Annotated in this window: 116 protein-coding genes (1 of these 116 running past the window's edge); 63 read left to right on the forward strand and 53 right to left on the reverse strand. The window is 59.7% G+C overall.

Going from position 1 to position 111950, the window contains the following annotated elements:
* The 3 genes from ISP19_RS18370 to ISP19_RS18380 form a co-directional block, all read left to right on the forward strand.
* Positions 1 to 216, forward strand: a 216-nt coding sequence (locus ISP19_RS18370) for a hypothetical protein (protein WP_204683873.1), incomplete at its 5' end; no start/stop codon positions are given.
* 712 nt (positions 217 to 928) lie between these two features.
* Positions 929 to 1570, forward strand: coding sequence for a hypothetical protein (locus ISP19_RS18375; protein WP_204683874.1), 642 nt, complete (start codon positions 929 to 931; stop codon positions 1568 to 1570).
* Between the two features lie 119 nt (positions 1571 to 1689).
* Positions 1690 to 2304, forward strand: coding sequence for a hypothetical protein (locus ISP19_RS18380; protein WP_204683875.1), 615 nt, complete (start codon positions 1690 to 1692; stop codon positions 2302 to 2304).
* 52 nt (positions 2305 to 2356) lie between these two features.
* Here ISP19_RS18380 and ISP19_RS18385 read toward each other — a convergent pair whose 3' ends face one another.
* The 4 genes from ISP19_RS18385 to ISP19_RS18400 form a co-directional block, all read right to left on the reverse strand.
* Positions 2357 to 2569, reverse strand: coding sequence for a DUF3820 family protein (locus ISP19_RS18385; RefSeq protein WP_204683876.1), 213 nt, complete (start codon positions 2567 to 2569; stop codon positions 2357 to 2359).
* Positions 2570 to 2817: 248 nt separating this feature from the next.
* Positions 2818 to 3354, reverse strand: a complete 537-nt coding sequence (locus ISP19_RS18390; protein WP_204683877.1) for a hypothetical protein — start codon at positions 3352 to 3354, stop codon at positions 2818 to 2820.
* 563 nt (positions 3355 to 3917) lie between these two features.
* The gene (locus tag ISP19_RS18395; protein ID WP_204683878.1) at positions 3918 to 4286 is read right to left on the reverse strand and encodes a DoxX family protein; all 369 of its coding nucleotides are present in this window, start codon (positions 4284 to 4286) and stop codon (positions 3918 to 3920) included.
* Positions 4287 to 4406: 120 nt separating this feature from the next.
* Positions 4407 to 5357 carry a hypothetical protein gene (locus ISP19_RS18400; RefSeq protein ID WP_204683879.1) on the reverse strand — a complete coding sequence of 317 codons (951 nt, stop codon included), beginning with the start codon at positions 5355 to 5357 and terminating at the stop codon, positions 4407 to 4409.
* A gap of 450 nt (positions 5358 to 5807) precedes the next feature.
* Between ISP19_RS18400 and ISP19_RS18405 the strand changes: the two genes are divergently transcribed.
* From ISP19_RS18405 to ISP19_RS18415, 3 genes are all read left to right on the forward strand, one after another.
* Complete coding sequence (locus tag ISP19_RS18405) at positions 5808 to 6650, forward strand: hypothetical protein (RefSeq protein WP_204683880.1); 843 nt, start codon at positions 5808 to 5810, stop codon at positions 6648 to 6650.
* Between the two features lie 340 nt (positions 6651 to 6990).
* The gene (locus ISP19_RS18410; protein WP_204683881.1) at positions 6991 to 7572 is read left to right on the forward strand and encodes a hypothetical protein; all 582 of its coding nucleotides are present in this window, start codon (positions 6991 to 6993) and stop codon (positions 7570 to 7572) included.
* 73 nt (positions 7573 to 7645) lie between these two features.
* On the forward strand, positions 7646 to 8569 hold the full coding sequence (locus tag ISP19_RS18415; RefSeq protein WP_204683882.1) for a M14 family metallopeptidase: 924 nt from the start codon (positions 7646 to 7648) through the stop codon (positions 8567 to 8569).
* 94 nt (positions 8570 to 8663) lie between these two features.
* Here the strand turns inward: ISP19_RS18415 and ISP19_RS18420 are convergent, their stop codons facing one another.
* The 3 genes from ISP19_RS18420 to ISP19_RS18430 all read right to left on the reverse strand — a co-directional run bounded on the left by ISP19_RS18420 (position 8664) and on the right by ISP19_RS18430 (position 9925).
* Positions 8664 to 9104: a cupin domain-containing protein gene (locus ISP19_RS18420; protein WP_204683883.1), complete on the reverse strand. Its 441-nt coding sequence runs from the start codon at positions 9102 to 9104 to the stop codon at positions 8664 to 8666.
* Positions 9105 to 9339: 235 nt separating this feature from the next.
* Positions 9340 to 9609 (reverse strand): XAC0095 family protein, encoded by a 270-nt coding sequence (locus tag ISP19_RS18425; RefSeq protein WP_204683884.1) that lies wholly within the window; start codon positions 9607 to 9609, stop codon positions 9340 to 9342.
* Between the two features lie 43 nt (positions 9610 to 9652).
* The gene (locus tag ISP19_RS18430) at positions 9653 to 9925 is read right to left on the reverse strand and encodes an XAC0095 family protein (protein ID WP_204683885.1); all 273 of its coding nucleotides are present in this window, start codon (positions 9923 to 9925) and stop codon (positions 9653 to 9655) included.
* Between the two features lie 438 nt (positions 9926 to 10363).
* Here ISP19_RS18430 and ISP19_RS18435 point away from each other — a divergent pair, with 438 nt between their 5' ends.
* Both ISP19_RS18435 and ISP19_RS18440 read left to right on the forward strand, forming a co-directional pair.
* On the forward strand, positions 10364 to 10927 hold the full coding sequence (locus ISP19_RS18435; RefSeq protein ID WP_239556939.1) for an MEKHLA domain-containing protein: 564 nt from the start codon (positions 10364 to 10366) through the stop codon (positions 10925 to 10927).
* 40 nt (positions 10928 to 10967) lie between these two features.
* Positions 10968 to 11258, forward strand: coding sequence for a DUF2845 domain-containing protein (locus tag ISP19_RS18440; protein ID WP_204683886.1), 291 nt, complete (start codon positions 10968 to 10970; stop codon positions 11256 to 11258).
* 20 nt (positions 11259 to 11278) lie between these two features.
* On the opposite strand, the gene ISP19_RS18445 is transcribed toward ISP19_RS18440, so the two are convergent.
* Positions 11279 to 11803 (reverse strand): hypothetical protein, encoded by a 525-nt coding sequence (locus ISP19_RS18445; protein WP_204683887.1) that lies wholly within the window; start codon positions 11801 to 11803, stop codon positions 11279 to 11281.
* Positions 11804 to 12003: 200 nt separating this feature from the next.
* On the opposite strand from ISP19_RS18445, the gene ISP19_RS18450 reads away from it, so the two are divergent.
* The 3 genes from ISP19_RS18450 (at position 12004) to ISP19_RS18460 (ending at position 13852) form a co-directional block, all read left to right on the forward strand.
* On the forward strand, positions 12004 to 12981 hold the full coding sequence (locus ISP19_RS18450; RefSeq protein ID WP_204683888.1) for an RDD family protein: 978 nt from the start codon (positions 12004 to 12006) through the stop codon (positions 12979 to 12981).
* 94 nt (positions 12982 to 13075) lie between these two features.
* Positions 13076 to 13276 (forward strand): hypothetical protein, encoded by a 201-nt coding sequence (locus ISP19_RS18455; RefSeq protein WP_204683889.1) that lies wholly within the window; start codon positions 13076 to 13078, stop codon positions 13274 to 13276.
* Positions 13277 to 13453: 177 nt separating this feature from the next.
* Positions 13454 to 13852 (forward strand): hypothetical protein, encoded by a 399-nt coding sequence (locus tag ISP19_RS18460; RefSeq protein WP_204683890.1) that lies wholly within the window; start codon positions 13454 to 13456, stop codon positions 13850 to 13852.
* A 176-nt stretch (positions 13853 to 14028) separates the two neighbouring features.
* On the opposite strand, the gene ISP19_RS18465 is transcribed toward ISP19_RS18460, so the two are convergent.
* The 3 genes from ISP19_RS18465 to ISP19_RS18475 form a co-directional block, all read right to left on the reverse strand.
* Entirely contained in the window at positions 14029 to 14868 is an 840-nt protein-coding gene (locus ISP19_RS18465; protein WP_275577152.1) for an alpha/beta fold hydrolase, read from the reverse strand.
* Positions 14869 to 15038: 170 nt separating this feature from the next.
* A complete protein-coding gene (locus ISP19_RS18470) occupies positions 15039 to 15797 on the reverse strand; it encodes an SDR family oxidoreductase (protein WP_204683892.1) in 759 nt (252 codons plus the stop codon).
* Positions 15798 to 15818: 21 nt separating this feature from the next.
* Positions 15819 to 16220 carry a nuclear transport factor 2 family protein gene (locus ISP19_RS18475; protein WP_204683893.1) on the reverse strand — a complete coding sequence of 134 codons (402 nt, stop codon included), beginning with the start codon at positions 16218 to 16220 and terminating at the stop codon, positions 15819 to 15821.
* Between the two features lie 222 nt (positions 16221 to 16442).
* On the opposite strand from ISP19_RS18475, the gene ISP19_RS18480 reads away from it, so the two are divergent.
* The 5 genes from ISP19_RS18480 (at position 16443) to ISP19_RS18500 (ending at position 19927) form a co-directional block, all read left to right on the forward strand.
* Positions 16443 to 17036: a TetR/AcrR family transcriptional regulator gene (locus ISP19_RS18480; RefSeq protein WP_204683894.1), complete on the forward strand. Its 594-nt coding sequence runs from the start codon at positions 16443 to 16445 to the stop codon at positions 17034 to 17036.
* A 226-nt stretch (positions 17037 to 17262) separates the two neighbouring features.
* Positions 17263 to 17982 (forward strand): HD domain-containing protein, encoded by a 720-nt coding sequence (locus ISP19_RS18485; protein ID WP_204683895.1) that lies wholly within the window; start codon positions 17263 to 17265, stop codon positions 17980 to 17982.
* A 134-nt stretch (positions 17983 to 18116) separates the two neighbouring features.
* Entirely contained in the window at positions 18117 to 18785 is a 669-nt protein-coding gene (locus ISP19_RS18490) for a DUF4386 domain-containing protein (RefSeq protein ID WP_204683896.1), read from the forward strand.
* Entirely contained in the window at positions 18782 to 19294 is a 513-nt protein-coding gene (locus ISP19_RS18495) for a hypothetical protein (protein ID WP_204683897.1), read from the forward strand. Before ISP19_RS18490 ends, ISP19_RS18495 begins: the two co-directional genes overlap by 4 nt.
* A gap of 213 nt (positions 19295 to 19507) precedes the next feature.
* Positions 19508 to 19927, forward strand: a complete 420-nt coding sequence (locus ISP19_RS18500; RefSeq protein WP_204683898.1) for a hypothetical protein — start codon at positions 19508 to 19510, stop codon at positions 19925 to 19927.
* A gap of 82 nt (positions 19928 to 20009) precedes the next feature.
* On the opposite strand, the gene ISP19_RS18505 is transcribed toward ISP19_RS18500, so the two are convergent.
* Positions 20010 to 22070, reverse strand: a complete 2061-nt coding sequence (locus ISP19_RS18505) for a DUF2278 family protein (protein WP_204683899.1) — start codon at positions 22068 to 22070, stop codon at positions 20010 to 20012.
* Between the two features lie 336 nt (positions 22071 to 22406).
* Positions 22407 to 22856 carry a hypothetical protein gene (locus ISP19_RS18510; RefSeq protein ID WP_204683900.1) on the reverse strand — a complete coding sequence of 150 codons (450 nt, stop codon included), beginning with the start codon at positions 22854 to 22856 and terminating at the stop codon, positions 22407 to 22409.
* Between ISP19_RS18510 and thpR (ISP19_RS18515) the strand changes: the two genes are divergently transcribed.
* The 6 genes from thpR (ISP19_RS18515) (at position 22838) to ISP19_RS18540 (ending at position 30372) form a co-directional block, all read left to right on the forward strand.
* Complete coding sequence (thpR, locus tag ISP19_RS18515) at positions 22838 to 23416, forward strand: RNA 2',3'-cyclic phosphodiesterase (protein ID WP_204683901.1); 579 nt, start codon at positions 22838 to 22840, stop codon at positions 23414 to 23416. The two genes, ISP19_RS18510 and thpR (ISP19_RS18515), sit on opposite strands and share 19 nt — an antisense overlap.
* 112 nt (positions 23417 to 23528) lie before the next feature.
* A complete protein-coding gene (locus ISP19_RS18520) occupies positions 23529 to 24416 on the forward strand; it encodes a hypothetical protein (protein WP_204683902.1) in 888 nt (295 codons plus the stop codon).
* Positions 24417 to 25068: 652 nt separating this feature from the next.
* Complete coding sequence (locus tag ISP19_RS18525) at positions 25069 to 26118, forward strand: hypothetical protein (RefSeq protein ID WP_239556940.1); 1050 nt, start codon at positions 25069 to 25071, stop codon at positions 26116 to 26118.
* 547 nt (positions 26119 to 26665) lie between these two features.
* Positions 26666 to 27931, forward strand: a complete 1266-nt coding sequence (locus tag ISP19_RS18530; protein ID WP_204683903.1) for a GGDEF domain-containing protein — start codon at positions 26666 to 26668, stop codon at positions 27929 to 27931.
* A 207-nt stretch (positions 27932 to 28138) separates the two neighbouring features.
* Positions 28139 to 28666: a dihydrofolate reductase family protein gene (locus tag ISP19_RS18535; RefSeq protein WP_204683904.1), complete on the forward strand. Its 528-nt coding sequence runs from the start codon at positions 28139 to 28141 to the stop codon at positions 28664 to 28666.
* 128 nt (positions 28667 to 28794) lie between these two features.
* Complete coding sequence (locus ISP19_RS18540) at positions 28795 to 30372, forward strand: tetratricopeptide repeat-containing sulfotransferase family protein (RefSeq protein WP_204683905.1); 1578 nt, start codon at positions 28795 to 28797, stop codon at positions 30370 to 30372.
* Here the strand turns inward: ISP19_RS18540 and ISP19_RS18545 are convergent.
* From ISP19_RS18545 to ISP19_RS18570, 6 genes are all read right to left on the reverse strand, one after another.
* Positions 30369 to 31646 (reverse strand): MFS transporter, encoded by a 1278-nt coding sequence (locus tag ISP19_RS18545; protein ID WP_204683906.1) that lies wholly within the window; start codon positions 31644 to 31646, stop codon positions 30369 to 30371. The two genes, ISP19_RS18540 and ISP19_RS18545, sit on opposite strands and share 4 nt — an antisense overlap.
* Positions 31647 to 31689: 43 nt before the next feature.
* The gene (locus ISP19_RS18550; RefSeq protein WP_204683907.1) at positions 31690 to 32142 is read right to left on the reverse strand and encodes a MarR family winged helix-turn-helix transcriptional regulator; all 453 of its coding nucleotides are present in this window, start codon (positions 32140 to 32142) and stop codon (positions 31690 to 31692) included.
* Positions 32143 to 32248: 106 nt separating this feature from the next.
* Positions 32249 to 32518, reverse strand: coding sequence for a GIY-YIG nuclease family protein (locus ISP19_RS18555; RefSeq protein ID WP_204684377.1), 270 nt, complete (start codon positions 32516 to 32518; stop codon positions 32249 to 32251).
* 104 nt (positions 32519 to 32622) lie between these two features.
* Positions 32623 to 32778, reverse strand: a complete 156-nt coding sequence (locus ISP19_RS18560; RefSeq protein ID WP_204683908.1) for a hypothetical protein — start codon at positions 32776 to 32778, stop codon at positions 32623 to 32625.
* A 277-nt stretch (positions 32779 to 33055) separates the two neighbouring features.
* The gene (locus ISP19_RS21525) at positions 33056 to 33718 is read right to left on the reverse strand and encodes a restriction endonuclease (protein WP_204683909.1); all 663 of its coding nucleotides are present in this window, start codon (positions 33716 to 33718) and stop codon (positions 33056 to 33058) included.
* Positions 33719 to 34133: 415 nt separating this feature from the next.
* Positions 34134 to 34559 (reverse strand): hypothetical protein, encoded by a 426-nt coding sequence (locus tag ISP19_RS18570; RefSeq protein ID WP_204683910.1) that lies wholly within the window; start codon positions 34557 to 34559, stop codon positions 34134 to 34136.
* A gap of 12 nt (positions 34560 to 34571) precedes the next feature.
* Between ISP19_RS18570 and ISP19_RS18575 the strand changes: the two genes are divergently transcribed.
* Together ISP19_RS18575 and ISP19_RS18580 are read left to right on the forward strand one after the other, a co-directional pair.
* Entirely contained in the window at positions 34572 to 34784 is a 213-nt protein-coding gene (locus tag ISP19_RS18575; protein ID WP_204683911.1) for a hypothetical protein, read from the forward strand.
* Positions 34785 to 35078: 294 nt separating this feature from the next.
* On the forward strand, positions 35079 to 35996 hold the full coding sequence (locus ISP19_RS18580) for an SPFH domain-containing protein (protein WP_204683912.1): 918 nt from the start codon (positions 35079 to 35081) through the stop codon (positions 35994 to 35996).
* Positions 35997 to 36336: 340 nt separating this feature from the next.
* On the opposite strand, the gene ISP19_RS18585 is transcribed toward ISP19_RS18580, so the two are convergent.
* The 4 genes from ISP19_RS18585 to ISP19_RS18600 form a co-directional block, all read right to left on the reverse strand.
* On the reverse strand, positions 36337 to 37533 hold the full coding sequence (locus ISP19_RS18585) for an FAD-dependent oxidoreductase (protein ID WP_204683913.1): 1197 nt from the start codon (positions 37531 to 37533) through the stop codon (positions 36337 to 36339).
* A gap of 119 nt (positions 37534 to 37652) precedes the next feature.
* Positions 37653 to 39497: a diguanylate cyclase gene (locus ISP19_RS18590; protein ID WP_204683914.1), complete on the reverse strand. Its 1845-nt coding sequence runs from the start codon at positions 39495 to 39497 to the stop codon at positions 37653 to 37655.
* 39 nt (positions 39498 to 39536) lie between these two features.
* The gene (locus ISP19_RS18595; protein WP_204683915.1) at positions 39537 to 41405 is read right to left on the reverse strand and encodes a tetratricopeptide repeat-containing diguanylate cyclase; all 1869 of its coding nucleotides are present in this window, start codon (positions 41403 to 41405) and stop codon (positions 39537 to 39539) included.
* Between the two features lie 8 nt (positions 41406 to 41413).
* Positions 41414 to 41758, reverse strand: coding sequence for a hypothetical protein (locus ISP19_RS18600; RefSeq protein WP_204683916.1), 345 nt, complete (start codon positions 41756 to 41758; stop codon positions 41414 to 41416).
* A 602-nt stretch (positions 41759 to 42360) separates the two neighbouring features.
* Between ISP19_RS18600 and ISP19_RS18605 the strand changes: the two genes are divergently transcribed.
* The 5 genes from ISP19_RS18605 to ISP19_RS18625 all read left to right on the forward strand — a co-directional run bounded on the left by ISP19_RS18605 (position 42361) and on the right by ISP19_RS18625 (position 45977).
* Positions 42361 to 42990: a GIY-YIG nuclease family protein gene (locus ISP19_RS18605; protein ID WP_204683917.1), complete on the forward strand. Its 630-nt coding sequence runs from the start codon at positions 42361 to 42363 to the stop codon at positions 42988 to 42990.
* Between the two features lie 77 nt (positions 42991 to 43067).
* Entirely contained in the window at positions 43068 to 43331 is a 264-nt protein-coding gene (locus tag ISP19_RS18610; RefSeq protein ID WP_204683918.1) for a DksA/TraR family C4-type zinc finger protein, read from the forward strand.
* Between the two features lie 135 nt (positions 43332 to 43466).
* Positions 43467 to 43781, forward strand: a complete 315-nt coding sequence (locus tag ISP19_RS18615; protein WP_204683919.1) for a hypothetical protein — start codon at positions 43467 to 43469, stop codon at positions 43779 to 43781.
* A 103-nt stretch (positions 43782 to 43884) separates the two neighbouring features.
* Positions 43885 to 44700 carry a creatininase family protein gene (locus ISP19_RS18620; protein WP_204683920.1) on the forward strand — a complete coding sequence of 272 codons (816 nt, stop codon included), beginning with the start codon at positions 43885 to 43887 and terminating at the stop codon, positions 44698 to 44700.
* Positions 44701 to 44813: 113 nt separating this feature from the next.
* On the forward strand, positions 44814 to 45977 hold the full coding sequence (locus tag ISP19_RS18625; RefSeq protein ID WP_284384948.1) for a YncE family protein: 1164 nt from the start codon (positions 44814 to 44816) through the stop codon (positions 45975 to 45977).
* 85 nt (positions 45978 to 46062) lie between these two features.
* Here ISP19_RS18625 and ISP19_RS18630 read toward each other — a convergent pair whose 3' ends face one another.
* Positions 46063 to 46665 (reverse strand): NUDIX domain-containing protein, encoded by a 603-nt coding sequence (locus ISP19_RS18630; protein ID WP_204683922.1) that lies wholly within the window; start codon positions 46663 to 46665, stop codon positions 46063 to 46065.
* 83 nt (positions 46666 to 46748) lie between these two features.
* Between ISP19_RS18630 and ISP19_RS18635 the strand changes: the two genes are divergently transcribed.
* The gene (locus ISP19_RS18635; protein ID WP_204683923.1) at positions 46749 to 47504 is read left to right on the forward strand and encodes a DeoR/GlpR family DNA-binding transcription regulator; all 756 of its coding nucleotides are present in this window, start codon (positions 46749 to 46751) and stop codon (positions 47502 to 47504) included.
* Positions 47505 to 47713: 209 nt separating this feature from the next.
* Here ISP19_RS18635 and fabV read toward each other — a convergent pair whose 3' ends face one another.
* The 3 genes from fabV to ISP19_RS18650 form a co-directional block, all read right to left on the reverse strand.
* Complete coding sequence (gene fabV / locus ISP19_RS18640; protein ID WP_204683924.1) at positions 47714 to 48919, reverse strand: enoyl-ACP reductase FabV; 1206 nt, start codon at positions 48917 to 48919, stop codon at positions 47714 to 47716.
* 201 nt (positions 48920 to 49120) lie between these two features.
* Positions 49121 to 51187, reverse strand: coding sequence for a ferritin-like domain-containing protein (locus ISP19_RS18645; protein WP_204683925.1), 2067 nt, complete (start codon positions 51185 to 51187; stop codon positions 49121 to 49123).
* Positions 51188 to 51213: 26 nt separating this feature from the next.
* A complete protein-coding gene (locus tag ISP19_RS18650; protein ID WP_204683926.1) occupies positions 51214 to 51978 on the reverse strand; it encodes an SDR family NAD(P)-dependent oxidoreductase in 765 nt (254 codons plus the stop codon).
* Between the two features lie 134 nt (positions 51979 to 52112).
* Here ISP19_RS18650 and ISP19_RS18655 point away from each other — a divergent pair, with 134 nt between their 5' ends.
* Positions 52113 to 53015: a LysR family transcriptional regulator gene (locus ISP19_RS18655; protein ID WP_204683927.1), complete on the forward strand. Its 903-nt coding sequence runs from the start codon at positions 52113 to 52115 to the stop codon at positions 53013 to 53015.
* A 122-nt stretch (positions 53016 to 53137) separates the two neighbouring features.
* Positions 53138 to 54586 carry an alkaline phosphatase family protein gene (locus ISP19_RS18660; RefSeq protein ID WP_204683928.1) on the forward strand — a complete coding sequence of 483 codons (1449 nt, stop codon included), beginning with the start codon at positions 53138 to 53140 and terminating at the stop codon, positions 54584 to 54586.
* An 18-nt stretch (positions 54587 to 54604) separates the two neighbouring features.
* On the opposite strand, the gene ISP19_RS18665 is transcribed toward ISP19_RS18660, so the two are convergent.
* Positions 54605 to 55339 carry a 2OG-Fe dioxygenase family protein gene (locus tag ISP19_RS18665; protein ID WP_204684378.1) on the reverse strand — a complete coding sequence of 245 codons (735 nt, stop codon included), beginning with the start codon at positions 55337 to 55339 and terminating at the stop codon, positions 54605 to 54607.
* Positions 55340 to 55440: 101 nt separating this feature from the next.
* Between ISP19_RS18665 and ISP19_RS18670 the strand changes: the two genes are divergently transcribed.
* A complete protein-coding gene (locus ISP19_RS18670; RefSeq protein WP_204683929.1) occupies positions 55441 to 56034 on the forward strand; it encodes a class I SAM-dependent methyltransferase in 594 nt (197 codons plus the stop codon).
* 89 nt (positions 56035 to 56123) lie between these two features.
* On the opposite strand, the gene ISP19_RS18675 is transcribed toward ISP19_RS18670, so the two are convergent.
* The 3 genes from ISP19_RS18675 to ISP19_RS18685 all read right to left on the reverse strand — a co-directional run bounded on the left by ISP19_RS18675 (position 56124) and on the right by ISP19_RS18685 (position 58120).
* The gene (locus tag ISP19_RS18675; RefSeq protein ID WP_204683930.1) at positions 56124 to 56984 is read right to left on the reverse strand and encodes an alpha/beta fold hydrolase; all 861 of its coding nucleotides are present in this window, start codon (positions 56982 to 56984) and stop codon (positions 56124 to 56126) included.
* Positions 56985 to 57142: 158 nt separating this feature from the next.
* Positions 57143 to 57688 carry a Spy/CpxP family protein refolding chaperone gene (locus ISP19_RS18680; protein WP_204683931.1) on the reverse strand — a complete coding sequence of 182 codons (546 nt, stop codon included), beginning with the start codon at positions 57686 to 57688 and terminating at the stop codon, positions 57143 to 57145.
* Between the two features lie 75 nt (positions 57689 to 57763).
* On the reverse strand, positions 57764 to 58120 hold the full coding sequence (locus tag ISP19_RS18685) for a hypothetical protein (protein WP_204683932.1): 357 nt from the start codon (positions 58118 to 58120) through the stop codon (positions 57764 to 57766).
* 360 nt (positions 58121 to 58480) lie between these two features.
* On the opposite strand from ISP19_RS18685, the gene ISP19_RS18690 reads away from it, so the two are divergent.
* The 3 genes from ISP19_RS18690 (at position 58481) to ISP19_RS18700 (ending at position 61723) form a co-directional block, all read left to right on the forward strand.
* Positions 58481 to 59782, forward strand: coding sequence for an alpha/beta hydrolase family protein (locus tag ISP19_RS18690; protein ID WP_204683933.1), 1302 nt, complete (start codon positions 58481 to 58483; stop codon positions 59780 to 59782).
* A gap of 90 nt (positions 59783 to 59872) precedes the next feature.
* Positions 59873 to 60358, forward strand: a complete 486-nt coding sequence (locus ISP19_RS18695) for a DUF3455 domain-containing protein (protein WP_204683934.1) — start codon at positions 59873 to 59875, stop codon at positions 60356 to 60358.
* Between the two features lie 144 nt (positions 60359 to 60502).
* A complete protein-coding gene (locus tag ISP19_RS18700; protein WP_204683935.1) occupies positions 60503 to 61723 on the forward strand; it encodes an SGNH/GDSL hydrolase family protein in 1221 nt (406 codons plus the stop codon).
* A 15-nt stretch (positions 61724 to 61738) separates the two neighbouring features.
* On the opposite strand, the gene ISP19_RS18705 is transcribed toward ISP19_RS18700, so the two are convergent.
* Together ISP19_RS18705 and ISP19_RS18710 are read right to left on the reverse strand one after the other, a co-directional pair.
* On the reverse strand, positions 61739 to 62851 hold the full coding sequence (locus tag ISP19_RS18705; RefSeq protein ID WP_204683936.1) for a calcium:cation antiporter: 1113 nt from the start codon (positions 62849 to 62851) through the stop codon (positions 61739 to 61741).
* 95 nt (positions 62852 to 62946) lie between these two features.
* On the reverse strand, positions 62947 to 63711 hold the full coding sequence (locus ISP19_RS18710) for an alpha/beta hydrolase family protein (protein WP_204683937.1): 765 nt from the start codon (positions 63709 to 63711) through the stop codon (positions 62947 to 62949).
* 226 nt (positions 63712 to 63937) lie between these two features.
* On the opposite strand from ISP19_RS18710, the gene ISP19_RS18715 reads away from it, so the two are divergent.
* Together ISP19_RS18715 and ISP19_RS18720 are read left to right on the forward strand one after the other, a co-directional pair.
* Positions 63938 to 65224 (forward strand): MFS transporter, encoded by a 1287-nt coding sequence (locus tag ISP19_RS18715; RefSeq protein WP_379945894.1) that lies wholly within the window; start codon positions 63938 to 63940, stop codon positions 65222 to 65224.
* Positions 65225 to 65229: 5 nt separating this feature from the next.
* Positions 65230 to 65664 carry an NlpC/P60 family protein gene (locus tag ISP19_RS18720; RefSeq protein ID WP_204683939.1) on the forward strand — a complete coding sequence of 145 codons (435 nt, stop codon included), beginning with the start codon at positions 65230 to 65232 and terminating at the stop codon, positions 65662 to 65664.
* A 76-nt stretch (positions 65665 to 65740) separates the two neighbouring features.
* Here ISP19_RS18720 and ISP19_RS18725 read toward each other — a convergent pair whose 3' ends face one another.
* Positions 65741 to 66430, reverse strand: a complete 690-nt coding sequence (locus ISP19_RS18725; protein ID WP_204683940.1) for a restriction endonuclease — start codon at positions 66428 to 66430, stop codon at positions 65741 to 65743.
* A gap of 293 nt (positions 66431 to 66723) precedes the next feature.
* Between ISP19_RS18725 and ISP19_RS18730 the strand changes: the two genes are divergently transcribed.
* Positions 66724 to 67095, forward strand: a complete 372-nt coding sequence (locus tag ISP19_RS18730) for a hypothetical protein (RefSeq protein ID WP_204683941.1) — start codon at positions 66724 to 66726, stop codon at positions 67093 to 67095.
* Between the two features lie 292 nt (positions 67096 to 67387).
* Positions 67388 to 67762 (forward strand): hypothetical protein, encoded by a 375-nt coding sequence (locus ISP19_RS18735; protein WP_204683942.1) that lies wholly within the window; start codon positions 67388 to 67390, stop codon positions 67760 to 67762.
* A gap of 78 nt (positions 67763 to 67840) precedes the next feature.
* Here the strand turns inward: ISP19_RS18735 and ISP19_RS18740 are convergent, their stop codons facing one another.
* From ISP19_RS18740 to ISP19_RS18755, 4 genes are all read right to left on the reverse strand, one after another.
* Positions 67841 to 69625, reverse strand: a complete 1785-nt coding sequence (locus ISP19_RS18740; protein ID WP_204683943.1) for a GGDEF domain-containing protein — start codon at positions 69623 to 69625, stop codon at positions 67841 to 67843.
* An 8-nt stretch (positions 69626 to 69633) separates the two neighbouring features.
* On the reverse strand, positions 69634 to 71301 hold the full coding sequence (locus tag ISP19_RS18745) for a methyl-accepting chemotaxis protein (RefSeq protein WP_204683944.1): 1668 nt from the start codon (positions 71299 to 71301) through the stop codon (positions 69634 to 69636).
* A gap of 87 nt (positions 71302 to 71388) precedes the next feature.
* Positions 71389 to 72675, reverse strand: coding sequence for an MFS transporter (locus tag ISP19_RS18750; protein ID WP_204683945.1), 1287 nt, complete (start codon positions 72673 to 72675; stop codon positions 71389 to 71391).
* Positions 72676 to 72843: 168 nt separating this feature from the next.
* Positions 72844 to 73341: a VOC family protein gene (locus ISP19_RS18755; RefSeq protein WP_204683946.1), complete on the reverse strand. Its 498-nt coding sequence runs from the start codon at positions 73339 to 73341 to the stop codon at positions 72844 to 72846.
* A 634-nt stretch (positions 73342 to 73975) separates the two neighbouring features.
* Here ISP19_RS18755 and ISP19_RS18760 point away from each other — a divergent pair.
* Positions 73976 to 75307: a carbohydrate-binding protein gene (locus ISP19_RS18760; protein WP_204683947.1), complete on the forward strand. Its 1332-nt coding sequence runs from the start codon at positions 73976 to 73978 to the stop codon at positions 75305 to 75307.
* A 307-nt stretch (positions 75308 to 75614) separates the two neighbouring features.
* Positions 75615 to 77258 (forward strand): carbohydrate-binding protein, encoded by a 1644-nt coding sequence (locus ISP19_RS21440; protein ID WP_204683948.1) that lies wholly within the window; start codon positions 75615 to 75617, stop codon positions 77256 to 77258.
* Positions 77259 to 77451: 193 nt separating this feature from the next.
* On the opposite strand, the gene ISP19_RS18770 is transcribed toward ISP19_RS21440, so the two are convergent.
* Positions 77452 to 78837, reverse strand: a complete 1386-nt coding sequence (locus tag ISP19_RS18770; protein WP_239556941.1) for a GGDEF domain-containing protein — start codon at positions 78835 to 78837, stop codon at positions 77452 to 77454.
* Between the two features lie 419 nt (positions 78838 to 79256).
* Here ISP19_RS18770 and ISP19_RS18775 point away from each other — a divergent pair, with 419 nt between their 5' ends.
* Together ISP19_RS18775 and ISP19_RS18780 are read left to right on the forward strand one after the other, a co-directional pair.
* The gene (locus ISP19_RS18775) at positions 79257 to 80243 is read left to right on the forward strand and encodes a sulfotransferase family protein (RefSeq protein ID WP_204683949.1); all 987 of its coding nucleotides are present in this window, start codon (positions 79257 to 79259) and stop codon (positions 80241 to 80243) included.
* 140 nt (positions 80244 to 80383) lie between these two features.
* The gene (locus tag ISP19_RS18780; protein WP_284384954.1) at positions 80384 to 81241 is read left to right on the forward strand and encodes a DUF3014 domain-containing protein; all 858 of its coding nucleotides are present in this window, start codon (positions 80384 to 80386) and stop codon (positions 81239 to 81241) included.
* Between the two features lie 188 nt (positions 81242 to 81429).
* Here the strand turns inward: ISP19_RS18780 and ISP19_RS18785 are convergent, their stop codons facing one another.
* Positions 81430 to 82659, reverse strand: a complete 1230-nt coding sequence (locus tag ISP19_RS18785; protein WP_204683950.1) for a YXWGXW repeat-containing protein — start codon at positions 82657 to 82659, stop codon at positions 81430 to 81432.
* A gap of 579 nt (positions 82660 to 83238) precedes the next feature.
* Here ISP19_RS18785 and ISP19_RS18790 point away from each other — a divergent pair.
* Entirely contained in the window at positions 83239 to 83739 is a 501-nt protein-coding gene (locus tag ISP19_RS18790) for a DinB family protein (RefSeq protein ID WP_204683951.1), read from the forward strand.
* Positions 83740 to 83773: 34 nt separating this feature from the next.
* Here ISP19_RS18790 and ISP19_RS18795 read toward each other — a convergent pair whose 3' ends face one another.
* Positions 83774 to 84574 (reverse strand): glucose 1-dehydrogenase, encoded by an 801-nt coding sequence (locus ISP19_RS18795; RefSeq protein WP_239556942.1) that lies wholly within the window; start codon positions 84572 to 84574, stop codon positions 83774 to 83776.
* A 74-nt stretch (positions 84575 to 84648) separates the two neighbouring features.
* Here ISP19_RS18795 and thpR (ISP19_RS18800) point away from each other — a divergent pair, with 74 nt between their 5' ends.
* Together thpR (ISP19_RS18800) and ISP19_RS18805 are read left to right on the forward strand one after the other, a co-directional pair.
* Positions 84649 to 85254, forward strand: coding sequence for an RNA 2',3'-cyclic phosphodiesterase (gene thpR, locus ISP19_RS18800; RefSeq protein WP_204683952.1), 606 nt, complete (start codon positions 84649 to 84651; stop codon positions 85252 to 85254).
* Between the two features lie 83 nt (positions 85255 to 85337).
* Positions 85338 to 86120, forward strand: coding sequence for a class I SAM-dependent methyltransferase (locus ISP19_RS18805; RefSeq protein WP_204683953.1), 783 nt, complete (start codon positions 85338 to 85340; stop codon positions 86118 to 86120).
* Between the two features lie 64 nt (positions 86121 to 86184).
* On the opposite strand, the gene ISP19_RS18810 is transcribed toward ISP19_RS18805, so the two are convergent.
* Positions 86185 to 87333: a glycoside hydrolase family 18 protein gene (locus tag ISP19_RS18810; protein WP_204683954.1), complete on the reverse strand. Its 1149-nt coding sequence runs from the start codon at positions 87331 to 87333 to the stop codon at positions 86185 to 86187.
* Between the two features lie 456 nt (positions 87334 to 87789).
* Between ISP19_RS18810 and ISP19_RS18815 the strand changes: the two genes are divergently transcribed.
* Entirely contained in the window at positions 87790 to 87996 is a 207-nt protein-coding gene (locus ISP19_RS18815; protein WP_204683955.1) for an oxidoreductase-like domain-containing protein, read from the forward strand.
* 31 nt (positions 87997 to 88027) lie between these two features.
* On the opposite strand, the gene ISP19_RS18820 is transcribed toward ISP19_RS18815, so the two are convergent.
* Positions 88028 to 89530 carry a S10 family peptidase gene (locus ISP19_RS18820; protein ID WP_284384955.1) on the reverse strand — a complete coding sequence of 501 codons (1503 nt, stop codon included), beginning with the start codon at positions 89528 to 89530 and terminating at the stop codon, positions 88028 to 88030.
* A gap of 166 nt (positions 89531 to 89696) precedes the next feature.
* On the opposite strand from ISP19_RS18820, the gene ISP19_RS18825 reads away from it, so the two are divergent.
* The 4 genes from ISP19_RS18825 to ISP19_RS18840 all read left to right on the forward strand — a co-directional run bounded on the left by ISP19_RS18825 (position 89697) and on the right by ISP19_RS18840 (position 94239).
* Entirely contained in the window at positions 89697 to 90227 is a 531-nt protein-coding gene (locus tag ISP19_RS18825) for a hypothetical protein (protein ID WP_204683957.1), read from the forward strand.
* Between the two features lie 127 nt (positions 90228 to 90354).
* Complete coding sequence (locus ISP19_RS18830; protein WP_204683958.1) at positions 90355 to 92358, forward strand: OPT family oligopeptide transporter; 2004 nt, start codon at positions 90355 to 90357, stop codon at positions 92356 to 92358.
* A 100-nt stretch (positions 92359 to 92458) separates the two neighbouring features.
* Entirely contained in the window at positions 92459 to 93523 is a 1065-nt protein-coding gene (locus tag ISP19_RS18835) for a class I SAM-dependent methyltransferase (protein WP_204684382.1), read from the forward strand.
* Positions 93520 to 94239, forward strand: a complete 720-nt coding sequence (locus ISP19_RS18840; RefSeq protein WP_204683959.1) for a pseudouridine synthase — start codon at positions 93520 to 93522, stop codon at positions 94237 to 94239. The genes ISP19_RS18835 and ISP19_RS18840 overlap by 4 nt, the downstream gene beginning before the upstream one ends.
* Positions 94240 to 94255: 16 nt before the next feature.
* Here the strand turns inward: ISP19_RS18840 and ISP19_RS18845 are convergent, their stop codons facing one another.
* The gene (locus ISP19_RS18845) at positions 94256 to 94402 is read right to left on the reverse strand and encodes a hypothetical protein (RefSeq protein ID WP_204683960.1); all 147 of its coding nucleotides are present in this window, start codon (positions 94400 to 94402) and stop codon (positions 94256 to 94258) included.
* Between the two features lie 209 nt (positions 94403 to 94611).
* Between ISP19_RS18845 and ISP19_RS18850 the strand changes: the two genes are divergently transcribed.
* On the forward strand, positions 94612 to 96171 hold the full coding sequence (locus tag ISP19_RS18850) for a protein adenylyltransferase SelO (protein ID WP_425489219.1): 1560 nt from the start codon (positions 94612 to 94614) through the stop codon (positions 96169 to 96171).
* A gap of 57 nt (positions 96172 to 96228) precedes the next feature.
* Here ISP19_RS18850 and ISP19_RS18855 read toward each other — a convergent pair whose 3' ends face one another.
* Together ISP19_RS18855 and ISP19_RS18860 are read right to left on the reverse strand one after the other, a co-directional pair.
* Positions 96229 to 97023 (reverse strand): SH3 domain-containing protein, encoded by a 795-nt coding sequence (locus ISP19_RS18855; RefSeq protein ID WP_204683962.1) that lies wholly within the window; start codon positions 97021 to 97023, stop codon positions 96229 to 96231.
* A 143-nt stretch (positions 97024 to 97166) separates the two neighbouring features.
* On the reverse strand, positions 97167 to 97595 hold the full coding sequence (locus tag ISP19_RS18860; RefSeq protein ID WP_204683963.1) for an FKBP-type peptidyl-prolyl cis-trans isomerase: 429 nt from the start codon (positions 97593 to 97595) through the stop codon (positions 97167 to 97169).
* A gap of 269 nt (positions 97596 to 97864) precedes the next feature.
* Here ISP19_RS18860 and ISP19_RS18865 point away from each other — a divergent pair, with 269 nt between their 5' ends.
* The 3 genes from ISP19_RS18865 (at position 97865) to ISP19_RS18875 (ending at position 100121) form a co-directional block, all read left to right on the forward strand.
* Positions 97865 to 98941, forward strand: coding sequence for a 3-deoxy-7-phosphoheptulonate synthase (locus tag ISP19_RS18865; protein ID WP_204683964.1), 1077 nt, complete (start codon positions 97865 to 97867; stop codon positions 98939 to 98941).
* A 184-nt stretch (positions 98942 to 99125) separates the two neighbouring features.
* The gene (locus ISP19_RS18870; protein WP_204683965.1) at positions 99126 to 99401 is read left to right on the forward strand and encodes a GNAT family N-acetyltransferase; all 276 of its coding nucleotides are present in this window, start codon (positions 99126 to 99128) and stop codon (positions 99399 to 99401) included.
* 33 nt (positions 99402 to 99434) lie between these two features.
* Positions 99435 to 100121 (forward strand): DUF1345 domain-containing protein, encoded by a 687-nt coding sequence (locus tag ISP19_RS18875; protein ID WP_204683966.1) that lies wholly within the window; start codon positions 99435 to 99437, stop codon positions 100119 to 100121.
* 72 nt (positions 100122 to 100193) lie between these two features.
* On the opposite strand, the gene ISP19_RS18880 is transcribed toward ISP19_RS18875, so the two are convergent.
* The gene (locus tag ISP19_RS18880; RefSeq protein ID WP_204683967.1) at positions 100194 to 100676 is read right to left on the reverse strand and encodes a YajQ family cyclic di-GMP-binding protein; all 483 of its coding nucleotides are present in this window, start codon (positions 100674 to 100676) and stop codon (positions 100194 to 100196) included.
* Between the two features lie 149 nt (positions 100677 to 100825).
* Between ISP19_RS18880 and ISP19_RS18885 the strand changes: the two genes are divergently transcribed.
* Both ISP19_RS18885 and ISP19_RS18890 read left to right on the forward strand, forming a co-directional pair.
* Positions 100826 to 102004: a BaiN/RdsA family NAD(P)/FAD-dependent oxidoreductase gene (locus ISP19_RS18885; RefSeq protein WP_204683968.1), complete on the forward strand. Its 1179-nt coding sequence runs from the start codon at positions 100826 to 100828 to the stop codon at positions 102002 to 102004.
* A 28-nt stretch (positions 102005 to 102032) separates the two neighbouring features.
* Complete coding sequence (locus ISP19_RS18890; protein WP_284385075.1) at positions 102033 to 102965, forward strand: NAD(P)-dependent oxidoreductase; 933 nt, start codon at positions 102033 to 102035, stop codon at positions 102963 to 102965.
* Here ISP19_RS18890 and ISP19_RS18895 read toward each other — a convergent pair.
* Both ISP19_RS18895 and ISP19_RS18900 read right to left on the reverse strand, forming a co-directional pair.
* Positions 102962 to 103432 (reverse strand): YaiI/YqxD family protein, encoded by a 471-nt coding sequence (locus tag ISP19_RS18895; RefSeq protein WP_204683970.1) that lies wholly within the window; start codon positions 103430 to 103432, stop codon positions 102962 to 102964. The two genes, ISP19_RS18890 and ISP19_RS18895, sit on opposite strands and share 4 nt — an antisense overlap.
* Positions 103429 to 104310: a PhzF family phenazine biosynthesis protein gene (locus ISP19_RS18900; RefSeq protein ID WP_204683971.1), complete on the reverse strand. Its 882-nt coding sequence runs from the start codon at positions 104308 to 104310 to the stop codon at positions 103429 to 103431. Before ISP19_RS18900 ends, ISP19_RS18895 begins: the two co-directional genes overlap by 4 nt.
* A gap of 103 nt (positions 104311 to 104413) precedes the next feature.
* Here ISP19_RS18900 and ISP19_RS18905 point away from each other — a divergent pair, with 103 nt between their 5' ends.
* The 4 genes from ISP19_RS18905 (at position 104414) to ISP19_RS18920 (ending at position 107488) form a co-directional block, all read left to right on the forward strand.
* Entirely contained in the window at positions 104414 to 105022 is a 609-nt protein-coding gene (locus ISP19_RS18905) for a rhomboid family intramembrane serine protease (protein WP_204683972.1), read from the forward strand.
* A gap of 78 nt (positions 105023 to 105100) precedes the next feature.
* Positions 105101 to 105862: a hypothetical protein gene (locus ISP19_RS18910; RefSeq protein WP_204683973.1), complete on the forward strand. Its 762-nt coding sequence runs from the start codon at positions 105101 to 105103 to the stop codon at positions 105860 to 105862.
* Positions 105863 to 106052: 190 nt separating this feature from the next.
* On the forward strand, positions 106053 to 106361 hold the full coding sequence (locus ISP19_RS18915) for a hypothetical protein (RefSeq protein WP_204683974.1): 309 nt from the start codon (positions 106053 to 106055) through the stop codon (positions 106359 to 106361).
* Positions 106362 to 106408: 47 nt separating this feature from the next.
* Positions 106409 to 107488 (forward strand): aminopeptidase, encoded by a 1080-nt coding sequence (locus tag ISP19_RS18920; RefSeq protein ID WP_239556943.1) that lies wholly within the window; start codon positions 106409 to 106411, stop codon positions 107486 to 107488.
* Between the two features lie 165 nt (positions 107489 to 107653).
* On the opposite strand, the gene ISP19_RS18925 is transcribed toward ISP19_RS18920, so the two are convergent.
* A complete protein-coding gene (locus ISP19_RS18925; RefSeq protein ID WP_239556944.1) occupies positions 107654 to 108427 on the reverse strand; it encodes a cytochrome c in 774 nt (257 codons plus the stop codon).
* 383 nt (positions 108428 to 108810) lie between these two features.
* Between ISP19_RS18925 and pncB the strand changes: the two genes are divergently transcribed.
* Positions 108811 to 110040, forward strand: coding sequence for a nicotinate phosphoribosyltransferase (pncB, locus tag ISP19_RS18930; RefSeq protein ID WP_275577158.1), 1230 nt, complete (start codon positions 108811 to 108813; stop codon positions 110038 to 110040).
* A 66-nt stretch (positions 110041 to 110106) separates the two neighbouring features.
* Here pncB and ISP19_RS18935 read toward each other — a convergent pair whose 3' ends face one another.
* From ISP19_RS18935 to ISP19_RS18945, 3 genes are all read right to left on the reverse strand, one after another.
* Positions 110107 to 110904: a MetQ/NlpA family ABC transporter substrate-binding protein gene (locus ISP19_RS18935; protein ID WP_204683977.1), complete on the reverse strand. Its 798-nt coding sequence runs from the start codon at positions 110902 to 110904 to the stop codon at positions 110107 to 110109.
* Between the two features lie 117 nt (positions 110905 to 111021).
* Positions 111022 to 111714: a methionine ABC transporter permease gene (locus ISP19_RS18940; RefSeq protein ID WP_204683978.1), complete on the reverse strand. Its 693-nt coding sequence runs from the start codon at positions 111712 to 111714 to the stop codon at positions 111022 to 111024.
* Positions 111711 to 111950, reverse strand: the end of a protein-coding gene (locus ISP19_RS18945; RefSeq protein ID WP_204683979.1) for a methionine ABC transporter ATP-binding protein. The gene runs 771 nt beyond the window's last position; 240 of the gene's 1011 nt are visible here — the last part of the coding sequence; its start codon lies off the right edge, out of view; its stop codon occupies positions 111711 to 111713. The genes ISP19_RS18940 and ISP19_RS18945 overlap by 4 nt, the downstream gene beginning before the upstream one ends.

Genomic DNA, 111950 nt, shown 5'->3' on the forward strand with positions numbered 1-111950 from the left:
CGCCTCTATCCGTTCCAGGCGCGCATTACCTCCGCCGACCACAAGACCATCAATCAAGCTCATCGTGGGCTGTTTGCGCATCGCCGTTCCTCTTCGTCGGATGGGGATAGTTTTGCAAACATCCCGCGAACGCGGGAATCCACTGTTGCTCTTTCCGCTTCGAACATAGAGCAGCCCAGTGCCTCGTCGTCACGTAGCCTTCACGCCGCCCCTTAATTTCCCTTGCTAGCATTCGCAGTGGGGATCCAGTTCTAAGGAAAAGAACAGGGGGATAAAGAAGCTCTTCACGTGGCGGCGTCCGCCACGTTACTGGCTGTTCGTGCACCGGCGAGCACCAAGTGGATCAGCGTTGCCAAAGACTGCGAAGAGGCACACTTCGTCGGTGGCAGTCGATTTATGCCTGGATTGGCTGCATGGTGCTCTTCTTTGTAATGAGCTTTTCCCTTTACTTAGTTAGCTGAGCTAGAGGGTATCTAGAGTAATGACGATGTCTACCGTTCCAGCAAAGGAGGTGAGGTATGGCTAGATGTACAGGCACGACAAATCTTGAAATTCATCATAAGCGTCGTGATGGCGGCGATGATTTGGGTAACGCGGAAGTTCTTTGCCAAGCGTGTCACTCTGACACATCTACCTATGGCGTTCCTGGTAGGAGTCCACCTGCGTTTAGCAAGGCGACCAAAGACAGTGCACTTAAGAGAGCGGGAAACCGATGTGAATGCACCAGAAGCGGCGGGTGTCATTAGGGAGCCAGAGACGAAGAAATAATGGGACGGAACACTTTTCTCGAAAATAGATCGTTGGGAAAGTGTTCTGTCCCCTTACCAGATTCCTTCGTTCAAATAGCGTAAGGGGAAGAACGTTTTTTCGGATGTGGGGCTGTCTCTCTATGGATTCGCTCGATACATAAGAGCTAACAGGATGGCGCATGAAAGATGTTGTCGCATTACTACGAACAGGTGGGGCGCTCGCCTATCTAGTGCTTGCTCTATTCGCGTTGCCGGTGCTGGCTAGGGGAATGTTTGCACTAAAACGTAGTAGGAGTCAGGAGCGCAAGGAATTTCTGGAGCTATGGAAAGATGGCGACAAGGCCGATGATTTCTGGCTGGAACTTATGATCCGCCATTGCTTTGGCGAGGCACTTCCAGCGGTGCTGGTGCGACGTGTCATGTGCTTTCCCGCAGCCCCTTCGAAGTTGGCCAGCCTGGCGCGATCCTGGTCTTTGCTTACTTACGATACGGAAATGGGTCGTTTGGAGTGGAGAAGCAGATGGAGAGAGGTATGGAGATGGAGGGGTGTCGAGTTGCGCGTCTTTGAGGCGCTGTATATGGTGCTTGGCTCCGTTGGCCTGCTATCTGTCTGGGCTTGGTTCATCCTTTCAGAGAGAATATTTCTTGAGAGTTCGTCGGGTCTCGTGGCCGCCGCCATGATCTTGCCTCATCTGGTAAATCTCGACTCAGCCAACGATGCATTTAAAGAGCTGTCGCCGTTGCTTGCCCACAAAGAAGGGCTCCGGGTTGATGTATCCCCTAAGCGAATAAATGAGCTGGAAGTGGTTGAGCCGAATTAACTACTTCGGATCTATTTGTCAGTCTCGCCCGTTGCATCGATATTTGTTTTTGCACGCATCTAAATTTTCGGATTGAAAGTCAAACGCGTTCTGTAAAGGGGGAGACCTTGGGAGCTACGTTGAGGCGATATACCGAAATTCCTTATGTCATAGACTTGCTTCAGACAAGGGCTCTTGTGTTGGTAAATCCCAAGGCCTGGGATGACCGGAACGATTCTTTCTATATTGAGCAGTATGCACGCTCAGTTGGCCTCCGCCGCACTTACGCTTTGTGTTTGACGGAAGCTCCAGAGACCTACCACCACTGGCGAGTGTTTTCACATGGTAGTGGAGGGGCATGCATTACCTTCGATAAGGAAAAGTTGATCAAGTATGCGGCCAAGATTAAGGGGCTACGCGCCGAGAGTGTTCGATACAGGACTATCGCTCAGTTGAGAAGAAAGCCACCTGCTACAGAAGATCTTCCATTTCTCAAACGCCACGCTTACACGGATGAACATGAATTCAGGCTTTTCTATGGCTCGACGAAGAAGAAGGCAGAACCGACGGTTCGTATGCCCGTTCCGCTTTCTGCAATTGAACGAATAACACTGAGCCCTTGGCTGCCTAGGTCGGTTGCCCTTCAGGTGAAAGGCACACTCAAGGCGATCAAGGGGTGTGGTGGGTTAGAGATTTACAGATCCACGTTAGTCGAGAACGATGTGTGGAAAGGCTTCGCGGACAATGGCGCATAGCAAGAATAGGAAGGTGGTTTGACTCCCTGTGCCTTATTTACGCGTGGTCCCGTTAACCCTTCCGCAGTGGATCGAGCAGAGGCCGCAGTCCGTTGTGATCGAGTTCGAGCATCAAGGCCAGCAGATTGCCCAGATCACCGCGCGGGAAACCCTTGCGTGCAAACCAGGCGAGGTAGGCGCCGGGTAGGTCAGCGATCAGGCGGCCCTGATATTTGCCGTAGGGCATGGTGACGGTTACCAGCCGCTGTAAATCTTCGGGTTTCACGTGGTTGTGTTCAATGTGATAAGAGGCGAGGGAAGTTCAAGGCGGGGCGTACTTTAATTGACGTGCGGCACGCTTGCCATGAAGTGAACTTGGGATCCCTTTTGTCACACCTTGAGGTAACGATTAAAGGCGCTTGGGTGGTTCATCAAGTCACAAGGCGGGAAGCGCCGTTCCCGCCTTGTGTATCTTAGAAGACGAACTTGATCAATCCAGCAGCCTTCTAAACTTCGGCTGGAGGGGCTGCGCATTTACATGCCACCCTCAATCGACCTGCTGAATTGATTCTCTTGCCGTGCATACACCAGGTCACTTTTGACGAGCTTCAGGGTTTGCGGCAAGTCGGACGGATCCAGCTTGGTTTGCGCAACGCCGATGTTGAACACGCTGAGTTCGCGGTTTCCCTTGCACAGAGCCGATGCGACGAGCACATCACCCGCACCGATGTTATGGACCGTTTTCAGCACGGGATTCGCCGTGCAGTATTCGCCTTTGAAAGGACGTTCATTTCCCCCGACATAGAGGACGATGCGTGTGGTGGCGGGGTTAATCGTGCCATTGCCCGGCTTGCTGGCGCGCGAGGCGTTTGCGGCCAAGATCGACTGGTTGGTGACTGTCGGTGCCTGATCGTGCAATTCGATGGCAACAGTATTGCCCTGATGCGTGGGTGCCTGCTGTGCGTGCGATACGCCTGCGATCACGGCAAGGGATAGAGCGAGCAGACGCAGACCAGAAACGGCGAATTTACCGCGAATGGACGATTGTGCAATGTGGGTTGAAGTAGTCATGATAAATATCTCCAGGTTGTTTCACGACGAAGCATTTTCGTCGTGAGTGGTATCTGACGTCTTTTCGATGTGGATACCGGTGAGATGAATTTGAGGTCACGAGGTCAAGGTGTTTCCTTGAACGCAGGGCCATTCTGCGGCAACTGGATTCTGACTAAAAATGCATTGTTTATAGTAAATGGATGCCTTTTTGATATGGCATGGCACGAGGCTCCTCTCGAGGCAATCCCTCGCTCGTAAGCTGCATGAGAGTGGGATGCGCGGACCGTACGGCGCGCTGTATGTAAATTATCGGGGTTTGCTGCGGTCTGTTTTCGGCGAGCAGCTTTACTGGCCGGACGCGACAGCGTGCGGTGTTACAGATCACGTATCGAGATGTCGCCGCCGACTCGCCGCACAATCATCGAAAGAGCGGTTCCAGGTTGACTTATCAATCCGGTAGCCGGAGCAGAGGTGGCTTGGTTTACTAAGGCATCTATTTTTTTATTGGAACAGTGACGGTAATAGGTGTCGTTACTTTGATTTCTAAGGACCCGCTACTCCACTTATCACGCAGTGTTCCCTCATGATGGTTTCGGCCTCCATGCAAGCCACGCCAGCGTGGCGGCCAGCAGGGTCATAACCAGCGGAAACATGGGATTGAAGAGCGCCTTGGCATAACACAGGTAAGTGCCGAGGCCTACCGTGCAGGTAATGATGAGAGCTCCCAAGGATGTCCAGCGTGGTATGAAGATGAGTAGTGCTCCTGCGATATCCAGTGCGCCGCTGAAATAACGAAACCATTGGCCCCAGCCGATGGCGTCGAAGAATGGAAGGGTTCCCATGGTTCCGGTGACCTTTTCGATGCCGATTCCAAGAAAGGTCACGCCCAGCAGGATTCTGAGAATCCAGGTGATGACGCGACGCGCTTTGCCGGTTGTCTGCGAGGTCATGGTCTTCTCGAGGTCAAGAACGGGATCAGGTTTACTAGCGGTCAAGGTGCCCTGAGATAAGTGAGCCATCTATTGCGTGAGGGCAGCCGTAGCTGCCCTCATAGGAACATGCAAATTCCGTCAAGCGACCAAGGGTTCGGCGAATCCCGGCTCGACGTCGTCGCCGCACACGTCACGCCATAGGTGATACGCCACCCCGTACATCGCCGTGATCACCAGGAGCAGCAGCGCGATGTAGAGCGGAATGATCAGCACCAACACCAATGCGCCGACCAGTTTGCCGATCAGGGCGAGCAGAAAGGCGGCTATGCCGATGCAGAGAGCAGCGGCGATCCAGACAAGGATGAGACCCAAGGCAAGCATGAGCAGCGGCAACAGGTTTTTTACTGCGCCGATCATGCCGTCGCCGATGGCACCGAACACGCCGCGGTTGCCAAGTGCCACCTGGCCAAGGCCGATCGAATGAAAACCGACCATGAAAATGGCGACCAACATGATGAGTAAAAAGGTGATCCCGAAACCGTCGGGCAATGTTGTCGGTGGCAGTTGATGATTGGCGCGTGCGGTCAGCACTTGCATGTACCAGTGGGCGACGCCGCCCCCTGTCAATGTGAAGACGGCGACGAGCATGGCGGCGTAAATCAACAGCATTACTACTCCAAAGCCGATCACGCGAAGTGCATTGCCTTCTCGATAGGGCCTGAAGATGTCAACCGCGCGGGCGGGAAGCCCACGTTCTGCGGCGTCGATCACTAGCAGGTAGCCCGCGTAGAGCGGGAACACGAGCAGGCTGATCAGCATGGATAGCGCTGCCATCCAGCCGAAGAAGGTCGGTTGCATTGGCATGCCCGAATGCAGTGCCTGAAATTGCATGGTGGTTGAGATGAGCGCCGGGATGAGCACGGCCAGCATCAGAAGGCCTGCCGCACCGAAGAGTGGCTTCGGATGGCGGATGCCCGCACTGATGCCGCGATTGAGCCAATCAAAGCCGGCCGACGGTCCCCTGGATCGTGTTGCCATGGTGTCGATTCCCCCGATGAGCGGCGCCCCCGCGCCGTGCTGGTTGAGCATAGCAAGCTCACTGGGTTGGGGAGGGTGAGGGGGCGGGCCGAGGTGTTCGCGTGCTTTTTGATCGTCGTCCGGGCGAAGGCCGGCACCCAGTGACTCTGAGGCAACAAAGACGCTAGGTCCCGGCCTTCCTCGCTCCTCAAAGCGGGGCACATCCATGTGCCCTCCCCGCGTGCGCCGGGACGACGGTAAGGTGGTTTGAAAAGTCGGGGAGGCTTGGATAACTCTCAAATTTCGTTGGAGTCGTCGAGCACAAAAATGGGGAATCTCAGGCGTTGCGCCCGGGTGCACTCGGCCATCCTGGGTCGTAAAAAAATACGAAGCGATGCTGGCGCCCACGGCTATGGACAAGTCTCCAGGCATCTATAGCGAGGGCTTTTCAGCCAACAGCGAATCGCGCATGATTTTGCCAGCGTCGCAAGACGCTGCAGGGTAGGGGGAAGTGAACGTTGGATGCCTTACTGGACGAGTTCCAGCGCGGCGGCGTGGCGCTACCCCAGGGATGTCAACAGCGCTAGGGGGATCGGTATGAAGCTTAAATTGATCGTGGGCGTTGCACTTTGCGGTGCGACCGCCAGTCTGCTGTCGGGTTGCATACAAAAGGTGCAGGTCAAGGATGTCCAGCAGGACAAGGCCGGTTTTCTCGCCAGTCACTTTTCGCCAAGCAGCTTATCGACTGGCTTGTACAAAACGATCACTGACGCAGACAGCGGGCAGGTGAGTTTCAAGCGGGTCGTGTACCAGCTCAGCTGGGACAACGATATCGCAGAGAAGGACAAGACCTACAAAACCTCTGAAACGTACACGCTTACCAATGTGGGCAATGGTCTTGTCGAGGTGATGATGGAGAGCTCGCGCAATGGTGTGCCGGTCTCCCAGGCCTATCAACTCAGTTATCGAAACATGCTCCCCATCAAAGGCCAATCGATGAACCTGGGCGCCAACATTGCGCCGATGGAAATGGAGATGAAGAGTTTCCAGCACTTCGACCCCATTTCGTCGTTCAGGAACGGGCTGGAATACAAGTATGAGTACGGAACCTCGGTGCAGATTATGAATTTCCACGATGGCCGTACATCGTGCGTGCGTGGTGACGCACAGCCGGCCTCGGAATTGAACGCAACCCTCACGGGCGAAGCGTGGACGATAAGCTGCCAATTCTTCAATCAAAACGGCGTCGTTCAGTCGAAGGCAAATTTCGCTTATTTGGAAAGCTACGGTATAGCCGTCACCTTGCATGTGGAATCGGCAGCAACCATCAACGAAGCCAAGATCGCTTCGTTTACGGTCGAATAGCCAGTCGCCAAAAAGGGGCCTGAGGGATACCTACGGCCCCGAGTCGTCATTCCCGCTTACGTGTTCGCAGGGAATGACGGCGACTCAAGATGAACCCATCTCGACGCGCACACTTTCGCATCGACCATTCGATCCCCCGCACTCGCCGGCTAAACGGGGTTCTATCTCGCCAGCGAGATCGCCGCAATAATTTGCGCCACTCTTTGACGCCATCTTGTCTACGGCAAGCTTGCCGTTTCGCTGAAAAGGACTCGACGGCTTTCCGATGCGCAAATAGGCAGTTTGGTATCCTCTCCCGTTTAGCAGCGACAGCACTTTCAAGGCTTGGAGAAAGTCAGTTATGACCATGCGTATACACGCCCTGTTGGCAACGATGGTGCTGTTGGCGGGATGTGCCACCGCCGACCCGGATATCACGGTGTTACATCGCATTCCCCACGGTGGCACGGTGGCCGTGGTGCCGTTCCAGGATTGCGCGGTCGCGAGTGATGCGGATTGTGCCGGCTCCGGAGCGACGGCCGGTTCCATTTTTGTCCGGGTGCTTTCGGAAAGGCCAGGGCTGCATGCGGTCGCGCTGCCCAGGCCGGTGGGTGCTGACGCTCAGCTTACGGACGCCGCGGCGGTCGCTTACGCCGCTAAAAAAGGCTACCGCTATGTGATCAATGGCGAGGTCCAGGATTATCACCGCGCCGGGCATCTGGCCATTCACGCGGATCGCGCGGGTGTCGCCGTGCGTGTCCTGAGCGTCAAGAACGGGCAGGCGTTGACGACTTATACCTATCAAGAGGATTCCAAGACTCATTTCACCTCGCCCGATGACATGCTGGAAGATATGGCCAAGCAGTTGGCTACTTCCATCGTTGTTGAGCCAAAAAGGCAAAAGCAGGGTGATTTCATGATTTACAAGCCAAGTGGCGGCTAAGTCGGAAGAGTCGTTGTGGCTTCGTCGCCGAAAGTAGTGGTCGAGCCTAATCTTGAGAATGCAGGATAAAAGCATGAGCAATAACGATGCCGCTTACCCGATCGGTGAAGTGGGGAAGGTTTGGGGTCAGGCGGAGAGGGACGCGTGGCTTTCGCGGCAGGTTCGCCGGCGCAGCTATGAAGCAGACGTGCTCGATGCGATCGATCGGCTTCGCGCCCGCTTCGACCTGTCGGAATACGGTCGGCTTGACTATGCCCCGGAAAGTTTTCCGCTGTTTGCCGTTCGTAGCCCGAGCTGGCGGGACGATCTTCCCTCCATGCTGGTCACCGGTGGCGTGCATGGTTACGAAACGAGTGGCGTACACGGTGCGCTTTGTTTTGCCGAACAACACATGGCCGACTACGCGGGGCGTGCAAACATCCTGGTCGCCCCGTGTGTTAGCCCATGGGCCTACGAACGCATCCAGCGCTGGAATCCGGATGCCATCGATCCGAACCGTTCGTTCCATGAAAACAGCCGGTCGGGCGAGTCGGCGGCGTTGCTGCGGCTGGTGGCCCCGTTGCGCGGTCGCTTCCTGATGCATATCGACCTGCACGAAACCACCGACAGTGACGAAGGCGAATTTCGCCGCGCATTGGCCGCACGCGATGGCAAGGTGTTCGTGCCGGGTGAAATCCCGGATGGCTTCTATCTGGTCGATGACGCCGAAAATCCCCAGCCGGGGTTCCAGCAAGCGGTACTGGCGGCGGTGTCGAAGGTGACGCATATCGCACCGGCGGATGCGGACGGCAAACTCATCGGTTCACCGGTGGTGGTGCCGGGCGTGATCGAGTACGCGGTGAAAGGGCTTGGTCTATGCGCCGGTATTACGGGTGCGCGTTACACGACAACCACCGAGGTTTATCCGGACAGCCCGCACGCTACGCCTGAGCAGTGTATCCAGGCACAGGTTGCGGCGGTGCGTGCGGGAATGGATTACGCATTGGCGCACGCCTGACGGTTGTTGAGCGATGCGTTAGTTAAAGCAAACCGGGGCCAGCCCACTGCGCCCCGGTTTTTCTGTTTATGGATTTCGCGAATCCATCGCTGGATCAAACACCCGCATTCCTTGCCATAAACGACTTCGCATCGCCTTCGTCCGGATTGACGAAGATGATGTCATCCGGGCGACGGCGAGGTACATCGATCGCAAGGATCACAAAGGGATGCGAGAGCACTTTGGGGAATCCGTGCACCTGCTTCCGCGGGAAGCGAACAAACATGCCCGGCTTGGCGATGCTTTCGCTGCCGTTGAGGTGGAAGATGGCCTCGCCGCTCACGACGTATAGATGTTCGTCGCAATCCTCGTGATAGTGCAGGGGGAGGTTTCGGTAGATCCTAAAAATACGGCTGCTGGCGGAATCGAAGTCGCTGAAGTAGACGTCTTGCAGCATCGTTTCCGAGGTGTCGGGTAACTTGGCGAGTTCGACAAAGACGTCGAAGATCTGCCGGCTGTTATCGGTCTGTGGTTCAAATGTAAGTGGTTTGTTCATAACATCATCCACGCATGGCATCACTAAACACGTTGTGCGCATGAATCACACATGCTTTGCATATGCCTAGAGCATAGGCATCGCCGGTCTGCGGCGCAATTTGAAGTATTGATCGCTTCGATTGAATGAGCCTATGAGAGTGATTGGATCGGAGCGGATGCATGACGCATGCGCATTAAGGTGCAGAGGTGGATAAGCGCGATTAGCCACCTCCGTTGTTGCTCGGATTCTGCGCTTAATGCCGTCGCTGGGCCCGAGACATTCGCGAGCCTGTCCACTCCGTCGCTGACAGCACGCTATCCAGTTCAAGGGCGACGCTCTCGAAGCTCTGCCCCAGCACAGATCGATGGATTTCCAGTGGCTCTTGTTCTTCGGCCTGCGTGGCGGCGATGGTCGTAATGGCCATGAGAAAGAGTTGATTGCGGATCTGCTCAAGCTTTTGAAAGTTTTCTTCGCTAAGTAGATAGCCGTGCGTCATTTCAGCCATGTGGCGTCGTTTGCTCATTGATCACTCCATGATGTGGATTGGCATTCGTTTGCACACTTCATCATTGCAGGGTGTGGCTTTGACGGTCGATGTGGCCGCCTTTGTCCAATCGTTCCAGGGCCTCGCCAATGAGCACGCTGAGCTGCTGAAAAATGAGCTTCATTTCCACGCGCGGGATCGTCATGGTGTCGTTTTCGTCGATATGTTGTTCCTCGTCGTAGGCGACGTTCGCCATGATCATCAGCAAAGTCTGAAGATTTTTAAGCTCTTCGTAGTCTTCTTCTGACAGCAAATAGTGCTTCGACCCAAATGGGCCGTTATAAGTGCCTTCCATCGGTGTTCTCCACGCGGTTAGGTCGCCCGCGCATTGCGCGCGGGCGAAGGGTCTGCAAGAAAACTCTTACTCGTTTTGTCGGAATCGTCCGATTCCGATTCAACGATTACCCACTTGGGGCTCGACGCCGCGCCGCTGGCGCGTCGGTGGAGTAAGGGAGGGACACTGAGGCGGGGTCACGAAAACGTGCAAGTGCCTTATCATCGAGCGTAGCCATAATTGACTCCTGTGAAGTTGATTGTGGTTAGCGGATCGTTTGGGCTGGAACCCCAGGCGATCCGCGTTTACCCCACTGATGTCGAGCGTGTCGGTGTCATCACTCCGGATGGGCACGTTCGACATATATAAGATTCTCACAAAGCGAGCTCGACATCTTGTCGGTGACGGGAGTTTTGATGTCGAGGAAAAGGACTACGTGGCGCGTACGGAATGGCCTGAATGCGCACACGAATAGGATTTTTTTTGCAGGAGCTGTTTCTGATGCCATTGAGCACCAATACGACATTCTTCTCCCTACTTGCTGACAGTTACAGGCGGAGAGTCGGAAAGTCGCTCGTTCCCTATCGCATGAGAGCATCTAGATGTGCGGATTGGCTTTATGCGGCGGCGCCGTATGCCGTGCTTGCGCACGATACGTCGCCCGATCCGGTCTTTATGTATGGCAATAAGCGTGCGCAGGCGATTTTTGGATACGACTGGGATGAGCTCACCGAGCTGCCTTCGCGCCTGTCCGCCGAACCTGCCGGGCGCGCCGAGCGTCAGGTGCTACTGGATAAGGTCAAGCGCGAGGGCTTTATTAGTGGATATCGAGGCGTGCGCATTACTAAAACGGGCGAGCGCTTCCTGGTCCACAACGCGACCATATGGGAGCTGGTGGATTTGGCGGGGAATTATCGCGGTCAGGCGGTGCTTATTCCGCGCGTGTTGCCGATCAGAAAGGGCTCCATATTTGAGGAAGGGTTTCGTTCAAAAGCCGCGGGGGCGGCGCAGCGGCATGGCTGATAACGTCGGGACCTTGATTGAGTTGGTGTAAGGGAGAACCATGTCGTTTCGCTATCTGATATTTATCTTGTTGTTGGTAAGCGCGTCCGCCCACGCGATGAGCTCACTGCGCGTGGGCGATAAAGTGTTGACCATCGGCGACAGTGCAGCACGGGTGCAGGAATTGATGGGGCCGCCGACGATACGTGTTTATATTCAACGGACCATGCATGGGCAGCCGGACAATCAGCTGGTGCCCGGCGAGGAATGGCAATACGCGCAGGACGGGAAAACCATTGTTGTTACGATTTTGGGTGGCAGGGCTACCAGCTTTGACACGCTGTATCGCTGATTGCTGACTCTGTCTATGCGCTATCGTGCGCCGCCCGAAATAGCGGAATTGGCAACGTCGACCATGGTCTTTTGTTCTTCGGCCTCATTATCGAAGCCAAATTTGAGTTGGATTTCGTAGTGAATGCCTTTGACGCGCCATTCGATGGAGCTTGGGGCGCATGAGCCGCCACAGGATCTTGGTAGAAAGTGCCCAACGATATGGTCGATCAAGCGGACCGGCTTGCCACGGGGGGCAAACTTGTAGTGGGCGTTTCCAGAGAAATCGCCGACAAATAGCGTTGTACCGCCGCTTCCGTCGCCCATGTATAAAGGGATGTCATAACTATCGTTGTCGGCGGTTGCAGATGAGATAAGCCCAGGGATGCTTTGTAGACGAGGTGGGAGCGTGCCGGGGAGCAGAATGGGGATTCTTGTTTTCTGCTTTGCAGTCGCAAGGCCTGTCTGGAGTGATGTGTCGACAGATTTAGACGTGCCAGCAAAAATGTCGCCGGCAGTCATGGTCATAAGCGACACCATCGTTAAAAGTGCAGCACTGATTTTCATGATCAACGAAGCCCCTGGTTGGTACTGTGGTTTTTGCAGATATGTTGTGACAAAACAGAGCGGGTTGGGTTACTTCGTCGTTTTTCGTACTCGCCTCAGCGCCAAGAGCGGGGGAGGTCCGGAGGGTGCCAGCCGGTTTAGCCACTCCCCACCTATCTCCTTTTACGGCAATATGCTTCTCAAATCAGGGGGAGCGAACCATGGATACGTCTGTAGGGGAAGGCAGGCAGGATCTCGTTATTGCTGGTTTCTGGCGCCGCCTGGGTGCCTTTTTCATCGACAGCATTATTGTCGGTCTGGTCGGCGCGCTTATTGGCATCGTGCTATTCGATTCGCTCGCACGCATGGGCGCTCCGGCGCGCCTGATCGGCTTTGTCATCGCACTGGCTTACTTCGGGGTGCTCAATAGCCGTATCGGTGACGGGCAGACCCTGGCCAATCGATGGCTTGGTATCCGCGTGGTGGACGGGCAGGGGCAGACGTTGTCGCTACCGCGTGCGTTGCTGCGTTACACCGTGCTGGGCATCCCACTCTTCTTCAACGGTTTACCGCTTCCGGGTGCGGCGCTGCTGTCGCCCGTCGTTGGCGCACTGGTCTCACTGCTGGTGTTCGGCGGCTGCTTTGCCATCGTCTATCTGTATGTGTTTAACCGTCGCACGCGGCAGTCACTGCACGACCTGGCGGTGGGCTCTTATGTGGTGCGTGTGCAACCTGAAGCGGGCGAGGCGCATTTTGCCACGGTCTGGCAAGGGCATCTGGCCGTGGTGATGGTGATTGCACTGCTTAGCCTGGGCGCCCCCTTGATCGCCAAGCGACTTGCCCAAACCGACACCTTCGCGGGCATCCTGCCGCTCTACCAGACACTCGAAGCCCAGCCGCATGTGATGAGTGCGCAGGTGACGCGTGGATCCACATCCGTTTGGTCATCCAAAAGCGGCAGCTCGACCACCCGTTATTTGAGCGCACTGCTACGCGTGGATGCGCCCATGATCAATGACGCCGACTATGCCCGCAGCATCGCCCAGACCATGATCAAGGGTGATCCGCATCAGGCGCAGGAAGATGTTGTTACGGTGGTGCTGGCCTACGGCTACGACATGGGCATCGCATCGTGGTGGACGAAGCGCACTTATATCTACAAGCCGTGGGAGTTGCAGGCTGATTCGCTGGGTGGGTGAGGTGCCGGGTTTTGTAGAGGGACATGCACGCTGACCCTGATGCCACTGTTTTCGGAATGAAGGGCTCGGGGCGTCTTTTTACAGGGAGTGATCCGTGATCAGCCTTCTCGCTCTTGCCGGATTGATCGTGTTTACGGCGATGTACTACGACAAACTGGGCTGGATATCGGTTGCCAAGTATTGGCTCGGGTGCATGGCGGGTACGGCCATCATCTTCTATGCGTTTCACGCGCCGACTGTGGCGGGGGTTTATTGCTGGTTGTTTGTGCTTTATGCCTTTAAGGCGGGGCAGTAATGGGCAGATGTGGATTTCGGCTGGGTTGAATGCCGGCTCTGGAGAGAAATCGCTGGGGCAACGGTTTTGGTCAGTATCCGTTGAAGACTTAAGGCTGATAGCCGGTGGGTGTTGCTAGCACTTTGATAAGGTCCGTTTCCGAAGCGGACCCGCTTAAAGCTTAAACGGGGAATCAATATGAGAGTAAATGAAGGAGAGATTCGCAATCGACTCAAGTTGCTGCATGTGGTTTTCTTGATGTTTGCAGTTGTATTCGGACTTTTCGTGATCGCTCTTCTTATCAATAGCAACCCGTGGGCGTCCTTGCGCTTGCCTTTTTTTGCAGCACTTTGGACCATCCATCTGGTGTTGGCTGCTGCCCTCGGAGTGCTGGCTGGAAAACTTGGGAAAGGGGGCGCTTCGGTCGGTTTCGCCGCATTCATCACTTCACCGATTCTGGCCCCAATCAGCTATGCCCGAGTGGTCTGGTGGGCACATAAAACACTCTCCAACATCGCGCAAGGTGCAAAAATTTGTGATGAATTAGGTATAGATGAGTTCTCTAAGATGCGCCCGACGAGGGATGATCGGCTCTGAAATTGCGGCGGACGCCCGAAAACCGCTGCATCTTAGTAAGTAGGTTGGGTTAGCGCAGCGTAACCCAAAGAAACTCCCAGCCGCTGTGCATCGTGCTGCGTCCAAAGTCCAAGCGGTTTTGGGTTACGCTGCGCTGCTAACCCAACTTACGGATCTTTGCGTGGTGATGGGTCGCGTCATGCTTCGGTGAGGAATATGTTCGCCTGTTTGAGAAAGTTCTCGGCATATTGCGATTGGGCTCCGTGGCTGGCATCTGGATACATGACCAGCTGAGCATTGGGAATGTGCTGGGCCAATATATAAGCGTTAATCGGAGTGACCACGATATCTTTGGCGCCATGCACGATCAGCGTGGGCTGGTGGATGTCGGCGAGCATGGCGTAGCGGCCGGTGGGCGGAATGGTGCCCCATTCGCGAATGCTGCCCAGTTCGATGGTGGCGGATTCTTTGGATACCGGGTCGTCGCGATCCGCCGTGCGTAGCTGCAGGCGCTGGATGTAGTCTCTTGCCGCTGCTTTGCTTTTCTCGCTGGTGGTGAAGAAGGCCACCGTCAGCAGGGCGATGGGGTCTTCCTGCTCCTCGGCAGAAAGCTCGGTGAATGTCATGTCTTCGCCGCCGCGTGGCCCGGTGCCGAGCAGGATGACGCGGCGGATCAGGTCGGGGTATTCGTAAGCAAGTTGCTGGGAAATCATGCCGCCCAGCGAAAATCCCATCACATCGACCTGCTTGAAGCCGAGTGCGCGGAAAAAGTCGACGCATTGCCTGGTCAGTGCTTCCACGCCGGCCGGTGTCTTTCCCGACGATTTACCGATGCCTGGATAGTCAAAAATAATGACGTCGTGTTCGGCGGCAAGGCCATTGGTTATTTTTGGATCCCAATCATCCATGTTGGCGGCGAAGTAATTCAGCAGTAGCAGTGGAACGCCGCCACGCTTGCCGAAGCGCCGATAAGCGAAGGTGATGCCGCCCGCATTGATTTGTCGCGTAGGGGCTGTTTCGTGCGAATGAATGAACATGGATGTGCCTGTTTGAATGATGTGGTTCGTATCCGAAATGGTTTAAGCGGACGCAATGCTCCCCTGGCCTCAATCAGCGCTGGTGCCGATTGGGGGCGAGATAAGCAATGAAAGATTGATGGCGCACCATCGATGCGTGGATGAGGTGCGCCACGTTTACCTATCGCGCGTTATGCGCCGCCAAAGAGCGTGAGCGCGTGCTCGTTGAAGCCATTCACCAGGCCGTGTTCATTCGGGCCTACATTGGCGCGGAACTGCTTGGCGGCATCGACCACGATCTCGTCCGCATCCGTGCCAAGAATCGCCACCGCTTCGGCAATAAACTGATCCAGCGGCATGGCTTCTCCGGCTTCCTGGCTGTTCATGAGTTCGGTGCGCACCCACGGCGGCGCGATTTCAAGCACGCGGACGCTGGTATTGCGCAGCATGAAGCGTTGCGACAGGGCGTAGGAATGAAGCGCCGCCTTGGTCGACGAATAGATGCCGCTAACGGCCAACGGCACGAAGCCAAGCACCGAACTGGTATACGCCACCACAGCGTTCTTCCTGGTCTTCAGATGTTCGATCAAGGCCGAGGTCATGCGAATCGGCCCGAGCAGGTTGGTGTCGATGGTCGAGGTCAGCAAGGCGTCGTCGATTTTTCCGGCGACCGTGTCGGGTTGCATGATGCCGGCGTTATTGATGAGCACATTGAGTTCCGGATGATCGGCAATCAGCTTGACCGCCGCCCGTTCGATGCTGACCGGATCGGTGATGTCGAGTTCGATCGCTTCCATGCCGGGATTGGCGGCGATCACGGCATTAAGATGACCACGCCGACGACCGGAAATGATGACCTTGTTGCCGAGCTTGTGCAGCGCCTCGGCCAGTCCGCGACCGATGCCTGAGCCGCCGCCGGTAATAAAGATCGTGTTGCCTGAGAGTTGCATGACAGTTCTCCTAGGGTGGTTTCAAACAGGGAAGCGGGTGCCGAACATGGGCAGTCCGCTCTTGGATTCGGTTTGCGTGGCTTCGTCTTGCAACACGTCCCAGTGCTCGGCGAGCTTGCCGTTTTCGATGCGCACCACGTCCGCGGCGATCCATGCCGCCGGACGGCCGTGGCCGGAGAAACGTCCGTGCACGATGACGTAATCGCCTTCGGCCAGGATCAGCCCATGCTCGTAATGCAGGGTGTCGGGGATGGCTCGAATCAGATTGAACAGGCCGTCGCGGCCCGGCTCGATATGCGCGCTGTGCTGGATGTAGGTGTCCGACCAAAAGCGCCCGGCGGCCTGGTAGTCACGCTTGTTGAAGAGGGTGTCGAAGGCCTGGAGGACCAGGGCCTTGTTCTGTTCGGGCGACGTCTTTGACATGGTCGTTTCCTCTTGGATGACGGATGGCTCAAGTGACGGAGTGCTTTGGCTCGGATTCGTCGGTCTGGCCCGCGGCACCGGGCTACCTGGTGCCGAGGTGAAATCACGATGGTGATCACCATTGACGTGAGGTAGAATGGCACTGCGTTGGACTATTGTCAATGGTGATCACCATTGTAATTTGAGGTGGGCCACAACCGGGTCTGGAACAGGAGTAGGACTATGGGTGTTTCAAAGCAGCAAGCCATTGAAAATAAAAGGGCTATTGTCGACGCGGCGGAAAAGCTGTTCCGCGAGCGCGGGGTGGCCGCGGTGGGGTTGGCCGAGCTGACCAAGGCCGCCGGTTTCACCCAGGGCGGCTTCTACAACCACTTCAAATCGAAGGACGCGCTGGTCGCCGCGGTGATGGAGAAGGCGATGGAAGACGGCGGGGCCGATCTGCTGGCCAACATCAAAGCGTCGAAGGCGAACGCGGCGGATCCGATGAAGCAGCATGTCCAGTGGTATCTGTCCCGCGAACATCTGGCCGATATCGAGAACGGCTGCCCCCTGACCGCGTACGCCGGTGATGTGCGGCGACTCGGCAAGGAAGCGCGTCAATCCTATGCACGCGGACTGACGTGGAATTTCGATGAGCTGGCGAGTGTGATGAGCGGCGAGAGTGCGCAGGAGAAACGGAAAAAGGCCGTCGCGGTGTTCAGCCAGATGCTGGGCTCGCTGGTGCTTTCGCGTGCGGTGGCTGAGGCCGATCCTGCGCTTGCAGATGAGATTTTGCAGGATGGGCGTGAGCAGTTGATGCGGGTTATTGGCAACTAAGAGAGGATAGGTTTTCAGGATTACCCGCGCTTTTTCGGCTTACGTTTTCAACGAAATTAGGAAGCTCTCCAAGTCGCTTGATATTTTCACCACCGTCGTCCCGGCGAAGGCCGGGACCTAGCGCCTTTGCTACATCCAAGTCACTGGGTCCCGGCCTTCCTCGCTCCTCAAAGCCGGGCACATCCATGTGCCATCCCCGCGTGCGCAGGGACGACGGTGAGGCGGAATGAAAGATTTCGTCTGCCTTGGAAAACACCTTGAGATGCAGGTGTCTTATACAAGGGCGTCCAGTCGTCTAGACAGCCGTAGACGTTCCGCAACCCGAGACTCATTAACTGTTCGTCTTCCATCGGTCGAATACGTTTTGTTACGGGGCACGATAATGGCGTACGCCAAACATGTGGACGAATTGCTGGACTTGCTCTCGGCACAAGGAAAGGAAGCTTATTTTGGCGAGCCGGTTTCCATCCTTGAACACTGTTTGCAGTGTGCGCATTTCGCGGAACAGTCCCAGGCCAGTCCATCGACGATAGCCGCCGCACTGCTGCACGATATTGGGCACATGCTGCATGGCTTGCCTGAGGACATCGCACAGCAAGGGATGGATGGTGCCCACGAGGATGTGGCGGCAGTGCATCTGGCCAAGTGGTTTGGTGAAGACGTCACCGAAACCGTGCGTTTGCACGTCGCTGCCAAGCGTTATCTCTGCGCGACCGATGCAACCTATATGGCGCGGCTATCGCCGTCTTCCATCGAAAGCCTGCAACTCCAGGGTGGTCCGATGAGCCAGGAGGAAGCCACGGCATTTGAGGCATTACCGAATGCCGGCGTGGCGGTTCAACTTCGTCGCTGGGATGACGAGGCCAAGATTCCGCAGCTGGATGTGCCGGGATTGGCACACTATCGATCTGTTCTTTTGCAGGTATCGAAGGTGCCTCAGCTTTAAGCCGGTTCAGAGTGGGCCGGTAACCTGGGTGGTCAAGTACCTCCCACTTCATTCATCCCACTTCCCCATTCCTTTCCTTGGGTATAGTTCGCTTCCAAGGCTCCGGCCTCGGGTGGCTTGCCAAAGGGGGAACGATGAATTCACCAGCCAGTACGGCAAGGGTCGCTGGCTTGCTGTATTCCATCAATGTCGTGACCGGCTTGTTCAGCCTGATGTATGTGCCATCGCACGTGATGGTTCATGGCGATGCCGCTGCCACCGTCAACCATATTCTGGCGTCGGAGTCCTTGTTCCGGGCAGGTGTGGCTGTCAACGTGATCTCTCACGTGGTGTTTCTCCTGCTGCCGCTGGTTTTGTACAAGCTGCTGAGTCCGGTAAATAAAACGGCCGCCGTCGCCATGGTCGCGCTGGCGGTGGCTTGTGTGCCGATTGATCTTGTTGCCGTGGCGGATCAACTGGATGTGCTGGCGTTTTTGCATGGCGATCTCTATCGGCATGCACTGAGCGGCGACCAATGGTATGCGAAGGTGAGGTCATCGCTTGATGCGTACGACGATAAGCTGCTTATCGGCGAGATTTTCTGGGGACTTTGGCTATTGCCCTTCGGCTATCTGGTTTTCAAGTCCGGATTTTTACCGAGGATTCTTGGCATCCTTTTGATGCTCGGATACTTTAGCTATCTGATCAGTTTCTTTACGCAGGTACTTGGTGCTGGCGATGTTCCGGGCTTCGTGATGCTGCCGGCGGCTTTTGGCGAAATGGGTATTGCGTTGTGGTTGCTTGTTTTTGGGGTGCGTAAATGAAACGGATGCCCAGTTATTCATGGCCTTTGCTTGCACTCATAGCCGCACTGCTTCCAGCGGTGTCACTCGCGGCCGAATCGTTGACGGGGCCTGAGGCGCTCATCGTCAAACTCTATAAGGATTATGCGTGGGAGGCCGTTATCGACGAGCCGGTGGACAGTGATGCTGGTCTGCTCCAACAGCCGGTCAATATCTTAAATCGATACTTTGATCCGCACATGGTCAGCCTGATCCTGCGCGACCGCGTGTGCGAAGAGAAGAACGGAATTTGTCGACTGGATTACGACCCGATCTGGGACTCCCAGGATCCCGGCGGCGCCATGGGGATGAAGATTCAACAGATGGCGGATCCTTCCGAGGTGTCTGTTGATTTCATTTATGCGGGTCACGCCGCGCATATGCACATCGTGTATGTGCTGAGCCAAACTCGAGACGGGTGGCGTATTTCCGATATACAGGGCACGACGCCTTCGCTTCGCAAGCTATTGGAAGCGGATTTTCATCCTTAGCCCGTCATCCGCAAGGGTATGGCGTCATGCCAGCGCTGATTGGGCAGGGTGGGTTTCTATGGGCTAGCTCTGAGTTCATGGACGCCCCATACGCGGATTTCTCGCGTTTTTAGGTGCCTGTGGCGTCGGGGGCATCGGTCCTTTTTGACGGCTAAAAGCGCTCTCCAGGTTCATGGTCGTCTTGGCCAGTGGACCTATGGCCGTCCGGGGCGCATGCTGGAGGCCGCAGGGATAGTCAGCGGACTCGCTTTTTTTAAGGGCGGGCTGTGCAGCATGCAGAAAAAAGTGACGAATCCGGAGCAACGTTGGCGTCCGCTCTCGCTGATGCCAGCGTTCAAGTTTGCGGTCGGCCGCGCGGCCGAGGGGGCTCGTGTCCAGGCGAAAAGCATGCGCGTGGCGATCAAACATCCGGGCCTGGTCAATCGCTTCGATCTGGTGCGCATGCGGCTTGTTTACGAGGAGACGGCCTTGAATGCCGCGATGTGCCGTGAACAGGTGAAACGTTGGCGCGGCGAGTGTGTGACGCGGGAACAAATGATGGCGCTCGATCGCCTGGAAGGTATCGTTGATCAATGGTCTGACGATACGGATGAAGTGCTCGAGGCGATCAAGGCGCTACTGCATGAGCACTGAAACGACGTCGATCAGCGCACCAGCGTATCGATGCAACGCCAGAAGCCAGACAGGCTCGTCTGGCTTCTGATGGGGCCAATCGTCAACTGATGATCTTGCGTGCGGTCAAGTCGACGGTGCATGTGTCATCGGGTTGGCTGGACTGTGGCTTGACGCTTCGATATTCAAATTTCAGGGTTGGGTTGCCGGTCGCGGGTTTGGTTACGGTGGCTCTTACATAACCCGGTTCGAAGATCACGCAGCCAAGCTTGTTGCTTTTGCCTTTTTGCACACCGATTTTTTGCATGTATTTTTTGTCGACTTCTTCGGCGGGGTTGATGGCATAGCCGCCGGCTCCGGACACGATGTAGGGGATGTCTTGACGCTTTTTTTGGCCCACGTTCTGGCGAACGACTCTTTGATAGAGATGCGCGTGGCCGCAGATGACGGCGTCCGGCCAAAAGCCGGCTTTTGCGAAAGTAGCGTCGATGGCCGTGCTGGTGGGATCTTTCTTTGATTGTCCGGGAAACCAGCGCGGGAAATGGTGGATGGCCAGAATCACGGCGCGAAAGCTTTGTTGCCTTGCTTGCTTGAGGCGAACCAATTCGTTGTACAGAAATTTCAGTTGCTGTGCGTCTAGCCAGCCGAAGGATTCGCCGCAGTTGCTGTACAGGCCGATGATCGAGACCAACGGAGCGTCGAGCGTGAAGTAAACGCCGGGCTGGGTCATCGTGCTACGCAAAATGCCTCCCGCCCCGGGCCAGCGACCTGGTGTGGTGGTGCAGAATGCGCTCTGGAAATCCGCCAGGGAAACCTGGGACGCTTCGTATGTAATTCCGTCATGATTGCCGGGAATGGCAAAGATCGGGGCGGGGTAAGCGCGAAAGGGATCGTAGAACTGGCCGTAGTAATAGGCGCGTTCGCCGTAGTAATAAACCACATCGCCAACGTGGAACATGAAGGCCGGTTGGGGCGCTTTGGCGTCATCGGCGAGCAGGTCTGAAACTTTTTGTTCGTATCGATCGTAGTTGGACGGGTTGACCGCACCGCTATCGCCGATGATGTCGAAGGCAATGCTCTCGCCACTTTCGCCCTGGGTATAACCGGGCGGGTTGGAGCCGGTGACGCTGGTCAAGTCCATGATCGGATTGGTGCGCGGATTGGGAACCGGGCCCCGCGTCTGACCCTTCGACTGTTTTTGCACGAAGGGAGTGTTGTAGGTGGCGCTGTCGTCGTCGGTAATGAATTTGCCCGTCGCGTCATCGGTATCAAAGTCCGCGAAAACATAGCCTTGCTTATTGGGCGTGCTGGACGGCTGGGCGGTTTTGCTCAAGGCAGCTACCGCGGCAGCGCCTGCCGAGCGCGCTTCAATGGCAGATGGCTCGCTCCGCGTACGGGGGATGCGTGGCATGATGGCTTTGCATATCTGCGGTGTAACGCGATCGATATCTTCAATGCCGGTAATGCGTGGGTGCCCGTGCTCGTCGGTGTGCACCGTTTGCGAGCGGAATTTGATGAAGATGCCTTGTGCGCCGGATGGGGACAAAATGATGAACCCACCATCCTGGGCCGTTCCGTTTTCTTGATAGTGCAGGGTGCCGTTGGTTCGGTTGAAGGCGCCCTGGTTCATATGCACGTTGTCGACGCCGGTAAATCCGGTCGACGGATACTCGCCGGTTTGATGATTCATGGGATAGCCGGTGCCGAAGACGGCAACCAGCGCGTTGCTGTGTGCGGCTTTTTCTGCGCAGCGCTGCAACTTTGCAAGGCTTTGTTTGCGCCAGGCCTTGCCGACCTTTGGATGTCCACTGGCTTCGGAGGGGAATGCCAGCGGATCGAAAATCCTGCCGTCCGTGTAATCGAGGCGAGGGATGTCCTGGCTTTCCTCCGCAAGCAAAAAGTTCTGGGTGCCTTTTACGCCTTTCCTTGCGCCCAGATTTATCAGCTTGCGGATAAACGGATCATTGGCTGGAAAGTCGATGATCTGGTATTCGATTTCGGAGTGGTCGTCGGGCTGGACCGATGGGACATTGAGCGACACCCGATAGGGTGGATGATGTGGATTATTGGGCTGCACCATCAGCAGCCAATGACTTTCATTGCCACGTGGTTTGCGAAAACCCGTAATCGTTCCGATCAACAGACCGTAACCGTGCAAAGCCATGATTTTTCCCCCTTGATTGTGGCTGACACGCGCGTGAGTGAGTGCGTCCTGGGCGCTGTCACTCAGTGGTCGCCAACGGGGTAATTCCTATCAGGTGGCCCGCATATGAGCTGTGAAGGGATGATGTCCGTTATTTTACGAGGGACTTTAAGTGGGTCTAAATGGTCATCATGGATATATGCCGCTGGACATGGCGGCCGACTGATTTAAGCGAAAAACGGTCGGGATGTTTTGCCAGGACGCAGCAAGGTTATGGCAATAACGCCATCACACGGAATGTTTCTTCATGGATGGCGTTTCGTTTCCCATTAAGTGGCGAGTTCGTTGAAGAGCCACTTACACCAGCATCGCACCAAGCGTGGACACGCAGATCGCTACGCAGGCAAAGAAGAAGCTATTGAGCAGCAGGGTTTCGAATTTCATGGCGGTTCTCCGTGGATGAAGTAGTGAGGCTTTCGAGTGATAGATGGCAAGCAGCGTGCCAACCGGATGGTCAGCTCGAAAACCGCATAACAGCGCCATTCGTGCGGTTTGAAGAAAACGCACGGGCCTGTCCGCGGACAGTTGTCCGCCTGTCCGGACAGCGGGCGGACGACAATAGGGCGGGTTGATCGCCGCGGCCAGCGTGGACAGCGTGCGGGCCCGGTTGAATGCAGTCAGCAAAAAGCGCAGGGATGCCCGAGGGAGGAGGTTGATTTTGGCGCGGCTAATCTGAAGACTTTGCGGTCTGTTTTCGTTTGTCCACGCGTAAGCAAAGGTAGTCAGCCATGTCCAGCCAGGGATCATTGCCGGGCTTCGATCCTGCCATCCCCACTGATCGCCTGTTTCTGGCGGTGTTCCCCGATCCCCAGCATGCGGCGCAGCTGGAAACCTGGGCCGCGCAGCGTCTTGCCACCCAAGGTTTCCGCGGCAAGCCCGTGGAAGCGGGGCGGCTGCATGTGACGCTGTTCCATCTTGGGGATTACACCGAGCTGCCGCCCGGGCTGGTTGCACAGGCCAGCGAAGCCCTGTCGCATCTGGCGGCGGAGCCTTTTGCCATTCGCTTCGATCGAGTCGGCAGTTTCAGCAGCCGCCACGCCAATGCTGCGTGGGTGCTTACGGCGAGCGAAGGCAATGAGGCGCTCCATGCCTTGCACAAGCAACTCGCTACACATCTGCGCACCGCTGCCCTGGCGCAACATACGCGTGATTCGTTCACCCCGCATATGACCCTGGTTTACGACAAGGCCGCCGTGCCATTCGAATCGATTGAACCTCTTACATGGCCGGTGCGCGAGGTGCTGTTGATCCATAGCCTGTTGGGTAAAACCCGCCATATTCGCCTCGCCGGAAAATCATTGGGATAAGCGCAGGCCCGGGGCAGGGTGCCGGACATGCGCATCCCGCTGGACTGCAAGCTGATAAAGTTTGTCGCGCGCCTTTTGGGGCGGCCCGTACTCCCTTGGGATGGGGGCGTCGATGAATTCGCAATCTCCGGAAACCGGTGTTGCCCAAGCCCAGGGCGAAGGGCAGGGGTCGGTTCGAGCTGTTGATGTTTCGCAGTTCCATGCCCCTTATCTGGGCGCGTTCAACATCATCTTCTTTTCGGCCTGGGTATCGGTTTGTTCGGCGGCACCGGAGTTTATCTGGCAGGGCCTGCTTACCATCGTCCATCATTTCAACTGGGTCACCGCGGCATCGGCCATGCTGGTGGGCGCGATTGTGGCGTTCTTTGTGGAACCCTTGACTGAGCGGTTGCGGGCGATGAGTCTGCATGTGGCGCATCGGCATCGCACGCCGACACACGCCACGGTTGCCGCGTTCGGCTTCGCGGTCTTGGCGGTGTGTGTGCATGAAGCCATCACCAGTTTTGTAGCGACGTCCTCATCCGAGCACCGTGCCGAAGACAGCCTTTTTTACGCTTTGTCAGAAGTGTTTCAGTGGGCGTCCATTCCCTTCACGGTCACGGTTGCGTGGTTGTGCGTAGGCCATTCGCGAAGGGTGAGCTGGGCGGCCTTGTTGCTCGCGGCCTTCATGCTGTTTTCGCTGGGCCCTCTCTCAAGCTGGCCGGTCCAGGACAGCATCACGACGGTCATACCCTGCGCCTTCATTCTCTTTTGGGGATGGGCGGTGATGCACAAGTACCCGACTCAGCTTGCACTGTCGCGTTGTGCCAAGTTGACGGCGATCACTGCATGCATCTGGCTGCTTGTCGCCGGACTTTTCCAGTTGACGCTATGGCGGTTTGCGTCGCACGACTGGCACTTTTATTCGTGGATGGAATACACCATCGATTTCCGCTTTTACCTGGGCTGGGTGATCGGTCTTGCCGTGGCGCCGAGGCCGGTGGCGCATCAGCATCATTAGCGGGATGTCCACTCAGCAGAAGCTGAGTTGCGTCACTCATCTATTTGCCATGTCGCATGGCATGCCGGTGATATTGATCGACACCTCTTCTTCGACTAATCACCGACTCGATGCACACAGCGCTCGGTGATTAGTCGGGTCTTTCATTCGCTCTGCGTTTGAAAAGCGATTTAGAGGCTGTGTAGCGATCGATGTGCTTGTGAGTATTGGCGTTCACGAAGTCGTGACGTTAAATCGCGAAACCTCTCAATTTGTGCTGCATATCACTAAGTCGCGTTTTTGCGTGTCACCAACATCACGACTTCTACACATGGTGATGCGCATTCTGGCGAGAAGTTGGTGAGAAATTCGGACATAAGGATTGAGTCGATTATTCCAGGTTGTGAAGGGGGCGTGATCGGCATGCGCTTAGGGGAAGTCGCGCGGCCATCACCATTGCATGCCTTCGCTGATGATGCGCTTGCGCACACGGCGTTAGCGACATGCTCAGATGGATCTGTCATCACCTTGTTTTCGTCTCCCTGAGGGTCGGGAGAGGATTCGCTGCAGCTGTTTCAGCTGCACGCGTGTTGGTAAGTCGTGTGGTAAATGCCTCGGCTTCCGGACGATCCGGAGCCGCAACCTTTAGCTATTGCGTCTGGGGAGAATTGCAATGCAAGCAAAATTGAAATTGGTGTTCCTGGCCGGTCTTGTGAGTGCGGCGTGCGTTCCCGCGGCTTTCGCGGCGCCATCCAATGATGTTTCCGCACAGGCCTCGAACCAGGTAGGCCCGATTGAAGCGCTGGCACGTCAAGCCTGGCGTGAAGATATGGCGCAGATTGCCACGCCGTCGGACGGCTGTTTTCACGCCTCTTATCCCAGCATTGTCTGGCAGCAGGTAGCGTGCAAGAACCTGCCGGCTCGTGCGCATTCCGTGCCGCACTATTATCTTTTTGCCGCACCGCAAACCGCCGGCAATGGCAATGACTACACGCTGCAGACGGGTTCCAGCCTGATCACCAAGGCGGTCGGCAGCTTCCCATCGGTAACGGGCGTGACCTCTGAGCAGAGCGTTGGCGTGCCGGCTTATGGCGATGGCGGCATCCTCGGTGCGAACGAGTACTCGCTGCAGATCAATTCGCAATTCACCTCGACCACCTCCGCGTGCAAGAACCATTCTGGCTGCACCGTCTGGCAGCAGTTCGTGTATGCACCCGATTACGAAGTGCAGGGCGAGGCCGCCGTGTTCATGCAGAACTGGCTGATCGGCTACGGCAGCAGCCGCTGCCCGAGCGGCTTTGCAAGCGATGGCGAAGGCGATTGCTACGGCAACAGCTCCGCCGCCACCGCACCGGATGTACCGGCCACCGATCTGGGTGGCATGGTGATGACGGGTACGGTGGCTTCGGGTGGTAACGACACCGCCGTTCTCACCTATGGCGGTGATGCCTATAGCACCAGCCAGAAGGACAGCACCTTGTATCTGTCGCAGGTGTGGAACACGGTGGAATACAACGTGGTGGGTAACGCGGGTGGTTCGGAAGCCGAGTTCAACAGTGGCACGTCGATCACCGTGAACGTGGCCGTGAATGACGGTTCCACCAGTGCGCCGTCCTGCGTGGCCGATTCGGGCACCACCGGTGAAAGCAACAACCTCAACCTGGGCAGCTGCACCGCTTCGGGCGGCTCGACCCCGTCGATTCAGTTCACCGAGTCGAACTGATCATCGCGGTTGCAGTTCGTTGCGCTTTTGTGACATCGGCGCCGAGGGATTTCCCTCGGCGCTTTTCATGTTCCTGGGCGTGCATGAGATGGCTTGGGGTGCCGCATCGTCTCGACGTCCCAAAGTTGGAACGTGGGTACAAGACGTCGATACGGGATTCGCATCGCTTGCCTCGATTGCGGCAGATATTCCAAATACCCGCTACACCTGTCACAGCAGATAGGGCATCATCTTCACGCCGCATGCACATTTCACTAAAGAAATCACGCGGCCTGCCGATCTAATGGCATGGCTTGAACATGCTTTGTTGTACCTGTGATGCCTGTGTTTGCCGGCGTTATGGCGCTCCCGAACATGGTCTTGCGGGCGTGTGCTTCGTAAGATGGCCTTACCCACAACATCAACCGCTGGGGCAGCCAGGAAGGGCGGGGGGCTTGCCAGCGTGATTCCGCACAGGCCGCCCATGGCCGAATAGGGATGTTGCGTAAACTTTTACGTCAACAAGTTGCGATTGCCCTTAGGGGCGCAGCACGCGTGGTCCAAGTGCATGTCCTGGAAAGAACTCCCAGATCTGTTGGCCGTCGGGGTGCTGATCTACGCGTTTGTCTCGGTGGCGCGTCCGGCGGGCGGCATGATGACGCGATTGTGGCTGGCAGGGTGGATCTGCGTCGAGTTTCACTTCGCCGCTTATTCGTTCCTTGATCTGCCGGGCACATGGGGCGTGGTCGCGGATATCGCGGGCACCTCGTCCCTGGTCTGGTGCGCGCAGCTGTTTTGCTGGTCTACCGACCCCAAGCCCAGGCAATGGGGCAGCCGCCTGCTGTTTTGGGCGATGTCGTTCGTGTACACGCTGTATATCGCCTTGGCATTGCTGCCGACGATACCGCCGCAGCCCGTCATGGCGGTCACCGCCAGTCTGTTTGCGCTGGTGCCGCTGGCGATCGCTGCAGCCACGCGGAGCGAGCAACGTCCGGCAAGCCGATGGATCGGTGTGGTGATCAATGTCGCCCTGGCCATGACGTTGCTGCGTTGGCAGTTCTCCCCGCATGGGCCCGACTTGATGGTGGTGTTGCCGTTGTTCGCGGCCTATTTCATTTGCTGCCTTCAATTCGGGGTGTTCAACCAGCGCAGGACGGGCGGCTTCGTGGTCACGCTGCTGGGCTTGCTGGCGTGGTCGCTGGTGTTTCCCCTGGGCCTGACCTTCGATATTTTTCTGCCGGACGTGCATGTCGGCGCCGAGGTCTGGAACTTGCCCAAGTATCTGGTCGCCGTGGGCATGATCCTGTTGCTGCTGGAGGGGCAGCTGAAACGTAATCAGCATCTTGCCAACCATGATGCGCTGACCGGATTGCCCAACCGACGCCTGTTCGAAGACCGGATCAGCGGCGCGATGGAGCGTGCGCGGCAGCGCAACGGTTGCACCGCCGTGCTGGCCATCGATCTGGATGGCTTCAAGGAAGTGAATGACACGCTGGGTCATCACGCTGGCGATGAAGTACTGCAAGAGGTCGCGCGCTTGTTCACCGCGAGGCTGCGGCGGATCGACACGCTGGCACGGACCGGCGGCGACGAATTTTCGGTGGTGTTGGAAGGACCCATCAGCCGCAAGGAGGCGACCCAGGTCGCCAGCATGTTGAAGCAGTTGCTGGAAGCGCCGCTCTCGGTCGCGGGGAAAACCATGCAGATTGGTGCAAGCATCGGTCTGGCGATGTTTCCGGACGATGCGCAGACGCCGGATCACTTATCCATTCTGGCGGACGAGCGCATGTACACCGCGAAACGGAATGGTGGTGGCCGGGTGCAGGAGACGTAAGGATGCTCTGATCTATTCCACGTAGTGCGTGGAATAGATCAGAGCATCCTTAAGGGCCCGCCCGACGTCGATCGCGGGCAGGGTTTACGGATCGTTGTCTCGGGGAGTGCGGTGAGCGGTTCAATGGCCTGGCAAATGATCGCCGGCTACGCGGAGTAAGCTGGCGCAGTCAACGGTTTCGCCGGCGGCTTGGGCGAGGGCATCCTGATGAAAGCGACGGTGTTCGTGGGTATCAGCGTCGATGGTTTCATGGCCAGGCTCGACGGCGCGCTGGATTTTCTTCCACCCGGCGGCGGTGAGCCGCATGGCTATGACGAATTCATGGCGAGCGTGGATGCGCTGGTCATCGGGCGGAAAACCTACGAGACGGTGCTCGGCTTCGACGCCTGGCCTTACGGTGAAAAACCGGTGTTCGTGCTCAGCAGCCATGCGCTTGCTCCGGCGCCTGATGACGCGGTGGTAGAGCATATGGCTGGGTCGCCGGAGGTGATTGCGTCCGCACTCGCGGCACGCGGCATCGGACACATCTATGTGGATGGCGGCAAGACGATCCAGGGATTTCTGCGTGCCGGGCTGATCCAGCGGCTGGTGATTACGCGCGTACCGGTGTTGATTGGAACAGGTATTCCGCTATTTGGCGCTATCGCGCGCGACATCCCGCTGCGGCACATCGCAACGCGTCATTACGCGAGTGGTTTGGTGCAAAGCGAATATGCGCTTGGCGTTGGCGGATGAGTGGTGTGATGGTCACCCTTCCGTTGCTTGACAGGGTCCATGCTGCGTGATGTCGTGAGCGGCAGCGCCAGGGGCATTGTTTTCAAGCGTCGACCACTGCCCCATTGGCCATTCCGTATTGGGAGCCTATGACTGCCTATTCCGATTTGCAGGGCCGCCTTATTCACGCGTTCAACCGGCACGATTGGCCGCAGGTGCAGCAACTGGCGCTGCAACTGCTGCCGCTCACACCCAAGGAAGCGATGGCGCCGTTCATGGCGGGCGTGGCGCATATGGAATTGCAACAATTGCCACAGGCCTCGGATTTTCTGCGGCAGGCGACGGTACTGGAGCCGCTGCGCGCTGATTTCATGGCGCAGTACGCCAAGTCACTGGCCTTGATGGGCTATCTGCGCGAGGCGCGTGCGGCGGCTGACCGGGCGGTGGCCTTGCAGCCGGCAGATCCCTTTACCTTCGACACACTGGGCGTGGTCTACAGCCAGGCGCACGCGCATGAGCAGGCGGTAGAGGTGTTTCGCCGGCAGGTGGCGATGGTGCCGAATCTGCCGCCTGCACGTTTCCATCTGGCGTATTCGTTGAGTGCGATGGGCGATGCCGATGACGCCGAGCGCGAACTGGAGGCGTGCATCCGTATCGATCCTTGCTATTGGATGGCGCATCTGAGTCTGGCCAAGCTGCGTCGCCAGACATCCGACCACAATCATGTCGAGCGGCTCAGGTCCTTGCTGACGCGCTACGCCAACCATCCGGGCGCGCAAACTTATCTGAACATGGCCTTGGCCAAGGAATGCGAGGATCTGGGTGATTACGCCAGCGCCTTCGAGCACTATCGCAGTGGCAATGCCGTGGGGCGGGAAAAGCGGCGTGATTCGGCACAGCGCGATCAGGAAATTTTCGATCGCCTGATCGAAAGCTTTCCCGCTGCCGCAACACAAACGGTTCCAGCTGACCTCGGTCATCAGGTGATTTTTGTGATCGGCATGCCGCGGACGGGAACCACCTTGCTGGATCGCATTCTGTCCAGCCATCCTGAGGTGAAGTCGGCTGGCGAGTTGCAGATCTTTCCGCCGAGCGTGCAGCGTGTGTCCGGCAGCACGATGCCGGTGCTGCTCGATCCGCAACTTCCGGCGCGTGTGCACGGTTTCGATTGGCAGCGGCTGGCGTCGGAGTATCTGACGGCGACTTGCCCCTATGCGGAAAACACGCCGCGCTTCATCGACAAGATGCCGCACAACTTCCTCTATGCAGGTTTTATTGCACAGGCATTGCCGGGTGCGAAGCTGGTCTGTCTGCGGCGGGATCCGATGGATGCCTGCCTGGGCACGTTCCGCCATTTGTTCGAGCAGTACGGTTCATCGTTTTACGACTACTCCTTCGATCTGCTCGACACCGGCCGTTACTACCTTGGCTTCGATCGCCTGATGGCACATTGGCAGCGTGTTTTTCCCGGCCGCATGCTCGAAGTGCAATATGAAACGCTGATCGAGTCGCAGGAAGCCAGCACGCGTCAGTTGCTCGAGTTCTGTGGCTTGCCGTGGAACGAGGCTTGTCTGCATCCGGAGCAAAACGCTGCGCCCGTCAATACGCCGAATGCGTGGCAGGTTCGTACGCCGGTGTATCGCGGTGCGTTGGGGCGTTGGAAAAACTATGCGCCGCAGCTGGGCGAGTTGCATGAGTTGCTCGCCGCATCGGGGGTGCTTCGCTAGGCGGCATTCCTGTCCGTGTCGGTTGCCTGCGCAAGGCTTAGCCGCAGCCTCCCGGCATCCACGTGCAGGCGCAACTGGTGATAAGTCACCAGATAACGAATACCTACCGCCGCCGCGACCAGCCCACCTGCCGCGCCGACGCCCAATGCCCAGCGCGGCCCGAATGTATCCGCGACCCATCCGACCATCGGTGCGCCGAGCGGCGTGCCGCCCATGACGATGGCGAGGAAGATGGCGATGATCCGTCCGCGCATGGCCGGTTCGGCGGAAAGCTGCATGTAGCTGTTGGTGGAGGTGGTGAAGGTCTGCGCGCAGGCGCCGATGCCGATCAATACCGCCCCGAACAGCCAGTAGTTGGGCATCACCGCAGCAATCGCCAATAGCACGCCGAACATGCCTGCGGCGCCGGGCAACAGCGCGACATGTGGCTTGGCGCGATGCGCCGCGCGCAGGGCGCCGGCCACCGTGCCGATGGCCAGGGTCGAAGTCAGGAATCCGTAGTGGCCCGCGCCGGCATGAAACACGCGCACTGCCATGGTCGAAATGAAGATGGCGAAGTTCAAGCCGAAGGTGCCGAACAGGAACAGCATCACCAGGATCGCGCGCATGTCCTGCCGCGCCCACACATAGCGAAAGCCTTCGACCAGGCTCGCGCGGCTGCGCTTGGCCTTATGTTGGGGATGAAGCTCGCTGATACGCAGCAGGGTGAGCGAATAGAGCACCGCGGCGAACGAGGCCGCATTGATGATGAACACCCAGCCGCAACCCACCGCTGCGATCAGCAGACCGGCTACCGCAGGCCCGATCATGCGCGCGGCGTTGAATGAGGTGGAGTTCAGGGCGACGGCATTGGATAGATTGGCTTCGCCTACCAGCTCGGAAACGAAGCTCTGGCGTACCGGGGCGTCGAACGCGGTGACGCAGCCCAGCAAAAACGCAAAGACGTAGACCTGCCACAACTGCACCAGCCCGGTCACCGTAAGCAGGCCCAGCCCCAGCGCCAGCGTTCCCAGCATGGCTTGCGTGGCGAACAGCAGTTTTCGCCGGTCCAGATGATCCGCTACAAAACCGGTCAGCGGCAGCAGCAGGAGCTGCGGTCCAAATTGCAACGCCATCACTACGCCCACGGCGGTGGCGTTGTTATGGGTCAGCTGGGTCAGCACCAGCCAGTCCTGCCCGATGCGTTGCATCCATGTGCCGATGTTGGACACCAGCGCACCGCTGGCCCAGACACGGTAGTTGTAGCCACGCAGCGAACGGAAGGTGTTCTTCATGGGAAATCGGCGCTACGAAGTGGGTTGATGGCCATTCGGGCTGTCACGGTTCGACCAGGCGTTTGAGCAGCGGCATGGCGTCGCTGAGCTGTGCTTGTTCGGCAGGGGAAAGCTTTGCCTGGATCGTGCGAGCCAGCCAGTCCTCACGTGCAGCACGCTTGGCCTTGATCCATGCCACGCCCGCAGGAGTGAGCGACAACAAGGTTTGTCGTCCATCGGTGGGATGCGGCGTGCCGGTGATGAGTCCGGCCAACTGCAAGTAAGCCACCGTGGCGCTCATCGACTGAGGGCGCATGCCTTCGGCGTGCGCGAGCATGGTGACGGTGGCGGGACCTTCGCGTTCCAGGCGCCTGATCACGGCGGTCTGGGAGGCACTGTAATCGCCGGTGCCTGCTTGTTCACGCAGCCGGCGCCTAAGCTGGCCGAGCAGACTGCGAAGCTCCACGGCAGTCGCCATGACCTGGATGGATGAAGGGCCTGGCTTGCGCTTGTGCATGGCGCCGATTCTGGCACATATGAAGTTAAACTACCAAGTTTGGCTTCGTAATTGCTGGTGCCGAAGCGGACTTTCCGGCGGCGCCGAAACGTTGCGCCATGCCTGACTAATCGTCCTGCTGCAGATAGCCGATTTTCTTGTGCCTGGGCAGCTGCTTGATTTCCCATTCCGCGCGGGAGGCAGCTGCCCGGCTGTCGTAGGGGCGTGCACCAATCAGCCGCAGTGGCGGATGCGAGCGGGTATAGCGTGCGCCGCGTCCTTCTGCATGGGCCTGATAGCGGGCGGTCAGATTGTTGGTGATGCCGGCATAGAGCGAACCATCACGGCATTCGATCAGGTACAGGTACCACAGGTTTTCGTTGCACGGTTCGGTCATCGTGGCGATGGTAGCCGGGCTTGCGATCGAGGGTGCGCGACGCGCGCCTGGTTCATTCATCGTGTTGGTGAGCCGAGCGTTCGTGCAATCGCTGGTCGGCGAGCTCAGCTGGCCGACTTCGCGATCGCGGTGACGTGAGTATGCGTGGCGGCAATGTTCGATCCAGGCGCTTTCGCGATCAGCATGGAGCCGAGGGTCAGCACGCAAAGCAGCAGGGAGGCGGCGAACAGGCTATGCAGCATCACAGTCTCGAATTTCATTGCGGTTCTCCTGACTGGGTGATTGGCGCTTGCATTGGAGATGTGGCAAGGCTCGTGCCAACCCTTCGAATGCGCGCAAATCCGCGTCAGAAAGCCGTTTTTCGATGTGCTCTGCGAACTACGCGGCTGTCCGCGGACGGTCTGGACATTTGCCCGGACACGGCGCGGACAGCGGACTACGAGCCGGCATGTGGTTTCGCTCCGTCAACCAGGCAGATGGATTTCTTCGCGGGGCCGGCTGGAATTGCGGCCTGAGCGGCCGGTTTGACCGTCGAAGTTACCCGGCTTTGGCCAAGACCGAAGTGCGGGTTTCCCGCACCATGGCGAGCAGTGCGTTGCCGGAGATCAACTCGATCGGCTTGCCGCGGACGAAGCGCTGCGCATCATCGGTATAGTTGCCGATGGCGATGATCTTCACGGCATCGGCGTGGTGATGAACCAGCAAGCCATACATTTCCCGCACGAGCTTCACGTCGACCAGCTTGGTGCGCCACTGCCGGCACTGCACCAGGGTCATCAAGCCGTCCCGGTACAGGATCAGATCGTATCCACCATCCACGCCGGCCAGGCCGGTTCCGCGCACGCTGTAGCCTTGGTGCTCGAAGGCGTCGGTCACCAGCGTTTCAAATTGGCGCCAATCCATCGCGCGCAGCATGCCGGGCCCGTTCTGCATGCCCATCAAATGCTTGCGGCGGCGGCAGTCGAGAAAGGAGACCAAGGCGGCGAGCCAGCATGCGCTCAACAACAGCCAGGCGATCGGCGCGTAGGCGCCTTCGGCCACCGAGCTGCCCAGGGCCTGGCCAACGGGGCCGCCGAAGGTGGACATGCACCAGCCCAGGCCATAGCGCACGGCGACGTAACTGGTCACGCCGAGCACGATGCCGGCTTGCCAAGGCAGGCCGGAGACCATTGGGATGCCGCTGTCTTTACGCCGTGCCACCGCTCCCCCTGAGCGACTGATCGCAAGATGGCTGTGCCATCACCTGAAGTGTCATGACATGGGATGTCCTTGAACGAAAGGTAAGCACGAAGCGCGCCAAGGTCCGGCGCCCACACGAGCAGCCAGGCTGCGTGCGTGCGCTGTTGGATGATGGGTGGAAGTCGCTGTTTTCGCTGATGTGACCCAACGAGCTGATCAAATAATGATCAATGCGGCAACGCCGATGACCTGCCGGGCGTGACTCGTTGCGTCACTTGATGTGCCAGGGAATGACGCAACCGGGTGTGTATGCGATGTCAATGCCAAGCAGCATGCCGCCTCGCTGTACACGCGGACGGGGGCGAGGGCTGGGTGTTGTCAGGCAGGCCACCCTGGCATGTCGGCACGCTTGCGTATGGCCGGGAGGCGGTCTGTATCAGGCGGCAGCGTCAAGCCGACGCAGGGCGATGCCGAGTGCAATGCGATAACTGGCCATCGTGTCGCCGTTGATCACGACGGTGGCAAGCGGCCCTTTGTTGGACAACTCGCAGGTTTCCAGCGTGTCATCGCAATCGTCCTGCACCTCGATATAGGGCATGCCCAAGGCACCCAGTGCATCGCTCAGTCCGGCGTCGGGGTGGGCCTGGACTTGCTGAGCAAGGCTGCCTGGAGCCAGTAGCATGAATTCCGTGGTCTGCGGCCGTGCGGTGCGAATGCGCGCGACGAAATCGCGCAAGCCGTGGCAAGTACAAACTTCCACGGTGCGTCCTGCCGACAAGGCAAGCTGCTTGAGATGGCCGAGCAATTCCTTGCTGAGGGAACGGGTCGTCGTATGCGGCCCTTGGATAATCATGATGGTCACGGTGGCGTGCTCATGTTGCCGCTTGGCAGTTGCGACATGTTCCTGCCGGACTCGGTAAAGGGGCTATATGCGTGGAACGGCTGCCGCGTAAATTCTTCGCAATTTATTGGCATGGACCAGAGATTTTGGCAGGGGAAGGAGGATAATGACGCCGCCAACAAGGCAGTCATCGTCTTCCCGGAGACGTTCTGGTCATGGGTCATGACACTGCAACCTGAGGATTGAGTTCCTCAACCTCACCCAAGCGTGGCGTTCGCCACTCGCAACCCTCTCCTCTTTACGTCAAGATGCGCCCCTATTCAGGGGGAGAAAGTCATGAACATGTCTGCATGGGAAAGCCGGCCCACCTTGCTTGCTGCTGACTTGGGGTGATGCCGCGGCGCTTTGTGCGACGGCGTTAGCGCGGGTCAGGCTGGGATGACTTCCGTTTCTTAAAGGTTTGCATGCAGGCTGCCGCTGCTGGCGGCATGGGCCCTGCTGCATGTTTGCGTTCAATGCCATCCGTAATGGAGGAGCTCCATGCTTAATTTACCGTCCAAGGATTTGCGCGGTTTTTCCGGTCGTTTTGGCATGGGCGGTGTGCTCGCCGTCGTTGTCATTATTGTTCTGCTGTATGGGAGCGTATTTGTCGTATCGCCGAGCGAAGAAGCCGGGACGCGCTGGATGGGCGGCACGCCCATGACCAGTACGCCGCTGACCACGGGCGTGCATTTCAAGGTGCCTTTCTTCGAAACGGTCGATCGTCTGCAGACCAGTCGTTCGATCTATACGCTGAATGGTCTGGATGTGTATACCAACGACAATCAGAAAGTCACGATCGACGTGAGCCTGATTTACCAGATTCCCAGTTCGGCCGTGATGAACCTGCTGTATCACGTGGGCCGTGCCGGCGCGGTGGATATCGAGTCGACCATCCTGCCGGTGGTCAGGGATCGCGCGCTGGCGGCGTTCGCGCAATACAACACGCTGACGATTTCCGACCAGCGTGCGCAGATCACCGCGCAGATGCGCAAGGACATCAGCGAGGCCTTGCATCGGTTATTCAATGTCGACGTGGTTGACGTGCAATTGGTCGGTATTCATTACTCCCCCGTCTTCGATCAATCCATCGAAGAGGCAGTGCGCGCCAAGAACCTGGCGGTGCAGGCGGAAAACACCGTGGCGCAGAAGAAATACGAAGGCGAGCAGAAAACCGTGACCGCCCTGGCCGAGGCGACGGCTGCAGTCGAACGCGCCAACGGCGAGGCGCAGGCGACGGTTCTGCAGGCACAAGCCCAGGCCAAGGCGATCGAAACAGTGGGCGAGGCGTTGAAGAACAATCCGGAATACGCGCATTTCTATGGCTTGCAGCATTGGAACGGCATCCTGCCGCAAGTGGTCGGCGCCGGTTCGATTCCGATGATCGACCTGGGCAAGGGCCAGGATGCAGCCAAGTAAGCAGCTCGATCTAGGGCCTGTTAGCACCATTGGCGTGGCCCGCGCCGGAAGCTGTTTGCGCGCCAGCCAAGGAAGAGCGAGGGAGTGTACGTCGGTACACGACCGAGCGATGACGCAGGATGGTGGGCAAACAGACCCGGCCCTTCGGGTTGACGCGGAGTGGCCGCCATGCGGCAGCGCGCGGCTTGCCTTGGCAGCCAGCCAAGCCGGCGCCACGCACTACCACCTGACGGCCACTCCACGATAACGCGGGCTACGCCAATGGTGCTAACAGGCTCTAGGTGTTTCGATTTGCCGCCCTCTCCGCACGGAGAGGCGGGCAAGCATGCAGGGCGAATCGTCAGGTGCTGCGCATCGTCGCCATGATGTCGGCAAGCTGCCGCACCGCGGCCTCGGAGGCTGCGCGATTGGGCGTGAGATCGCTGTTGTTGAAATTGCCGGTGTCACCCAGCACCTGCACCAGCAGGCCGTCACGCCGCGGCACCATGCTGAGGTTGCGGGTATTGAGCGCGTAATTCACTTCGGGTTGCGGAATCAGGCGCGCAGTCTGGCCGCGCACGGGAATGATCGACTCGTCGTTGAACAGCGCCCTGGCGCCGTAGCCGGTGGCATTGATCAGGGTGCGCTCGGGCAGCGCCTGCAATTCGCGCGGATCGGTGAATTCGCGCACGACGATTTTTCCACCGGCGAGCTGGAAGTCGGACATCAGCATGCGCGTATAGCTGGTGATGTTGAACATCATGATGGTGAAACGCCGCGCCGGTTGCGGAAAGGGTGTGCTGCCGACGGGCAGGGTGACGGACTGCGGCGAGAGATCATTGATGCGATCGCCCAAGTCGCCGTATTCCGGTTCGTCGGAAACCGTGTTGTTTTGCTGGCCTGGGGTGGTGTCGAGCAGATGATAGCCATCGATCCATTCGATCGGATCGCCGGGCAGTCCCAGCATGCTCTGGTACATGGCATAGGACGTACGCGCCATGGTTTCCCAGCGATCGCCGAATTCCGCGGCGTGCTCTGCGTCGCAGATGCGCGAGTCCGGCGTCCACAGGCCGGTGGCGCGCATCGAGAACACATCAGGCGGCAAGGCTTTGGCATAGATGCGCACCGACATGCCGGCACGCTGCGCCAGCAGGGCCGAAGTGAGCCCCAGCGCACCGCAGCCGATGACACCCAGCTCACGCACACCGGTGGCCTGCGCCATGCGCACGGCGAGCGTGCTCGAACCCCACGACAACGACCAGCCGCTGCCACCGTGCCCATAGTTGTGCACGATGGCCTTGTCGCCCATTTTTTCAAGCTCGAGACGCGGCCCTGCCGCGCGAAAAGGACGGGTGCATACGTATACGCCGGTGATGCGGTCCACCTGCGCCCTGACCGGTGCCAGTTCCGCGATGCCCGATTCCAGTTGCGCGGCGCGCCGCGGAAGCGCGGGCTTTGTGTTCGGCACGATGGTTTGCCGGGCGCAGCCAGCGAGCGTGGCGGTGGAAGCCAGGGCGAGCGTGGTGCCCGCATGGCGTAGAAATTGACGTCGTTGCACAAAGACTCTCCCGTCGCGTCGAAGCGTGGCTTCTCTTACCCGATCTTTGTGCGGAGATCAAACGATGGTGGCCATTTGACGGCATACTTGAGCGAGGTTGCGGCAGCGAACGTAGTTGTTTATTTCTCGGCGACGTACTTGAGTGATTCGCGATCAGAAGGTGCGTTGGCGGGGTAGTGGGTGGGTGCATACCCGTTCGCTGTCGTATAGCTTGCAATGTTGATCACCACGCGATTTCGGCCATCGCGCTTTGCCTGGTAAAGCGCCTCATCTGCGGCAACCAGCAAGCAGCGCAGGTCGTGGCTGTGATGAAACGTTGAGGCAATGCCCAGGCTGGCCGAGATCGTAATCGGCGAAAAATCATCAATGGGTGTCGCATGGATGGCGATGCGCAATTGTTCGGCGCGCTCGATCGCGCTTTCTGCGCTGCATTCAGATAGCAGGATACCGAACTCCTCACCACCCAGGCGGCCGAATACATCAAAGGAGTGCAGGTGGCGCTGGCATGCGGCGACAGCGCGCCGTAAGACCTGGTCGCCCACGGTATGACCGTGTTTGTCGTTGATCGACTTGAAGTGATCCAGATCGATCAGGATCAAGCTGGCGCAGCGCATGGACTTGGCAGCATGGCGTAGCGATCGTTCCGCTTCTTCGACAAAGTGCTGGTGGTTGAGGATGCCGGTCAAGCCATCCAGTCGCGCCATGCGCATGAAGCGCAGATGGGAGCGATTCAGGCGATACAGCCAGAAAGCGATTGAGGCTAGAACAGTGAGCAGCAAGGCGATGTAGAGCCGGCTGGACTCCACTTCCTTGTGCTCAAGCGCTTGTTGCAGCTCCAGGATTTTGTTTTGCTTGTTTAACGCGATGATTTCAGCTTTGTTGGCTTCCACCTGCTGCTTGGCGACCTGATAAGCGAGCGCTTTCTCATGTATGTTGTCAAGGCGGTTGTCGTCGGCGATCCGGAATTTTTCATGGTACATCACCGCATCGCGAAGATTTCCTTTTTGCTGGGCAATTTGATAGAGCAGTTGATAGGCGCTGCTCAGTGGCTCCACAAAGTTGCCTTGCAATGCGGCGTCGACTGTCGACAAGGCATATTTTTCCGCTTGCGAGGTGCTGTTTTGCTTCCAGTAGGCTTCTGCGAGCAAGACGTTGTATCGGGCCTCCAGCCATTGATACTGGAGCTTGGACATGTCCTGATAGGTGTCGCGCAGCAGCGTAATAGCCTTGCTGTTCTTGCCTTGTTCTATCTCGATGCTGGCAATGTCACTACGCAGCACGTCGGCTGAAAGGGTATGGTCGGCGGCAAGGCAGTCATTGGCGCCACGCTGAAGCTGCGAAACTAGCGCGTCGTCATGCGGCCCTTTGTAAAATTCCGCATCAAGTTTGATGCTCACGCCTACGCATCTGTAATTCAATGCGGAAGGAATCAGGATAAGTTGGTCGGCGTAGTTGATGGCAAGATCATATTGGCCTGCTTCGGTCAGCAATTGCGAAGCTTCTGCCAATACATGCTGTCGTGTGCTGTTGTTGACGATGCCGGGAAGTTCTTCGAGTGCTTGATCCAGCGTGGTAAATGCTTCTTCATACCGGTGGCTGATGCCAAGGATGTTGACGAGGGTACCCCTGGCCTGCTCCCGCAGGTCGGCATCCGGCGACTGTTTTATCACGGCTTCAAGTTGCAGGCGGGCCTTGTCGTTCTGGCCGACGTAAGCGGCTTGCCAGGCTTCCAGGTAACGTAGATGCCATTGGTCTGTGTCAGAGAGCACGGCACTTCTGCGCTCAAGTTGTTCGATCAGCTTTTGGTAGCTGGCGTTGTCGACCATTTTGATGGCATCCGCGCGTGCAAAAAGCTGCGCAGTGTCGCTGGGAACGGCAGCGGCAGGCGATGCTGTGCCCACAAATCCGCTTAGAAGAATGGCTGCCATCCAGCTTGACCGGCGACTAATGCCGGTGGCATGCATGGTCCTGGCTTTGGCAAATACGAGGAAGCGGGAATGCATCTATTTTTCGGCAGCGTAGTCGAGCGATTCGCCGTCCGAGGACGTATTGGAGGCGTGGTCGGTGGCTTCGAGGCCATTGGTTTTCGCGGCTCCTGCACTCGCCGGGCTATAGCTTGCGATGTTGATCACCACGCGATTGCGGCCGTCGCGCTTAGCCCGGTAGAGCGCCTCATCCGCAGCGGCCAGCAAGCCGCGCAGGTCGTAGCTGTGATGGACGGTGGAGGCAATACCCAGGCTGGCCGAGATCGTAACGGGCACGGAGTCATCAACGGGTGCTGCATGGATGGCGATGCGCAGTTGTTCGGCACGCTCGATAGCATTTTCCGCGCTGCACTCGGGTAGCAGGATGCCGAACTCCTCGCCGCCCAAGCGGCCGAACACATCGCAGGAGTGCAGGTGGCGTTGGCATACAGCGACGGCACGCCGCAACACTTGATCGCCCGTGATGTGGCCGTGAGTGTCGTTGATCGTCTTGAAGTGATCCAGGTCGATCAGGATCAGGCTGGCGCAGCGCATGGATTTTGCGGCGTAGCGTAGCGATTGCTCCGCCTCTTCTACAAAATGCTGGCGGTTGAAAATGCCGGTGAGTCCGTCTCTGCGCGCCATGCGCATAAAGCGCAGCTGCGAGCGCTTCAGGCGGTATAGCCAGAAGGCGATCGATGCCAGCACGGTCAGTAGCAGGGCAATGTAGAGGCGGCTGGTTTCTACAGCTTTATGGTCGAGGGCCTGCCTTAGCTGAAGGATCTGGTTTTGTTTGTTCAGCTCATTAAGTTCAGTCTTTTTGGCTTCGACTTGCTGTTTGACGAGCTGGTAAGCCAGTGCCTTCTCGCGGGTGTCGTCGAGGTGCCCGTTGTTGGCGATCATGTATTTTTCATGATAGGCAAGTGCGGCGCGCAGGTCGCCTTTATCCCGGGCGATCTGATAGAGCAGCTCGTATGCTTTGATCAGTGGTTCGCTGAAACCGCTCTTGGATGCAGCGTCAACCGTGGCAATCGCATATTTTTCCGCTTGTGAGGTGTCGCCGGATTTCCAGAATGCTTCGGCGAGCATGGCGTTGTATTCGGAAGCCAGGTCTTCATAGTGAATTTTTTGTACATCGGCATAGTTGTTTTGCAATATGGCAATCGCATCACTGATCTTGCCTCGCTGCATGGCCAGGGCGGCCATGTCGCGTCTAATCGTATCAACGGCCAGCATGTCGCCGGCTTCCAAGCATTCCGTTAGCCCTTGCTGAAACTGCGATGGAATCGTGTCGATGCCCTGTCCTTTGCGAAATTCAGCCTCGAGCTTTATGCCTATGCCTATACAGGTATAGCCTCCCGCGGAGGGCGTGGTCAGGATCTGATCGGTGTAATTGATGGCCAGGTCATATTGACCAGCCGCGATCAGCAATTGCGCAGCTTCCGCCAGTACGTGCAGTCGGGTGTTTTTATCGGTGATTTGCGGTAGCTGGTCGAGCGCCTGGTCGAGATAGGCAAAAGCATCTTCATAGCGATGACCGATGCCAAGAATGTTGATCAGAGTGGCTTTAGCCTGCTCTCGCAAATTGATATCGGGGTCCTGTGTTGCTACCGCTTCCAGCATCGACCTGGCTTTGTCGTTCTGACCGAGATAAGCGGTTTGCCAGGCTTCCAGATAGCGTAAATGCCATTTGTCGGCATCCGACAGTTTTGCCGCTCTGCTTTCGAGTTGCGCGATCAGCGTTACGTAGACGTCGTTGTGCGCCATCTTGATGTCATCCGCGCGAGCAAATAGCTGAGCGGTGTCATCCGTTGCGGGCGCGGTGGCAGCCACCACGCCCGCAGGCATGCCTAGGAGCAATGCGACTCCTGCGAAATATCTCCGGCGCTTGCTGCCGGTGACGCGCATGGTCCTGGTTACGACAGAGAAAGTGATGACGCGAACACTGAATCGCCAGCATCTTTTGACCGCTTGGCTCCAGTGGTACCCCCTTCTTCCTCTTCCTCCTCTTTCTTCTCGGGATCGGGCTGCTCTGGTTCCTCCGGAATTTCTTCCGGACTCGGGCCAGGAGTCTGCATGTCCATCAGTTTTACTTGCCCTAGCAGAGCCTGCAGTTCGGAAACGTCGTTGGTGAGAATGGCCGAACGCATCTCGATTTCGATGTCTGCCTCAATCAACGCCTGTTCAATCTCACCCGCAGGCGCATGGCGCCAATGCGCTTCGCTTCCCATTCTTTCCAGAAAATCGACAACATCCGACATCGAGCTTACCCCTGTTGTTGTTCAGCTACTTTGCGATCCCCAGCTGAGCCCCTGGACACGTGCGCCCCGGATAGCCGTAGGGCGGGTTTATCATAGCCTGCCCAAAGGCTTCCCATGCGATATAAATCAGCACGGACAGGGCACAATGGTATGGACCATGGGCCTTGTTTTTTACAAAGATGAAGATGCGAATGGGCGATAAATCAGTTATCGGCCAATTCGCGATTCAGCGATTCCAGCCGGACAAGGCACTGATATCGATATCCATGCCACGGGCGGGTGGAATGGCCAGCGCATCGGACTTTCCAACATCTGTCCCTGGCAGTGTTTTAAGCTTCAGTCAGGTCCATCTGTCAGGGGTCGGCCAGGCACTTTGATCGGTTCTGGCTGGCTCCGAAATGCGACTAGCCGCAGGTGCCGGATCGATGCCCAGGCCGGCATCGGGGCAATCCCGAGACAAAACGCCGGGCTTCATATGGGCGGGTAAGCCTTTTGGTCTTGCTGGATGATGCTTTGTTCAGACACTTACCCCCGGAACCACTACCCGTACAGTATTGGCGGATTACTCAGGTGGCGAGTGAGTGTCGAGGTTCGTGGTGGCTGTGAACGAGCCAGATGAACAGGGCGATCTGGACGTGCTGCGCGCCGCTCGTGGCGGGCACACTTTCGTCTACGTGCTGCCATGCCAGGGTGAGGACCTGACCAAGATCGGTTTCACCCACGACCCCGTCCAGCGCTTTCGCAGTTTCCATCCGCGCTTCTTCGCGCTGTTCGATCTGCAGCAGGGCATGCTGATCGAGACCAGCCGCCTGCGCGATGCGCGGCGTCTTGAGCGATTGCTGATTGAGCGGTGGCCCGAATGCAGGGCGTCTGCGCCGTTGCTGGTGTCGGAAGCGGCCGGCGGGCATACCGAATGGTTCCGTGGCATTGCGGGTGAGGTCGATGCATTCGCGCGTCGTGTAGCCGAACGCTACGGTTACACCGTGCATGCGCCTTTGCACGATTGGCTGCGAAGTCGCTTTGCCGAGTGTGCCGATCAGCTTTACGAATGGTCGTCGCGGATGTTGGAGATGATTGAGTGGCAGGCGCTCAATGCGCTACCCGAAGCTTTAGATACGCGTTATGCCAAGACGCTTGGCGATACGCTCGATGCGTGTTCTGCGCTGGATATGGATCTGGCCCGCCTGGTGCCGCCCGAGGTGCTGGCGTGGCATGCGAGAGATGCTTGTTGACGCGGCATTTCCAGCATGCAGCGACGGTGGATAGGCTCTAAAATACGCGGGTTGTCGATGAAGTTCAGGAGGCCTCTATGGCTACCGGTTGGGCCGGCGATGGTGCCGTGCAAGACCAGATCGATGCCACGGTCAATGATGCGGTCCAGCGTGCGCGGCGCCAGTTGAAGAAAGGTCCCGGCCTGACGCACTGCGAAGAGTGCGATGCGCCCATTCCTGCGGCGCGCCGCGAAGCCGTGCCCGGCGTACGTTTGTGTGTCAACTGTCAGCAAGCCCAGGATGCCGAGCGCAGTACCAGCCTCTACAACCGGCGCGGAAGCAAGGACAGCCAGCTGCGCTGACCGATAAACGTCTGGTAACGGACAAGCGCTGCTTGCGTATTCGCGCGGAATGCTTGCGCTAGACATGATCGTGACAAAGTCCTGCTCCCCTTGGTGATAGTCTCGGGCCGTCCCCATTCATGCAAGGAGCGGCCCATGGAATTCAGCTTCAATAACTGGGGTGAAGCCGTGGCGTTTCTTTCCGCGCGCACCGATATGGCGCTGGAGGGCGTGATGGCGCTCAACGCGCAGCAGATGGTGGATCAGCAGGTGATCGCCGCGTTGCTGTGTTCGCATTCCCACTTGCGGGATGCTGCCGATACCTGGCGGCAGCTGGCTTCGAAGACACTGCCGATTACCCTTGTACGCAGTTTGCAGGACGACCAGCCGGCGTCGGTTCGCGAGGCGTATTCCGAACGCATGGCCTATTGGGAGGCAGTTTTCCGCAGGGCCATCCCGGAAAGCGAATGAGGCAAAACGCGGGCAACTAGGCTTATGCAGGTGCATTGAAGAGAATGGCGTGTAACCATACGCGCCATTCTTCCTTTCGTTGTTCACGCAAGGCTTGTTGAACATGCGCCATTCATTACGACGTGTTATCGCGTCAGTCGTTTTGCTGATCGCCGCGCACGCGTCGTTCGCTCAGGCACCGCAAACGGTGCAGCTGCAAAACCTCACCTGGACCGAGCTGCGCGATCAGGTTCGCGCGGGCAAGACCACCATCATCATTCCGATCGGCGGCACCGAGCAAAGCGGTCCGTATGTCGCAGTGGGCAAGCACAATGTGCGGGCGGAATATCTTTCCGAGAAGATCGCGCAGCGGTTGGGCAATGCTCTGGTTGCGCCGGTGGTGGCCTATGTCCCGGAAGGTGGTTACGCACCGCCGACCTCGCACATGCGCTTTCCAGGCACCATTACCATTCCGGACGATGTTTTCGAAAAGCTGCTGGAATCGGCGGCCAATAGTTTCGCGGTGCATGGCTTTCGCAACATCGTGTTTCTGGGTGACCACGGCGGTTACCAGAAGGATCTGAAGCAGGTGGTGGCGCATCTCAATAAAACCTGGGCCGGCACCAATGCCCGCGCGATCCTGCCGCCGGAGTATTACGAGACGTCATCGGATGGCTATGCGCAGATCCTGCGCCAGCACGGTTATCGCGATGACGAAATCGGCACCCACGCGGGCCTGGCCGATACCTCGCTGCAATTGGCTGTCGCGCCGCAGATGGTCCGACTGAGCGAGCTGAAGGCGGCGCCCAAGCCGGGTGCGGCGGATGGCGTCTATGACGGCGATCCCCGTCGCTCCAGCGCCGAACTCGGCCAGCTGGGTGTCGATGCTATAGTTTCGCGCACGGTCGACGCCATTCGGAGAGACACGGCGGGGCGTTGACGTCGGTCCGTAAATGTATTTGCCGGTTGGCGTCCAGACATATGAGCACAAGCAGAAGTTCGACGGCAATCGGTGGTGTTTTTTTATTGCTTTCTCTACATAGGGAATTTGCTGTGAAATTTGATCGTCTTGGGCATCTTGCCTTGCGTGCCGGTGTGGTCCTGGCAGGTTTGTGTGTTTCCGTCGCCGCTGCGGCGCAAACAGTCACCACCGTTCCCGGCATGCCGCCGGTGACCAATCCCAGCAACATGTATAGCGATGCCGGCTACGACATGTTCAGTCCGGCAGTGAAGGGTGCGTTGCAGCGCATCTATGTGCCCAACCTGCGTTCGAACGACGTTTACGTGATCGATCCGGCCACGTTCAAGGTGGTCGACAAATTCAAGGTCGGCTACAGCCCGCAGCACGTCGTGCCGTCGTGGGATCTGAAAACCCTGTGGGTGACCAACAACGCCGAAGGCCGCACCGACGGCAGCCTCACGCCGATCGATCCGATGACCGGCAAGCCCGGCAAGGAAGTGATGGTCGACGATCCGTACAACATGTACTTCACGCCGAACGGCAAGGAAGCCATCGTGGTGGCCGAAGCGCATGCGCGCCTGGATTTCCGCGATGCGCACACCATGGCGCTGAAGAGCAGCCTGCAGGTGCCGGAGTGCAAGGGCATCAATCACGCCGATTTTTCGATTGACGGCAAGTACGCCATCTTCACCTGCGAGTTCGGCGGCAAGGTGGCGAAGATCGACATGGTTCACCAGAAAGTGCTCGGCTATCTGGATTTGCGCAAGGGTGGCATGCCGCAGGACATCCGCGTTTCGCCGGATGGCAAGGTGTTCTACGTGGCGGACATGATGGCCGACGGCGTGTTCCTGATCGACGGTGACAGCTTCACCAAGATCGGTTTCATCAAGACCGGCATCGGCACGCACGGCATGTATCCCAGCCGTGACGGTACCAAGCTGTATGTTGCCAATCGTGGCTCAAACAAGGTGCACGGTCCGCGCAATGGTCCGGGCAGCGTGTCGGTGATCGACTTCGCCACGCGCAAGGTCGTTGCCAACTGGCCGATCCCGGGTGGTGGCAGTCCGGACATGGGCAACGTCACGGCGGATGGCAAGTGGCTGTGGCTGTCGGGTCGCTTTGATGACGTGGTGTATGCGTTCGACACCACCACCGGCAAGGTGAAGATCATCAAGGTCGGCATGGAGCCGCATGGTTTGGCGGTATGGCCGCAGCCGGGCCGTTACTCGCTGGGTCACACCGGCATCATGCGTTGATCGATGCCTGAGAGGGCGGGATTGGCCGGGCTGCTTGCCGGGTCAGTCCCGCCCTTTTTGTTTGATCGCGCAGGCATTGCGTTGATCAAGGCGTGGAGCTGGCGCCGTGGAACACATGCAGGGCCGCGTACTGCAGCAGCATGATGGTCTTTCCATCCACGATCTCGCCGCGCTTGACCATCGCCATGGCCGCATCGAAGGGCAGCTCCAGCACTTCGATATCTTCGCCTTCTTCCTCGATACCACCGCCACGGCTGATCTTTGATGCGGCGTCGTACTCCGCCACGAAGAAGTACAGCTTCTCGGTCACCGAGCCGGGGCTCATGAACGCCTCGAATACCTTGCGCACTTCGCCCACGCGATAACCGGTTTCTTCTTCCACTTCCGCGCGGATGCGTTGTTCGGGCGTGGCCTGATCGAGCAACCCGGCCGGTGCCTCGACCAGCATGCCGTCGTGGCCGTTGACGTAGGCGGGAAAGCGGAATTGGCGGATCAACACCACGCGACGCGTCGCCAACTGGTAGAGCAGCACGGTGGCGCCGTTGCCGCGATCATAGGTTTCCCGTTGCTGGCGCTGCCAGCTGCCATCGGCACGGCGGAAGTCGAAGACCGTTTTCTTCAGCAGGTACCAGTCGTCCGAGAGCACCTGGCTTTCGATGACGCGGACGCGGTCGGTGGTTTCGGCCATGAGCGGGACTCCAGGCGGACACGGGTTGCCAAAAACGATAACGTGCAATATCGTGCAAAGTCAATGAATATCATGCACGCACCATGCTGACCAGCCACCGCAAACAAGCCATCCTGGCCGCGCTGAAGCGGGAGGGGCAGGTTGTCGCCAAGACACTGAGTGAGGCCTTTGAGGTCTCAGAGGACACCATTCGGCGCGATTTGCGCGAACTTGCCGCCGAGGGCCTGCTGCAGCGGGTCCATGGCGGGGCGTTGCCGTCGTCGCCCGCGGCGGGCGATTTCGTGCAGCGCCAGCAGATCAGCCCGAATGCCAAATCGGCCATCGCGCGCAAGGCAGCCAGCCTGATCTCACCGGGGCAGGTGGTGATCTTTGATGGCGGGACGACCTGCGTGCAGCTGGCCCGGCATCTGCCTGCCACCTTGCAGGCGACGGTGGTGACGCACAGCCCCAGCGTGGCGGTGGCGTTGGTCGATCATCCGGGCATCGAGGTGGTGATGATCGGCGGAAGGCTGTTCAAGCACTCCATCGTCAACGTGGGTGCGGCGGCGATCGAGGCCATCGGGCATATCCGTGCCGATACCTACTTCATGGGCGTGACGGGCGTGCATCCCACCGAAGGACTGAGCACGGGGGATCTCGAAGAAGCGTATGTGAAGCGTGCGCTGGCTGCGCGTGCGGCAGAAGTGGTGGTGCTTGCGTCAGCCGAGAAGCTCAATGCGGCTTCGCCGTATGTGATTGCGCCGGCGAACGCGGCGGCCACGTTGATCGTGGATGGGGATACGCCGGAGGCGGTGACTGATCCGTTTGCGGCTTTGGGGATGGTGATTTTGCGGGCTTAAGGCGGATTAATCAGAGCGACTTCCGGTCCGCATGACTCTACCGCTCGTCGCCCCGGCGCAGGCCGGGGCCCAGCGACTTTGCTCTCGATGCATAGGCGCACAGAACGAGCTTTAAGCGGAAGTCGCTGGGTGACCAGCTTCGCTGTTGTGAAGCGACTCTGGCCTGCGCCGGGACGACGGGATGGGGTTTACAGTTGAATCGAAAGACCTCAGGACTCGACCACGTCGAAATGCACGTCCGGATTCACTTCGGCGTTGTAATCCACATCCTTGCGGTCGAAGCCAAACAGACGCAGGAAGTCGTGTTTGTAACCGGCATAGTCGGTTTCTTCCCAGAGGTTTTCCGTGGTTACGGTCGGCCACAGCGCCTTGCAGGCTTGTTGCACGTCGTCGCGCAATTCCCAGTCATCCAGACGCAGGCGGCCTTCGTTGTCGGTTTCCGGCGCCTTGCCATCCAGGCGATACAGGCATTGGTGGAACAGGCGGTTGATCTGTTCGATGGTGCCTTCGTGAATACCCTTTTGCTTCATGATGCGGAACACCATGGAGACGTACAGCGGAATCACCGGGATGGCCGAACTGGCCTGGGTGACCACCGACTTCATCACGCCCACGTAGGCGTGCAGGCCCTCGCCGGCGTGACGCGTGCGCAGTTCGCGCGCGGTGTTGTCCAGATGCTGCTTGGCCTGGCCCAGCGTGCCGTGCCAATAGATCGGCCAGGTAATTTCGGTGCCGACGTAGCTGTAGGCGATGGTGGTGGCGTCCTTGGCCAGCACGCCGGCCTGGCTCAGCGCATCGATCCACAAGGCCCAGTCTTCGCCGCCCATCACTGCGACGGTGTCCTTGATTTCCTGCTCGGTTGCCGGCTCAACCGTCGCTTGCACCACGGTGTCGCGGTTGGTGTCGACCGAGGAGGCGGTGAAGGTGTTGCCCATGGTTTTCAGCGCAGAGCGCACCAGCTCGCCGCTATCGGGCATCTTGCGCACGGGCGAGGCCAGCGAGTAGACCACGAGGTCGATCGGGCCGCCCATTTCGTTCTTGATCAGCTCGATCGCGCGCTGGCGGGTTTCATGCGAAAACGCATCGCCATTGATGGAGCGGCTGTACAGACCCGCCTGCTTGGCGAGCTTGTCGAACGCCGCAGAGTTGTACCAGCCGGCGGTGCCGGGCTTGGTTTCACTGGAAGGCTTTTCGAGAAATACACCGAGGGTCGCCGCGCCGTAGCCAAACGCCGCCGTGATACGCGATGCCAATCCATAACCGGTCGAGGCGCCGATCACCAACACCCGCTTGGGGCCGGACGCGAACGCGCCGCTGGCCTTGGTGATATTGATCTGCTCCAGCACGTTTTTCTCGCAGCCGACGGGATGCGCGGTAATGCAGATAAAGCCACGAACCTTGGGATGGATGATCACGAAGAGTCCTCTAGCAACGACAAGCCGCGTATTGTAAAGGGCCAAGGCAACATTCGCTGGCGAAGGGAGCGTCTGAGCTCCCTTCTGAACATTTTTCCGAAACTTTCCAAGCGCCAATGCCCCTCTCCCCTTCGGGAAGAGGGTTACGGTGAGGGGACAATCCAACGGGAAAACAGCTTCCTGCGGCAGATTAAGCGGGCCTTACGCCCCGTCCGCCTCAAACCCCGCCTTGGCATGGCTACCGTCGCAAAACGGCTTGCTCTGGCTATGTCCGCAGCGGCATAGAAAGGCGCTGGTGACACGCGTCACCACGCGACCGGTGCCGCTGATGATTTCCAGATTGCCGCGCACTTTCAGTGGCCCATTGAGCTGCGGATCGATGTGCAGCGGACCGTCGCGTACGGGCAGGGTTGGCGTGGAATCGGCGGTGGGTGGCTCGCCGGTGGCGACAAAGCCGGCGTCATGGTGAGAGCCATCGCAGAAAGGTTTGTTTTTTGAAGCGCCGCATCGGCACAACGTGGCGCGATAGCCGGCGAATTCGCCATTGAGCCGAAGATCGCCGCGGAATGCGTATGGGCCTGCCTCGCGTGTTGAGGCAAGATTGACCGGTGGCGCGCCTTCGTCTGGACGCCCGTCGCGCCGCTTGTAGCGAATGGCGCCGGAAGGGCAGGCGTGGGCGATCTCCACCAAGCGCTCCACGTCCATCGTGTCGGGATGAATCCACGGGCCTTGCACATTGGCCAGGAAAACCGTTGGTGCGCACGTCACGCAGAAGCGCGCGTGAATACAGCGCTTGGTTTCGTACAACACGGTGAGTTTTTCGCCGTCGACCTGTTCGACGCCATCGGGTGTCGATACCGATACCGGTGGCGCGGGTATCGGAGCTGCCGGTGCAATGCTTGCCGGGGCGGCCACCTGCACCGCCCAGGGAGGCGGGCGGGTAAGGTCAAAGCCTTGCTTGGCGCGTTGCGCCAGCTTGGAGAGGATCGAAGCGGCGGTAATCGTGCGCGGATCACCGCGCTCTTGCATACGTTCCGCCGCTTCGGCCAGTTGCTGGAAGCGTTCGCAGAAGAAGCGGCGTGCGCCGGGGCCCGGCGGCAGGGCCGAGGCATCGCGCAAGGCGATAAACGACATGCCTGCATGGCAGGCGGGATTGGACGGTCCGGCCGGCAGCCGCGCGGCGCGCTCGGCCAACGGCGTCAACGCATGCATCAGGCCGATGGAAAGATCCAGCGCCAGGCTCTTGTCGGGATCACCCTTGGGCACGGCGTAGGTGTAGGCCAGCAGGCGTTGCATCAATCCATAGGTGGCGTTGCCCAGATCCACCGTGGCGATGGCGCGTTCGTCCTCCAGCCACACGCGGCCTTCAGGACGTGGCGGCCGGCGCAGCACCGGATTGGTGGCGGCGGGAAAAGCCGGTACGAAAGACGGGTCTTCGGCAAGCAACTGCTGGTATTCCGCACGTATCGCCGCAAACTTTTGATAATGCGAATCCACGGTGTTCTGTGGTGCGCCTTCGCCTTGGGTGATGATGGCGTTGAAGGCCTCCAGGGCGGTCTTGAGGCAAATGACCCGCTTGCAGCCGGGCAGGGCGACTTCTTCCGATGACAATTGCAGGGCAGGGTCGCCGCACATGGCACCGCTTTCGCCGTGCTCCTCTGCAAGCAGGCATAAGCCGCGACCCAGCGTTTCGTAAAATGCGCCGACGGTGTCGTAGTCCACGCCCATCGGTGTAAGACGCGGACCCGCGGCGCCGCGCACGAACACGCGTTCGGGTGTGAAGCCATCGCCATCCGGTTCGCTGGAGCCGGCAGGGCGTTCCAGATAGATGAAGTGTTGCAGCGTCGCCATGTTGAACGGCGCAAGCTTCACCACCACACCGGCGGGCAGGTAACCGGGATCGAGCGGAAAGTTGGAGCGCCCCACACGCGGTGCGCCGCCCAATGCGACGGTGATATTCCACACCTCCATCAAATGGCCCATTTCTTCGGTGGCCACTTGCAGAATGATACGGCGCCAGCGGGTGACGGCTTCGAGCTGGTCGGCCGTCAGCCCTTCATCAATCGACGACTTCAGCGAGAAGGCGGCGTAGAGATAGGTGCACATCAGACAGTGCTCAAGCTCCGCCGCTTCGTACAACGCATGCAGGGCCTGCTCGCGGCTGGGAGTGGTGGAATGCAAGGGGCTGTAGCTGACCACGGCGGCGCCCTCTTCGGCGTGAATCGAGAGTAGGGAATCGGAAAGACTGCAAACTCCGTCGACGAACAAGCTTATACCGATTCCCGTTTTCCGAATCAGATAAACATGCCGCCCGATGCTTCGACGCGCTGACCGTTGATCCAGCCGCTTTCCTTCGACAGCAGCGAGACCACGGCGCCGCCGATGTCGTCAGGCAGGCCCACGCGTCCCAGCGCGGTTTGCGAGGCGATAAACGCGTTCACATCGGCGTTGTCGCGCACCACGCCCCCACCGAAGTCGGTTTCAATCGCGCCGGGTGCCAGCGTGTTGACCGCGATGCGGCGCGCACCCAGTTCCTTGGCGAGATAGCGGGTCAGCACTTCGATCGCGCCCTTCATTGCCGCATATGCCGCGTAGCCGGGCAGCGCGAAGCGGGCCAGTCCGGTGGAAATGTTCAGGATGCGGCCGCCGTCAGCGATCATGGGCAGCAGGGTCTGGGTCAGGAAAAACACGCCCTTGAAGTGTACGTTCACCAGTTCGTCGAACTGCGCTTCGGTGGTTTGCGCAAAGCTGGCGTGAACGCCAACCCCCGCGTTGTTGACCAGGTAGTCGAACTGGTCGCGTTGCCATTGCTCCTTGAGTGCGGCGCGCAGTTGTTCGGCGAAGGCGGGAAAGCTCGATGCCTTGCCGGCATCCAGCGGCAGCGCGACGGCGCGGCGGCCGAGTTTTCGGATGGCGGCGACCACCGCCTCGGCGTCCGCCTGGTTGGAGCGATAGGTCAGTATGACGTCCGTGCCGTGTTCGGCCAGCTTCAGGGCCATGCTTTTGCCCAGGCCGCGGCTGCCGCCGGTGATCAGGGCGATGGGGGTTGATGTGCTCATGGGTTATCTCCGGCTAGGGGGAAGTGAACCAACGGAGCCCAGCATATTGATCTGTACTGGTCGCATAAACTGGCAGATCATGAGTGCTGTGTTCGTGAAAAACGAACAATTGAACGGCCGTTGGGAGATGCACCATGAATCGGATCGAAGCCATGCACATCTTCGTGCGGGTGGCGGAACTGGCCAGTTTCACCAAGGCGGCGGACAGCCTGGGACTGCCCAAGGCCAGTACCTCCACCGCTGTGCAGCAGCTGGAAGCGCAACTGGGGACGCAATTGCTGCATCGAACCACCCGCAAGGTGCAGATGACCCAGGATGGCCAGCGCTTCTATGAGCGATGCAAGACGTTGCTGGCGGATATGGATGAGCTGACCAGCATGTTCCAGCAGGCGCCGCAATCGATCAGCGGGCGCTTGCGGGTCGACATGAATAGCAGCATTGCCCGGCGCATCCTTCCGCACTTGCCGCGGTTCCTGCGTGAACATCCACAGATCGAACTGGAACTGAGTTGTACCGATCGCCGTGTCGACGTAGTGGGCGAAGGTTTCGATTGCGTGCTGCGGGTCGGCACGCTTACCGATTCCAGTCTGGTCGTGCGGCCGCTGGGCACGTTTCCGATCACCAACTGCGCCAGTCCGGCCTACCTGCAAGAGTATGGCGTGCCGCGCGAGCTTGACGACCTGCACCGGCACAAGATGATTCACTACGTATCGACCTTGGGGCAGCGTCCGCCCGGCTTCGAATACCTGGAAGCTGCCGAGTGCCGTTATGTTCCGATGCAAGGCGTGTTGACGGTCAACAGCGTCGAGGCGTATCAGGAAGCCTGTCTTGCAGGCCTCGGCATGATCCAGGCGCCGCGTGTGGGCTTGACGCAATGGATCGAGCAAGGGCAACTGATCGAAGTGTTACCGCAATACCGCGCCGAGCCGATGCCGGTATCGCTGCTGTATGCGCAGCGCCGCAATCTGTCGGCGCGCGTGCAGGTATTCATGGACTGGCTGCGCGGCATCATGGCGCCTTATCTGGACCCGGCGTGAATCGCGTTCCTGTTGCGGAAAAGTGTCATACAAGCGGATTAGTTTGATCGGGTCGTGCAAAACGACGCCGAGTAAACATGGTTTGTGGCGAAATGCCGTTTCATCCTGCCAACAGGTGATACATGTCCGCGACGAATGCCAATCCGCTATCGGCGATCAACCACATTGTGGTGCTGATGCTGGAGAACCGCTCCTTCGATCACATGCTGGGTTTTCTCTATACCGCGGCTGGCAATGTTTCACCGGCGGGACAGGCTTTCGAAGGTCTGTCCGGCAACGAATCCAACCCCGGCTCGGGTGGTACCGAACCCGTCATCGTGTTCAAGATTCAGCCGGGGACCAGCAGCACTTATTACATGCCGGGCGCTGATCCCGGCGAAGGCTATACGGCCACCAATTCGCAGTTGTTCGGCAGCAATACTGCGCCAACGCCGCCGGTGGCAACCAACCAGGGTTTCATCAGTAATTTCTCCTATACCCTGGGCTGGGAAGCGAAGGAAAACTATTCGATCCTCGCCGGCACCGTCGCCAACGACATCATGGGCATGCACACGCCGGATACCTTGCCGGTGCTTTCCGCCTTGGCAAGCGGCTTTGCGGTGTGTGATTACTGGTACGGTTCCGTGCCTACCGAAACCTTGCCCAATCGTGCCTTTGTCCACGCGGCTACTTCGCAAGGCCACATGGACGACAACACCAAAACCTTTACCGCGCCGACCATCTATCCTGCGCTGAGCAAACAGAACCTCAGCTGGAAAATCTATGGCTACGATGCGGAGCCGCTGACCCGGCAAACCTTCACCGATCTGACTAATCTTGCCGACAGCTACTTTGGCCAGTTCACCGATTTCCAGAGCGATGCGGCGAGCGGCGCACTGCCTTCCTACGCGTTTCTTGAGCCGAGCTGGGGATCGACCGGCAACAGCCAGCATCCGAATTACGATGTCGCGCTCGGCGAACAATTTCTGCATGACGTGTATTACGCCTTGCGCAACGGGCCGAACTGGAACCAGACGCTGCTGATCGTTACCTACGATGAGCATGGCGGTTGCTTCGACCACGTTCCGCCGCCATCCGGCGCCATTCCGCCGGATTCGACCGCCGGCGAGTATGGCTTCGATTTCACGCGCTTCGGTCCGCGTGTGCCGACCTTGCTGATTTCGCCGCTGATCCCGGCAGGCACCGTGTTTCGCGTGCCGACAGGTTCCATGCCGTTCGATCACACCTCGATTCTCAAGACCGTCGAGCAGCGCTGGAATCTGCCGGCACTCACCGCGCGCGATGCCGCCGCGCCGGATGTCGGTGCCGTACTCAGCCTCACCACGCCGCGCACGGATGATCCGCTGGCAGGGGTTGCCGTTCCGGTATCGAGCGGCGCGAATCCATCCGCCAATCAGCCATCGCATTTGCAGGAGGTATATGCCGACCTGGTGTCACGCCTGCCGGTGCCGGATGCGCGCGACGGCACGCATCGTCCGCCGCCAAGGCTGGAAACAGGCTACGACTACGACCGCTATATCAAGGAGCGGCTCGGTGCATGGAAGGCGAGTCGCAAGACTGCGAAGCGTTGACGTTTGGTTGGGGCGCCATCAAGGTTTTGCGCGGAACGTTACCACCAGCACATCGCGATGCGCCGGCTCCCCGGGGATCAAGGGCATGACCGGCGTGACGCCATGAAAGACGCGTGGGTCGTGGATCAAGGCTGAATCGTACGGATGCGTCAAGGTGAAATCACCCAGCGACTTTCCGTCCGGCGCATGGATGGTGGTGGTGCCGCTGGCGATATTGTGGCGATCCACCAACAGCACCAGCACGAAATCCACGCCATCGCGGTGGCTGCCTTCAGGCGTGGGTTCACCCGCGGCATCGGCGCTGGCTTCGATGCGGAACTGATGCACTTCCACGTGCCAGCGTGACACGGAAGGCGCCAACGAGCCGAAGAATGCATGGCAGAAGGCGAGGATGGTGCGCAAGCTGTCGCCACCCGCGATCACAGGTTCAATCGGCTCGAACCAGCGCTCGATGTCGCCCTGCAGGGCGTTGTATTGCAGCGACTGGTAATGCGCTTGATGCGCTGCGAGTTCCACGCCGCCGTGCGCGCTGGCCGTGAAGGTGGCGTGCCGCCGCCGCCGGAAGCGGCCCTTGGCCGCAAGATAGGGGTCCGGGCCGAGCCGATTCCAACTGGCTGCAAAAGCCGGCCAATCGGCGAGTTCACCGGCCGACTGCAACAGCGGCTGCATGACATCGGCGGTGACGAAGGAGAAACCCCCGCGCTGCATGGCATCGAACAGCGCTGGAGCCAACGAGTTGTGCGAGATAGACATGCTGCCATTATAGAGGCGGGCGGGTAGCGTCAGCATCGGCTTTCCCGCGACGAGATCATGCCGCCTGCAGAATTGATCTGGGCATCGCTAGGAGCAAGCTCATGGACAAGCGCACCGTACATGCCTACGACAGCGAAGCAGGCCAGTTCGCCGGTGAGTGGCACGAGCAGCCCGCGCCGGACGATATGTATGCGCTCTTGACGCGCTATTTCACCCCGGGACTCACGGCGGACGTGGGCTGTGGTTCGGGGCGGGATATGGCCTGGTTGCACGAACATGGTTTCGAGGTGAGCGGTTACGACGCGTCGCAAGGCTTGCTGGAGCAGGCGCGTGCGCGTTACCCCCATTTGCGTTTCACGCAGGCAGCGCTGCCGGAACTGGAAGGCGTGCCATCCAGGCAGTTTCGCAATGTGCTGTGTGAAACCGTCATCATGCATCTGGCGCCGGCACAGATCGGTCCTTCAGTGCGCCGCCTGCTGGATCTGCTGATGCCGGATGGCGTGATGTTTCTTAGCTGGCGGGTGACGGAAGGGGAGTCACTGCGCGACAAGCATCAGCGTTTGTATGCATCGTTCGACCAGCACGTGGTGTTCGATGCCTGCGCAGGCAACGCCGTACTCTTCGACGAAGAAGCGATCAGCCAGTCTTCGGGAAAGAACGTGCACCGGCTGATTGTTCGGAAAGCGCAGACATAAAAAACGCCACGCATGCATAGCGCTTCGATGACCTCGACGGCTTCGGCCCGCACTCGGCATATCCCCCTGGCGAGCGGCCAGATAGAGGGCTAACCCTTGAGCAATGCCTTGGCAATGTCATCAAACCGATTGCACAGGGTCGACAGATGCGCTTCATGCTGATACGCGGTCAGCCTGGCCGAAGGAATGTCAGTCAGCGCCTCGCGGACCATCGCGATGGGCACGTTCGAGTCTTTCTCGCCATGAAAAACATGCAAGGGCATGCGTATGTCCTGCAGGCGGACATCCAGTGGATGCACATACAGGCGCATATCCCAGGCTGGACCCTTGGAGCCTTGACGCATGGCTTCACGCAGGACATAGCTGAAGGCTTCGTAGCGCCCGTGGCGTTCGAGAGCGTCGTAGTCCGATTGGGGCAGGATGTCTTTCATCTGCGCCAGATCGCTGCCCACGGATGCCGACATGTTCTTGAGCAGCAAGCGCAACAACGCGGGCGCATGCTTTGCCAGCAGCCACGTCATCCGCATCACGAGAGGCAGATGGGTAAGCAGGTGCGACTGATCCATGCGCCAGGCGCCGGACACAATCACCGCGCTATGCAAGCGCTCCGGAATGCGTGCCGCACAGGCAGCAACGTAGACGCCGCCACCGGAGTTGCCCAGTATCGAAAATTTGTGCAGTCCGAGTGAGTCGGCCAAGGCGGTCACATCACCCGGCCAATCCGAAAAGCCACGATGAGGCTGGAAATTGGAGCGACCCATGCCAGGACGATCCGGCGCAATGATGCGCAAGCCCAGACGGACGAAAACATCATCGCCGATCAGCAACGGCTCCAGCCGTGACGACGGCGCACCGTGGAAGTACAACACCGGGTGACCATCGGGCGAGCCGTATTCGGCAAAACTTATGTTCCGGCCATCGGCAAGTACGACATTGCCTTCAATCGCCATACTGGCCCTCCACCATCACTGACTGGATTGTGCCTTGTGCCGATTGGCGATTAACAGTGTGCGCGTCTCGATTCATGACCGCGCCTGGTGTTTGCATAAGCAAAGGCCAGAGGCATGCAGCGCCCCTGGCCTTCGTGAGGAGCCCTCCGGCGCTTGGCTCAGGTGCTGGGCGCGGAAGCCGAGGAGGATGCGCTGGCCGGCTTGCCCCCCTTGGGGCCATGGCCCGGGCCGCCCGCGCGCGGTGGACGGTTCTTGAATAGATCGTCGGCCGTCTGCTTCTGTTGCGGCGAAAGTACTGCGTACAGGGCGCTGAAGGCGCTCGACAGTTTCTGCATGTTGTCCGCATTGAGCTGAGAGAGCTGCGCGTAGGACTTCATGGACTCGTCCGCGTTCATCGTCTCCATGCTCTTGTGGCGATCACGCAAGGCTTCGCCGGTGCGCTTGGCGTTATCGCGCATGACCTGGGCGTAGGCATCCCATTGGGTCGATTCGGCATCGGTGATGCCTAGTTCATCGTGCAGATCGCCGATCTGTTGTTCCACCTCGTCCATGCGTCGTTGCATGTGCGATTTCTTGGCGGCGGGCGCAGCGGAAGACGAAGTGGCCGAAGCCGGCGCCGTGCTTTGCGCCATGGCGGTGCCGGCCAACAGCACCAGCGACAATGCGGCAGGTATGGCAGCCTTGCGAATGAAATGTTTCATCATGGGTAGCTCCAATGCATGAGTACAGGCCTGGGACGGCCCGATAAGGGCGCCAAGTGGCTGGATACGCGGGAACGCTTAGTAGCCCGGGGGCGGAGCGCCGTTGTTGTAATAGACCACGCCAGGCGGCGGGGGCGGCGGCGGTGCCGATGACTGATAGACCACGCCCGGTGGCGGCTGCGAGGCTGCAGCAGCGGAGTTGGCGATAGCCGCGCCGGCTACCACGCCAAGCAATCCGGCTGCGATCGCCACGCCTGCGCCGTCACCGCCACGATGGCGGCGATCCCAGCGGGGCGGTGGCGGTGGCGGCGGGCGGTGCCAGCCGGGGCCGGGACGGTATTGCGCCTGCACCGGCATCGACGGGGCCACCATCGCAAGAGCGATGGCCACGGCCGCAAGCTGTCGGTATAGCGGGGTGCGCGAGGTTCGAGTCATCAACTTACCCTCCTCAATATGCAACGTTTGTCGCATGCACCGGGCCAGTATCGCGTGCCTGCGAAGATGAAAGTCCACGTGGCGATCATCGACAACGACTATGACACCTGGCACGTCGCTATCCTTCGCCGTGCACGGAGTCTATGACAAATCACGTGTAGTTTTATTCAAGGCGCGAGCCTGCGTGGGGATTGGTTCATCCAGTACGGCAAGCGTCGCTTTGCTGCTCGGCATGCGGAATGCATGACTGGCGACTGACAGCTGTCACTGGTTGCTGCTAATCCGATTCCCACAATGGGCTTGCATGGCGCGGGCTGGGGAAAGCCCGCATAACCCGGACTTGAAGCGGAAGGTGCCATCATGCGCAAGCGCATTTTCATCGGGGCATTCATCTTGATTCTGGCTGCCGTGATCTGGCACGTGGCGGATCGCCCGCCCGTGGATCTGGGCAATCCGCGTTACTTCACGGATCAGACCTACAACTTCGAGACTTTGCGAGTGCTTAGTGACATTGGAGTCGTGGGTGGCGATGCGGGTGAGGTGAATCAGGCTATCGCCGGGCTCAAGGCAGGCGATGCGCAGGGTTGGTATGAACGTTGGAATGCCGCGGGTGATCGCGCCATGGCGCTGGCCAATCGCACCGACGATCCGATTTCAAAGGGAAACGCCTTGCTGCGCGCGCATAACTACTATCGCGCGGCCGAATTTTTCCTTGCGCCGGAGGATGCCAAGCGGGCGTTGGTATGGAAGAAAAACATTGCTGCCTTTTACAAAGGGCTTGATGTGCTTGGCGTCAAATACGAACGCATCCCTGTTCCGTACGGCAAGTACCACTTGAATGCGGTCTATTATCCCGGACTGGCCGGTTCGGAGAACAAACCTTTGCTGGTCGTCGTGGGTGGCTATGACAGCACGATGGAAGAACTGTACTTCCACGTGGTCGCGGCAGCTCTGCAACGCGGATATTCTGTGCTGACTTATGAAGGGCCGGGGCAGGGCTCGGTATTGCGCGAGCAGGGGCTCACCTTTACACCGCAATGGGAGAAGCCGAACGGTGCAGTGCTGGATGCGTTTCTCGCCAAGCATGTCACCTCCGGCAAGATCGTATTGATTGGCGAAAGCATGGGTGGTTACCTTGCACCGCGCGCAGCCGCGTTTGATCCGCGCATCAGCGGCGTGGTGGCGTATGACGAGTTTTTCGATGGTGAAGCCATCGCCACGCGCCATGTTCCGCCATTTGTCTTCTGGCTACGCAAACACGGCTATGACGGCGTGTTGAATGCCATGTCCAAGCATGGATCGGGTGATCCGGGCGCGGTGTGGTCGGTGGAGAACGGCATGTGGGTGTTCGGCGTGAAAACACCGCTCGGGGTCATCGATGCGTTCAAGCCCTACACGCTGGCGCCGGTCGCATCGCGGATCAAGGCCGATGTGCTGATCCTGGCCGGAGCCGACGATCATTTCGTGCCGCAAGATCAGGTGGATGCCTTCCGCAACAGCCTTACGGGCGCACGTAGCGTAACTACCGTCGTGTTCGATCGCATTTCCGGCGGCAGTGAACACTGCCAGATCGGCGCGCCCAGCCTTTGGCATGGCACCTTGTTCGACTGGTTGGCGGCCAAGTACGGGCAGCCGGTGACGATACAGAAGATCGGGGCGTGACTGGGGATACGGCGACTGTCGTATTTCGTCGATAAGATAGTCCGCACTGGTTCATGCAGGTGTTGGGTTTTCTGATAGAGGAGACATGCCGTGCGGAAGTCATCAATGGGGTGTGCTGTGCTTTTTGTGATGCTGACCGGGGCGGTCCATGCGCAGGGTCAGTCCGCCAAGGCGCCGGCGATCGAAGCCGTGGGCAAGGGCGTGCAGATCTATACCTGCAAGGCGTCCACTGGTGGTTATGCGTGGAGCTTGAAGGCTCCTGATGCAAGCTTGCAGGACGCCAACGGCAACACTATCGGCAAGCATTTCGCCGGGCCAAGCTGGCAGGCCAATGATGGCAGCACGGTGGTAGGTCAGCTTTTGAACATGTCGCCGTCGCCGGATGCTGGCACCATTCCCTGGCTTGTCCTGCAGGCCAAATCACACAGCGGCAACGGCCTGATGGCAAATGTGCAATACGTCATCCGCACGCGCACCCAAGGTGGTGTTGCGCCGGCGGCGGGTTGCGATGCCGCTCACGCGGGCAGTGAAGTGCGAGTGCCGTACAGTGCGGTGTATCTGTTCTTTCGCGGTTGAGCGGTGGATGCCGGCGCGACAATGATGTGATCATCGGTCTATGTGCTGCTTTGTGGCGCGTGGTTAGATGTCCGCCCGTTGTGCCCACCTGGAACGCATCGATTGAGCGCCGTTCTGACCAGCACCGTGAGCAAAGGGGAAGGTATGCGCTGTTCGATAGTGAAGCGGGTCGCGATCGGCTTGGTGTTCTGTTCGGTGGCGGTCGCGACATGCGCTGCATCCACGGGGGCGGAGTCGTGGGTTGGCTCATGGGGTGCGCCACCTGACGCAGTCGGTCCCGCACTGCAATCGCAAACGGTGCGTCAGGTTATCCGAACGAGTGTGGGCGGCAGTGCACTGCGTATCCGTCTATCCAATCTCAATGGTGCCGAGCCGATCGTGATCGGACCGGTGCATGTGGCCCTGCAAGCGAGTGGATCGGCCATCCAGCCGGGTAGCGATCACGCACTCACCTTTGCAGGTCAATCGACGGTCACGATCTTCAGGGGCCAGAGCGTGTTGAGTGACCCTCTCGCCATGCGTGTCGCCGCGTTGCAGGAACTCGCCGTCAGCATGTATCTGCCCAAGCCAACCGGGCCATCGACGATTCATGGTGATGCGCACGCCGAGGCCTATATCACTGGCCATGGTGATGCGACCGCAGCGACGGAACTCATGCATGCCGAACAGCTCGGCAGTCGACTGTTCCTTACGGATGTCGAGGTAAAGGCGATTGCGCCTGCGCGGGCTTTGGTGGCCTTCGGTGATTCAATTACGGACGGCTATCAATCAACAGCCGATGCCAATCGCCGCTGGCCGGATGTGTTGGCGGCTCGCCTGCAGGCAACGCCGAAGACGGCGTCGGTTGCCGTCGTCAATTCGGGTATCAGTGGCAATCGCATCTTGAATGACGGCATGGGTCCGAGTGCATTGTCGCGTTTTGAACGGGATGCCTTGGACAAAGCTGGTGTGCATTGGATCGTGCTGCTGGAAGGAATCAATGACATCGGCGCGGCCGGGCAGCCTGCCACGCCCAAGGATGATGTGTCCGCCCAGCAAATCATCGACGGCATGAAAACCCTGGTCGCGCGGGCACACGCGAAAGGCATCAAGATCTATGGCGCAACGCTGACGCCGTTTGGTGGTGTGGGGTGGCCGTATCACACGCCCGAAGGCGAGGTGAAACGTCAGGCTATAAATACCTGGATACGAAGCTCGGGTGCGTTCGATGCGGTAATCGATTTCGACAGGATCACCCGCGATCCGGCACATCCGGACCGCTTCCTGCCGGCCTACGACAGTGGCGATCACCTGCATCCGAATGACGCCGGTTACAAGGCGATGGCCGACTCGATTGATCTGGGGCTGTTCGCGCTGGGCAAGTAATGAATCAGAACATCCCTAGGGGTTGAACACCAACACCAGAAACACGACAAACAAGGACAGGTGCACGGCGCCTTCCAGCATGGTCGTGCGCGAGTTGGAGAACGTGATCGAGCTGAGAATCAAGGTCGAAATCAGCATCACGATGCTTGAAGGCGCCAAGCCAAGCAGCACCGGATGGTGGGTATAGAGACTAATGCCGAGCACGGCGGGAACGGTAAGTCCCAGGGTCGAGGCGACTGCGCCAAGGCAAAGATTGACGGCACGGGTCAGCCGGTCGGCGCGAATGGCATTCAGTGCCGAAATGCCTTCGGGCGCGAACACCAGAATGGCAATCATGATACCGCCCAATGCGGCGGGCGCGCCGGTGACTGCGATGCCATAGTCGAGAATCTTCGCCATGCTCTTGGCGAGAATGACGATCGGCAGGATGTTCACCAGCAATAGGATGAAGTGAACAAGCAGTGCTTTCTTGTCGAGCTTCTGCGGGCGATGATGCGCCATTTCCTTGGGATCGATCGGCTGGGCGTCCGGCGCGATGAAGTAGCCGCGATGCCGACCCGTCTGAAGCCAAAGGAAAATGCCGTACAGGCCGACGGTGAGGAGCGAGAATATCGCAGCTTGCAGCGGCGACAAGGTGCCGTCGGGCGTGGTTGTAGTGAAGTCCGGCAGCACCAGCGCGATGATGGTGAGCGGAATGATCACCGACAAATACGCCGATGCGCCTTTCAGGTTGTAGTTCTGCTCGTAATGCCGGATGCCACCCATCAGCAGGCCAAGCCCCACCACGCCGTTGAGTACGATCATCAGCACCGCGTACATCGTGTCGCGCGCCAGCGTGGCGTTGCCCTGCGAGCTCAACATCACGGCTGAAATAAGCACCACTTCAATCACGACGATGGAAAGCGTCAGCACCAGCGTGCCCAGCGGCTCGCCCAGCATCTCGGCCAATGTTTCGGCCTCGTGCACCACGCCAAAGGCGACCCACACGATCACCAGGAACAACCATAAGAACAGGCCGAGCGCCATGGCATGGTCGAGGTTGCCCATCCAGCCCGCCCCGAACAGCAGGAAGCATGCGACGGTGAGCCAGCCGATAAACGGACGCATGGATGTCATCGCGATCTGCATGATGCTGTCGATCCTCTTCGCTGTGCCGGAATCCTGGCCCGGATATTAAGTGGTAGAGAGGCGGCATGGGGATTGGATGATTGTGTGTGGGCGCATTAGCCGCCCCGGCGCACAAACTCGCAAAGCTCGGGACGATCCCAGACCCCGTTGTGAGTGGTCGGCACGTGTTGCCAGGCGATGGGTGGTGTCGGCAAGGCCGCGGCCAGCGCCTGCGTGCGGGCCTGGGAAATGATCTCGTCCTGATCGGCTTGCAACAGGGCTACCGGCACATCGCCGAGCTGCCGGGCGGCTGACGCGCTGTCGTAGGTGTCGCGCATCAGCCAGCGGACCGGGAGATAAGGGAAATGGTCGTGCGCCACGAGATCGAGACGATCATAGGGGGTAATCAGCAGCAGCTTGTCAGGGCGCGCTTGTACGGCGACTTCGGTGGCGACACCTGTGCCGAGGCTGATGCCGATGATGCCGACGTGACGGTGCGTCTTTTGCGCCTGTCTGACCAGCGCCAGGCCATCCGCCACCAGATCTTTTTCGTTTGGACTTCCAGCCTGTCCTTCGTAGCCGCGGTAAGGCATCAGATACAGCGCCCGGCCGGTGCAGCCGCGCCATGCTTCACCCACCGGGGCGAGCGGAAGCGCATTGCCGCCGAAGATGACCCAGGCGTCTTCGGCATCCGGATGCACGATCCAGCCGCGAAGTGTCAGGTCGGGCCGTTGCACGACCAGTGCACCCCATGGCCCGGAAGCCGGCGGGGCAGGATAAATCAAACGGTGAGCGACAAAGAAAAGCATGCCGATAAAAGCGGCGGCGATAACGATGAGTGGAATCAGCATGCCCAGCACTTGCTTGCTGACGTCCTCCATGTGCAGATCCCTGGCGGAAAGTGGTTGAGGTGAACCCTATCGGAGATTGTGTATTGATGTCATCGGCCGCTAGTAAGTGCCGTTGGACGGTTTTTTTGTGGCTCATTCCGGCTAATGGCGGATGAAGGCATCGATCAGCTATCCGTCCTGCGTTGCCACATGACCAAAACCTGCACCGCATGCTTGCCGCCTCTGGCAGAATCGGTCCACTTGCCACGAGAGATATCTGGACATGCGGGATGCTTTGACCACACCGCTCAATTCGCCGAGCCGAGTTCTGTTTGCCAGCCTGATCGGTACCACTATCGAGTTCTTCGATTTCTATATCTACGCGACCGCGGCGGTCCTGGTCTTTCCCAAGCTGTTCTTCCCATCAGCCGATCAGGCTTCGGCCATGCTGCAATCGTTTGCCACCTTCGCGCTGGCTTTCATTGCACGGCCGATCGGCTCGGCGCTGTTCGGTCATTTCGGCGATCGCGTCGGACGCAAGGCCACCCTGGTGGCGGCGTTGCTCACCATGGGCATCTCGACCGTGGTGATCGGTCTTCTGCCGACTTATGCGCATATTGGCGTGATCGCACCTTTCCTGCTTTCGCTATGCCGGCTGGGACAAGGACTTGGCCTGGGTGGTGAGTGGGGCGGTGCGGTGTTGCTGGCCACCGAGAATGCGCCGAAAGGCAAGCAGGCCTGGTATGGGATGTTCCCGCAGCTTGGCGCGCCGATTGGTTTCTTCATCGCCACCGGCCTGTTCTTGTGGCTCACGGAAAACATGAGCGACAGCGCGTTCTTTGTCTGGGGCTGGCGTGTGCCGTTCATCGCCAGCTCGGTATTGGTTGTGGTGGGTTTGTGGATGCGTCTGCGCCTGACGGAAACGCCCGCATTCGCACGCGCGATGGCGCAGCACGAACGCGTCAAGGTGCCCATATTCAACGTGCTTACGCAGCACACGCGGGCACTGATCGCCGGCACGTTTGCGGCACTGGCCACGTTCGTGATCTTCTACCTGATGACGGTGTTCGCGCTGAGTTGGGCCACTTCCAAACTGGCTTACTCGCGTGAATCGTTCCTGATCGTGCAGATGGTCGGCGTGGTGTTTTTTGCGATCTTCATTCCGTTGTCCGCATGGCTGGCGGACCGGCGCGGCAATCGCTTCACCATGATGCTTGCCACCGTGCTGATCTTTGCGTTCGGCATCGCCTATGCGCCGCTGTTCGCCCATAACGGCATGTTGTTCATGGTGATGGGCATGTGTGTGGTCGGCATCACCTATGGTCCGCTAGGCGCGGTACTGGCGCAGATGTTCCCCACCGCTGTGCGTTATACCGGTGCATCGCTGGCTTTCAATATGGCGGGTATCTTCGGTGCTTCGCTGGCACCGTATCTCGCCACCTGGCTGGCCAGGACGTATGGCCTTGACTATGTGGGGTATTACCTGTCGGCAGCGGCGGTGCTGAGCATGCTGGCCTTGATGCTCAGGCCCCGGCCAGTCGCGCAGGTGGACGGCGAAGGATGAGCGTTGTGGCTCACGAGCCAGCCTGGATGTCGATCGCCGTCACCGAACAGGGCGTCCGGCGTTTCGGTCCGGGTGAGAGCAATCCGCGTATTGTCGAATACAACGGTCATACCAACCTGGTGGGCTATGACGACAAGATTTCCTGGTGCTCGTCGTTTATCAACTGGTGCTTTGGAAACGCAGGTATACGCGGCACGGGATCGGCTCTGGCGCGATCCTGGCTCGAGTGGGGCCAGGCGCTCGATCAACCCGTTTACGGCTGCGTGGTCGTACTCACCCGCGACGATCCAGGTGGCTGGAAGGGGCACGTCGGTTTCTACCTGCGGCATGATGCAGAGTCGGTATACCTGTTCGGCGGCAATCAGCTTGAAGAGGTGCGCGAGCTGGCCTATCCACTTGATTCGGTGCTTGGCTATCGTTGGCCGGAGTCGCCGCGCTGACCGGGCAGTGGCGTTTTTTGGACCGTGCGCATGGGGTATGAAAAACGCCGCGCTAAGCGCGGCGTTTCAAGGGATATCAGGTATGCGCCGCCGTTCGCGGGCGATGATGCATGGGCGGCGGGGAAGCCGGCGCCCGGAAAGGAACCACGCTGGGATCGATCGGCAATTGCGCATCGCTCAGCATTGCCAGCAAGGTTTCGCCGTAGATCAGTTCGAACGGTTTGCCGGCGGCGAACTTCCACGCGTCTTCGGTGTAATCGCCGCAGGCCACGATCTTTACCGCTGAGGCATGGTGAAACTTCATCAGGCTATGCATTTCGCGCACATCTTTCACGTCGACGTGGCGATTGCCCCAGTGGCGGCATTGCACCAGCGTGGTCAGCCCATGCTTGTGCACGATCAGGTCCAGGCCGTTATCCATATCGCTGTGATCGGCATGATCGTCCGTCATCTGCTCGACGGCATAGCCGCGATAGCGAAAGGCCTGCGCTACCCGGCCTTCGAAAGCGCGCCAATGCATCTGGCGCAGTTCCACCAACTGATCGCGAACCACCAGCCGGTGCATGCGCCGACGGTAGCCCATGCAGCAGAGCAGTGCGCAACACCAGCAAGCGATCAGCAGCATCCAGACAATCGTCATATGGACAGCGCTCTGCTCGCCCGTGCCATAGCGAACGCCAACCCAGGCGCTCACGCCGAGCAGGGTGCCGGCCGGCCAATGCACCAGGAGCAGGTGCTCGATGCGGTGTGTTCCGTGCTTCGCCATCAACTCCCCCGAGCTGTGAACGTTGCTGCTGAAACGTGAGGTTGACCTTAGCGCGGTCCTTGCGGGAGTTCAGCGTGCAGTGCGGCATTCGGCCGCTGTGCGGTTCTGACGCAGATAGGCGAAAAAAACGGCGCCGCGGCGAGATTATTTGGTGCGGCGCGGCGAAGCTGGGTGACAGCGGAGTCCTTATATGAATGGCAAAGGGGGGAGTTCAGGGGCTTGGGCGTACACACTGGCTTAACGTACGCCGATTTACTCCTTCCACTGTCCTTCCCCTTGATTGGACAAGCGTCATGACCCAAACGCCGCATACCCAGCTTTCCAGCGCCCGCGTCAATTGGAACGACCCCGAGCTGTCTTTGCTGCTCAAGCGCAGCGAAAACTGGCAGCTCGACAACCGCGGCGGTTTCACTCCGCAGGATGTGCAGGTGTACCTGGGCTGGAGTAGCACCGTCGGCCGATCGGCGATGCTGGTGTGGGAGCGCGATAAATCGGTGGTGCTGGAAGTGGATTTCCCCTTGGGCAAGGGCGACCAGGTGCGGGTGGACAAACACCTGGGCGACAGCATCCGCACCCTGTGGGGTGTGGTGGTGGAAGGGCGGGAAGGTGTCCGCGAGGAAGACCGCAGGCGAGGCATCCACTTGTACTGGCTGCAGGTCCGTTAACCGGCGCCGGGCGGGACGGCTGTGCGGCGGGCATGGCCCCCGTGCTTTGGCCGCGGCACGTAAATGCGCAAAAAATCGCTAAAGAAAGTCGGCCCCGGGCCGATAGAACAAAAAAGAGCGCGCTAGCCGTCCAAACCATTACTCACATTTGCCGCGCAGGTCCCCCGGCCGGGGCACGGCATTTGGCTTGATACCGCCTTACGGCATGCCGTAGGGCGGGCAGGGATCGCACGATGGTGTTGTGTGCGGGTGATGACGCGAAAGCGCCGAGCTGACCTGGAAGTAGTCCTGCATGAGCCATTTCAAACCCAACTCGAAGATGTCGAACAACCAGGTGGATTGGAGCGATCCGCACCTGGAGTCCCTGCTGCGTAAAACCGAGAGTTGGAAACTGGATAACCGTGGCGCGTTCTCCGCGGTAGACGTACAGATTCATGTCGGCTGGGGTGCGAACACCGGGCGTAAAGCCGTGCTGGTGTGGGAAACCGATCAGGTGATGGTGCTGGAAACCCGCTTCACGATTCTGCAGGGTGAACACGTGCGCGTGGATCGCGTTTATGGCGACGGTGTGCGCACGGTGTGGGGCGTAGTGGCTGAGGGGCGCGAAGGGTTTCGGGAAGAAGATCGCCAGAATGGGGTATACGTGCACTGGCTGCACGTGCGTTGAGTTTGTTACTCCCTCGGCCGGGCGCTCACGCCGATGGATAGAGCTCGCCAGGGTGGTGCGGAGGGCGCGGCCTACAACCTATGCCGGCCACGGCGCTTCCCCCGCCAGCAGATAGAAGCCCACCTGCGCACGCTTGGCGTGACGCTTGGCACGCGCGGCCAATGTCGCCAATGTTTCGGGGCGCCCAGGAAAGGGTGGCACGACGCGCACGGCGCCAATCGCGACCGTCGTAAGTGGGAAGAACTGCATATTGCCGTGGCGGTCTTCGCCGACGATGCCCTTGCGCGCGATATCTTCGTCGGCGAACAGGTTTTGCGCGCGCTGGTTGAACAACGCCACCATCTGCTTGCAGCGGATCTCCCAGTCTTCACTTTGGAACACCAGCAAGAAATCGTCGCCGCCGATATGGCCGACGAAGTCGCTGCGCGGATTGACCTCTGCCGTAAGTATGTCGGCCAGCAGGCGAATCATCTCGTCGCCACGGAAGTAGCCGTACTGGTCGTTGAAGGGCTTGAAGTGGTTGAGATCCACATAGGCCACGGTAAAGGGAAGCTCGGCGCGCAACAGTCGCGCCAGGTGTTCGGTCACCGGGATATTGCCGGGCAAAAACGTCAGCGGGTTGGCGTAGCGTGCCGCTTCAATGCGCAGTTCGGTAACACGGCGGACCAGCGATTCGCCGGTACCGAGGCCTAGATAAAGCCCTTCGCGGGTAATCACAAAGCCATCGCTGAGATAGCGTTGATCCTGTCCGCGCAGGACGTCGGCCATGCTTTCCAGCGACTGCCGTACATCGCAAAGCAAGGGTGCTTCATGCATGAACGCGGTGCAGCTTTTGCGGCCGTACAGCTCGCGCGTGTAGGGCTGCGCCATGCGTTCGCTGAAGATGCGGCGGTTGATAATGCCGATCGGATGCTCGTCTTCCACGACCGCCACGGCATGCAGTTCCGGCTGGCGTGCGAATAATGCGATCACATCGTTGTTGCTGTCCTGCGCGGTAAGTGCCGGTGCCTCGATGACCAGGTGACCCAGGTGCATGGGTCGTTGCGTGACCGGCCCATGCAGGCGCGGCGGCACGGCGACGGTGGGCTGGCTGAGTGTGGCTATGGCGACGTCGCTGATCTTGTCGCAGATTTTCGCGGAAGGGTGAGCGAGCAGAAAGCCCTGCGCGTAGGAGATGCCGAGTTCGCGCAGCATGGACAGATCATCGGCGTCCTCCACCCCTTCGCCAACCAGGTCGGCGCCGAGGGTTTCGGCGACCTGGCACAGCGCGCGAACGATGGCCAGGCGTTCCGCGCTCTTGGACAAACCGTGGATCAGGTAGCGGTCGATCTTCACCACTTCCGGGTGAATCTCATTCCACATCTCGAAGTTGGAATGGCCGTTGCCGAAATCATCCAGCGCAAAGCGCACACCATGCGCGCGCAGATAACCCAGCTCGTGCGCCAGGCGTGCCGACTCGTCAACGATATCGCGCTCGGTGAGTTCGATGGTGATGCGGCTGAGTTCCATGCCGCCGGTGCTGAGCGCGGCGATCAGGTCGTCGGCCTTGATCGACTTCTGCATGAAGGCCTGTGCGCTGAGATTCACCAGCAGGCGGCCGCGCGCATGTTGCGCCATGAATGCGCCGCACACCGTACGTGCAGCGGCCAGTTCGAATTCGCCCAGGCGGCCTTCGACACGCGCAAGATTCAGCAACTCCGGCGTAGTGATACCACCCAGATGCTCGGGTGGGCGCGCCAGGCCTTCGTACGCGACGATCTCCATGGTGTCCAGCCGCACCAGTGGCTGGAACATGGCGTGCAAGCCCTTCTGCGCCCGGTCGAGCAGCGAAGTAAGGCGAGCACTGTCGCGCACAAAGGTCATGGTGTGGGCTACGCGGCCTCGTCCAGTTCAGGCGAGACCTGTGGCGAGTCGATGATCTGACGCACCAGGTTTTTTGCATCGGTGACCTGACCAGGTTGCATGTCGCCGATCCCGCTTTGCTGGACGCGGAAGAAATCCATTTGTTGCAACAGTTCTTCCGCGCGACTGCGCATCGCATGGCTCATCATGGCGGTGCGCTCGACCACTGCGGCGTTTTCCTGCGTCATGGCGTCCATCCCGGCCACGGCCAGGTTGACCTGGTCGATGCCGGCCTTCTGTTCGCGGCCGGAAAGCGCCATGCCTGCCACCTTTTCCGATACTTGCGTGGCGCTCGCGACAATGCCGATCAGGGCTTCGCCAGAGCGTTTTGCAAAGGTGCGGCCGTCCTTGACGGCATCGGCGCTTTCTTCGATGGACTGCTTCACCTCGCGCGCGGCTGCAGAACAGCGCTGCGCCAATTGCCGCACTTCCGCCGCGACCACGGCAAAGCCGCGACCGTGCTCACCGGCGCGAGCGGCTTCCACGGCGGCGTTGAGCGCGAGAAGGTTGGTCTGGAAAGCGACATCATTGATCAGGCCGACGAATTCGGCGATGCGTTGACCGGAGCGGTCGATGGCATCCATCGCCGTCACGGTTTGTTCCACCACCTGCCGGCCTTGTTCGGCCAATTGGCGAGAATCGGCGGCTACGCGACTGGCCTGGTCGGCCATGGTGGCGGCTTCGGCCACGCTGGCTGCCATCTGCTCCATGGAGGCCGAGCTCTGTTCCAGGCTGGATGCCTGCGATTGCGTGCGCTGGCTCAGGGCATGGGTGCTTTGCTCCAGGGTCTGCGCGCCCTCGCGTACTTGCGCCGCGCCGCTGCGAACCTGATGCACGACCTCGGAAAGCTGTGCGTCCATGGCCGCCAGCGCGCGCAGCAGATCGCCGATTTCATCATCGCGGCCAATCGCAACGGATTGGCCGAGTTCACCACGCGCAATACGGTGTGCAACACCAGATGCTAGGCGCAGGCGCGCGCCCAGTGCGCGGATCAGAATGCCGTCGGTCAGGCTCGCCAGCAGCAGGGCGCCTGCGAACACCGCGAGCAGCACGAACAAGCCTCGCCGGTTCACCACATGTTGAGCGAGCGCCTGCGTGTTGCCTTCGTTCAACGCGCTTTCGAACAGATTGGTGAAGTCGCTTTGTAGCGGCACCAGATCCGGCTGCACATCCGTTGCGAGCTTGAGCTGGGCAATGTCGAACTGACCGGCCTGCAGGAGCGTGAGCGTATCGTCCATGGCCTGCTCGGCATCCTTGCGATGTTGCGCAGCGATGGTGAGCAGCTGTTTCTGTTGCTGGCCCAGTCCGCTTTGCAGCAGCGGGTTCCAGTAGCGATCGATATCCACCTTGTTGCTCTTGATGGCGGTAGCGGCGTCATCGGCGGCAGAAGGCAGGCGCATCAGCACCGCGTGCGACAGGGCCTGGAAATCGTTGTTGAAGTCGCTCTGGATGCGGCCGACGTCAGAAATCGGCGCCAGCGTGCCGCCGACCACGGATTGGATACGCTGGTCCGCGTGCATCAGGTCCAGGGAGCACAGGCCGCCGATGGCGATCAGCAGAAGCAGGATGCCGGCAAGGCGAAGGAGGAGGATTCGGCGCAAGGTGACCCGGGACAGGCCGGAGAGCAGACGAGGCATGACGCACCTAGGGGTAGGAGATGCCTACAGATCGGCCGATATCACCTCGACTTTAGTGAATTCTGCGTGAAAGTTTGAAAAAAGAGCTTATATTTCAGTCGTTTGACAAGGCTGTGGCGATTTGTTGGCAGGCGCGGCCAAGGCATCGGTAGCCGAAGAGGCGAGTGCGCCAGCTTCCCGCGCTGCCTGCGCCTGCAACACCAGCGCAAGCACCACTGCGGCGATGGCGGCGACTGCCGCGAATCCATACACCGCGTTGTACCCCATACCGCTGGCGACCCATCCGCCAAAGGGGCCGGTGACGGCCATCGCCACATCCATGAAGACGGAATACACGCCGAGCGCAGAGCCACGACTGTGCGGCGGCACGCGATGCACCGCTTCGACGCCGAGGGCCGGAAACACCAGGGAAAAGCCGAAGCCGGCGATGGCCGCGCCGATGCTGGCCATGTGCGTATTCGTCGCCAGGCCCAAGGTGATCAGGCCGATGGCCTCAATCGACAACGAAGCCATGGCGACGCGATAGCCTCCCAGCCAGTTGATGGTGCGGCCAAAGACGAAACGCACGCCGACGAACACTACGCCGAAGACGGTGAGCGCGAGCGCGGCGTCTTCCCAGCCATGCGAGGCATAAAAGAGCGTGATGAAGGTAGCGATGCAACCGAAGCCGATCGAACCCAATGCCAGCCCGATGCCATAGGGCACGACACGTGCGGCCACGGTACGGAACGGTGAGCGCTGTTCTGACGCCACCGTCGTGGAGCGCTTGAGTCGCGCCAGTGGCAACGCGGCGAGCGGCAACAGCAGGCTGACGATGCCGATGGCGGCAAAGCCGAAGTGGTGCGTGATCATGACGCCCAGTGGCGCGCCCGCAGCGAGCGCACCATAGGTCGCCACGCCATTCCATGAGATGACGCGTGCCGTGTGGTGATGACCCACCTGGCCCATGCCCCACATGATGGCGCCGGTGCCTACGCAGCTTTCGGCGCAGCCCAGCGCCAGTCGCGCCAGGAAGATCAGTCCCAGGCTGAGCCAGGGCATGCCGGGGACCAACGCGCCCAGCAACAGCAGGGCGCCGCTGGTTGCGCATAGCGTCAGGCCGGTCATCACGGTGCGCTTGGGACCTTTGGCATCAGCCATGCGCCCGACGTGAGGGCGGCTGAGCAGGGTCGCCACGTATTGCACGCTGATCGCCAGGCCCGCCAGCATCGCGCCAAAGCCCAGGTTGGTATGCACGAAGCCAGGCAGCACGGCCAGCGACAGACCGATGATCAGGTAGGCGATAAAAGTGAAGGCGACGGTGCTGAGAATTGACAGCAGTACGCCGGACTCGCGACCGTGTGCGGTCGCGTTGGAATGTGAAGCATCAGCCATAGGAATTAGAGAAGCAGGCGATCAATCCGGTCGGGGAAGCCGGATATGCATAGTGTACGCCTTCATGGTGCGTCGCGTCATGGCCATTAGTCATGACTTCCATAAATCAGGCCTATCGCGACATGTTCCCGGTTTTGTTCGCTGTCGCGACCTGCGTTCGAGCAGCGGCTACGCCGCCGCCATACGCAGCGCCGCCAGATCAATCTTTTTCATCTGCAACAGCGCCTGCATGGCTTTCTGTGCTTTGGCCTGATCCGGGTTTTTCAGGTAATCGACCAGTTGGGTCGGCACGATCTGCCACGACAGTCCAAAGCGGTCCTTCAACCAGCCGCATTGCTGCGCGGCGGGATCGCCACCGTTGGCGAGCTGGTTCCAGTAATGGTCGACTTCATCTTGTGAGCGGCAGTTCACCACCAATGACACCGCCGGGTTGAAGTTGAAGGCGGGGCCGCCATTGAGCGCGGTGAATATCTGGCCATCCAGTTCAAAAGCGATGGTCATGACCGAGCCTTCCGGCCGGCCGCTGACCTTGGCCGCTTCCTTGCCGTAATGCGTGCTCTCGAGGATGTGCGAGTTCTCGAAGATTGAGACATAGAAGCGCGCAGCTTCTTCAGCGTTGTCGTTGAACCAGAGAAACGGGCTGATGCGCTGGAATCGTGTGCTCACGGTAGATCTCCATGTCGTTGTAGCGAATGACTGCATTAAGGCTGACGAATACGCCTGGCGGAATTCGACATGCTTTGTAGTGATGGTGCCGGGGCAAATAGTGCGCCTGCCTGCCGCCTGCATGGATTGTCCTGCGATGGCCATCGTTGTCATCAGTGTCTGCATTTTTGGACTAGGTAAAGCAAGGCTCGATATCCGTGATCACACGCGTGCAGAAGCGTTCGCCAAGTTGGTTTACGCGACGGACTACATGCGCGTGCTCATCACAAAACGTAGACATATGTCGCTTTCATCATGCTGCGACGCAGCGATAAAGGCCTGCGTTTTTAGGGTTTTTTCAACATGGTGAAGTGTGCAGGCCGCGTGAATTGATGCGACGCAGATATGGCAATTTCTTCTTTGCGATGCGAATCACGTTCTGGCGTGGTCAGAGCGGCCAAATGGACTGGACAACGTTGTCATATGGGGCAGATACTCGCCGCACTTTTCGTCGTAGCGATATGCATGACAAGTGGGAGCGTGCATGGATGAGTGATGGCGATCGTCCCCGCATGGCTGGCGGAACGCAGTCGTGAAATCGCCGATGTAGTTCACCTGTTGCGGTTCAATCCAAGCCTGGAGGGAGGCAATACCTATGCAAGTGAAGAAGTCGACGAAGTGGTCCACTCTGACGCTGAGTTCGTTGAGCACCGCGCTGGGCGCGGCGCTATCCACCACCGTGCTGACCGTGGCACCTGTGCAAGTGGTGCATGCACAGACTGCGTGCGCGGCGGCATGGAGTTCGACGGCGATTTACACCGCCGGCGATGTCGCCAGTGAGAGCGGCATCAACTATGTCGCGAACTGGTGGACGCAGGGTAATGATCCGGCCACCAATAACGGTGGCGCGGGCAGTGGCCAGCCATGGACATCGCAAGGCACGTGCAGCAGCTCGCCGACGCCAACGCCCACGCCGACTCCTACACCAACGCCCACTCCGACACCTACGCCTACTCCAACACCGACGCCCGCACCCAGCGGATTCGTGTTCAGTCCATACAAGGACATCAGTGTCAGCGTGAACTGGAATACCGATGTCATGCAGACGGCGGTAACCGGCACCACGCTACCGCTGGTCGGCAATGGCAGTTTCTACTCCACGCAAGAGCCGAACCTCGGGGCGATCTCGCTTGCGTTCGCCACGGGCACGTGCGGCAGCGAGAATTGGGCCGGCATTTCGGCATCCGGCTTTATCGCGGCCAATATCAGCGCGCTCTCCAGTGCCGGACTCAACTATGTCGTGTCGACCGGCGGCCAGGCGGGTACCTTCACATGTTCGTCGGCATCTGCATTCGAAAGCTTCATCGCTTCGTACTACACGCCGCAGATGGTTGGCGTGGATTTCGATATCGAAGGCGGACAGACCCAGGCCGATATCCAGCAATTGGTGGCCGATGCGGCGGCGGCACAATCGGAATATCCCAACCTGCGCTTCTCCTTCACCATTGCCACGCTGGCAGCGTCGGATGGCAGTTACGGCGGCGTCAATTCGCTCGGCGCGGAAGTGGTGCAGGCGATCCAGGCCTCCAGCCCGGCCATCAATAACTACACCATCAACCTGATGACGATGGACTACGGCGGCACCTCGACAGCGAATTGCGTGGTCGTAAGCGGTGCGTGCGAGATGGGGCAATCCGCGATCCAGGCGGTAGAGAATCTGGAGCATACCTACGGTATTCCCGCCAGCCACATCGAAGTGACGCCGATGATCGGCCAGAACGATACGCAAGGTGAAATCACTACACTGGCTGACGTCGACACGATCACCAACTACGTCACTGCCAACGGTCTGGCCGGCCTGCATTTCTGGTCGCTGGATCGCGATACGCCGTGTGCAGCGGGATCGGCATCGTCGACCTGCAATTCGTATCCGAGCGTGGGTGTGTTGGGCTACACCAACGAGTTCTTGCAGGACCTTGGCAAGTAAAGCGCGATAAATCGGGAGACGCAGCGATGCGTCTCCCGTGAGCGGGTGCGTGCGCCCGTTCGGTTACCGAGTGGAGCAGGGGGCCTGTCGCGGGCTTGGGGAGTGGCGCGCAACGGGCATGAGCATGTGATGCGCGAATCCATTATGCGGTTCGTGCTGTACGACGTGAGTCATTCAAACCAATACACGCAGTACCGCGCACGGAAGCTTGATGGCGCCTGTCCCCGCGTGACTGTCCGGAATGCAGTCATGAGTACGCCGATGTTCCTCACCTGTTGCGGTTCAATCCAACCTTGGAGACAGTCCCATGCAAGTGAAGAAATCAAACAAGTGGTCAACACTGACCCTTAGTTCATTGAGTACCGCGGTGTGTGCCGCATTGTCCACCACCGTGCTGACGGTTGCGCCAGTGCAGGTGGTGCATGCACAGTCCACCTGTGCCGCGGCCTGGAATGCATCAACGGCTTATACGCAAGGTGATGTGGTCAGCGAAAGCGGCGTCAACTATGTGGCGAACTGGTGGACGCAAGGCAACAACCCGGCCACCAACAACGGCGGTTCCGGCAGCGGCGAACCGTGGACATCGGAGGGCGCATGCGGTGGCTCGCCGGCTCCGACACCCACCCCGACGCCAACGCCCACACCTACACCGACTCCGTCAGGTTGCGATCCGGCCTGGAACGCATCAACTGCTTACAACGGCGGTGCGCTGGTAAGCGAGAGCGGTATCAACTACGAGGCGAACTGGTGGACGCAAGGCAACAATCCGGCCACCAACAATGGCCCCTCGGGCAGTGGCGAACCTTGGACCGAGATCGGTACCTGCAGTGGCACGCCAACCCCGACGCCTACCCCAACACCGACGCCCACTCCCACGCCAACACCGACCCCCACTCCGACGCCGACACCGACACCGACACCGACACCGACACCGACACCGACACCGACACCGACACCAACCCCGGCCCCGGCCCCGAGCGGATTCGTGTTCAGTCCTTACAAGGACATGAGCATCAATATGAACTGGAATACATATGCGATGGGAACGGCAGTGACCACCGACAATGACGGTACGATCCCCGTGGTGGGCAGCGGCGGTCTGTATGAAAACTATGTGCCGAGTCTGCCGGCTATTTCGCTGGCCTTCGCCACTGGCGAATGCGGCAGTGAAAACTGGGCCGGGGTGACGCCGTCGGAATTCATTTCCGCCAATATCACCGCAGGCGCGGCCAACTCGCTGTCCAGCGCGGGACTGGATTACATCGTGTCCACCGGTGGTGCGGATGGCACCTTCACCTGTTCGTCGTCCTCTGCGTTCGAGAGTTTCATCGCCGAGTACTACACCCCGCAGATGGTCGGCGTGGACTTCGACATCGAAGGCGGACAGACGCAGGCGGACATTCAGCAGCTCGTTGCGGATGTGGCGGCGGCGCAGTCGGAGTATCCGAACCTGCGCTTCTCCTTCACCATTGCCTCCCTCGCGGCGTCCGACGGTAGCTATGGCGGCGTCAATTCGCTTGGTGCCGAGGTGGTGCAGGCGATCCAGGCCTCCAGCCCGGCGATCAACAACTACACCATCAACCTGATGGTGATGGATTATGGCTCGGCGGATGCATCCAATTGCGTGGTGGTAAGCGGCGCCTGCGAGATGGGCCAGTCCGCGATCCAGGCGGTGGAGAACCTGCAGCACACCTACGGTATCCCGTTCAACCACATCGAGCTGACGCCGATGATCGGCCAGAACGATACCTCCGGCGAAATCACCACGCTGTCGGATATCGACACCATCACCAATTACGCGACCGCCAACGGCCTCGCCGGCTTGCATTTCTGGTCGCTGGATCGTGACACGCCATGCGCGGCAGGTTCGTCGTCGTCGACCTGCAACTCGTATCCGAGCGTGGGCATTCTGGGCTACACCAATGAGATCCTGAAGGATCTCGGCAAGTAAAAGAGCAGGGGGAAACTGATGCGGATCGGGAGGCATGCCCGATCCGCATCAGGGATGACGATGGGCAAGGCTGGCCACCGGTACGAAGTGCCGGTGGCTTTTTATTGGATGGGGCGTGGCGGTCGCGGTGGCTGAAGAATGGAGGCCGGCAGGGGGTGGGCGTCAAGGCGCCCCATCCGCTATCACCAGACCTCTATGCATCCAGCTCCGTGTCGTGCCTGCTATCGGCGATGCCGGACTGGTTGCGCCCCTGCTTTTTTGCAGCGTACATGGCGGTATCGGCATAGCGCATCAGATGTTTGCGGTCTTCGCCATGCTCGGGATATACCGCGATGCCGATGCTTGACGAGATTTCCAACTGGTGACCGCTTAGCTCGAACGGCCGGCTGAGCGCGTCGCGGATCTTTTCAGCGACGGCGGCAGCATCATCCGGCCGGTGAATGCCGAGCAGCAGCACGGCAAATTCGTCACCGCCCAGGCGTCCGACCGTATCCGATTCACGCAGGCAACGGCGGATGCGCCGCGCCGTCTCGCGCAACAGCAGGTCGCCGATTTCGTGACCGTGGCTGTCATTGGCCTGCTTGAACCGGTCCAGGTCGATATAGAGCACGGATAGACGCTGTTGGTCACGTCTTGCCGCAGCGAGCGCGGTCTCCAATCGATCGTGGAACAGTTCGCGATTGGGCAGGTCGGTCAACACATCGTGTCCGGCGATGTATTGCAGCCAGGTGGCGTTCTGCTTGCGCTCGATGGCGGAGGCCACCTGGTTGGAGACGAATTGCAGCAATGCCTGGTCTTCCACCGTGTATCGCACGTCACCGGAATAACTCTGCACCACGATCGCACCGATGCAGCCATTGGGTGTGGTGAGCGGCACGCCGAGCCAATCCAGCGATTCGTGGCCGATGTACTGGACGTCAGGCCCCAGCAGGATGTCGGCACGGGTGCCTGGCGTCATCAGAATGGGCTGCCCTTTGCCCACCACCTCGCTGGTGAGCGTGCCCGAGTTCAGGGGGCGGGGCGCCGGAGCCTGGTCGTATTCGTCGACAAAATAAGGAAAGCTCAACTCATCGCGGCGTTCGTCATACAGCGCCACGAAGAAATTTCGCGCGGGCAGCAGTTCGCCGATGATCTGATGAATGCGCTGGAACAGGGCGAGCAGGTCTTCGGCGGTATGGGCGGCCTCGGAAATAGCCAGCAGGGCAGCCTGCATGGCTTCGGCGCGCTTGAGTTCGGTGATGTCGTGCGCTACGGCAATGCGCACCTGGTCCACCTCCGACCAGCGTGCCGACCACATAATGTGCACGACTTTGCCATCCTTGCGGATGTAGCGATTCTGGAAGTTCGGTTTGAACTGGCCGCTCATGATTTCGTTGGCAGCCTGCAGGGTGCGCTCACGATCGTCCGGGTGCACCAGTTCGATCATCCGGCGGCCGATCATTTCTTCCGGGCGGAAGCCGAAGATGCGCTCATAAGCGGCGCTGACGTACACATACCGCCCCTCCGTGTCGACGACGCAGATGGCATCGAGCAACAGGTCCATGACGGTGGGCAGTGGCGGGCAGCTGTTAGTTTCCATTTCTCCGCGTGCAGCCCGGGCAGACCGGATGGGGAAGGTTTTATCCCCAAGCACGGGTCATGCCGAGCGACGCAATGGACGTAGCGATGCGGCACTTGACCCGCCCGGGGGCGAGAGTTCACTTTAATTCCACAATCCATCACGAAAAAGATGGTATGAAGCGAGCAGCATGGAAGGGTTGGCCAACAGGTGACTGGCCAGACGGGGGATCTGGGGGAAGGAGACGCCTAAGGGGGTACTGCGGCGCAGCGCAGGGGAGTACGTGGGCAGGGTTCCGGTAACTTTTTGTAGACATGCCGTTCATCGGTGTGTAAGTTGTGTCAACTTACGGGAACCTGACGCGTTATGTGGTTCAAGCTGCGCCGAAGTGGTACGACGCACGTTCAGTAGACAATAAAAAGCGGGGGCGCAAGCTGCTCATGCAACGTACTTTTGTCGTCGGGTGCCCGCGGTCAGGCACCACTATCGTGCAGGCGATGCTGGCTCGACATCCGCAAGTTTTTACGCTCCCTGAAACCGGTTTCTTTCCACGCTTGTTAGGCGGCCTGAACTATCGCCTGGGCGATGAGGGCGCCAAGCAGCGCCGCCGCAACCTGGCCCGCCGCCTTGGCTTGACCCGCCGCTATGGCCGCCGCGAGTTTCTTGAATTGCAGTGTGCGCTGCTAGGGCCGGAGCAGCCTCTTTCGCGCGCGCCCTGGTTCCAGGATGACTGTGTCTCCCGCTTCATCGGCATGCTGGACAACCTTGCCGTGCAAGGCGGTCGCTCGATGTGGATTGAGAAGACGCCGAATCACCTGCTTTATCTCCCCGAGATCGAACACTACCTGCCGGAAGCGCGCATCATCCATGTGATCCGCCCGGGCATCGACGTGCTGGCTTCGATCACCGATGCCGAATTGCGCTATGACAACAAGTCCTTCAGCGGCGGTTTGATGCAATGGACGCGGCGCTGGAATCGTGCGGCGGAAGTCCATCGCTCGCGCATCGGGGCACGCAACCACCATTTCGTGTTCCTGGAAGACCTGATCCACAATCCGGCGGAAGAGTGGCAGCGTCTGTGCAAGTTCCTGGATCTGGCGACCAATGTCGAGTTGGATCAGACCTGCCATCAAAACATTGCCGATCCCAAGGCTGAGCCGTGGAAGCGCGATGCGCTCAGCGGTTTGCCGCAGCAGGCCGAAAGCAAGGTGGAAAGCCTGTTCGGCCCGCAATTGCGCGAATGGCTGCGCGAACGCCTGACTTCTTACGAAGAGCTCTACGCAGCCAGCAGCATGGCCTACAACCGCGAGGACAGCTTCCAGACCCCGGTGCCGATTCCCGGTGTGCGGACGGTGGAGCACGCGGATGTGATGGAGGCCGATGCCAGTGTGGTGGCGCTGAAGGATGGCCGCTTCCGGGTCGCCTGATTCGCCGGCAGATCTTGCGTTGTTGTGGTGTGCGCATGGGGCTATTGCGCACGTTCTGGTCGTGTCATTCAGCACACATACCGAACAAATAACATTCCTGCCTGTCACAATCCCTGGGTCATTGTGAAACAGGGCACATCGTGAATCGCAGAAAATACAAGAAGCAGGCATCCTACGGCAGCTGGTTCATAGCGATCATCGTCTTGATCGCCATCGCGGCCGCCGGCGTTTATCTGGTACGAATGGCGATGCATCCGAAGGAGCAGGAAAGCAGCACACCGACTGCGTTGCCTGCACCTTCATCGTCGGTGGCGCCAGCCCACAGCACATCGTCGCCGGCGATCGAACATCCGATCACGCAGGCCGAATCCACTCCCGCATCCACATCCACGGCGCCCTTGCCCGCACTGGCTGACAGCGACGCGAGCGTGCTCGGTGCGTTGTCCATGCTGGCGAGCGGTGGCAACGTGCGCTCCTTGCTGGCGCCGAATCAGATCATTTCGCGTGTGGTGGCCACCGTCGATGCGCTGCCGCGCCACAGCATGGGCAGCAGTTTCATCCTGCCGCTGCGCACGCCGAAAGGATCCATGCAGACCTCGCAGGCCAACGGCATGACCGTGATCAGTGCTGACAATGCGAAGCGCTACGACCCCTATATGGCGGTACTCGCCAGCGTCGATCCTCACGCGCTGGTCGGCTGGTACCGGCACAACTATCCGCTGTTCCAGCAAGCGTATCGCGAGCTTGGCTATCCGCACGGCTATTTCAATGATCGTCTGGTGATGGCGATCGACGACATGCTTGCGGCTCCTGATCTGCACGATCCGGTGGCGGTGAACAAATCCGGGCCACACTACGTCCTGGTCGATCCGCAACTGCAATCGCTGTCGAACGGCCAGAAGTTGATGGTGCGCATGGGACCGGCCAATGAGCAGCAGTTCAAGGCGAAGCTGCGGATGATTAAGACATTGCTTGCTGGTGATCAGATTGCGCATTGATTTGCATGGCGGTGGTTGACTGAACCCGCGCGGGGTGTCGCCAGGAGACGGTGGCGGCAACTCGCGGAATACCTGCCTGAGTAAACTCTCCGGAGCAGGCGTTCAATCGACGTCCTCGGCTACAGGCAAAAGAAAACCCCGGAAGCGCAAGCTTCCGGGGTTTCTTTTGCAGCAAGATAAAACGCTGCTCAGCTGTGGTGCGAGTCGTGACCTCCACCGCCGCCTGACGGCCGGCCGCCACCGCCACGCGGGGCCGCAGCTGGACGGGCAGCCGGGGCTGACGGCCGATACGATGGCGCCGCGGCGTGATACTGCGGAGCGGCCGGGTGGTAGCTGGGCGCGGCTGCGTGGTAGCTACTGGCTTGTGGCCGATAAGTGCTTTGCGTATGCGCGGAGTAGTTGGACGCGGAGTGATTCACCGTGGCCGAGCTGTGGTATGCAGCACTGTTGGTGCTGTGATACGTGGAGCTGTTGCTGTGATACGCGGCGCTGTTGAAGCTGGCGGGCCGCTGAGCGGCGCCCGCCGTCGTGGCATGCGGCGCGTAACTTGCCGAGTGCAGCGCCATGCTGTTGTTCACGTGTTGCACATTGGCAGCTGCTGGCGTGAATCGGCCTGCGGCGGCTGCGCCACCGGCCACGGTAGCACCACGTGACGCCATCACACCGGCGCCGGTGAACACGCCGGCGCGCTGCGTGGCAGCAATCGCCGGACTGCCGTGATTGACCGATGCGAGCATGGCTCGGTTCTGGCTGGCCGCATGCATCTGTTGCTGCTGGGCGGCGATCGGGCCGACGTTGTGCGGGTCGCGGGCGTAGGTCAGCTCCTGCGGTGTGGCGCGCGCGGTCAGCCCGCCCGTGCCGCCGTTGTAGCTGGTGCGGCTGACGTAGGTGTTATTCACCACGGTCTGGTTGTAGACATTGGTAACGTGCACGCCGCCAAACTGATTCACGCTGCGGTTGTAGTAGAAGCCGCCCGGGCCCCAGTGACCACCGGCATAGCCGACGCCACCGTAACCAAAGCCATAGTTCACACCGCCGTAGAAGCCGACGTGCGTGCCCCAGTAACCGGCATGGAAGGTGTACACGCCACCGACCCAGCCCCAGTAGCCAGGCGTCCAAAGCGCGCCGTAGAACGGCGGCAGTACCCATGTGCCCGGCACCCAGTAGTACGCGGCGCCATTCCAGGCCCAGTAGCCGGGTGTCCAGATGTAGCCGACAGCGGGAATGACCGGCTGCACATAAACCGGCAGCAGCGGCGGCGGGAAGCCCACCGAAATGCCGACGCCGATAAACACTCCTGCGTTGGCTTGTTGCGGGAGTGCCGTCAGCGCGGCGACAGCGGCGAACAAAGCCGAAGCCGATCGCACGAGCCAGGGGTGCTTGGTCGAAAAATTTTGCGTGGAAGTCATTGTTTTCATGGTGGGTCCTCCTGGGCGTGCACCGTACAGCAGAAAACGCGAGAAAACGTGCGATCTCGTACAGGGAAAAACTGACAAGTTCACAATTGTTCAGCGGCAACTTGTGCACTGCGTTCGGTTATGCGTCGCAAGGTATTGTGTTGCTTGACTTTGCTGTAACCAAATCGCGGATAAACATGAATTGGCAGGCGAAAACGTTCACCCTGTTGCGCCGTACACGCTTTTATGTACATGGCGGAGCAGAAACCTGCGGTTACGCTAGGGCCTGTTAGCACTATTGGCGTAGCCCGCGTTGCCGAGGAGTGGTCGTCAGGTGGTAGTGCGCGGTGCAGGCTTGGCTGGGTGCCAAGTCAAGCCGCGCGCTGCCGCATGGCGGCCACTCCTCGGCAACCCGAAGGGCCGGGTCTGTTTGCCCGCCATCCGGCGTCATCACTCAGTCGTGTACCGACGTACACTCTCTCGCTCTTCCTTGGCTGGCGCGCAAACAGCTTCCGGCGCGGGCCACGCCAATCGTGCTAACAGGCCCTAGTGAAGATATTCCGGGTGCCGTATGCCCCTTCTTCCTGTGGAGTGCTCCGCATGTCGCAGTTGCAGCATCTGAAAATGCTCACCCGTTATCGGGCTTGGGCTGACCGCTTGCTTTACCAGTCGCTGGCGCCTCTGCCGGAGGAGGCGCTGACTCGCGCCCAGCCGATTATCTTTGGCAGTTTGCTGCGGACCCTTTATCACCTGAATGCCATGGATCAGGTCTGGAAAGCACATCTTGAAGGTGTGCCGCATGGGTTTACCTCACGCAACCCCGAGGACTGTCCTGCGTTCGACGCACTGCGCGCAAGCCAGGTCAGCATCAATGACTGGTATATCCGCTTTGCCGACAGGCTGGATGAAGGAGCCTGTGATGAAACGATTCGTTTCACTTTTATCGGTGGTGGTGACGGGGCGATGTCGCGCGGCGACATTTTGCGGCATGTGGTCAACCATGCCACCTATCACCGCGGGCATGTCGCAATGATGATGTATGGCCTGTCTACGAGTGTGCCGACCACCGATCTGCCGGTGTACCTGCGCGATGCAGGTTGATTGGCACGACAGGCTGCGCGTGATGCGTATCGCTTCAGGCGTATTGCATCTTGATCGTCATGCCGCCGTCGACTACGAAATGCTGGCCGGTCACAAAACCGGAGGCGGGGCTCAACAGGTACACGGCAAGTGCACCGATGTCCTCCGGTGTGCCCACACGCCCGGCAGGATGCTGTGAGTGATCCGTGCGACTGAGTTTGGGCATGCGACGCTGCGCCGGTTTCTGCCAGGCGTCGGTGGCGATCCAGCCGGGAAGAATGGCGTTGACGCGCACGGCTGGGCCTGCGCTCACGGCCATGGCATGCGTCAGCGCGACAAGGCCGCCTTTGCTTGCTGCATAAGCCTCGGTATCCGCTTCGGATTGCAGGGCGCGGGTGGAAGCGATGTTGACAATCGCACCACCCGCGATTCTCAACGCGGGCAGTGCATGCTTGCTGCACAGAAATGCGCCGGTGAGATTCGTGCCGAGATAGCGATTCCAGGTTTCCAGCGGCAACTCGTGCAACGGCCCCTGGCACGGGTTGGCGATGCCGGCGTTATTGACCAGTCCATCGATGCGGCCAAAACGCGAAAGCGCGGCATCCATCCAACGACGCACACTGGTCTCGCGTGATACATCAAGCTGGCGGAACATGGCGCGTTTTCCGATCTGCCATTCATCCAGACAGGCTTTCCCGGCTTCCTGGTCCAGGTCGCCGATCATCACCGAACCACCGGCCGCCAGCACGGCTTGCGCGATGCCGCGTCCGATGCCTTGCGCACCGCCGGTTATCAGCACGACGCGATCGCGCATGGGGTGAGCGTCATAGGTGGTGATGGCGGGTGCTTTCGACATGGCATGGACATCAGCGGGCGATGAGGCAGCAAGGTTAGCGCACCGCTGCGGCTTCGATGGAGTACGCTGCGGCGATGCCCGCACGGACGATCCCGCCAGCAACCCGGCACGATCTTTTCGGCCCATCGACCATCCACGCCGAAACGCATCGCCTGTTCTTCGCCCTGATGCCAGACGATGCCGCGCGCCAACGCATCAATCGTGCCGTAGCGTTGTTGCAACAGCAGTATCCTGAGTTGCGCGCGCGCTGGGTGAACCCGGAGCGCTTCCACGCAACCTTGAATTTCCTTGGCGATTACCCGGCGTTGCCTGCAGACGTGGTAGCGCAAGCCCGGTCTGCGGCGGATAGCCTGAGTGCATCAGGCTTTGCCTGGACCCTGGATTACGCAGCCAGCTTCCGCGGTCGCCAACCGCCTTGTGTATTGCGCAGCACCGTGGTGCCGGATTTATTGCAGGCATTGTGGCAGGACATGAACAAGGCGCTCGCGCAGGTCGCTTTGCATCGACATATCGAACGCCAGTTCACGCCCCACGTAACCCTGGCCTACGCCCGACATGAACTGCCCAGTGCGGTGCCGATCATCCCCATCAGCTGGCAGCTCAGGCACTTTGTGCTGATTCATAACGTCGTGGGGCAGGGGAGTTACCACGTGCTCGGCCAGTGGCCGCTATCGACCTGATATGGCCCAAAGGTCAGGTATGAACATCGGATCGGCAAGCGCAAAATCGACGCGGTGGCTCACCCCTCACTCAGGAGATCGTCATGCGCTCGATATCCGTTGCTTTGCTTGCGGCAATGAGCCTTTCGGGGCTGGCCCTGGCACAGACGCCGCAGATGAATCACATGCAAGCCGTGCACTATGTACCGCCGTACATCCAGGCGGCCGTGGACGATCCCGCGCGGGGTCAGGATGTCAGCATTGATGCGCGCCGCAAGATTACGGACGTGATGGTTTTCAGCGAAGTAAAGCCGGGGCAGAAGGTATTGGAATTGATTCCGGGCAGCGGCTATTTCACGCGCGTGTTCAGCAGCATCGTTGGCTCGCAAGGCCATGTCTATGCGCTGTGGCCGAACGAGTATGCCAAGGAAGATGTGGATGACGTTGCCGGTTCGGACAAGCTTGCTACCGATCCCCACTATGCAAACGTTTCCGTACTCAAGCAGCCGGCTGCACAGTTAAGCGTGCCGCAGCAGGTGGACCTGGTGTTCACGTCGCAGAACTACCACGATTATCCCGACGTTTTCATGGGCAAGGTCGATCCGGTCGCGTTCGACAAACAGGTGTATGCGGCGCTGAAGCCTGGCGGCATGTTCGTGGTTATCGATCATGTTGCGCCCGCGGGCTCTGGCATGGCCGATACCGATACTTTGCATCGCATCGATCCGGAGATCGTGAAGAAGCAGGTGGAATCGGTGGGCTTTGTGTTTGCCGGTGAAAGCAATGCGCTGCGCAATCCGAATGATCCGCACACGATCAAGGTGTTTGACTCCTCGATACGTGGCCACACGGATCAGTTCATGTATCGGTTTCGCAAGCCGGGTTGACACGTGATGGGTTATGGCTCCCTCCCCTGCAAGCAGGGGAGGGAGGCGTTACGAAAGATGGGGATCAGTGCAAACCCTTCCACATGTCATCCAGCAATTCATCACTGGGATCAATCGTCTGTTCCCAATACATGATGCCGCCCAGATGCTGTGCCTTGATGTACGCCATCTTGGCGGCAATCGATTGCGGATCGTCGTAGCTGATAAAGCTGCGGGTCTGTGCGTTCCATAGCCATGGTGCCTGCGCATCGGCATCCCAGTAGCGCACGTAGCCGTGCTTGTTGATGTAGTCCTGCTTCAGTTCCGGCCAGTTGTGCGCGTCCTGGTAATGGCCGTAGGTCTGGTAAAGCCCATCGTGATCGGGTTTCACATCGGCGAATTCGCGTCCATAGAGTGCGGCGCCAATCAGCAGTTTCCCGGGTGCAACGCCCGCCGCCAGGAACTGCTGCACGGCGCGGTCGGTCGTGCGGCCGTCACCCTGGATCAGCTTGGAAGGATGCAGGCCGGTGTGATGCCCGGTGGTGGGCGTGTCGGCGTTGACGAAGTCGTAGGTCATCAGGTTGAACCAATCCAGGTACGGATTGATTCCCGCGATGTCGACATGGTCGACGAACGGGCCGTCAGCAATCGCCACGCTGAGTGTGTAGTGATTGGCGCCGGTGCGGCCGTTGGCGGCGCCTACGCGATCAAGACTGGCGCGGATCGCTTTCAGTAGCAGCGTGTAGTTGGTTTTGTCCTGCGGACTGGATTTGATGCCGGATTCGTGATGACCGGGATATTCCCAGTCCACATCCAGGCCATCGGCATGCTGTGCCGCGACCAGTTGTGCGGCGCTGTCGGCAAACAGCTGGCGGCCGGCTTCGGTGCTGGCGGCTTCGGAAAAACCGCCCACGGTCCAGCCGCCGACCGAGATATCCACCTTGAGCCTGGGGTTGAGCTTCTTCAGCGCGAGCAGGTCGTGCAGGTGCGCCAGGTCGTGATCGTCGATCACGACCTGGCCGCCTTTAGGATGCGCAAAAGCAAAGATCAAGGTATCGATCTTGCCGACATCCTTGGTTTGCGCCGGATTCCAGCCGCCGGCGTAACCAACGATGCGATAAGACGGCGACGCGGTCTGGGCCATTGCCACGCCGCCCGCGGCAAGTAGCGACAAGGGCAATAACAGGCTGGCGATCAGTTGCCTGGATTGACGGGACGAAAACGGACGCATCATGCGCGCTCCTGGGGGGTAGGGATGCTCTGATCAATTCTGCGTGGGCGTCACCGGTCCTGTCTGTTCGCAGGCCACAGGGGCGTCGGTGCACGCGGTGAGGGTACATGGATGTACCCGGCTTTGAGGAGCGAGGAAGGCAGACTGGCTGTCTGTCGAGGCGACGGACCGCACGCGGTGAGAGTACATGGATGTACTCGGTTTTGAGGAGCGAGGAAGGCATGCGGACAGACAGGACTGGCCCCAACGCATTAAATTTAAAATGACGGGGTGATGTCCAGAAGGCTCGCAGGCTGCGCCGCGCGGCTTGACAAGACAGCCAGTCTCCCCTGCGCCACGCACCACACCCTGCGAGCCTTCTGGACATCATGCCGCCCACGCAGAATTGATCAGAGCATCCCTAGGCTTGAAGTGATGATGTCGGGCTACCATGGTGACGATGTCCAACCTTGTTTGCTCATGAACGACGAAGCGTCCATTCCTGACGATCAGCTGCTGCGTGACGATCCGCTGCCAACGCCGCCGGTCGAACCTGATCCGGGCGACTGCTGCGGCAGCGGCTGCGATCCATGCATCTTCGATTACTACGAAGAAGCTCGACAGCATTACCGCGAGTTGCTGGCCGCATGGCGTCAGCGTCACCCGGGCGTGGACCCGGGCTGCTGACGTCTTTTCCGAACGGGGGAAGGCGAAGAAATCAGCGTACGTCGTAAAGCGTTTTCACATCCTGCAGCAAGGCTGCCTGGCTGCTCGGACGTGCGTAGAACATGTGGCCGCCAGGATATTCCTTCACCTGCACCTGGGTCGGGTCGCCCATCGCCGGCATCTGGTCGACGATCAGCACCGAGGCCATGAACGGGCAGGAAAGATCATCCCAGCCGTGTGCGATCAGTACGCGCAGGCTCGGATCGTTGGCGACCGCCTCGCGCAGCTGATCCACTGAACCGCTGTTGGCGTCGTCATCCTCATGCCAGAGCTTGTTCACCTGATAGCTCAGCGCGTTATAGCGTCCGTCGTACTTCCAGCCCACCGTCTGGGTGACGAAGTTGACCATCGCGGTCGTCGTCGGCGCGATGATGCCGTTGAGGATCGGATCGCCACCCACCTGATGCGGCGCATACGGGAAAGGATCCCAGGCGGTGACATTGGAATCGTAGCGGCTGCCGAGCTTGCCCTCGGCGCGATACACCTCGCGCAGATAGGCCTGTGTTTCCAGGCGGCCGCCGGAGCGCTTCACGAACACCGGGTCGAGGCCGGTCAACTCGGTTACTTTCTGGATCATCGCATCCGTGGCAGCCGGGTCGGTGCGTCCCTTCATCAAGGTCGTTGCGTAGTCACCGCGCGTGTACGCGATGATCGGCGCCATGGCCTCTGGCGTCAGACGGTGTTCGCGTTCCAATTGGGCGGCGGCGATGGAGGGCAGGGTGAGCATCCATGGCAGCGGCGAGACGTTTTCATTGTCGGAAGCGGCAGCGTCGAGATAGGGCGACAACAACACCATGCCATTCATCGCGACACCGAGCTGCGTCTGCAGGTATTCGGTGACGCGCGGGCCGCGAAAGCCGCCATAGCTTTCACCGACCAGATATTTGCGCGACTCCATGCGGCCGTTCTTGACCAGCCAGTCGTAGATGATGCGCGAGAGATATTTGATGTCGTTGTCGGTGCTGTAGAACAGCGTCGTGGCCTTGTCTTCCGGCACCATCGCGCGGCTGTAGCCGGTACCGATGGGATCGATGAAGACCAGGTCGGTGAAGCCGATCCAGGTGCCGGGGTTGTCGTGCAACACGGCTGGATCGGAGGGATTGTCACCATCCACGCCGAAGTTCACCCGCTTCGGGCCGATGGCGCCAAAGTTGAGATACACCGAGGATGCGCCGGGTCCACCATTGAGTGCGAACGTCACCGGCCGGTTCTTGCCAGGCATGGTGTAGGCGGTAAAGACCACCTGGCCGGTGACATTGCCCTTTTCGTCGCGCACCGGGAGGGTCCCGACCGTCACGGTGTACTTCAGAGTGCGTCCATCGACCTCGACGGACTGGCTTACGTGCGCATCGGCAGGGAACGGTGGCAGGTGAAACCCATCTGCATCGGCGCCGTCCTGGGCAGTCGGTGTCTTGGCGTCGTCGCCGGCGAAAGCGGGAGAGTAGCTGGCGACGATCAGGGTGGCGAACAGGGCAGACTGCAGAATCTTGCGCACAACGGTTCCTCGGGACATACGAATCCCAAAGACTAACCAAGCACGGGGCCCATGCATTGTGCACAAAGGCATGGTTGCGGACTGCGTCGCAGCGGCCGCATCCGGGCGTTGAAGCGCTTGCTGCGCTGCATTAGATTTCGCGTTGTCTGTTGAAGGGGATTCCACGATGAAACGCTTGTTGGTCATTGGTGCCGCAGCACTGCTCAGTGCCTGCGGTGGTCAGGTTGTACATGCGCCCGCGCCCATCGGCGATTTGGTGAAGCCGGGGACGCCGCCGTGGCTGACGGTGACTGGTGGCGAGGACAAGCTCGAAGTGCGCGGGCTCGACCACAAGTTGTTGCTGGAGCCGGCGCCGGAGCTGGCGACAGCGGTGCAATCGCAGCTTGGTACCCAGGTGCTGCCCAGCTATTTCCAGGGTCTGGTCGTGACCTGTTCGTCGCTGGCTACGACGCTGCACGTGGACGAGAAGAAGGCGCCCGGCGAACTGCAGTTGGAAATGAGCCTGCACTGTGGCATCTGGGCGCGCGGCTTTGACGCCGATCACGACTACAAGGTGCACGTATCGACCGCCGTATCGGACGGCGCTAGCGACCAGGGGTACGCACAAGCGCTGCCGGTGCTGCTGGCCAATGGCGCCAACGACGTGGCGGCCCGGTTGCGCGGTGACTTGCAGAAGTTCGCCAATACCCCGCGCTAAGCCTCGGCGCTAAAACCTGAGCGAGGACACCCGGCAGCGGGTGTCCTTGCTGTCCGCTACACGTCGGGCAACATCGATCCTGCGATCCACGCTATCTTGTTAGCTGGACAGCAAGGGGAGACCGCCCGTGAACACAGCACCTGGACCCGGCGCCGCACCGCGCGCCGAACTCACCCTCCGCGGCCTGATCATAGGCTTCGTGATCACGCTCGTGTTCACGGCGGCCAACGTGTTCTTCGGCCTGAAGGCCGGCCTGACCTTCGCCACCTCGATTCCGGCGGCGGTGATCTCGATGGCCATCCTGCGCGCGATGAAGAACGCGACGATCCAGGAAAACAACATCGTGCAGACGGTCGCCTCAGCCGCCGGCACGCTCTCGTCGATCATCTTCGTGCTGCCGGGGCTGATCATCGTCGGCTGGTGGACCGGCTTTCCGTTCTGGGTCTCGTTTGGCATCTGTGCCGCCGGCGGCATCCTTGGCGTGATGTACACCATCCCGCTGCGCCGCGCACTGGTGACTGATTCCGATCTGCCGTATCCGGAAGGTGTGGCGTGCGCCGAAGTGCTGAAGGTGGGTTCGGGAGAGGCCTCCGGCGAAGCTTCGGCTTCGGCCTCGGTCGAGGGCGGCAGCAGCGGCCTGATGGCCGTGGTGGTCGGCTCGATCGTTTCGGCCGTGTTTTACCTGATCGTGGAAACCAAGATCTTCGCCAGCGATGTGGTGCAGTATTTCCGCATCGGCGATCGCGGTGCGGCCAGTGGTTACGATTTCAGCCTGTCCTTTGCGCTGTTTGCGGTTGGACATCTGGTCGGTTTGTGGGTCGGCATCGCCATGCTGTTCGGCGCGCTGATCGGCTGGGGCTGGGCGGTCCCGCATTTCACCTTGCTGCATCCGGCTGCAGGTGATGCAGCTGTTGTCGCGCAGGGCGCGTGGAGTCACTATGTGCGCTTCGTCGGCGCAGGCACCATCGGCGTGGCCGCGATCTGGACGCTGGCCAAGCTGGTCAAGCCGGTCGTCAGCGGTCTGGCCTCGGCGATGGCCGCTTCGCGCGTGCGCAAGTCCGGCAAGGGTGACACGCTGCCGCGTACCGAGCAGGACATGCCGATCGGCATCGTCGGTCTGATCGTGCTGATCTGCATGCTGCCCATCGCCTGGCTGCTGGGCCATTTCAGCGTCACCAGCGGCCTGGGTTCGCACACGACCTTGCTGGTGATTGGCGGTGTGTTGTTCGTACTCATCCTCAGCTTCCTGGTCTCGACCGTGTGCGGCTACATGGCCGGCTTGATCGGTTCGTCCAACAGTCCGCTCTCGGGCATCGGCATCCTGGTGGTGATCATCGCCGCCTTGCTGCTGGTGGCGGGCGTGAAATCCGATCTGCCGGCGGATTCCGGCAAGGCGCTGGTGGCCTTTGCGCTGTTCATCACTTCGGTGGTATTTGCGGTGGCAGCGATCGCCAACAACAACCTGCAGGATCTGAAAACCGGTCAGCTGGTGGATGCAACGCCGTGGCGCCAGCAGGCTGCGCTGGTGATCGGCGTGATCGCCGGCGCGATCGTCATCCCGCCGGTGCTGGATCTGCTCAACCACGCCTACGGCTTCCTCGGCGCGCCGGGCGTTGATCCGGCGCACGCGCTGCCCGCGCCGCAGGCAGGTCTGATTTCGGCGCTCGCGCAGGGCGTTATCCAGAACAATATTGATTGGAGCCTGATCGGCATCGGTGCGCTGATCGGTGCCGGCCTCATCGTGCTCGACGCAATACTGGGGGTTACCACCAAGTCCGTACGGCTGCCGCCGCTGGCGGTGGGCCTGGGCATCTACCTGCCGACCTCCACCACCTTGATGATCGTGGCCGGTGCCATCGTCGGCTGGTACTTCGACAAGCGTGCCGACCGCACGCCGAAGGCCGAGGCCACTAAGCAGCTCGGCGTCCTGCTCGCCTCCGGCCTGATCGTGGGTGAGAGCATCATCGGCGTGGTGGTGGCGGCCATTGTGGTGTTCTCCGGCAAATCCGCGCCGCTGGCACTGGTGGGTGACAGCTTCGAGAATGCATCGATCTGGATCGGCGGGATTGCCTTCGTACTGGTGACTTACCTGATGTATCGCTGGATTGCTCGTCTGGGCCAGCAGGCCTGAGCTATCGGCGGACGCCAAGCCCCTCTCCCGCGCGGAGAGGGGGTGTGAGTAGCGGGTACAATACGCGCACTGATTCCCACCGGATGCATCCGCCTTGACCATGGTCGGTATCCATGCATCCGCGCCCGATGCGGTGCTGGATGCGCTTTTTCTTCCTTTTTCGGACGGCTCGCTGCGCTTGCCCGCGAGTGGTGACGTGCTGTTCCTGCGCGCGCGCGACGGCTATCGTTTGCGTGAAATGGCGCAGTCCGGCTGGTTATGCGAGCAGAGCTTCAAGCCGTTTGCCGATGCATTGGCGCACAGCGGATTCTTGATCGGCGAGGCTGCGCCCAATGCACGCTTCAAGCTGGTGCTGGTGTTGCCGCCACGGCAGCGCGAAGAGGCGCGTGCCTTGTTCGCACGCGCAGCGCTGCATGCCGACGGCGGTGGCGTCGTGCTGGCATGCGTGCCGAACGCTGAGGGGGCCAAGTCTGCGCAGGCTGATCTGGCGGCCTTGCTGGGCACGATCAGTCATTGCTCCAAACACAAATGCCGTGTGTTCTGGGGGGAGTCACAGGAGGCCATACGGGATCGCAGCTTGCTGGAGGCGTGGTTGGCGCTGGATCAGCCGCAGGCGAATGCTGCCGGTTATTTCAGCCGGCCGGGTTTGTTCGCCTGGGATCGCGTGGATACCGCTTCCGAATTGCTTGCAGCCCATTTGCCGGATGATTTGCACGGGCACGTGGCCGACTTCGGCGCCGGCTACGGTTATCTCGCCACCCAGATCATCGCGCGTTGTCCGCACATCACCGCGCTCGACTTGTACGAAGCTGAGGCGCGTGCGCTGGAACCCGCACGACTCAATACCGAATACGCGATCGGCCAAAGCGGGCGCGAGCTGGCATTTGCCGTGCATTGGCACGATGTCACGGCGGGGATCGAGCGGCGTTATGACGTGATCGTCAGTAATCCGCCGTTCCACCAGGGCAGGGCGGATTTGCCTGATCTCGGCCGGGCTTTCATCGCACGGGCGGCCAATGCCTTGGTGCCGCAAGGACGGTTGTGGCTGGTGGCCAATCGCCATCTCCCTTACGAGGCGACACTGGCCACGCATTTCGAGCAGGTGCGCATGGTGGCCGTGGAACATGGTTTTAAAGTGATCGAAGCAAAGGGCGTGCGTGCATGAGGCTGGTCAGGCTGATCGCGAATCTCGGCTATGGCAGCCGCAAGGAAGTCGCATGGATGTTCCGCGAAGGGCGCATCACTGATCCGGAAGGTGAAGTGTTGTACGCCGATGACAAGGTGGAACACGCGCAGATCCGGATTGACGGCGAACCGCTGGATCCGCCCACCGGCCTGGTGCTGATGATGAACAAACCGCTGGGTGTGACCTGTTCGCGCAAGGATCCAGGGAGGGTGGTGTACGACTTGCTGCCGCCGCGCTACCGTGTGCGCAGTCCGGCGCTATCTACCGTGGGGCGGCTGGATCGTGATACGTCCGGCTTGCTGTTGTTTACGGATGACGGTGCCTTGCTGCACCGGATCATTTCGCCGCGCGCCAACATCAATAAGGTTTACGAGGCGACGCTGGCGCAGGATCTGCGTGGCGATGAGCAAGCCTTGTTTGCCAGCGGCAGCTTGATGCTGGAATCGGAAACCACGCCGTTGTTGCCGGCCGCGCTTGAGACGCTTGCGCCGCGGCACGCGCGTTTGCGCATTACAGAAGGCCGCTATCACCAGGTGCGCAGAATGTTTGCCGCGACCGGCAACCATGTCGACACGTTGCAGCGTTCCGCCATCGGCGGGCTTGCGTTGGATGGTTTGGCGCCGGGTGCGTGGCGTCAGCTAGAAGCAAGCGAGGTGGCGCGGATTTTCGACAGCGCTGAACCAGCCCGGGATTAGCGGGCTGGCGACATCTTCACGGCTGGGTCTCGTTCTGGCGGATACGTGCCAGTTCGTCTTCACGGCGTGATTGCGCGCTGGACGTCCAGGAGACCAGGTCGAATTCCGGGGTGTTACGTTTGCGACCGCGTGTCGCGTCCTGCGTGATTACTACTGAGAGCATCCCTGCTACCAGCTGCATTCCGCGCGAGAAGGCGGAACGAGCGAGAAGCATGTGCATATTGTTTACTCCATCGACTGCCCCTGCGCAGCCGCGAGCGCACTTTAGCAAGGATCGAACGTGAATGTATAGGTAATGTGAAGATCTTTACACTACCCGTGCCATCAGTCTTGCATTGGCGACAAGCCGCCCGAATATGCCCGCTCATGCCCTTGACATCCCTGCAATTTGATAACGCCTTCATCCGCGAACTGCCTGGCGATAGCGATCGCGGCCTTGGTGCTCGCCAAGTGCATGGCGCGATGTATTCACGGGTGGATCCCAGCCCGGTGGCCGCGCCGCGCGTGATTGCCTGGTCGCACGAAGTGGCATCCGCGCTCGGCCTGAGCGAAGCGGATATCGCCAATCCGCTTTTTGCTCAGGTATTCGGCGGCAACGGCATGATGAATGGCATGCAGCCATGGGCCTCCAATTACGGTGGTCATCAGTTCGGCGTGTGGGCCGGGCAACTCGGCGATGGGCGCGCGATTTCGCTCGGCGAAGTCATCAACGGGCAGGGGGAACGGCTGGAGCTGCAACTCAAGGGGGCGGGCGCGACACCGTATTCGCGTGGTGCGGATGGTCGCGCGGTACTGCGTTCCTCGATCCGCGAATTTCTGTGCAGCGAGGCGATGCATCACCTCGGTGTTCCCACGACGCGCGCGCTCAGCCTGGTGCTGACTGGCGATCTGGTCGAACGTGACATGTTCTACGACGGTCATCCTCAGGAGGAGCAGGGAGCGATCGTTTGCCGGGTGGCGCCTTCGTTCATTCGTTTCGGGCACTTCGAACTGCCCACTTCGCGCGGCGATGTCGATCTGTTGCGCCAGTTGGTCGACTTCACGATCCGGCGCGACTTTCCTGATCTCCATGGTCGTGATGAAACACGCTACAGCGACTGGTTTGCCGAAGTCTGCGTGCGCACCGCGCGGATGATGGCCCACTGGATGCGCGTGGGTTTCGTGCATGGCGTGATGAACACCGACAACATGTCGATACTCGGCCTCACCATCGACTACGGTCCGTATGGCTGGATCGATGATTTCGACCTGGACTGGACACCCAACACCACCGATGCCATGCGCCGTCGTTATCGTTTCGGACAGCAGCCGAACGTTGCCTGGTGGAATTTGAGCAGGCTGGCTTCGGCGCTGGCGCCATTGTTCGACGATGTGGCGCCTCTGCAGGCAGGCCTGGATCGTTACGCCAGCGAATATGCCGTGCAGGCGCGCAACCATATCGCGGCCAAGCTCGGCTTTGCGGCATGCCGCGATGATGACGTAAAGCGCATGGAGGCGTTGCAAGAGCTGATGCAGCGGGCGGAAGTGGACATGACCCTGTTCTTCCGCGCCTTGAGCGGTGTCGATCCGCAGTCGCCTGATCTCGCGCCGCTGGCCCACGCGTTTTACGACGAGGCGAAGCGCGAAGCGGCAACAGCGGATTTTCTCCGCTGGCTGGAGGATTACGCGGCGCGGCTGCGGGAAGATCCGTTATCGCCGGAACTGCGGCGTCAGCAGATGCATGCCGCCAACCCTTGCTACGTCTTGCGCAACTATCTGGCGCAGGAAGCGATCGACCGCGCGACCGAGGGCGATTACGAAGGCATTCATACGTTGCTTGAGGTGCTGCGGCATCCGTATGACGAACAGCCAGGTCGTGAGCATTACGCGCAGAAGCGGCCGGAATGGGCGAAATCCCGCGCGGGCTGTTCGATGCTTTCCTGTAGCTCCTGAGAGCGATGTGATCATTGGCATCGGGAGTCGCACGGACTCCCGATGCCCGGTTCCCGGCTATGGATTGCCGTTGTTTCCGTTGTTTCCATTATTTCCCTGCTGCGGACGCGGGCGAGGCGCCGGCTTGTTGCCATTGTTGCTAGGCGACTGAGGCCGATTGCCTCCCGGGGGCTGCGGGCGATTGCCGTTGCCGGGTGGCTGTGGCTGGTTGCCACCTGGTGGTTGCGGGCGATTGCCTCCACCGGGTGGTGGTTGAGGCCGGTTACCTCCCGGGGGCGGCGGACGATTGCCATTGCCCGGAGGCTGCGGGCGGTTACCACCTGGCGGCGGAGGCCGATTACCACCCGGCGGTTGCGGCCGGTTGCCTCCGGGCGGTCCCGGCGGCCTGGCGCCACCCGGTGGGCCGACGGGTGGGCGAGGCCGCATGGGCGGCCGTCCAGGTGGCCGGATCGGAATGGGCCGTCCATACCAGCGGGCGCGATCGCGATAGAAAGGCCGGTTCAAGTAATAGTCCGCCCAATACGTGCCGATGACGAACGAGACGATCGGGATGCCGATCTGCGACCCGTAATCGGCCACGTAGACGGGCTGATTGTTGTACATGTAAGCAATGTAGGTGCCGGCCACCCAACCGCGATTGGGGCCGGCAATGACATCGCACCATTGCCATCCCGTTGTGCAGCCTTGAACCGAAACCCACGAGTTGACCGGCACAACCTGCACGATCGGATATTGCGAATCCGGTCCGGCGCGCATGTTGACGTTGGTGATGACGTAGCCGTCCGCAGCAAAGGCCGCTGCGGGAACCATCATCATCAGGGCGGCCGCGACCGACCAGAGCATTCGTTTCATCGGGCAATCCTCCAGCAGCATTCAGGCGGTGGACGTACGACGTTAATGCGTGGGCATCATGACCCAATTTCTGCGCGCATGCATGGCCAGACGACAGCTAGCGGCTCAGGCCTTCAGCGGGGGCTGTGGGAGCCAGAGAACGCTTAATGCACGTCCAGCAGTTCGATGTCGAAGACCAATGCGCTGTCCGGCGGAATGTCGTTACCGGCGCCGTTGTGGCCATAACCCATGCTGGACGGGATGATGACCTCGCGTTTGCCGCCCACGCGCATGCCTCTGACAGCACTTTCCATGCCGTCAATGACTTCTTCCGCGCCTACCCTGAAGCTGAGCGGCTGGCCGTTGTCGTAGGAACTGTCGAACTTCGCGCCGTGGTGGTCCGGCGCCTTGGCGTCGTAGAGCCAGCCGGTGTAGTTAATCGCTACGGTGGCGTCGTCGCGAGCGGAGGCGCCCGTACCCACCTTCAGGTCGGTGACCTTGAACGCTGCGACATCGTCGGCGTGTACCGGACGCAGGCCGAATGCCCCCAGGGCAAGCAGGGCAGTGGCAGCAAAAGCGCGCGGACGGTACATGGAAACTCCGAAAAGGGGTGAAGCGCGGCACGTTAGCCGATTGCCGCGGGCGGCGCAGCAGTTTGCATTACCGCTTCGATGTGGTATCTCTACGACCCATGATCATCGCCTCCCACCGCTATTACTTTTGGTTTTATGGCTATCCGAAGCCGGCGGCGGAGCATGGTGCGCGATCGTAACTAGCAAGATCACCCACTTTCCAGAAAAAGCCGCCAGCCCACCTGGCGGCTTTTTTGTTGGCTGCCGGGCACGAGACAAAAGGAGCCCCCATGACCAGCCTGACCGATGATTTACGTATTTGCGCCATCAAGGAACTAGCCACCCCCGCCGAAGTGATGCTTGATTGCCAGCCCAGCGCCCAGGCATTCGATACCGTCGTCAACGCCCGCCGCGGCTTGCATCGCATCCTTGCGGGCGAGGACGACCGCCTTGCCGTAGTGATCGGACCCTGTTCGATTCATGACCCTGCCGCCGCGCTGGAATACGCCGGACGGCTGGCCGCCGAGCGTCAGCGCCATGCCGATACGCTGGAAATTGTGATGCGCGTGTATTTCGAAAAACCGCGCACCACGGTGGGATGGAAGGGGCTGATCAACGATCCGGACCTGGATGAGAGCTTTCACATCGACAAAGGCCTGCGCCTCGCACGCCGCCTGCTATGCGACATCAATGCGCTTGGCCTGCCGGCCGGTTGCGAGTTTCTGGACCTGATCACGCCGCAATACATCGCCGATCTGGTGGCCTGGGGCGCGATTGGCGCGCGTACCACCGAAAGCCAGTCGCATCGTGAACTTGCTTCCGGACTTTCCTGTCCAGTCGGTTTCAAGAACGGCACGGACGGCAATATCAAGATCGCTGCCGATGCGGTATTGGCTGCTGCCCGCCCACATCATTTCGTGTCGGTCACCAAGAGCGGACGTGCCGCGGTGGTGGCCACGCAGGGCAACGAGGATTGCCACGTGATTCTGCGTGGGGGCAAATTGCCCAACTACGACGCCGCCAACGTCGCGGCCGCTTGCGCTGCGCTGGCCAAGGCGGGCCTGACCGAACGCCTGATGATCGATGCCAGCCATGCGAACAGTGGCAAACAGCCGGAGAACCAGCCGCGAGTAATCGCCGACGTCGCCGCGCAATTGGAGGCGGGCGAATCACGTATTCAAGGCGTCATGGTGGAAAGCCATCTGCTCGCTGGCCGCCAGGATCTCGTTCCCGGCGGCGAGCTGATCTATGGACAGAGCATCACCGACGGCTGCATCGGCTGGGGTACGACGGTGCAGGTGCTCGAGCGGCTGGCGAAGGCAGTGCGTGTGCGCCGTGAGCGGCAAGCGGAGGCGCGTGCTGCCTAAGGTGTTTTTCTTGCTTCGTTGCCCCCAGGACAAATTTTGCTTCATTGTCTCCCGGCTTTTGCCAGAATGACGGTGAAGCCCGTGAGGTGCTTTCAAGGGTATGTAGATAACCGCCCTCCCGAGAGGGGAGTTATTGAGCGTGTCGTTCTATGCTTAAGCCTTCAACGACTTGCCGGAACGCAACATGAGTTACGACATCCACCACTTTGTCATGGCACATCGCTTTGAAACCATCGTGGACGGCTTCACCTGTGAGCTTGAATACACCCTGCAGGCTGGCGTGATGACGATCACGCACACCGAAGTGCCATCCGACGTCGGTGGTCGCGGCATTGCGGCTGAATTGGTTCGCGCTGCCTTCGAAGCCGCACGCAGCAAAGGCTGGAAAGTCATCCCGGCGTGCAGCTATGCGCAGGTCTGGCTCGAACGGCATCCGGAATATGCGGCGCTGCATGCGTGAATCGCCCGGCATGCCTGAGCAAGAGGAGATGCCATGAGCACGTCGGCTGAAGGCAAGCCCGCAGCAAGGGTCGTACGACGCTGGGCGCCGATACGCTTCGTTCGTGCCAGACCGTGGTTGAGCGTTTCCACCGTGGTTTTTGTAACCGCATGCGTGGTGCTATCGCTGGCCGGTATAAAGCCAGCTTCGGTATTGTTGTTGAGTTTCGACCTCGGCGCGCTGCTGTACTTGAGCATGCTGGCAAGGATGTTTACCCGCGCGAGCGCGGAACATATGGCTCGTCAGGCGCACGCCCAGGACACCGGGCGGCGCGGTACGCTCTGCATCGCGGTAGCGGTTTCCGCTGTCGTATTGGTGGCGTTGTCGACCGAACTGCACGCGGCCAAGAATGGGGGCGCTAGCACGATGGGCGTGGCCGCGGTCAGCATCGTCTTGTCATGGTTGTTCATGAATACCATGTACGCCTTGCATTACGCCCACGGTTATTACGGCGATGTGGGCAAGCAGCACGAAGGGTTGGAATTTCCCGGTACCAAGCAGCCGGATTATTGGGATTTTGTCTATTTTGCCTTCGTGATCGGCATGTGTTTTCAGGTATCTGATGTGCAAATCACCAGCCATATTTTGCGCCGTACGGCGTTGCTGCATAGCGTGGTGGCGTTCTTCTTCAACGTATTCATCATTGCCTTGAGCGTGAACATCGCCGCGGGGCTGGCCTAGCCAGCGCGATCGCATGGGCCGGGTTACCCCGGATCAAGTCCGGGGTGCGCATTCACGCGCGACCCAGGGGAATCAATCGCGGAAATTGTCGAACTGCAGCGGAAGCTCCACTTCGGCCTTGCGCAAGACGGCGATCGCCAGCTGCAGATCGTCGCGCTTCTTGCCGGTCACGCGTAGTTTGTCGCCGTTGATCTGCGCTTCGACCTTCAGCTTGGCTTCCTTCAGCGTGGCGATCAGCTTCTTGGCAATGGGCTGTTCGATGCCTTGCTTCACGGTGATCTTCTGGCGTGCGCCGCCGAGGTTCACTTCCGGATCGGCGATGTCCAGGGCGCGCAGGTCGATCTTTCGGGCGGCAAGGCGGCCGCGCAGGATGTCCAGCATCTGTTGCAACTGGAAGTCGCTGGGAGCGCTCTGCGTAATGACCTGTTTGTCCAGTTCGTACTTGGCATTCGTGCCCTTGAAGTCGAAACGGGTGGAGAGCTCGCGGTTGGCCTGGTCGACGGCATTGGTCAGCTCGTGCTTGTCGACTTCGGAAATTACATCAAACGAGGGCATCGGGAAGGTCCTTGACAGGGTAGGCGCCAAGTTTACGCCATGGCTTTTAGCGCCTGTCTACGATTTCGCAGCACGCGCTACGTAGAGATCCTGGGCAGGCTCTTGGATAATGTCCAGATGTGCAGCTCGGCAGCCGAGATGGTGATCGCGTGAAAGTGGATGTCCTGGTCATCGGTGCCGGTGCCGCCGGCTTGATGTGCGCGATCACGGCTGGCCAACGCGGGCGGCGGGTGCTGGTGCTGGATCATGCCAACAAGCCCGGCAAAAAGATCCTGATGTCCGGCGGCGGACGCTGCAATTTCACCAATCTGGGTGTGACGCCGGCGCAGTACCTTTCGGCCAATCCGCACTTCGCCAAATCCGCGTTGGCGCGTTATACCCCGGTCGATTTCATCGAGCTGGTCGAGAAGCATCGCATTGCCTATCACGAGAAAGAACTGGGGCAGCTGTTTTGCGATGAATCCTCCAAGCTGATCGTGCGCATGCTGCTGGATGAATGCATGGCGGCAGGCACGCGCATCGAAACCAGTTGTGCCGTCAGCCGAGCCCGGAAGACGGAGGAGGGCTTCAGCGTGCTCACGGCCAAAGGTGAGGTGCATGCCCAGTCGCTGGTTGTTGCCAGTGGTGGCTTGTCGATTCCAAGCATGGGTGCGACCGGCTTCGGCTATGAGCTGACACGCCAGTTCGGGCACAACATATTGGCGACACGTGCGGGTCTGGTGCCGCTTACGTTGAGCGGCAAGCATCAGGAGCATTACCAGGATCTGGCTGGCGTTGCCTTGCCCATGGCGGAAGCGCGAGTGGGCAAGCGTGGTTTTCGCGCGGGTTTGCTATTTACCCATCGCGGCATCAGCGGGCCGTCGATTTTGCAGATTTCTTCTTACTGGCAGCCGGGTGATGACCTGCGCATTGATATGTCGCCCGAGCAGGATATAAGCGAATGGTTGGTCGCCCAACGCGTAGCACGTCCCGCTGCCGAATTGCGCAATGTGCTCGGTGACTTGCTGCCGAAGCGGCTTGCGCAGCGATTATGCGAGTTATGGCTGCACAGCAAACCGATGCGTCAGTATCACGAAACCGAACTGCGCGCTCTCGGTACACAGCTGCATGACTGGCCGATCGTCGCCAGCGGCACCGAGGGTTATCGCACGGCGGAAGTCACCCTCGGCGGTGTGGACACGGATGGTCTTTCATCCAGCACGATGCAATCGAAGCTCGTGCCCGGGCTGTATTTTATCGGAGAGGTGGTTGACGTGACCGGCTGGCTGGGCGGTTACAACTTCCAGTGGGCGTGGGCATCAGGCCGTGCTGCAGGCGAAGTGGCCTAGTGCATGGGCAATTTTGCAATCGCTGAACATCAATCGTGATGAACTAAGGGCTCGCCACCGGAGATTCACCATGAAAGTTGGCTTTATCGGACTCGGTGCCATGGGCAGTGCCATGGCCAGCAACCTGATCGCTGCAGGGCACACCGTTACGGTCTGGAATAGGTCTGAAGCCGCGGCGGAAAAGCTCGCTTCGCTGGGTGCGAAGACCGTGCGCACGCCGGATCGTGCTGCGCAAGGCGATGTGTTGCACAGCATGCTGGCGAATGACCAGGCGGTGCGCGAGGTATTCCTCGACGGCGCGCTGCTGGATGCGATGGATCCGGGCACCGTGCATGTCAATCACGCGACCATTTCTGTGGGCTTGGCCAGGCACCTGGCGGAAGAGCATGCCAAGCGCGGGCTCGACTATGTCGCCGCCCCAGTGTTCGGCCGGCCGGACGTGGCCGCTGCCGGCAAGCTCAATATGCTGGTGGCTGGCCAGTCCGCTGCGATTGAAAAAGCCAAACCGCTGCTGGATCTGATGGCCGGCAAGCTGTGGCCCATGGGCGAGTTGCCCGAGCGTGCCAACGTCGTGAAGCTGGCCGGCAATTTCATGATCGTTACCGCGATCGAGAGCCTGGCTGAAGCGTCCACATTGGTACGCGCCTACGATGTAAACGCGACTGATTTTATCGAGCTGATGACCAGTACCTTGTTCGCCTCACCGGTTTATCAAGGTTATGGCAAGGCGATCGCGGAGCAGCGCTTCACGCCGCCGGGTTTTTCGCTGCCGCTTGGCTTGAAGGATGTGATGCTGGCGCAAGAAGCCGGTTTCGCCCAACAGGTGCCGATGCCTTTGGCGGGTGTGCTGCGCGACAGCCTGCTGGAAGGGCTGGCTGATGGCGCAGAGGGGATGGACGTGGCTGCGTTGGCGCGTGTCTCCGCGCGCCGCGCGAATCTGGATCGTCGCAGCAAGGGTTAGCGGGGTGTTGATGGGCGTTGCGCCAACCAGCGATCCAACTGGTTGGCAAACGCCTGCTTGTCGCGCGCGTGCAATGCAGAAGGGCCACCCGTATCCACACCTGCTCCGCGTAACTCTTCCATGAAGTTACGCATGGTCAGGCGCTGCTGGATGGTTTCCGGGGTATAGAGTTCGCCACGCGGGTGGATGGCAAGCGCCCCTTTGCTGATCACTGTAGCTGCGAGCGGAATGTCCTGAGTCACTACCAGGTCACCCGCAGTAACCATGCGTGCGATTTCGTTATCAGCAACATCGAAGCCGCCCGGCACCTGGATGCTGCGGATATACGGCGAAGAGGGGACGCGTAGCGCGTGATTCGCTACCAGGGTTACAGCGATCTGCGCGCGCTGTGCCGCGCGGAACAGAATTTCCTTGATGGCGACCGGGCATGCATCGGCATCCACCCAGATGCGTGGAGCATCGCTCACGCGCTGTTCCAGTGCAGGGTGCCATCAATCACAGTATTGGTATGCCCGCCAATCCAGATGCTGCCGTCCACCATGCGGGCAATCAGCAGCGCATCGTGACCCATCTCGCGTCCTTGACTGACCGAGTAGCCGCGCGCAAGCGCGCCGTCCGGTTCGGCATGCAAAACGTAGGCGGCGATCAGACCGTTGGCGGCACCGGACGCGGGATCTTCGACGATGCCGACGCCGGACGGGAATGCGCGTACCACCAGTTGATAATCTGGATGGTTGCTGCGTGCGAACGCGCACAGACCCATGCTGCCGCTGGCGACGGCCAATGCACCGATGGCACTGTGATCGGGTTTCCAGGCGCGGAGGCTGGCTTCATCCTCGCATTCGGCCAGCCACCAGCGGCGTCCGCCGTCGACCAGGGCGGGGGGCAGCTTGCCGAGACCGATGCTGTCCAGGGTCGAGGCAAGCAGGGGATGGGCGTGCAGGCCGGTTTTCACTACGCGTGCCTCGGGCGACTGCAGCAGGAGTCTGCGCTGTGGACCGCTGCCTTCCACACGTATGGGCAGCACGCCGGCACCGCATTCCTGCCACAGCACATCGTCCTTGGGTATCGCCAAGCCACACTCCAATACTGCGTGGGCGCTGCCGACGCTAGGGTGGCCGGCAAAGGCGATTTCCTTCTGCGGCGTAAAAATCCGAACCTTGTAACTGGCCTTGGGATCGCTGGGCGGCAGCAGGAAGGTGGTTTCCACCAGATCGGTCCAGCGGGCATAGCGCTGCATCTGCGCCTCGCTCCAGCCGGTGGCGTCCGTGACCACGCCAAGGTGATTGCCGCCACCCGGGCTTGCGGCGAAAACATCCAGGTGCATGTAACGAATCGGTTTCATACGGCGAAGGAAGGCATGGCTTGAGCCGGGCATTTTAGCCGTCGACAAGCGAGCCCGTGAACGTCAAGATGGCGAAATTCCAAAACATTGTCAGATTCGTCATATGCCGATTACGCTGCTCATCATCCTTGCCGCCACTTGCATAGTGTCGTTCATGGCGTTTAACAACCGCCGCCTGATCGACGACTTGATCCTGTGGCCGCCTGCGATCGAGCGAAAGAAGGAGTATTACCGGCTGGTCACTTACGGGCTGATCCATGCCGACGGCATGCACCTGCTGTTCAACATGCTGACCTTGTATTTCTTTGGCCGCACGATGGAAGGGTTTTACAGCCTGACTCTGGGAACATTCGGCTTCGGCCTGTTCTATCTGGGAGGGCTGATCGTTTCGATTCTGCCCACGTATCTGAAGAATCGCCGCAATTCCAACTATCACAGCCTGGGCGCTTCCGGCGCGGTGTCGGCCGTGTTGTTCGGTTATGTGCTGCTTGCGCCGTGGACACGCATCCTGGTGTTCTTCATTCCGATGCCGGCGATTATTTATGCCGTGCTTTACGTGGGTTATTCGATTTACATGGACCAGCGAGGACAGGGCAACGTCAATCACAGCGCACATCTGTGGGGCGCGGCCTATGGCGCGGTCTTTACGGTGCTGGTGGATCCAGCCGTTTTGCCTCATTTTCTTGGGTCTTTATCGCAACCGGGGATGTGATTTCCGGCACTTGCTCACGCCGGGTACATCGTGATGATGTCAGGGTCTGATTACCGATCACCGCTGGAGAAGGCACGCATGGCAATGACCCGCAAGTCTGCCGCGAAGAAGTCCGCGGCTCGCAAGGCACCCAAAGGCGCGAGCAAGAAGAAAGTGGCTAAAAAGTCTGCTGCTACGCGCAAAAAGGCCGTAAAGAAAGCGGCAGGAAAGGAAGTGGCTAAAAGCGCCGTACGCAAGACGGCGAAGAAGGTTGTTGCCAGGAAAGCGGCGAGCAAGAAGGCCGTAAAAAAGGCCGTCAAGAAGGCGGTAAAGAACGCCGCCGTACCGAAGGCATTACCGATGCTCGGCAAGCGGAGTCCCGCAAAGAAAGCGTCTACCAGCAAGACGGTGGGCGGCAAGCCGGTTGTCGCGAAGAAAACTGCCAAAAAGGCTCCCAAGAAGGCTCCCAAGAGCCCGCCCGTAGCCGCGGTTGCAGCGGCAGCGCCATTGACTGCCACGGGCTCGGCGAGCGCGCCGAAAAAGCTTGCGCCGAAAAAAGCTGCGCCCAGAAAAGCGCCTGCAGAAAAACCCGTTGCGTTGAAGCCCCCGCACCCTGCTGAAGCCAGCGCGACGTCACCAGTGCCGCATATCAGCCCCGAAGAGGCTGTCGCGCATATCCAGGCGTTGCTGAAGGCCAAGCAGGAACGTGTAAAACAAGGTCCCGCTTGGCCCGGTGCCACCTCGGCACCGAATGCCGACAACGGTCATTCGAATAACCACAACGGTAATCATTCCAATGACCCCGCGCACAATCACACGGCGCATGCGCGTGGCGATCAAAACAAGAACGGCAAAAGCTGATCGAAGTTGCCGTAGCGGTTTGTTATCCCTGTACAGGCCGGCTGCCTTCAAAGCACGCCGGCCTTGTCTTTTTCTGCTCAGGACGCATTTAGCGACAGAGGACTAATTTAGTTTGCGTGGATTGCATGGAGCCCCGGCCATGAAACACTCGATCAAACGCCTGCTTGCCGGCTTAACGCTGGCAACACTGATGGCTCTCCTTTCCGGTTGTTATATCGCCCCCGGCTACAGTTATGTGCAGGGCAACGGCGCGGTGGGGGACGCCTACTACGGCACCGGTGTGGTTTACGGTGGTTACCCCTACTATCCTTATTACGGATATTACGGGTACCCCTATGGCTATTGGGGAGGTTACTGGGGCGGCTATTACGGTTGCTGCTACGGCGGGTATGGGCGCGGACGCTACTACGGTCGTGGTGGTTGGGGTGGCGGTCATGGCGGATACCACGGCGGATACCATGGCGGCGGCTCGGGCGGTGGCCACTCGGGCGGCCACTGAGCCAACGGGCTGAGCACGAATAAAGGCGCTTACGTCAGAATGCGGGGATGAACCGATCCCGCATTCTTATTCCCGGTGTGAGACTCATTTCCTGCATGCTGGTGGCAGCCGTGCTGAGTGCCTGCGCTGATCTGCGCTATTACACACACGTCACGCATGGCGAAAGCGCGTTGCTGCTGCAACGGCGCTCGGTAAAGAAGGTGATTGCCGATCCAGCTACCGATCCGAAGCTTGCCGCGCGTTTGGGGCTGTCACAGCAGGCGCGGCAGTTTGCTTCCCAGCAGCTGGATCTGCCGCGCAACCGCAGCTACACCTACTATGTCGAACTGCATCGACCCTACGTCGTGTGGAATGTCTTTGCCACGCCCCGCTTCTCGGTTGATGCCGTTCTGCAGTGCTTTCCAATTGCTGGCTGTGTGGCCTATCGAGGGTGGTTTGACGAGAAAAAGGCCGTGGACAGCGCCAAAAAGCTGCGGGCCAAGGGTGACGATGTCTATGTGGGCGGTGTTCCCGCTTATTCCACCCTTGGTTGGTTTGCCGATCCCATCCTTAGCAGCATGATGCGTTGGGACGATGACGATCTCGTCGGTACCATTTTCCACGAACTCGCTCATCAGCTGATCTATGTGAAAGGCGATACGGCCTTCAACGAAAGCTATGCGATGTTTGTGCAAAACCAGGGTTTGAAGCAATGGCACCGTTCACGTGGTGAACCTGAGGGAGATGATCGCGATCAGGTCATGGATGATGGTTTCACGCAACTGGTGCTTGATTTGCGCGATCGCTTGAAAATGCTCTATGGGCGCGGCGAGAACGATGCCGCGATGGCCGCAGGCAAGGAACGCGAGATCGCGGATTTTCGCGCGCGCTATGCAGCCTGGCGTGACAAGAACTGGCCGAACGACCATCGTTACGATGCGTGGGTGGCAGCACCGATCAACAATGCCACCTTGCTGCCTTTCGGCCTGTACGACCAATGGGAGCCGGCTTTTGCCGTGCTGTTCAAACAGGCCAATGGGCAATGGCCGGATTTCTATGACCGGGTACGTGCTCTGGCGAAAGAGCCAAAGGCCGAACGGGAACAGAGCTTGCGCGATTTGCTGAAATCCTCAGCAAACGCGTCGTAGATTGGGTCTTGCGGTGTAATCCGGTAGCCAGTGGAGAAGAAGAGACGTGGCGGAGGCGCGAGTTCGACCGCCTGCGATTAACTCTGCGATCTTGTTCGCTCGTTACTTGCCCTTGTGCCAACTGCTTTGGATTTCCCATGCCCGAACATGCTATGCGTGCATCGCCTATGGCGAAACTTTGTGCTGCGCCATGTAGCGCAGATAAGCGAGCAGGGCGCTCAGATCGGCATCGGAAAGCGACGCCTGCGTCGGAAAGCCAAACATTTTCCCTTCCGGCCAACGCCGCAATGATTGTGGGTTACGGATAAAAGCCCGCAACATGTCGTCGCTCAGATACTCGGTGGGACTGTGGGGGATGTTCAAATCCGGACCCATCTGCGCGTCGCCTTCGCCATTGAGCGTATGGCAGGTAAAACAGGTGCGCTGGAATACCGTGTAACCATAACGAATGGGGCTGCTGACGGGCAGCGAAGCAGCAGGTGCCGTAGCGGGAAAGCGAGTGGCGGCATCTTGTGTACGTTGAATACGCACGATCTGGTAGGGCCATTGCTCGACGCTGATGTTGGCGTCAGCGGGATGGGTCCACACCAGATAGAAGGGGCCGGCGTCACCTTTGTTGCCGGGAAGCGCCGGCCACGGCTGCCTGGAGTCTTCGATAGCGAGCCACGCTTCGGCGCCAGCCTGATTGAGGATCGCATCGGCGGGTATATCAACGGAGAAACCATCGCTTGACACAAACTGCAGGCGGTCGCTGTGTTTCAGCTCGGGCAGCAGGGCGCGCAAGGGGATGGCGCGATACTGCATGCTGCGGCGGAATGCCACATCCGAAGGAATGCTTATATTTTTTACATCCGGCCGCGCCAGCAACTGGGCCGCAGTCCAGCGATGTAAGCCAAGGTTCGTATCAATACTTAGATCGGTGGCGTGCAAGGGCAGCATAAAACACAAAGCTAACAAGCTTAGAAAGCGGCGCAACATGCTAATGTCCTTGTAGCGACAAATACTTAGAGTCGATGCAGATAAAATTGCTGGCGGTTAGGGGCGGTTAGTTATCGAAAAGCTGAACCAAATGAAGGTTAGCCTTGAACTTCATTCGCAGCGCCCACACTAATTGTCTGAATCGCCGTGAGGCGACCACCGGATGGCACTGAGCATCGTGACATCCAGGGGTCGGTTCCTATTTTACCCTCCCCCCGGAACGCGACCTAACAAACCCCGGCAGTTATTCCCCTGGCTGCCGGGGTTTTATCTTTTCATAGCGATCACTTCGGCAGGATAATTGGTGTGTGCTGCGCTGGCGCGTGGCGATTCCGTGCTTCGGCATGTCCTCCCCACCGACATGGAACGGATCCATGATCGTCAGTTCGCTGCTCGATACCGACCTCTACAAATTCTCGATGATGCAGGTGGTACTGCATCAATACCCTGCCGCTCATGTTGAGTACCGCTTCAAGTGCCGCAACCCCGGCGTGAATCTGGTGCCCTACATCGATGAGATTCGCGAAGAACTGCATGCCCTGTGCAGCCTGCGCTTTACCGAGGCAGAGCTGGAATATCTGCGAAGCTGGCGTTTCATCAAGAGCGACTTCGTCGACTTTCTGGCGTTGTTCCAGCTCAACGCCAAATACGTGGAGATCACGCCTTCGCCGCTGACGAAGGGTGAGATCGAGATCCGCATCTGCGGACCGTGGTTGCACACCATTCTTTTCGAAGTGCCGTTGCTCGCGATCGTCAACGAAGTCTATTTCCGCAACACCCATCCGAATCTGGATCTCACGGAAGGGCGCCGGCGTCTGCGTGAGAAGGTTGCGCTGCTACGCGATACGTCCGGTTATGCCGACTGCCGCATCGCCGACTACGGTACCCGCCGCCGCTTCTCGCGCGAGTGGCATCGGGAAGTGGTGACCAGCCTGCACGAAGGGCTGGGCCCGCAGCTGGCCGGTACCAGCAATGTCTGGCTGGCGCGGCAACTGGGTCTGCGCCCGTTGGGCACGCTCGCTCACGAATACCTCCAGGCACATCAGGCACTGGGGCCGCGCCTGCGTGATTCGCAGGTCGCTGCGCTGGAGGCCTGGGCCAAGGAATACCGCGGGGACCTGGGCATTGCCCTCTCGGATGTCTATGGCCTTACTGCTTTCCTGCGTGACTTCGACATGTACTTCTGCAAGCTGTTCGACGGTACGCGGCATGATTCAGGCGATCCGTTTGCCTGGGGTGAGCGGGTGCTGGCGCATTACCACGCCAATCGCGTCGACCCGCGCAGCAAGGTGCTGGTATTCAGCGATGGCCTGGATATTCCCAAGGTGATGCAACTGTACGAACACTTCCATGGGCGTTGCCAGCTTGCCTTCGGCGTGGGTACCAACCTCACGAATGATGTGGGGCCGGTGCCGCTCAACATCGTGATCAAGATGGTTCGCTGCAACGGTCAGCCGGTGGCCAAACTCAGCGACTCGCCGGGCAAGAACATGTGCGAGGACGATGCCTACATTGCTTACCTGCGGCAGGTATTCGATATTCCGGTACTGGTCGAGACCGAATCCGTGGCGTGATTCATGCCTCCACGAATAAAAAAGCCCGCACGGCGATGCGGGCTTTTTATTGCGAAGAAGTGCCGATCAGAACGCCGGCAACACGGCACCGTGATATTTCTGTTCGATAAACGCCTTCACTTCCGGACTGGTCAGTGCCTGCGCCAGCTTCTGCACGCGCGGGTCGTTCTGGTTATCCGGGCGGCCGACCAGGTAATTTACGTAAGGTGAATTCTTGTCCTCGATCAGCAGTGCATCCTTGGTCGGATTAAGCCCTGCGGCCAACGCATAGTTGGTGTTGATCAGCGCCAGATCCACCTCATCCAGCGTGCGCGGCAGCATCGCCGCTTCCAGTTCCTTGAACTTCAGGTTCTTCGGATTGGCGATGATGTCCTTGGTGGTCGCCAGTTCGTTGTTCGGATCCTTCAGGGTGATCAGGCCGTTCTTGGCAAGCAGGATCAGGGCGCGGCTGTTGTTGCTCGGGTCGTTCGGAATGGCGACCGTGGCGCCATCGGGCAGCTGATCGATGGATTTGATCTTGTGCGAGTAGGCCCCGAAGGGTTCGATGTGCACGCCGGTGATGATCACCAGGTTGGTGCCGCGCTCGCGGTTATACGCGTCCAGATAAGGCTTGGTCTGGAAGTAGTTCACATCGATGTCCTTTTCGGCCACTTGCGCATTGGGCTGCACGTAGTCGGCAAACACCTTGATGTCCAGGTTCACCCCTTCCTTGGCCAGGATCGGCTTGACCTCTTTGAGGATCTCCGCGTGCGGCACCGCCGTGGCGGCCACGGTGAGCGTCTGGGCGTTCGAGTCGCCAGAACCGGAGGATGAGCAGCCAGCCAGGATCAGCGTGGCGGCGAGCAGGGCCATCAGCTTTTTCATAGGATTTTCGTCCTTGTGCGGCGCATCAGAATAGCCGTCCATACGGCCGAATGCAAAGCACTCGCGGCTCGGCACCTAGTCAAGTCATTGAAAAATTGAATAAATATCCAGGAAGGGTCAGCTGCGGCTGTAATGCGCCACAATCCGGTCTCCCAGCATCTGCAGCAGTTGCACCAGCACGATCAGCAACAGCACCGTCACCACCATGTAATCGGACTTGTAGCTCAGGTAGCCGTAACGGTAGGCCAGGTCGCCCAGTCCGCCTGCGCCAATGGCGCCGCCCATGGCCGTATAGCCGACCAGTGCAATCGCCGTGACGGTAACCCCCGCCCAGAGGCTGGCGCGCGCCTCTGGCAGCAGCACGTGGCGGACGATCTGCCAGGTGGTGGCGCCCATGGCTTGTGAAGCTTCGATCACACCGCGTTCCACTTCGCGCAGGGCGGTTTCGACCAGGCGCGCAAAGAACGGCGCCGCGCCTATGACCAGCGGCGGTATCGCGCCGCGTACGCCCAGTTTGGTGCCCACCAGCACATAGGTGAGCGGCATTACCACGATCATCAGGATGATGAAAGGGATCGAGCGCAGCACATTCACCACCAGGGACAGCACGCCGTAGAGTTTCGGCATTGCGTGCAACTGGCCCTTGCCGGTGAGGTACAGCAATACACCCAGCGGCAAGCCGATCACGACCGTGAGCAGCAATGAACCGCTCAGCATCAACAAGGTATCAATGCAGGCCTGACCGAGTTCGCCCCAATCGTCGATATTGGGGAACAGGTTTTGCAGCAGGGGAAGGCTGGCGGCGATCATCGTGCAAGCTCCTCGATTTCGATGCCTGCATCGCGTAGCGCTTGCAGTGCTTTGTCCACATTGTCCCCTTGCATGGCCAGCGTGAGCTGGCCGTAGGGAAGATCCTTGATGCGATCGATGCGTCCGGCAAGGATGTTGAAATCCACCCCTGTTTCGCGCGTGACACGCCCTAGCGTGGGCGACCAGGTGGCTGCGCCGCGGAAGGACAGCCGCATGATGCGTCCGGGCACATGCTG

It is taken from the genome of Dyella flava (genome assembly GCF_016904955.1).
Classification (GTDB): domain Bacteria; phylum Pseudomonadota; class Gammaproteobacteria; order Xanthomonadales; family Rhodanobacteraceae; genus Dyella_B; species Dyella_B flava.

Excerpts from the sequence above, each read along its gene's own strand:
- ISP19_RS18825 (WP_204683957.1), top strand. The coding sequence starts at position 89,697 with ATGAAACGCTTGTTGGTCATTGGTGCCGCAGCACTGCTCAGTGCCTGC.
- thpR (WP_204683952.1), top strand. The coding sequence starts at position 84,649 with ATGCCCGCACGGACGATCCCGCCAGCAACCCGGCACGATCTTTTCGGC.
- ISP19_RS18760 (WP_204683947.1), top strand. The coding sequence starts at position 73,976 with ATGCAAGTGAAGAAGTCGACGAAGTGGTCCACTCTGACGCTGAGTTCG.
- ISP19_RS18810 (WP_204683954.1), bottom strand. The coding sequence starts at position 87,333 with ATGATGCGTCCGTTTTCGTCCCGTCAATCCAGGCAACTGATCGCCAGC.
- ISP19_RS18575 (WP_204683911.1), top strand. The coding sequence starts at position 34,572 with ATGTTGCCGCTTGGCAGTTGCGACATGTTCCTGCCGGACTCGGTAAAG.
- ISP19_RS18560 (WP_204683908.1), bottom strand. The coding sequence starts at position 32,778 with ATGAAATTCGAGACTGTGATGCTGCATAGCCTGTTCGCCGCCTCCCTG.
- ISP19_RS18500 (WP_204683898.1), top strand. The coding sequence starts at position 19,508 with ATGCTGGAGGCCGCAGGGATAGTCAGCGGACTCGCTTTTTTTAAGGGC.
- ISP19_RS18445 (WP_204683887.1), bottom strand. The coding sequence starts at position 11,803 with ATGAAAATCAGTGCTGCACTTTTAACGATGGTGTCGCTTATGACCATG.
- ISP19_RS18870 (WP_204683965.1), top strand. The coding sequence starts at position 99,126 with ATGAGTTACGACATCCACCACTTTGTCATGGCACATCGCTTTGAAACC.
- ISP19_RS18530 (WP_204683903.1), top strand. The coding sequence starts at position 26,666 with ATGTCCTGGAAAGAACTCCCAGATCTGTTGGCCGTCGGGGTGCTGATC.
- ISP19_RS18880 (WP_204683967.1), bottom strand. The coding sequence starts at position 100,676 with ATGCCCTCGTTTGATGTAATTTCCGAAGTCGACAAGCACGAGCTGACC.
- pncB (WP_275577158.1), top strand. The coding sequence starts at position 108,811 with ATGTCCTCCCCACCGACATGGAACGGATCCATGATCGTCAGTTCGCTG.
- ISP19_RS18545 (WP_204683906.1), bottom strand. The coding sequence starts at position 31,646 with ATGAAGAACACCTTCCGTTCGCTGCGTGGCTACAACTACCGTGTCTGG.
- ISP19_RS18535 (WP_204683904.1), top strand. The coding sequence starts at position 28,139 with ATGAAAGCGACGGTGTTCGTGGGTATCAGCGTCGATGGTTTCATGGCC.
- ISP19_RS18875 (WP_204683966.1), top strand. The coding sequence starts at position 99,435 with ATGAGCACGTCGGCTGAAGGCAAGCCCGCAGCAAGGGTCGTACGACGC.
- ISP19_RS18750 (WP_204683945.1), bottom strand. The coding sequence starts at position 72,675 with ATGGCTGATGCTTCACATTCCAACGCGACCGCACACGGTCGCGAGTCC.
- ISP19_RS18665 (WP_204684378.1), bottom strand. The coding sequence starts at position 55,339 with ATGTCTATCTCGCACAACTCGTTGGCTCCAGCGCTGTTCGATGCCATG.
- ISP19_RS18465 (WP_275577152.1), bottom strand. The coding sequence starts at position 14,868 with ATGTTCATTCATTCGCACGAAACAGCCCCTACGCGACAAATCAATGCG.
- ISP19_RS18840 (WP_204683959.1), top strand. The coding sequence starts at position 93,520 with ATGAGGCTGGTCAGGCTGATCGCGAATCTCGGCTATGGCAGCCGCAAG.
- ISP19_RS18550 (WP_204683907.1), bottom strand. The coding sequence starts at position 32,142 with ATGCACAAGCGCAAGCCAGGCCCTTCATCCATCCAGGTCATGGCGACT.
- ISP19_RS18490 (WP_204683896.1), top strand. The coding sequence starts at position 18,117 with ATGAATTCACCAGCCAGTACGGCAAGGGTCGCTGGCTTGCTGTATTCC.
- ISP19_RS18595 (WP_204683915.1), bottom strand. The coding sequence starts at position 41,405 with ATGCGCGTCACCGGCAGCAAGCGCCGGAGATATTTCGCAGGAGTCGCA.
- ISP19_RS18795 (WP_239556942.1), bottom strand. The coding sequence starts at position 84,574 with ATGTCGAAAGCACCCGCCATCACCACCTATGACGCTCACCCCATGCGC.
- ISP19_RS18855 (WP_204683962.1), bottom strand. The coding sequence starts at position 97,023 with ATGAAACGAATGCTCTGGTCGGTCGCGGCCGCCCTGATGATGATGGTT.
- ISP19_RS18475 (WP_204683893.1), bottom strand. The coding sequence starts at position 16,220 with ATGTCAAAGACGTCGCCCGAACAGAACAAGGCCCTGGTCCTCCAGGCC.
- ISP19_RS18785 (WP_204683950.1), bottom strand. The coding sequence starts at position 82,659 with ATGAAAACAATGACTTCCACGCAAAATTTTTCGACCAAGCACCCCTGG.
- ISP19_RS18460 (WP_204683890.1), top strand. The coding sequence starts at position 13,454 with ATGAGAGTAAATGAAGGAGAGATTCGCAATCGACTCAAGTTGCTGCAT.
- ISP19_RS18635 (WP_204683923.1), top strand. The coding sequence starts at position 46,749 with ATGCTGACCAGCCACCGCAAACAAGCCATCCTGGCCGCGCTGAAGCGG.
- ISP19_RS18405 (WP_204683880.1), top strand. The coding sequence starts at position 5,808 with ATGCCTTACTGGACGAGTTCCAGCGCGGCGGCGTGGCGCTACCCCAGG.
- ISP19_RS18525 (WP_239556940.1), top strand. The coding sequence starts at position 25,069 with ATGCAAGCAAAATTGAAATTGGTGTTCCTGGCCGGTCTTGTGAGTGCG.
- ISP19_RS18705 (WP_204683936.1), bottom strand. The coding sequence starts at position 62,851 with ATGCAGATCGCGATGACATCCATGCGTCCGTTTATCGGCTGGCTCACC.
- ISP19_RS18915 (WP_204683974.1), top strand. The coding sequence starts at position 106,053 with ATGGCTCTCCTTTCCGGTTGTTATATCGCCCCCGGCTACAGTTATGTG.
- ISP19_RS18860 (WP_204683963.1), bottom strand. The coding sequence starts at position 97,595 with ATGTACCGTCCGCGCGCTTTTGCTGCCACTGCCCTGCTTGCCCTGGGG.
- ISP19_RS18400 (WP_204683879.1), bottom strand. The coding sequence starts at position 5,357 with ATGCTCAACCAGCACGGCGCGGGGGCGCCGCTCATCGGGGGAATCGAC.
- ISP19_RS18615 (WP_204683919.1), top strand. The coding sequence starts at position 43,467 with ATGGAATTCAGCTTCAATAACTGGGGTGAAGCCGTGGCGTTTCTTTCC.
- ISP19_RS18470 (WP_204683892.1), bottom strand. The coding sequence starts at position 15,797 with ATGCAACTCTCAGGCAACACGATCTTTATTACCGGCGGCGGCTCAGGC.
- ISP19_RS18390 (WP_204683877.1), bottom strand. The coding sequence starts at position 3,354 with ATGACTACTTCAACCCACATTGCACAATCGTCCATTCGCGGTAAATTC.
- ISP19_RS18655 (WP_204683927.1), top strand. The coding sequence starts at position 52,113 with ATGAATCGGATCGAAGCCATGCACATCTTCGTGCGGGTGGCGGAACTG.
- ISP19_RS18580 (WP_204683912.1), top strand. The coding sequence starts at position 35,079 with ATGCTTAATTTACCGTCCAAGGATTTGCGCGGTTTTTCCGGTCGTTTT.
- ISP19_RS18375 (WP_204683874.1), top strand. The coding sequence starts at position 929 with ATGAAAGATGTTGTCGCATTACTACGAACAGGTGGGGCGCTCGCCTAT.
- ISP19_RS18735 (WP_204683942.1), top strand. The coding sequence starts at position 67,388 with ATGAGCCATTTCAAACCCAACTCGAAGATGTCGAACAACCAGGTGGAT.
- ISP19_RS18480 (WP_204683894.1), top strand. The coding sequence starts at position 16,443 with ATGGGTGTTTCAAAGCAGCAAGCCATTGAAAATAAAAGGGCTATTGTC.
- ISP19_RS18815 (WP_204683955.1), top strand. The coding sequence starts at position 87,790 with ATGAACGACGAAGCGTCCATTCCTGACGATCAGCTGCTGCGTGACGAT.
- ISP19_RS18425 (WP_204683884.1), bottom strand. The coding sequence starts at position 9,609 with ATGAGCAAACGACGCCACATGGCTGAAATGACGCACGGCTATCTACTT.
- ISP19_RS18845 (WP_204683960.1), bottom strand. The coding sequence starts at position 94,402 with ATGCTCTCAGTAGTAATCACGCAGGACGCGACACGCGGTCGCAAACGT.
- ISP19_RS18790 (WP_204683951.1), top strand. The coding sequence starts at position 83,239 with ATGTCGCAGTTGCAGCATCTGAAAATGCTCACCCGTTATCGGGCTTGG.
- ISP19_RS18650 (WP_204683926.1), bottom strand. The coding sequence starts at position 51,978 with ATGAGCACATCAACCCCCATCGCCCTGATCACCGGCGGCAGCCGCGGC.
- ISP19_RS18435 (WP_239556939.1), top strand. The coding sequence starts at position 10,364 with ATGCGCACACGAATAGGATTTTTTTTGCAGGAGCTGTTTCTGATGCCA.
- ISP19_RS18620 (WP_204683920.1), top strand. The coding sequence starts at position 43,885 with ATGCGCCATTCATTACGACGTGTTATCGCGTCAGTCGTTTTGCTGATC.
- ISP19_RS18440 (WP_204683886.1), top strand. The coding sequence starts at position 10,968 with ATGTCGTTTCGCTATCTGATATTTATCTTGTTGTTGGTAAGCGCGTCC.
- ISP19_RS18700 (WP_204683935.1), top strand. The coding sequence starts at position 60,503 with ATGCGCTGTTCGATAGTGAAGCGGGTCGCGATCGGCTTGGTGTTCTGT.
- ISP19_RS18730 (WP_204683941.1), top strand. The coding sequence starts at position 66,724 with ATGACCCAAACGCCGCATACCCAGCTTTCCAGCGCCCGCGTCAATTGG.
- ISP19_RS18925 (WP_239556944.1), bottom strand. The coding sequence starts at position 108,427 with ATGCTGCCCTTGCACGCCACCGATCTAAGTATTGATACGAACCTTGGC.
- ISP19_RS18920 (WP_239556943.1), top strand. The coding sequence starts at position 106,409 with ATGAACCGATCCCGCATTCTTATTCCCGGTGTGAGACTCATTTCCTGC.
- ISP19_RS18805 (WP_204683953.1), top strand. The coding sequence starts at position 85,338 with ATGCGCTCGATATCCGTTGCTTTGCTTGCGGCAATGAGCCTTTCGGGG.
- ISP19_RS18900 (WP_204683971.1), bottom strand. The coding sequence starts at position 104,310 with ATGAAACCGATTCGTTACATGCACCTGGATGTTTTCGCCGCAAGCCCG.
- ISP19_RS18485 (WP_204683895.1), top strand. The coding sequence starts at position 17,263 with ATGAAAGATTTCGTCTGCCTTGGAAAACACCTTGAGATGCAGGTGTCT.
- ISP19_RS18660 (WP_204683928.1), top strand. The coding sequence starts at position 53,138 with ATGTCCGCGACGAATGCCAATCCGCTATCGGCGATCAACCACATTGTG.
- ISP19_RS18835 (WP_204684382.1), top strand. The coding sequence starts at position 92,459 with ATGGTCGGTATCCATGCATCCGCGCCCGATGCGGTGCTGGATGCGCTT.
- ISP19_RS18745 (WP_204683944.1), bottom strand. The coding sequence starts at position 71,301 with ATGCCTCGTCTGCTCTCCGGCCTGTCCCGGGTCACCTTGCGCCGAATC.
- thpR (WP_204683901.1), top strand. The coding sequence starts at position 22,838 with ATGTCCAGCCAGGGATCATTGCCGGGCTTCGATCCTGCCATCCCCACT.
- ISP19_RS18740 (WP_204683943.1), bottom strand. The coding sequence starts at position 69,625 with ATGACCTTTGTGCGCGACAGTGCTCGCCTTACTTCGCTGCTCGACCGG.
- ISP19_RS18395 (WP_204683878.1), bottom strand. The coding sequence starts at position 4,286 with ATGACCTCGCAGACAACCGGCAAAGCGCGTCGCGTCATCACCTGGATT.
- ISP19_RS18540 (WP_204683905.1), top strand. The coding sequence starts at position 28,795 with ATGACTGCCTATTCCGATTTGCAGGGCCGCCTTATTCACGCGTTCAAC.
- ISP19_RS18770 (WP_239556941.1), bottom strand. The coding sequence starts at position 78,837 with ATGGAAACTAACAGCTGCCCGCCACTGCCCACCGTCATGGACCTGTTG.
- ISP19_RS18710 (WP_204683937.1), bottom strand. The coding sequence starts at position 63,711 with ATGGAGGACGTCAGCAAGCAAGTGCTGGGCATGCTGATTCCACTCATC.
- ISP19_RS18410 (WP_204683881.1), top strand. The coding sequence starts at position 6,991 with ATGACCATGCGTATACACGCCCTGTTGGCAACGATGGTGCTGTTGGCG.
- ISP19_RS18415 (WP_204683882.1), top strand. The coding sequence starts at position 7,646 with ATGAGCAATAACGATGCCGCTTACCCGATCGGTGAAGTGGGGAAGGTT.
- ISP19_RS18935 (WP_204683977.1), bottom strand. The coding sequence starts at position 110,904 with ATGAAAAAGCTGATGGCCCTGCTCGCCGCCACGCTGATCCTGGCTGGC.
- ISP19_RS18690 (WP_204683933.1), top strand. The coding sequence starts at position 58,481 with ATGCGCAAGCGCATTTTCATCGGGGCATTCATCTTGATTCTGGCTGCC.
- ISP19_RS18600 (WP_204683916.1), bottom strand. The coding sequence starts at position 41,758 with ATGTCGGATGTTGTCGATTTTCTGGAAAGAATGGGAAGCGAAGCGCAT.
- ISP19_RS18630 (WP_204683922.1), bottom strand. The coding sequence starts at position 46,665 with ATGGCCGAAACCACCGACCGCGTCCGCGTCATCGAAAGCCAGGTGCTC.
- ISP19_RS21440 (WP_204683948.1), top strand. The coding sequence starts at position 75,615 with ATGCAAGTGAAGAAATCAAACAAGTGGTCAACACTGACCCTTAGTTCA.
- ISP19_RS18775 (WP_204683949.1), top strand. The coding sequence starts at position 79,257 with ATGCAACGTACTTTTGTCGTCGGGTGCCCGCGGTCAGGCACCACTATC.
- ISP19_RS18670 (WP_204683929.1), top strand. The coding sequence starts at position 55,441 with ATGGACAAGCGCACCGTACATGCCTACGACAGCGAAGCAGGCCAGTTC.
- ISP19_RS18510 (WP_204683900.1), bottom strand. The coding sequence starts at position 22,856 with ATGATCCCTGGCTGGACATGGCTGACTACCTTTGCTTACGCGTGGACA.
- ISP19_RS18910 (WP_204683973.1), top strand. The coding sequence starts at position 105,101 with ATGGCAATGACCCGCAAGTCTGCCGCGAAGAAGTCCGCGGCTCGCAAG.
- ISP19_RS18555 (WP_204684377.1), bottom strand. The coding sequence starts at position 32,518 with ATGACCGAACCGTGCAACGAAAACCTGTGGTACCTGTACCTGATCGAA.
- ISP19_RS18430 (WP_204683885.1), bottom strand. The coding sequence starts at position 9,925 with ATGGAAGGCACTTATAACGGCCCATTTGGGTCGAAGCACTATTTGCTG.
- ISP19_RS18520 (WP_204683902.1), top strand. The coding sequence starts at position 23,529 with ATGAATTCGCAATCTCCGGAAACCGGTGTTGCCCAAGCCCAGGGCGAA.
- ISP19_RS18420 (WP_204683883.1), bottom strand. The coding sequence starts at position 9,104 with ATGAACAAACCACTTACATTTGAACCACAGACCGATAACAGCCGGCAG.
- ISP19_RS18725 (WP_204683940.1), bottom strand. The coding sequence starts at position 66,430 with ATGGCGAAGCACGGAACACACCGCATCGAGCACCTGCTCCTGGTGCAT.
- ISP19_RS18905 (WP_204683972.1), top strand. The coding sequence starts at position 104,414 with ATGCCGATTACGCTGCTCATCATCCTTGCCGCCACTTGCATAGTGTCG.
- ISP19_RS18590 (WP_204683914.1), bottom strand. The coding sequence starts at position 39,497 with ATGCATGCCACCGGCATTAGTCGCCGGTCAAGCTGGATGGCAGCCATT.
- ISP19_RS18940 (WP_204683978.1), bottom strand. The coding sequence starts at position 111,714 with ATGATCGCCGCCAGCCTTCCCCTGCTGCAAAACCTGTTCCCCAATATC.
- ISP19_RS18505 (WP_204683899.1), bottom strand. The coding sequence starts at position 22,070 with ATGGCTTTGCACGGTTACGGTCTGTTGATCGGAACGATTACGGGTTTT.
- ISP19_RS18675 (WP_204683930.1), bottom strand. The coding sequence starts at position 56,984 with ATGGCGATTGAAGGCAATGTCGTACTTGCCGATGGCCGGAACATAAGT.
- ISP19_RS18495 (WP_204683897.1), top strand. The coding sequence starts at position 18,782 with ATGAAACGGATGCCCAGTTATTCATGGCCTTTGCTTGCACTCATAGCC.
- ISP19_RS18685 (WP_204683932.1), bottom strand. The coding sequence starts at position 58,120 with ATGACTCGAACCTCGCGCACCCCGCTATACCGACAGCTTGCGGCCGTG.
- ISP19_RS18865 (WP_204683964.1), top strand. The coding sequence starts at position 97,865 with ATGACCAGCCTGACCGATGATTTACGTATTTGCGCCATCAAGGAACTA.
- ISP19_RS18680 (WP_204683931.1), bottom strand. The coding sequence starts at position 57,688 with ATGATGAAACATTTCATTCGCAAGGCTGCCATACCTGCCGCATTGTCG.
- ISP19_RS18450 (WP_204683888.1), top strand. The coding sequence starts at position 12,004 with ATGGATACGTCTGTAGGGGAAGGCAGGCAGGATCTCGTTATTGCTGGT.
- ISP19_RS18610 (WP_204683918.1), top strand. The coding sequence starts at position 43,068 with ATGGCTACCGGTTGGGCCGGCGATGGTGCCGTGCAAGACCAGATCGAT.